Source organism: Streptomyces sp. CA-106110, from assembly GCF_050936285.1.
GTDB lineage: Bacteria > Actinomycetota > Actinomycetes > Streptomycetales > Streptomycetaceae > Streptomyces.
In genome coordinates this window covers 11,529,341-11,642,596 of the sequence record NZ_JBNJNB010000001.1, presented here as the reverse complement: position 1 = coordinate 11,642,596, position 113,256 = coordinate 11,529,341, and the positions used below count along the sequence as shown (strand labels likewise).

General features: G+C 68.2%; 101 protein-coding genes, 1 tRNA gene and 13 pseudogenes (2 of these 115 only partly in view). 59 read left to right on the top strand and 56 right to left on the bottom strand.

Going from position 1 to position 113,256, the window contains the following annotated elements; translation table 11 throughout:
• Positions 1-36: pseudogene (locus ACQEXA_RS53855) on the top strand (low affinity iron permease family protein) (its annotated part extends 207 nt beyond the left edge of the window); the annotation flags it as partial.
• Positions 37-699: 663 nt separating this feature from the next.
• On the opposite strand, the pseudogene ACQEXA_RS53850 reads toward ACQEXA_RS53855, so the two are convergent.
• The 7 genes and pseudogenes from ACQEXA_RS53850 to ACQEXA_RS53820 form a co-directional block, all read right to left on the bottom strand.
• Positions 700-842 (bottom strand): annotated as a pseudogene (locus ACQEXA_RS53850) (IS3-like element ISMyma3 family transposase); the annotation flags it as partial.
• A gap of 273 nt (positions 843-1,115) precedes the next feature.
• A complete protein-coding gene (locus tag ACQEXA_RS53845; protein WP_433133759.1) occupies positions 1,116-3,344 on the bottom strand; it encodes a TIM-barrel domain-containing protein in 2,229 nt (742 codons plus the stop codon).
• Entirely contained in the window at positions 3,341-4,453 is a 1,113-nt protein-coding gene (locus ACQEXA_RS53840) for a glycoside hydrolase family 15 protein (RefSeq protein ID WP_433133757.1), read from the bottom strand. The genes ACQEXA_RS53845 and ACQEXA_RS53840 overlap by 4 nt, the downstream gene beginning before the upstream one ends.
• Before the next feature lie 113 nt (positions 4,454-4,566).
• On the bottom strand, positions 4,567-5,838 hold the full coding sequence (locus ACQEXA_RS53835; protein WP_432921555.1) for an ABC transporter substrate-binding protein: 1,272 nt from the start codon (positions 5,836-5,838) through the stop codon (positions 4,567-4,569).
• Positions 5,839-5,923: 85 nt separating this feature from the next.
• On the bottom strand, positions 5,924-6,841 hold the full coding sequence (locus ACQEXA_RS53830; protein WP_433133755.1) for a carbohydrate ABC transporter permease: 918 nt from the start codon (positions 6,839-6,841) through the stop codon (positions 5,924-5,926).
• Positions 6,834-7,679, bottom strand: a complete 846-nt coding sequence (locus ACQEXA_RS53825; protein WP_432921562.1) for a carbohydrate ABC transporter permease — start codon at positions 7,677-7,679, stop codon at positions 6,834-6,836. The genes ACQEXA_RS53830 and ACQEXA_RS53825 overlap by 8 nt, the downstream gene beginning before the upstream one ends.
• A gap of 83 nt (positions 7,680-7,762) precedes the next feature.
• Positions 7,763-8,917, bottom strand: coding sequence for an ROK family protein (locus ACQEXA_RS53820; RefSeq protein ID WP_433133753.1), 1,155 nt, complete (start codon positions 8,915-8,917; stop codon positions 7,763-7,765).
• A 1,072-nt stretch (positions 8,918-9,989) separates the two neighbouring features.
• Between ACQEXA_RS53820 and ACQEXA_RS53815 the strand changes: the two genes are divergently transcribed.
• From ACQEXA_RS53815 to ACQEXA_RS53790, 6 genes are all read left to right on the top strand, one after another.
• On the top strand, positions 9,990-10,922 hold the full coding sequence (locus tag ACQEXA_RS53815; RefSeq protein ID WP_433133751.1) for a conjugal transfer protein: 933 nt from the start codon (positions 9,990-9,992) through the stop codon (positions 10,920-10,922).
• A gap of 17 nt (positions 10,923-10,939) precedes the next feature.
• Complete coding sequence (locus tag ACQEXA_RS53810; RefSeq protein ID WP_432938774.1) at positions 10,940-11,260, top strand: hypothetical protein; 321 nt, start codon at positions 10,940-10,942, stop codon at positions 11,258-11,260.
• The gene (locus ACQEXA_RS53805; RefSeq protein WP_433133749.1) at positions 11,257-11,835 is read left to right on the top strand and encodes a hypothetical protein; all 579 of its coding nucleotides are present in this window, start codon (positions 11,257-11,259) and stop codon (positions 11,833-11,835) included. The genes ACQEXA_RS53810 and ACQEXA_RS53805 overlap by 4 nt, the downstream gene beginning before the upstream one ends.
• Positions 11,832-14,531, top strand: a complete 2,700-nt coding sequence (locus ACQEXA_RS53800) for an ATP-binding protein (RefSeq protein WP_433133747.1) — start codon at positions 11,832-11,834, stop codon at positions 14,529-14,531. The genes ACQEXA_RS53805 and ACQEXA_RS53800 overlap by 4 nt, the downstream gene beginning before the upstream one ends.
• The gene (locus ACQEXA_RS53795; protein WP_432921577.1) at positions 14,531-14,653 is read left to right on the top strand and encodes a hypothetical protein; all 123 of its coding nucleotides are present in this window, start codon (positions 14,531-14,533) and stop codon (positions 14,651-14,653) included. The genes ACQEXA_RS53800 and ACQEXA_RS53795 overlap by 1 nt, the downstream gene beginning before the upstream one ends.
• A gap of 516 nt (positions 14,654-15,169) precedes the next feature.
• On the top strand, positions 15,170-15,334 hold the full coding sequence (locus tag ACQEXA_RS53790) for a hypothetical protein (RefSeq protein WP_432921580.1): 165 nt from the start codon (positions 15,170-15,172) through the stop codon (positions 15,332-15,334).
• On the opposite strand, the gene ACQEXA_RS53785 is transcribed toward ACQEXA_RS53790, so the two are convergent.
• The 6 genes and pseudogenes from ACQEXA_RS53785 to ACQEXA_RS53760 form a co-directional block, all read right to left on the bottom strand.
• Positions 15,309-17,105 (bottom strand): SPFH domain-containing protein, encoded by a 1,797-nt coding sequence (locus ACQEXA_RS53785; protein ID WP_432921583.1) that lies wholly within the window; start codon positions 17,103-17,105, stop codon positions 15,309-15,311. The two genes, ACQEXA_RS53790 and ACQEXA_RS53785, sit on opposite strands and share 26 nt — an antisense overlap.
• A complete protein-coding gene (locus ACQEXA_RS53780) occupies positions 17,093-18,517 on the bottom strand; it encodes a TIR domain-containing protein (protein WP_432938777.1) in 1,425 nt (474 codons plus the stop codon). Before ACQEXA_RS53780 ends, ACQEXA_RS53785 begins: the two co-directional genes overlap by 13 nt.
• A gap of 123 nt (positions 18,518-18,640) precedes the next feature.
• A complete protein-coding gene (locus ACQEXA_RS53775) occupies positions 18,641-20,245 on the bottom strand; it encodes a serine/threonine protein kinase (protein ID WP_433133745.1) in 1,605 nt (534 codons plus the stop codon).
• 56 nt (positions 20,246-20,301) lie between these two features.
• Positions 20,302-20,796, bottom strand: a pseudogene (locus tag ACQEXA_RS53770) (transposase); the annotation flags it as partial.
• Between the two features lie 34 nt (positions 20,797-20,830).
• Positions 20,831-20,983 (bottom strand): annotated as a pseudogene (locus ACQEXA_RS53765) (toll/interleukin-1 receptor domain-containing protein); the annotation flags it as partial.
• A gap of 117 nt (positions 20,984-21,100) precedes the next feature.
• Complete coding sequence (locus tag ACQEXA_RS53760; protein WP_432921588.1) at positions 21,101-21,493, bottom strand: hypothetical protein; 393 nt, start codon at positions 21,491-21,493, stop codon at positions 21,101-21,103.
• A 134-nt stretch (positions 21,494-21,627) separates the two neighbouring features.
• Between ACQEXA_RS53760 and ACQEXA_RS53755 the strand changes: the two genes are divergently transcribed.
• The gene (locus tag ACQEXA_RS53755; protein ID WP_432921591.1) at positions 21,628-22,014 is read left to right on the top strand and encodes a hypothetical protein; all 387 of its coding nucleotides are present in this window, start codon (positions 21,628-21,630) and stop codon (positions 22,012-22,014) included.
• A gap of 52 nt (positions 22,015-22,066) precedes the next feature.
• Here the strand turns inward: ACQEXA_RS53755 and ACQEXA_RS53750 are convergent, their stop codons facing one another.
• The 4 genes from ACQEXA_RS53750 to ACQEXA_RS53735 all read right to left on the bottom strand — a co-directional run bounded on the left by ACQEXA_RS53750 (position 22,067) and on the right by ACQEXA_RS53735 (position 25,022).
• Positions 22,067-22,639, bottom strand: a complete 573-nt coding sequence (locus ACQEXA_RS53750; RefSeq protein WP_432921594.1) for a toll/interleukin-1 receptor domain-containing protein — start codon at positions 22,637-22,639, stop codon at positions 22,067-22,069.
• 388 nt (positions 22,640-23,027) lie between these two features.
• Positions 23,028-23,495 (bottom strand): hypothetical protein, encoded by a 468-nt coding sequence (locus tag ACQEXA_RS53745; RefSeq protein ID WP_432921597.1) that lies wholly within the window; start codon positions 23,493-23,495, stop codon positions 23,028-23,030.
• Positions 23,492-24,361, bottom strand: coding sequence for a metallophosphoesterase family protein (locus tag ACQEXA_RS53740; protein WP_433133743.1), 870 nt, complete (start codon positions 24,359-24,361; stop codon positions 23,492-23,494). The genes ACQEXA_RS53745 and ACQEXA_RS53740 overlap by 4 nt, the downstream gene beginning before the upstream one ends.
• Positions 24,362-24,491: 130 nt before the next feature.
• Entirely contained in the window at positions 24,492-25,022 is a 531-nt protein-coding gene (locus tag ACQEXA_RS53735) for a cupredoxin domain-containing protein (RefSeq protein WP_432921603.1), read from the bottom strand.
• A gap of 769 nt (positions 25,023-25,791) precedes the next feature.
• Between ACQEXA_RS53735 and ACQEXA_RS53730 the strand changes: the two genes are divergently transcribed.
• The 5 genes from ACQEXA_RS53730 (at position 25,792) to ACQEXA_RS53710 (ending at position 29,609) form a co-directional block, all read left to right on the top strand.
• Entirely contained in the window at positions 25,792-26,394 is a 603-nt protein-coding gene (locus ACQEXA_RS53730; RefSeq protein ID WP_433133741.1) for a sigma-70 family RNA polymerase sigma factor, read from the top strand.
• 25 nt (positions 26,395-26,419) lie between these two features.
• Positions 26,420-27,208, top strand: a complete 789-nt coding sequence (locus tag ACQEXA_RS53725; RefSeq protein ID WP_432921609.1) for a zf-HC2 domain-containing protein — start codon at positions 26,420-26,422, stop codon at positions 27,206-27,208.
• A gap of 332 nt (positions 27,209-27,540) precedes the next feature.
• Positions 27,541-27,675 carry a hypothetical protein gene (locus ACQEXA_RS53720; protein ID WP_432921612.1) on the top strand — a complete coding sequence of 45 codons (135 nt, stop codon included), beginning with the start codon at positions 27,541-27,543 and terminating at the stop codon, positions 27,673-27,675.
• 1,227 nt (positions 27,676-28,902) lie between these two features.
• Positions 28,903-29,325, top strand: a complete 423-nt coding sequence (locus ACQEXA_RS53715) for an ATP-binding protein (RefSeq protein WP_432921615.1) — start codon at positions 28,903-28,905, stop codon at positions 29,323-29,325.
• Positions 29,322-29,609, top strand: coding sequence for a hypothetical protein (locus ACQEXA_RS53710; RefSeq protein WP_433133739.1), 288 nt, complete (start codon positions 29,322-29,324; stop codon positions 29,607-29,609). Before ACQEXA_RS53715 ends, ACQEXA_RS53710 begins: the two co-directional genes overlap by 4 nt.
• 94 nt (positions 29,610-29,703) lie before the next feature.
• Here ACQEXA_RS53710 and ACQEXA_RS53705 read toward each other — a convergent pair whose 3' ends face one another.
• Positions 29,704-30,930 (bottom strand): RNA-guided endonuclease InsQ/TnpB family protein, encoded by a 1,227-nt coding sequence (locus ACQEXA_RS53705; protein WP_433133737.1) that lies wholly within the window; start codon positions 30,928-30,930, stop codon positions 29,704-29,706.
• 185 nt (positions 30,931-31,115) lie between these two features.
• On the opposite strand from ACQEXA_RS53705, the gene ACQEXA_RS53700 reads away from it, so the two are divergent.
• The 5 genes from ACQEXA_RS53700 to tatC all read left to right on the top strand — a co-directional run bounded on the left by ACQEXA_RS53700 (position 31,116) and on the right by tatC (position 36,931).
• Positions 31,116-31,505: a hypothetical protein gene (locus ACQEXA_RS53700; protein ID WP_433133735.1), complete on the top strand. Its 390-nt coding sequence runs from the start codon at positions 31,116-31,118 to the stop codon at positions 31,503-31,505.
• A 411-nt stretch (positions 31,506-31,916) separates the two neighbouring features.
• Positions 31,917-32,198, top strand: a complete 282-nt coding sequence (gene tatA, locus ACQEXA_RS53695; protein ID WP_432921624.1) for a Sec-independent protein translocase subunit TatA — start codon at positions 31,917-31,919, stop codon at positions 32,196-32,198.
• A 222-nt stretch (positions 32,199-32,420) separates the two neighbouring features.
• Positions 32,421-34,097 carry an IS4 family transposase gene (locus ACQEXA_RS53690; RefSeq protein ID WP_433133506.1) on the top strand — a complete coding sequence of 559 codons (1,677 nt, stop codon included), beginning with the start codon at positions 32,421-32,423 and terminating at the stop codon, positions 34,095-34,097.
• 93 nt (positions 34,098-34,190) lie between these two features.
• On the top strand, positions 34,191-35,648 hold the full coding sequence (tnpC, locus tag ACQEXA_RS53685) for an IS66 family transposase (protein ID WP_433133733.1): 1,458 nt from the start codon (positions 34,191-34,193) through the stop codon (positions 35,646-35,648).
• Between the two features lie 356 nt (positions 35,649-36,004).
• Positions 36,005-36,931 (top strand): twin-arginine translocase subunit TatC, encoded by a 927-nt coding sequence (gene tatC / locus ACQEXA_RS53680; RefSeq protein WP_433133730.1) that lies wholly within the window; start codon positions 36,005-36,007, stop codon positions 36,929-36,931.
• Positions 36,932-37,239: 308 nt separating this feature from the next.
• Here the strand turns inward: tatC and ACQEXA_RS53675 are convergent.
• Positions 37,240-37,755 (bottom strand): annotated as a pseudogene (locus tag ACQEXA_RS53675) (integrase); the annotation flags it as partial.
• 12 nt (positions 37,756-37,767) lie between these two features.
• Positions 37,768-38,022 (bottom strand): hypothetical protein, encoded by a 255-nt coding sequence (locus tag ACQEXA_RS53670; protein WP_433133728.1) that lies wholly within the window; start codon positions 38,020-38,022, stop codon positions 37,768-37,770.
• Between the two features lie 898 nt (positions 38,023-38,920).
• Here ACQEXA_RS53670 and ACQEXA_RS53665 point away from each other — a divergent pair.
• The 3 genes from ACQEXA_RS53665 to ACQEXA_RS53655 all read left to right on the top strand — a co-directional run bounded on the left by ACQEXA_RS53665 (position 38,921) and on the right by ACQEXA_RS53655 (position 41,138).
• Positions 38,921-40,198, top strand: a complete 1,278-nt coding sequence (locus ACQEXA_RS53665) for an MFS transporter (RefSeq protein WP_433133726.1) — start codon at positions 38,921-38,923, stop codon at positions 40,196-40,198.
• Positions 40,199-40,279: 81 nt separating this feature from the next.
• Positions 40,280-40,423: a hypothetical protein gene (locus tag ACQEXA_RS53660; protein WP_432921636.1), complete on the top strand. Its 144-nt coding sequence runs from the start codon at positions 40,280-40,282 to the stop codon at positions 40,421-40,423.
• 232 nt (positions 40,424-40,655) lie between these two features.
• Entirely contained in the window at positions 40,656-41,138 is a 483-nt protein-coding gene (locus tag ACQEXA_RS53655) for an SAM-dependent methyltransferase (RefSeq protein ID WP_433133724.1), read from the top strand.
• Between the two features lie 659 nt (positions 41,139-41,797).
• Here the strand turns inward: ACQEXA_RS53655 and ACQEXA_RS53650 are convergent.
• The 3 genes from ACQEXA_RS53650 to ACQEXA_RS53640 all read right to left on the bottom strand — a co-directional run bounded on the left by ACQEXA_RS53650 (position 41,798) and on the right by ACQEXA_RS53640 (position 44,511).
• Positions 41,798-41,898, bottom strand: a tRNA-Ser gene (locus tag ACQEXA_RS53650).
• Positions 41,899-42,161: 263 nt separating this feature from the next.
• Entirely contained in the window at positions 42,162-43,529 is a 1,368-nt protein-coding gene (locus ACQEXA_RS53645; RefSeq protein WP_432921642.1) for a serine hydrolase domain-containing protein, read from the bottom strand.
• A 454-nt stretch (positions 43,530-43,983) separates the two neighbouring features.
• Positions 43,984-44,511 (bottom strand): DUF6584 family protein, encoded by a 528-nt coding sequence (locus ACQEXA_RS53640; RefSeq protein WP_432921645.1) that lies wholly within the window; start codon positions 44,509-44,511, stop codon positions 43,984-43,986.
• A 554-nt stretch (positions 44,512-45,065) separates the two neighbouring features.
• Between ACQEXA_RS53640 and ACQEXA_RS53635 the strand changes: the two are divergent.
• The 3 genes and pseudogenes from ACQEXA_RS53635 to ACQEXA_RS53625 all read left to right on the top strand — a co-directional run.
• Positions 45,066-45,560, top strand: a pseudogene (locus ACQEXA_RS53635) (hypothetical protein); the annotation flags it as partial.
• Positions 45,561-45,597: 37 nt separating this feature from the next.
• Positions 45,598-47,069 (top strand): IS3 family transposase gene (locus tag ACQEXA_RS53630; RefSeq protein WP_433133722.1). Its coding sequence is split into 2 segments (ribosomal slippage): positions 45,598-45,937 and positions 45,937-47,069, totalling 1,473 coding nucleotides; the frame shifts between segments, so codons are not numbered across the junction.
• A 327-nt stretch (positions 47,070-47,396) separates the two neighbouring features.
• The gene (locus tag ACQEXA_RS53625; protein ID WP_432921648.1) at positions 47,397-47,621 is read left to right on the top strand and encodes a hypothetical protein; all 225 of its coding nucleotides are present in this window, start codon (positions 47,397-47,399) and stop codon (positions 47,619-47,621) included.
• A 974-nt stretch (positions 47,622-48,595) separates the two neighbouring features.
• Here ACQEXA_RS53625 and ACQEXA_RS53620 read toward each other — a convergent pair.
• Positions 48,596-48,892, bottom strand: a complete 297-nt coding sequence (locus tag ACQEXA_RS53620; RefSeq protein ID WP_432921654.1) for a hypothetical protein — start codon at positions 48,890-48,892, stop codon at positions 48,596-48,598.
• An 819-nt stretch (positions 48,893-49,711) separates the two neighbouring features.
• Positions 49,712-50,980, bottom strand: a complete 1,269-nt coding sequence (locus ACQEXA_RS53615; protein WP_433128623.1) for an ISL3 family transposase — start codon at positions 50,978-50,980, stop codon at positions 49,712-49,714.
• 63 nt (positions 50,981-51,043) lie between these two features.
• Here ACQEXA_RS53615 and ACQEXA_RS53610 point away from each other — a divergent pair, with 63 nt between their 5' ends.
• Both ACQEXA_RS53610 and ACQEXA_RS53605 read left to right on the top strand, forming a co-directional pair.
• On the top strand, positions 51,044-52,270 hold the full coding sequence (locus ACQEXA_RS53610; RefSeq protein ID WP_433133720.1) for an IS4 family transposase: 1,227 nt from the start codon (positions 51,044-51,046) through the stop codon (positions 52,268-52,270).
• A gap of 391 nt (positions 52,271-52,661) precedes the next feature.
• A complete protein-coding gene (locus tag ACQEXA_RS53605) occupies positions 52,662-53,930 on the top strand; it encodes a tetratricopeptide repeat protein (protein ID WP_432921657.1) in 1,269 nt (422 codons plus the stop codon).
• Between the two features lie 364 nt (positions 53,931-54,294).
• Here the strand turns inward: ACQEXA_RS53605 and ACQEXA_RS53600 are convergent, their stop codons facing one another.
• A complete protein-coding gene (locus ACQEXA_RS53600; RefSeq protein WP_433133718.1) occupies positions 54,295-54,699 on the bottom strand; it encodes a hypothetical protein in 405 nt (134 codons plus the stop codon).
• Positions 54,700-54,992: 293 nt separating this feature from the next.
• On the opposite strand from ACQEXA_RS53600, the gene ACQEXA_RS53595 reads away from it, so the two are divergent.
• From ACQEXA_RS53595 to ACQEXA_RS53585, 3 genes are all read left to right on the top strand, one after another.
• Entirely contained in the window at positions 54,993-55,421 is a 429-nt protein-coding gene (locus tag ACQEXA_RS53595; RefSeq protein ID WP_432921666.1) for a helix-turn-helix domain-containing protein, read from the top strand.
• A 69-nt stretch (positions 55,422-55,490) separates the two neighbouring features.
• On the top strand, positions 55,491-55,904 hold the full coding sequence (locus ACQEXA_RS53590) for a VOC family protein (RefSeq protein WP_432921669.1): 414 nt from the start codon (positions 55,491-55,493) through the stop codon (positions 55,902-55,904).
• A 67-nt stretch (positions 55,905-55,971) separates the two neighbouring features.
• Positions 55,972-57,300, top strand: a complete 1,329-nt coding sequence (locus tag ACQEXA_RS53585; RefSeq protein ID WP_432933157.1) for an IS701 family transposase — start codon at positions 55,972-55,974, stop codon at positions 57,298-57,300.
• A 283-nt stretch (positions 57,301-57,583) separates the two neighbouring features.
• On the opposite strand, the pseudogene ACQEXA_RS53580 reads toward ACQEXA_RS53585, so the two are convergent.
• Positions 57,584-58,129 (bottom strand): annotated as a pseudogene (locus tag ACQEXA_RS53580) (transposase); the annotation flags it as partial.
• Positions 58,130-58,185: 56 nt separating this feature from the next.
• On the opposite strand from ACQEXA_RS53580, the gene ACQEXA_RS53575 reads away from it, so the two are divergent.
• The 3 genes from ACQEXA_RS53575 to ACQEXA_RS53565 all read left to right on the top strand — a co-directional run bounded on the left by ACQEXA_RS53575 (position 58,186) and on the right by ACQEXA_RS53565 (position 59,329).
• Positions 58,186-58,401, top strand: a complete 216-nt coding sequence (locus tag ACQEXA_RS53575) for a hypothetical protein (protein WP_432921675.1) — start codon at positions 58,186-58,188, stop codon at positions 58,399-58,401.
• Between the two features lie 276 nt (positions 58,402-58,677).
• Positions 58,678-58,803: a hypothetical protein gene (locus tag ACQEXA_RS53570; RefSeq protein WP_432921678.1), complete on the top strand. Its 126-nt coding sequence runs from the start codon at positions 58,678-58,680 to the stop codon at positions 58,801-58,803.
• 346 nt (positions 58,804-59,149) lie between these two features.
• The gene (locus ACQEXA_RS53565) at positions 59,150-59,329 is read left to right on the top strand and encodes a hypothetical protein (protein WP_432921681.1); all 180 of its coding nucleotides are present in this window, start codon (positions 59,150-59,152) and stop codon (positions 59,327-59,329) included.
• 3 nt (positions 59,330-59,332) lie between these two features.
• Here the strand turns inward: ACQEXA_RS53565 and ACQEXA_RS53560 are convergent, their stop codons facing one another.
• Positions 59,333-59,812 carry a DUF6083 domain-containing protein gene (locus ACQEXA_RS53560; protein ID WP_432921684.1) on the bottom strand — a complete coding sequence of 160 codons (480 nt, stop codon included), beginning with the start codon at positions 59,810-59,812 and terminating at the stop codon, positions 59,333-59,335.
• On the opposite strand from ACQEXA_RS53560, the gene ACQEXA_RS53555 reads away from it, so the two are divergent.
• Positions 59,744-60,778 (top strand): IS630 family transposase, encoded by a 1,035-nt coding sequence (locus ACQEXA_RS53555; RefSeq protein WP_433133716.1) that lies wholly within the window; start codon positions 59,744-59,746, stop codon positions 60,776-60,778. The genes ACQEXA_RS53560 and ACQEXA_RS53555 overlap by 69 nt on opposite strands.
• A gap of 22 nt (positions 60,779-60,800) precedes the next feature.
• On the opposite strand, the gene ACQEXA_RS53550 is transcribed toward ACQEXA_RS53555, so the two are convergent.
• The gene (locus tag ACQEXA_RS53550; protein ID WP_433128283.1) at positions 60,801-61,703 is read right to left on the bottom strand and encodes an IS5 family transposase; all 903 of its coding nucleotides are present in this window, start codon (positions 61,701-61,703) and stop codon (positions 60,801-60,803) included.
• Between the two features lie 295 nt (positions 61,704-61,998).
• Here ACQEXA_RS53550 and ACQEXA_RS53545 point away from each other — a divergent pair, with 295 nt between their 5' ends.
• Positions 61,999-63,645, top strand: a complete 1,647-nt coding sequence (locus ACQEXA_RS53545) for an alpha/beta hydrolase (protein ID WP_433133714.1) — start codon at positions 61,999-62,001, stop codon at positions 63,643-63,645.
• A 1,071-nt stretch (positions 63,646-64,716) separates the two neighbouring features.
• Here the strand turns inward: ACQEXA_RS53545 and ACQEXA_RS53540 are convergent.
• From ACQEXA_RS53540 to ACQEXA_RS53525, 4 genes are read right to left on the bottom strand one after another with little or no spacing between them, the layout of a single operon-like run.
• Positions 64,717-65,376, bottom strand: a complete 660-nt coding sequence (locus ACQEXA_RS53540; RefSeq protein WP_432921692.1) for a response regulator — start codon at positions 65,374-65,376, stop codon at positions 64,717-64,719.
• Positions 65,348-66,487 (bottom strand): sensor histidine kinase, encoded by a 1,140-nt coding sequence (locus ACQEXA_RS53535; RefSeq protein WP_433134804.1) that lies wholly within the window; start codon positions 66,485-66,487, stop codon positions 65,348-65,350. Before ACQEXA_RS53535 ends, ACQEXA_RS53540 begins: the two co-directional genes overlap by 29 nt.
• Before the next feature lie 44 nt (positions 66,488-66,531).
• Entirely contained in the window at positions 66,532-67,479 is a 948-nt protein-coding gene (locus ACQEXA_RS53530) for an ABC transporter permease (RefSeq protein ID WP_432921698.1), read from the bottom strand.
• Positions 67,457-68,386, bottom strand: coding sequence for an ABC transporter ATP-binding protein (locus tag ACQEXA_RS53525; protein WP_432921701.1), 930 nt, complete (start codon positions 68,384-68,386; stop codon positions 67,457-67,459). The genes ACQEXA_RS53530 and ACQEXA_RS53525 overlap by 23 nt, the downstream gene beginning before the upstream one ends.
• Positions 68,387-68,499: 113 nt before the next feature.
• Between ACQEXA_RS53525 and ACQEXA_RS53520 the strand changes: the two genes are divergently transcribed.
• Positions 68,500-69,006 (top strand): hypothetical protein, encoded by a 507-nt coding sequence (locus ACQEXA_RS53520; RefSeq protein WP_432921704.1) that lies wholly within the window; start codon positions 68,500-68,502, stop codon positions 69,004-69,006.
• Between the two features lie 220 nt (positions 69,007-69,226).
• Here the strand turns inward: ACQEXA_RS53520 and ACQEXA_RS53515 are convergent, their stop codons facing one another.
• Positions 69,227-69,649: a DUF2690 domain-containing protein gene (locus ACQEXA_RS53515; protein ID WP_432921707.1), complete on the bottom strand. Its 423-nt coding sequence runs from the start codon at positions 69,647-69,649 to the stop codon at positions 69,227-69,229.
• A 593-nt stretch (positions 69,650-70,242) separates the two neighbouring features.
• Positions 70,243-70,452, bottom strand: a pseudogene (locus ACQEXA_RS53510) (NF041680 family putative transposase); the annotation flags it as partial.
• Between the two features lie 257 nt (positions 70,453-70,709).
• Between ACQEXA_RS53510 and ACQEXA_RS53505 the strand changes: the two are divergent.
• On the top strand, positions 70,710-74,048 hold the full coding sequence (locus ACQEXA_RS53505) for a tetratricopeptide repeat protein (protein WP_433133712.1): 3,339 nt from the start codon (positions 70,710-70,712) through the stop codon (positions 74,046-74,048).
• 3 nt (positions 74,049-74,051) lie between these two features.
• Here the strand turns inward: ACQEXA_RS53505 and ACQEXA_RS53500 are convergent, their stop codons facing one another.
• Positions 74,052-74,480, bottom strand: a complete 429-nt coding sequence (locus tag ACQEXA_RS53500) for a hypothetical protein (RefSeq protein ID WP_432921713.1) — start codon at positions 74,478-74,480, stop codon at positions 74,052-74,054.
• A gap of 44 nt (positions 74,481-74,524) precedes the next feature.
• Between ACQEXA_RS53500 and ACQEXA_RS53495 the strand changes: the two genes are divergently transcribed.
• Both ACQEXA_RS53495 and ACQEXA_RS53490 read left to right on the top strand, forming a co-directional pair.
• Positions 74,525-75,205 (top strand): HAD family hydrolase, encoded by a 681-nt coding sequence (locus ACQEXA_RS53495; protein ID WP_432921716.1) that lies wholly within the window; start codon positions 74,525-74,527, stop codon positions 75,203-75,205.
• Positions 75,206-75,419: 214 nt separating this feature from the next.
• Complete coding sequence (locus ACQEXA_RS53490) at positions 75,420-75,917, top strand: hypothetical protein (RefSeq protein WP_432921719.1); 498 nt, start codon at positions 75,420-75,422, stop codon at positions 75,915-75,917.
• Here the strand turns inward: ACQEXA_RS53490 and ACQEXA_RS53485 are convergent.
• Positions 75,843-76,296: pseudogene (locus ACQEXA_RS53485) on the bottom strand (heavy metal translocating P-type ATPase); the annotation flags it as partial. The gene ACQEXA_RS53490 and the pseudogene ACQEXA_RS53485 overlap by 75 nt on opposite strands.
• A 463-nt stretch (positions 76,297-76,759) precedes the next feature.
• Here ACQEXA_RS53485 and ACQEXA_RS53480 point away from each other — a divergent pair.
• The 4 genes from ACQEXA_RS53480 (at position 76,760) to ACQEXA_RS53465 (ending at position 79,018) form a co-directional block, all read left to right on the top strand.
• Complete coding sequence (locus ACQEXA_RS53480; protein WP_433133710.1) at positions 76,760-77,059, top strand: ArsR/SmtB family transcription factor; 300 nt, start codon at positions 76,760-76,762, stop codon at positions 77,057-77,059.
• A complete protein-coding gene (locus ACQEXA_RS53475) occupies positions 77,052-77,513 on the top strand; it encodes an SRPBCC family protein (RefSeq protein WP_433133708.1) in 462 nt (153 codons plus the stop codon). Before ACQEXA_RS53480 ends, ACQEXA_RS53475 begins: the two co-directional genes overlap by 8 nt.
• A 140-nt stretch (positions 77,514-77,653) precedes the next feature.
• Positions 77,654-77,845 carry a hypothetical protein gene (locus ACQEXA_RS53470; protein WP_432921727.1) on the top strand — a complete coding sequence of 64 codons (192 nt, stop codon included), beginning with the start codon at positions 77,654-77,656 and terminating at the stop codon, positions 77,843-77,845.
• A 309-nt stretch (positions 77,846-78,154) separates the two neighbouring features.
• Positions 78,155-79,018 carry a PPK2 family polyphosphate kinase gene (locus ACQEXA_RS53465; RefSeq protein ID WP_433133706.1) on the top strand — a complete coding sequence of 288 codons (864 nt, stop codon included), beginning with the start codon at positions 78,155-78,157 and terminating at the stop codon, positions 79,016-79,018.
• A gap of 559 nt (positions 79,019-79,577) precedes the next feature.
• Here ACQEXA_RS53465 and ACQEXA_RS53460 read toward each other — a convergent pair.
• Both ACQEXA_RS53460 and ACQEXA_RS53455 read right to left on the bottom strand, forming a co-directional pair.
• Complete coding sequence (locus ACQEXA_RS53460; RefSeq protein ID WP_432921733.1) at positions 79,578-80,138, bottom strand: hemerythrin domain-containing protein; 561 nt, start codon at positions 80,136-80,138, stop codon at positions 79,578-79,580.
• Between the two features lie 422 nt (positions 80,139-80,560).
• Positions 80,561-81,061: pseudogene (locus tag ACQEXA_RS53455) on the bottom strand (PP2C family protein-serine/threonine phosphatase); the annotation flags it as partial.
• Positions 81,062-81,087: 26 nt separating this feature from the next.
• On the opposite strand from ACQEXA_RS53455, the gene ACQEXA_RS53450 reads away from it, so the two are divergent.
• The 4 genes from ACQEXA_RS53450 to ACQEXA_RS53435 all read left to right on the top strand — a co-directional run bounded on the left by ACQEXA_RS53450 (position 81,088) and on the right by ACQEXA_RS53435 (position 84,285).
• Positions 81,088-81,381 carry a hypothetical protein gene (locus ACQEXA_RS53450; protein ID WP_432921736.1) on the top strand — a complete coding sequence of 98 codons (294 nt, stop codon included), beginning with the start codon at positions 81,088-81,090 and terminating at the stop codon, positions 81,379-81,381.
• Between the two features lie 688 nt (positions 81,382-82,069).
• Positions 82,070-82,387, top strand: a complete 318-nt coding sequence (locus ACQEXA_RS53445) for a hypothetical protein (protein WP_432921738.1) — start codon at positions 82,070-82,072, stop codon at positions 82,385-82,387.
• 104 nt (positions 82,388-82,491) lie between these two features.
• Positions 82,492-83,727: an IS701 family transposase gene (locus ACQEXA_RS53440; protein WP_432937488.1), complete on the top strand. Its 1,236-nt coding sequence runs from the start codon at positions 82,492-82,494 to the stop codon at positions 83,725-83,727.
• Positions 83,728-84,021: 294 nt separating this feature from the next.
• On the top strand, positions 84,022-84,285 hold the full coding sequence (locus ACQEXA_RS53435) for a hypothetical protein (protein WP_433133704.1): 264 nt from the start codon (positions 84,022-84,024) through the stop codon (positions 84,283-84,285).
• 15 nt (positions 84,286-84,300) lie between these two features.
• On the opposite strand, the gene ACQEXA_RS53430 is transcribed toward ACQEXA_RS53435, so the two are convergent.
• Both ACQEXA_RS53430 and ACQEXA_RS53425 read right to left on the bottom strand, forming a co-directional pair.
• The gene (locus ACQEXA_RS53430) at positions 84,301-85,503 is read right to left on the bottom strand and encodes an MFS transporter (protein WP_433133702.1); all 1,203 of its coding nucleotides are present in this window, start codon (positions 85,501-85,503) and stop codon (positions 84,301-84,303) included.
• Positions 85,500-85,823, bottom strand: coding sequence for a hypothetical protein (locus tag ACQEXA_RS53425; RefSeq protein ID WP_432921746.1), 324 nt, complete (start codon positions 85,821-85,823; stop codon positions 85,500-85,502). Before ACQEXA_RS53425 ends, ACQEXA_RS53430 begins: the two co-directional genes overlap by 4 nt.
• A gap of 521 nt (positions 85,824-86,344) precedes the next feature.
• Here ACQEXA_RS53425 and ACQEXA_RS53420 point away from each other — a divergent pair.
• Complete coding sequence (locus ACQEXA_RS53420) at positions 86,345-86,866, top strand: hypothetical protein (RefSeq protein ID WP_432921748.1); 522 nt, start codon at positions 86,345-86,347, stop codon at positions 86,864-86,866.
• A gap of 381 nt (positions 86,867-87,247) precedes the next feature.
• On the opposite strand, the gene ACQEXA_RS53415 is transcribed toward ACQEXA_RS53420, so the two are convergent.
• The 4 genes from ACQEXA_RS53415 to ACQEXA_RS53400 all read right to left on the bottom strand — a co-directional run bounded on the left by ACQEXA_RS53415 (position 87,248) and on the right by ACQEXA_RS53400 (position 91,965).
• Entirely contained in the window at positions 87,248-87,829 is a 582-nt protein-coding gene (locus ACQEXA_RS53415) for a hypothetical protein (RefSeq protein WP_432921750.1), read from the bottom strand.
• Positions 87,830-87,956: 127 nt separating this feature from the next.
• Positions 87,957-88,133 (bottom strand): hypothetical protein, encoded by a 177-nt coding sequence (locus ACQEXA_RS53410; protein WP_432921752.1) that lies wholly within the window; start codon positions 88,131-88,133, stop codon positions 87,957-87,959.
• A 260-nt stretch (positions 88,134-88,393) separates the two neighbouring features.
• Complete coding sequence (locus tag ACQEXA_RS53405; RefSeq protein ID WP_433133700.1) at positions 88,394-88,765, bottom strand: hypothetical protein; 372 nt, start codon at positions 88,763-88,765, stop codon at positions 88,394-88,396.
• Positions 88,766-89,526: 761 nt separating this feature from the next.
• The gene (locus tag ACQEXA_RS53400; RefSeq protein ID WP_432921758.1) at positions 89,527-91,965 is read right to left on the bottom strand and encodes a SpoIIE family protein phosphatase; all 2,439 of its coding nucleotides are present in this window, start codon (positions 91,963-91,965) and stop codon (positions 89,527-89,529) included.
• A 685-nt stretch (positions 91,966-92,650) separates the two neighbouring features.
• Between ACQEXA_RS53400 and ACQEXA_RS53395 the strand changes: the two genes are divergently transcribed.
• Positions 92,651-93,223, top strand: coding sequence for an IS110 family transposase (locus tag ACQEXA_RS53395; protein ID WP_433133698.1), 573 nt, complete (start codon positions 92,651-92,653; stop codon positions 93,221-93,223).
• Positions 93,224-93,333: 110 nt separating this feature from the next.
• On the opposite strand, the gene ACQEXA_RS53390 is transcribed toward ACQEXA_RS53395, so the two are convergent.
• Positions 93,334-94,761: an IS1182 family transposase gene (locus ACQEXA_RS53390; protein ID WP_432939902.1), complete on the bottom strand. Its 1,428-nt coding sequence runs from the start codon at positions 94,759-94,761 to the stop codon at positions 93,334-93,336.
• A 252-nt stretch (positions 94,762-95,013) separates the two neighbouring features.
• Here ACQEXA_RS53390 and ACQEXA_RS53385 point away from each other — a divergent pair, with 252 nt between their 5' ends.
• The 3 genes and pseudogenes from ACQEXA_RS53385 (at position 95,014) to ACQEXA_RS53375 (ending at position 98,507) form a co-directional block, all read left to right on the top strand.
• Positions 95,014-96,372, top strand: coding sequence for an IS4 family transposase (locus ACQEXA_RS53385; protein ID WP_433133696.1), 1,359 nt, complete (start codon positions 95,014-95,016; stop codon positions 96,370-96,372).
• Between the two features lie 42 nt (positions 96,373-96,414).
• Positions 96,415-96,945, top strand: a pseudogene (locus ACQEXA_RS53380) (transposase); the annotation flags it as partial.
• Between the two features lie 245 nt (positions 96,946-97,190).
• Positions 97,191-98,507 (top strand): IS110 family transposase, encoded by a 1,317-nt coding sequence (locus ACQEXA_RS53375; RefSeq protein ID WP_433133694.1) that lies wholly within the window; start codon positions 97,191-97,193, stop codon positions 98,505-98,507.
• A gap of 465 nt (positions 98,508-98,972) precedes the next feature.
• Here ACQEXA_RS53375 and ACQEXA_RS53370 read toward each other — a convergent pair whose 3' ends face one another.
• Together ACQEXA_RS53370 and ACQEXA_RS53365 are read right to left on the bottom strand one after the other, a co-directional pair.
• On the bottom strand, positions 98,973-99,098 hold the full coding sequence (locus ACQEXA_RS53370) for a hypothetical protein (protein ID WP_432921770.1): 126 nt from the start codon (positions 99,096-99,098) through the stop codon (positions 98,973-98,975).
• Between the two features lie 59 nt (positions 99,099-99,157).
• Positions 99,158-99,625, bottom strand: coding sequence for a GNAT family N-acetyltransferase (locus ACQEXA_RS53365; protein WP_432921773.1), 468 nt, complete (start codon positions 99,623-99,625; stop codon positions 99,158-99,160).
• A 342-nt stretch (positions 99,626-99,967) separates the two neighbouring features.
• Here ACQEXA_RS53365 and ACQEXA_RS53360 point away from each other — a divergent pair, with 342 nt between their 5' ends.
• The 3 genes from ACQEXA_RS53360 (at position 99,968) to ACQEXA_RS53350 (ending at position 102,494) form a co-directional block, all read left to right on the top strand.
• A complete protein-coding gene (locus ACQEXA_RS53360; RefSeq protein WP_433133692.1) occupies positions 99,968-100,507 on the top strand; it encodes a carbonic anhydrase in 540 nt (179 codons plus the stop codon).
• Positions 100,508-100,711: 204 nt separating this feature from the next.
• Complete coding sequence (locus ACQEXA_RS53355) at positions 100,712-101,593, top strand: NmrA family NAD(P)-binding protein (protein ID WP_432921779.1); 882 nt, start codon at positions 100,712-100,714, stop codon at positions 101,591-101,593.
• A gap of 562 nt (positions 101,594-102,155) precedes the next feature.
• A complete protein-coding gene (locus ACQEXA_RS53350; protein WP_432921781.1) occupies positions 102,156-102,494 on the top strand; it encodes a hypothetical protein in 339 nt (112 codons plus the stop codon).
• 158 nt (positions 102,495-102,652) lie between these two features.
• Here ACQEXA_RS53350 and ACQEXA_RS53345 read toward each other — a convergent pair whose 3' ends face one another.
• Together ACQEXA_RS53345 and ACQEXA_RS53340 are read right to left on the bottom strand one after the other, a co-directional pair.
• Positions 102,653-103,324 carry an NADPH-dependent F420 reductase gene (locus ACQEXA_RS53345; RefSeq protein WP_432921784.1) on the bottom strand — a complete coding sequence of 224 codons (672 nt, stop codon included), beginning with the start codon at positions 103,322-103,324 and terminating at the stop codon, positions 102,653-102,655.
• On the bottom strand, positions 103,321-104,178 hold the full coding sequence (locus tag ACQEXA_RS53340; protein WP_432921787.1) for a helix-turn-helix domain-containing protein: 858 nt from the start codon (positions 104,176-104,178) through the stop codon (positions 103,321-103,323). Before ACQEXA_RS53340 ends, ACQEXA_RS53345 begins: the two co-directional genes overlap by 4 nt.
• Before the next feature lie 189 nt (positions 104,179-104,367).
• Here ACQEXA_RS53340 and ACQEXA_RS53335 point away from each other — a divergent pair, with 189 nt between their 5' ends.
• The 3 genes from ACQEXA_RS53335 (at position 104,368) to ACQEXA_RS53325 (ending at position 107,538) form a co-directional block, all read left to right on the top strand.
• Positions 104,368-105,546, top strand: a complete 1,179-nt coding sequence (locus ACQEXA_RS53335) for an MFS transporter (RefSeq protein WP_432921790.1) — start codon at positions 104,368-104,370, stop codon at positions 105,544-105,546.
• 183 nt (positions 105,547-105,729) lie between these two features.
• The gene (locus tag ACQEXA_RS53330) at positions 105,730-106,962 is read left to right on the top strand and encodes a serine hydrolase domain-containing protein (RefSeq protein WP_433133690.1); all 1,233 of its coding nucleotides are present in this window, start codon (positions 105,730-105,732) and stop codon (positions 106,960-106,962) included.
• A 300-nt stretch (positions 106,963-107,262) separates the two neighbouring features.
• Positions 107,263-107,538, top strand: a complete 276-nt coding sequence (locus tag ACQEXA_RS53325; protein ID WP_433134840.1) for a hypothetical protein — start codon at positions 107,263-107,265, stop codon at positions 107,536-107,538.
• 69 nt (positions 107,539-107,607) lie between these two features.
• Here the strand turns inward: ACQEXA_RS53325 and ACQEXA_RS53320 are convergent, their stop codons facing one another.
• The 5 genes and pseudogenes from ACQEXA_RS53320 to ACQEXA_RS53300 all read right to left on the bottom strand — a co-directional run bounded on the left by ACQEXA_RS53320 (position 107,608) and on the right by ACQEXA_RS53300 (position 111,769).
• The gene (locus tag ACQEXA_RS53320; RefSeq protein ID WP_359412456.1) at positions 107,608-108,000 is read right to left on the bottom strand and encodes an ester cyclase; all 393 of its coding nucleotides are present in this window, start codon (positions 107,998-108,000) and stop codon (positions 107,608-107,610) included.
• A gap of 355 nt (positions 108,001-108,355) precedes the next feature.
• Positions 108,356-108,724, bottom strand: a complete 369-nt coding sequence (locus tag ACQEXA_RS53315; RefSeq protein ID WP_432921799.1) for a YczE/YyaS/YitT family protein — start codon at positions 108,722-108,724, stop codon at positions 108,356-108,358.
• Positions 108,725-108,834: 110 nt separating this feature from the next.
• Positions 108,835-110,056, bottom strand: a pseudogene (locus tag ACQEXA_RS53310) (RNA-guided endonuclease InsQ/TnpB family protein).
• Between the two features lie 300 nt (positions 110,057-110,356).
• Positions 110,357-110,647 (bottom strand): hypothetical protein, encoded by a 291-nt coding sequence (locus ACQEXA_RS53305; protein WP_432921805.1) that lies wholly within the window; start codon positions 110,645-110,647, stop codon positions 110,357-110,359.
• Between the two features lie 174 nt (positions 110,648-110,821).
• Entirely contained in the window at positions 110,822-111,769 is a 948-nt protein-coding gene (locus tag ACQEXA_RS53300; protein WP_433134803.1) for an RNA-guided endonuclease InsQ/TnpB family protein, read from the bottom strand.
• Between ACQEXA_RS53300 and ACQEXA_RS53295 the strand changes: the two genes are divergently transcribed.
• Together ACQEXA_RS53295 and ACQEXA_RS53290 are read left to right on the top strand one after the other, a co-directional pair.
• Entirely contained in the window at positions 111,719-112,024 is a 306-nt protein-coding gene (locus ACQEXA_RS53295) for a transposase (RefSeq protein WP_432921475.1), read from the top strand. The genes ACQEXA_RS53300 and ACQEXA_RS53295 overlap by 51 nt on opposite strands.
• A gap of 5 nt (positions 112,025-112,029) precedes the next feature.
• On the top strand, positions 112,030-112,932 hold the full coding sequence (locus ACQEXA_RS53290; protein WP_433133688.1) for an IS3 family transposase: 903 nt from the start codon (positions 112,030-112,032) through the stop codon (positions 112,930-112,932).
• 32 nt (positions 112,933-112,964) lie between these two features.
• Here the strand turns inward: ACQEXA_RS53290 and ACQEXA_RS53285 are convergent.
• Positions 112,965-113,256, bottom strand: a pseudogene (locus ACQEXA_RS53285) (RNA-guided endonuclease TnpB family protein) (its annotated part continues 110 nt past the right edge of the window); the annotation flags it as partial.

The following is a 113,256-nucleotide window of genomic DNA, read 5'->3' as shown; positions in this document are numbered from 1 at the left end:
CGGCGTGCCGAGCACACCATCCAGAGGAAGCTGGATGCGATCGCCACCGCGCTCCTGGAGCAGGACGAGGGCGAGGCGCGCAAGGCGCAGGAGGACCTACGCCGCGCGCCCTGCTCACGGCTGCCCAATAACCTGATGGCAGACGTGACCGTGTCTGCTGGGGCAGTGAAGGGAGGCAGGCCGACCGGGCTGGAGTCGGATCTCGCGACGACCAGCGGCACGTTGGAGGGACGAGTGGCCGAAGCTCACAGGCTTGCCGTGGCCAAACTGATGGCTCGCGGTTTGTTGAGGCATCGCCGTGGCGCACCAAGCGTGTTGGCCTGGCTACTCGGCTTTCACGACTGCGGACAGAGCCCTGAACTGCCCCGCACCCCGATCATCGACCGCACCCGCCATCGCTACGAAGTCAGCCACCTGCTGCTGGAGAACGGCTGGACGGTCAGCGCGATCGCCCGGAGGCTGAAGCTGGACCGCACGACCGTGCGCCGCTTCCGAGACACCGACCTCGACGAACTGCTGGCCTCCGCCTGTGACCGCCGTCCGAAGATCCTGACGCGGTTGTGCGTGCGCGGATCATGGTGCACCTGCGGTGCCGCTTGGTGCGGCGCACGGGGTATCCGCTCGCGTGTGCGCACCGAATCTGACGTCGTGGGAGCATATTGCGCTTCGGGAACACAGAGGGTGGGCTGTGGCGGAGAACGTCTCGACGGCACCGATGCCCAACTTCGCGGCGACCGCCTTTATCGCGGCCCACTCCGCTTTGGGTAGTGGGGGCGGATCTCCGCGACCATGCGTACGGCACGCTCACGAAGCTCGGCAGGGTATGGGGACGGACGGGCCATGGCTCGATCCTCTCAGGGAATCGAGCCTCCATCGGACTCGGAGCGCTTCAGCTTTCCTCCTGGATGCACGGCCGGCCTTGAGGTGGGGCGGCCCCGTGCAGCGTGCGAAGGAAGCACGGGGCCGCCGGCCCGCGCTTGTCCTGTCTGAAGCGGGGCTTGCCACTGACGACCGTACGACCCCGGTGCTTCATCCGCGTGTCTGGTGGGCCGTATGAGTGGGGCCTCCAGCGGAGTCCGCCCGCGTGGGGCGGCTCCGGCTCTTCTCTGGGAGGGTCAGTTGCCCGCGGAGAAGAGCGGTTCGAGGTCGGCCCACCGATCGGCGATCGCATACACGGGGACGATGTCCAGGGGGGTGGCGCGCTCAACGACCTTTCCGCCGGTGTGCTGGTGGCCGGTCCAGACGTCGACCCACTGGCCGTGGGGCAGATACACCTCCCTGCTGTCGGCGCCTGGTTGGGTGACCGGCGCGATCAGGAGGGCCGAGCCGAGCCGGAACTGGTCGGGGAAGTCCCAGATGCGTTCGTCCTGGGGGTCGTCGAAGAACAGTGCGCGCATCAGTGGCTTGCCCTGTGCCAGGCCGGTGCGGGTCTCCTGGGTGAGGTAGGGCACCAGGCTCTCGCGCAGGTGGGCGTATTTGCGTGAGATTTCCAGGACGCGGGGGTCGCCGGAGCGGGCGGCGATGTTCCATGGGGTGCGGTCGCGCAGCGGCAGCCGGTGGTGGTTGTACTCCGAGTGGTATTGCATGATCGGCATGAAGCAGGATGCCGCCATGGCCCGCAGATACAGTTCGGCGTCCGGGACGTCGCCGGAGAAGCCTGCGATGTCCCAGCCCCAATAGATGATGCCGCAGGCCGAGGCGGTGATGCCGGCGTTGAGGGAGTGCCGGTAGGCGTCCCAGGTGGAGTCCTCGTCGCCGGCCCAGAAGACGCCTGCGTTCTGTGAGCCGGTGAACCCGGCGCGGCTGAAGGTGATCGGCGCCTTGCCCGCCTCGCGGAGCAACTCCCGGTAGGCGCGGGGGTATTCGACGGTGAAGAGGTTGTTGGTCTGTGCGCCGGCGGTGCCGTCTGCGTAGTGGAGGTCTTCGCCCCAGGCGTGTTCGCCGCCGTCCGTTTTGAAGCCGTCGATGCCGACCTCGTCGACCAGGTAGCGGCGCTTGGACAGCCACCATTGGCGTGCCGTGGGGTTGGTGAGGTCGGGCATGAGGGCTTGGGGGAACCACCAGCCGCGGTTGCGGTAGGGCCGCTTGCCGCCTTCCTCCATGACGGTGTACCCGTGGTCGATCATTGCGCGGGCGTCCGCGGCCGCCTGGCCGCGGGGCGCGGGGCGCATCTTCATCAGGGGAATCTGCCAGAGCAGCACCTTGATGTCGCGCTGGTGCAGTTCGTCGACCATGCCCTTGGGGTCGGGCCAGGCGCCGTCGGTGGGGAAGGTGAAGTCGGCCAGGCGGTGGGGTGCGCCGTCCTCGTTGACCGTGTACTGGGCGTCGCGGAAGACGGTGAAGGTCGCCTCGTCGCTCCATGCTTCGATGACCAGCACGCCGACGGGGATGTCCTCGTCATGGTGGCGGTCCATCTCGGCCAGCACGCGCTGCTGCGTGTTCCACTCGTTGCCGCTGGCCCACAGGCGGAAGACCCAGTCGGGCAGTTCCTCGGGGAGGCCGGCTTCGTCGAGGAAGGCGGACAGCAGCTCATGGGGCGCGCCGTGGAAGCAGGCCGTCTCAAGTGAGCCGTCCGGCGGGGTCTGCGCCTCGATCCACAGCAGGTCGGGGTCGCTTGCGCCGATGTCGTACCAGGTGCGGCGGGAGGTGCGCAGATGGAAGGCCCAGCTGTCGCCGCCCAGCACCATCGCGAAGGGCATCGGCAGGTAGGTGCGGGGGGTGAAGCCCTGGCCCTTGTACTGCTCGAAGACCTGGGCGTCCAGGGTGCGTCCGCGCTGGTCTACGGCGTTGTACCGTTCGCCGAAGCCGACCACGTGCTCGCCGGGTGCCAGCCGTAGCGCGAAGCGGATGCGCAGGACCGTGCCGTCGGCGGTCACCAGACTGGAGAGGGAGTCCTCGACCAGGCGGCCGGCGTCTTGGGTGACCTGCAGCTGTTCGGCTCCCTTGTGCCATGCGGCCGGGGTGACAGTGTGCCAGGAGGTGCGGCGGATGCGGCCGTCTTGGTGGTGGGCTGCGAAGCGGTAGCGGGCGCGTGTGCCTTCGGCGAGCGGGGCGGGGCGTACCACCCAGCGGTGGCGCCGGTCGCGGCCGCCCGCAGCGGCTTGGGCGAGGTGGCTGTCGGTGTTGCCGCCGCTGTCGCCGGTTTGTTCGGTGGCGTCTTCGATGGCGGCGGTCAGTTCGGTGACGCCGTCGCCGGTGTCCCACTCGCACACCACGGCCTGGATGCCGTGTCCGGTAGAGGCGCGGATCTCGAAGGGCTCGCCTGCCAGGGGGGTCACGGGCACGCGCTGGTCGTCGGTGGGCTGGTAGGCGTGGCCCGAGCCGTTGGGGCGGTGGCGGATCATGCGGAGACTTCCAGTTCGTGGGCGAGGATCAGGTACATCGCGTGGGACCACAGCAGCGGGGTGGCGTTCGGTCCCCAGCGCTCCTGCCACCTGGGCAGGTGTTCGGGTGCCAGGAGGGTTGCGCCGGGGGCCTGTTCGGGCAGCAGGTCGTCGGCGGTGGCGTGGGAGGCGATCCAGTCCAGTTCGCGGCGGGCGTCGGCGGTGCGGCCGATGCGTGCGTAGTGCCAGCCGAGGAGGCCGGCGAGGACGGGCCACTGCCCGCCCCCGTAGAAGACGTCTCCCAGGTAGCGGTGCACGCCGCCTTCCGGCTCGAGCAGGTCGTGCTCGATCGCGGCGAGTGTTGCGTGGGCGATGGGTCCGGCCGGGTCCACGGAGGCGAACGGTGTCAGGCAGGCCAGCAGGCTCGCGTCGACCGCCGGGCTGCCGAGCCACTTCGCCAGGTGGCCCGCGTGCAGGCCGCTTTCGCGCACGAGGGCATCGATCTGCGTGACGGTTGGCGCGCACAGCCCGGTGTCGTCAAGTCCGGCCGCCTCGATCGCGGCGAGGCCGCCGCGCAGGGCGCCGAGGGTGGCCCCGTGCCGGTGTTCCTTGGACTCCTCCCACCAGTCGTAGCAGGGCAGGTCCCAGGTTGCGGCGAGATAGCCGACGGTGAGGCGGATCGCCTCGCGGTAGGGGGCCGGATCGCCGCCGTGCCGTCGCAGATGCTCGCTCAGCGCCCACAGCCAGGTGCCGTAGCCGTCGGTCTGGAAGTCCCACCAGCCGACGTCGCCGGTGTCGGCGCCGTCCAGGGTGTAGCGGGTGGGCAGCAGGTCGGCCTCGGCCAGAGGTTGGCCCGCGGCTTTGGCCGCGATGATCCGCTCGATGCGGTCGGCGCGGTCGGTGACCACCTTGGCGCACCAGTGGTGGAAAGCGTCGGCGGAGTCGGCGGCGCCTGCTCGGGATGCGGCCTCTGCGATGAACGACCCGTCGCGGAACCACGAGTAGCGGTAGACCGGGTAGCTCGGGCAGGCCGGGTAGGCCCCGGAGGGCGCCTGGTGGGCTGTGATCACCTCCAGGCTGCGGCGGGCCAGGCGCGCATGACCGGGCGACTGCGTCGTGGGGGTGGACAAGGCGAGTGTCTCCTGTGTGGGTGGTGCGGGGTGTGGAGGAGCGGAGGTGCCCGGTGCGGCCGGGGGGTCGGGCGCCCGCGGGGCGGTCAGGTTCCCCGTGGGCGCCCGAGGCCTCAGTTCAGCAGTGCGGTGACCTGCCGGGCGGCCTGGGACAGTGCCCTGGCGACATCGGTGCGGCCGGCGGCGGCGTCGGCGAGGGCGTTGTTGACGATGTCCTGCATCTGCTGCTGCTTGGCGATGACGGGCGCCGCGGCCTGCTGCTTGAGGGAGTCGAAGACAGCCTGGCGGTTGGCGGGCTTGCCCGCGTTCAGGTAGCCGGCGACCTTGCTGGTGTCGGCCAGCGGCGGGAGCTCCCAGGAGGAGTCGACGCGGGTTTTGGCGGTGGTGTCGGAGGCGGTCAGGTAGGCCAACCACTTGAAGGCGGCATCGGCGTGCTGGGTGGTCTTGGAGATGCCGACGGAGTTCTGGAAGACCGCACTGGCCTTGTGGGTGTCACCGGGCTCGACGGCCACGTCCCAGTCGAAGGGCACGTTCTGCAGGGCGCTGAACTGCCAGTTGCCGTTGTGCCACATGGCGAGCTTGCCGGCCTTGAACAGGTTGGTGTCGTAGTCGGGGGTGTTCGCGCTCTTGGCCACATCGGGCATGGTCGTCTTGTTCTTGCTGATCAGCCATTTCGCGGCGGCGATGCCCTGGGGGCTGTCGAAGGTCGCCTTGGTGCCGTCGGCGGACAGGAAGGAGCCACCGGCCTGGTCGAGGGCCTTGGAGAACTCGTTGAAGGTGATGGGCTGGAAATCTCCCCACACCCCCTTGCCCGCGTCGGTGAGCTTGCGTGCGGCGGCCTGCTCGTCCTTCCAGGTCCAGCCGGCGGTGGGAGTGGCGACGCCGGCCTTGGCGAAGAGCGTCTTGTTGTAGATGAGGACCACGGTGGAGAAGGACTCCGGCAGCGCGTACTGCTTGCCCTTGTACTGTGCGGCCTTCAGGTTGGCCGGGGCGTAGGCCGAGGAGTGGAAGGAGGGGTCCTTGGCGGCGGGCTGGGCCAGGTCCAAAAGGGCGCCGGAGGAAGCGTAGGTGGCCAGGCTCTGCTGGTCGAGTTCGAAGGTGTCCGGCACGGTGCCGCCGGAGATCGCGGTCTGCAGCGTGGTGGCGTAATTCGCGTAGGGAACGGACTGCACCTGGACCTTGATGGTCGGGTTGCTCTTCTCGAACGCCGCAACGATGGCATCGAGGTCCTTGGCGTGGTCGGCACCGGCGGAGAAGGTCATGTAGCGGACGGTGCTCACGCCGTCGGCGGAGGCCGATCTGGTCGCGGAGCCTTGGGCGCAGGCGGTGGTCAGGGCCAGTGCCGCGACGCTGGCGGCGAAGGCGGCGATCCGGGGGGTGTGCATGGCGGTCTCCTGGAGTGGCAAGGGCAAAGCAATGGAGGGTGCGGGGGAAGGAGGGAGGGCAGGGTGGCGGGGCGGGTGGCCGGGGCTACTTCAGGCCCGACTGGGCGACGCTCTGCACCACGTACTTCTGGGCGAAAAGGTAGAGGATCATGATCGGGAGCGTGCCGAGGACGGAGCCGGCCATGGTCACGTTCCACTGGGTGCTGAACTGGCCCTGGAGGTTGGCCAGCGCCAGCGGGAGGGTCATGAACTCCGGTGATCGGATGATGACCAGCGGCCACAGGAAGCTGTTCCAGCTGGCCATGAAGGCAAAGACGGAGAAGGTCGCCAGCGCGGGCCGCACCAGCGGCAGCACCACCGAGGCGAAGATCCGCAAGTGGCCGGCGCCGTCGAGGCGGGCCGCCTCGTCCAGTTCCCGGGGCACGCCGTCCATCGCCTGCCTCAGCAGGAACACTCCGAAGCCGGAGGCGAGGGTCGGGGCGAGGACGGCAGCGTAGGTGTCGACCAGGTTCAGTGACTTCATCTCCGCGAACAGCGGGACGATGAGGACCTGCAGCGGCACCATCATGGTGGCCAGGTAGCAGCCGAAAACCAGGCCCCGGCCGCGGAAGCGCAGCCGGGAGAAGGCGTACGCGGCCATGGAGCTGGTGATCAGCTGGATGACGGTCGAAATCAGGGCCAGCCCCAGGCTGTTGACGGCAACCCGGGTGAAGGGCACCGCGTGAAAGAGGCTGCGGTAGCCGTCCCCGCTGACAGTGCGGGGCAGCAGGGAGGGCGCTGAGATGCCGCTGCCGTTGGACTGCAGCGAGGTGATCAGCATCCACAGGAACGGGAAGAGCATCACGGCCGCTCCCAGGACCACCAGGGTGGTCAGGGATGCCGCCCGCAGGCGCCGGCGGGCGGTTGTGCCTGGGCTGCGGTGTGCCGTACGCGGACGGGGAACGGCGGAGTCTTCCGGCGTGGCCGCGGAGGGCCGGGCGGGTGTCCGGGTCAGTTCAGGCATGGGTCACCCACCGCCTCTGGATGCGGGTCATGACGACGGTGACCACCATGATCACCGCGAACAGCAGCCAGGACAGGGCCGACCCGGTGCCCACCTGCCCATACCGGAAGGACAGGTCGTAGACCTCCTCGACAACCGGCCGAGAGGATCCGGCGGGGCCGCCACCGGTCATCACGAAGACCTGGTCGAACACCTGGAAGCCGTTGATCAGCGAGATGAGGACGACGAAGTATGTGGACGGCGACAGCAGCGGCAGCGTGATGCGCCAAAACCGCTGCCAGGGGCCTGCACCGTCGAGCGTGGCCGCCTCGTACAACTCCTGCGGGATCGCCTGCAGCCCGGCCAGCAGGATGACCATGACGAACCCGAGGTCCTTCCACGCCGAGGCAAGAATCACCGACGGCAAAGCCCACGTCGGGGACGCCCACCAGTCGGGACTGGGCAGGCCCACGGCCGCCAAGGCCCGGTTGAGCAGTCCCCCGTCGGGACTGAGGATCCACTTCCACGTCAAAGAGACCATCACCCAGCTGGTGACGACCGGCAGGAAGTAGATCGACCGCAGGATGCTGCGCCCTCGCATGCGGCGGTTGAGGGCGAGCGCCAGCGCCAGGCCGCCCGCGTACACCAGCGGCAGATAGCCGGCGATGAAGTACACGGTGTGCCCAAACGCGGCACGAGTGTCGCCATCGCCCAGCAGGTGCCTGTAGTTGGCCAACCCCACCCAGCGCATCGGGGAGATCAGATCCCAGGAATGCAAGCTGATCCACAGCGAAGAGAGCATCGGGCCGGCCGTGAACAGCAGAAGCGGAACCGCGCTCGGCGCCAGAAAGAACAGCACGGCGCCACGGTTACGCCACGTGCGCCGTCGCACCGCAGCCGAGGCCGGGGCACGGCCGGCACGCACAGAGGAGGGGTTGAATGTCATGTCGTACCCCGGCCGCCCGCCGCGTCGCCGAGCCCATGGACGCGGCGACGGGGATCGACGCCGCCGACGCCTCCGTCCAACGACGCGGCAAGCACCAGGGCAGCAGCTCCCTGCGCCCAGATCGTGTCCGTAAACGGCTCGACAGTAATCGCCAGCTCCTGATCACGGCGACGCCCATGGCGTTGCAGGGCTGCCCTCACGCCCGGCTCCCACCAGCGCCAGGAGCGAGTCCCCTCCCCCATGACCACGATCTCCTCCGGGTCCAGCACGGTCGTGAGCCCGGCCAGCTGGCGGCCCAGGATCTCTCCCGCTTCCCGCAGGATGCCGCGTGCCCGCTCGGCCCGGTCATCGGCTCCGTCCGCGAGGTCGGCAAGGTCATCCGGTGTGGCGTCCTGCCCGACCAGGCCGGCCGAGCGTGCGGTGCGCAGCAGGGCGTCATCACCGATCAGGGCTTCCAGGCACCCGTGATTCCCGCACGTGCACAGCGGACCGTCCGAGGCGACCGGAACGTGACCGAACTCCCCGGCACCGCCGTGAGCGCCGCGATAGACATGGCCGCCCGCGACGATGGCCAGGCCGACGCCACGGCCGATGGTGACCACCAGGAAGTCGTTCAGGCTGCGGCCCCGCCCGTACAGGCGCTCCCCACTGCCCAACGCGTTGACGTCGTTCTCCACCAGGACAGAAAGCCCCAAAGCCGCGCCGAGCATGGTGCCCAACGGCACGTTCTGCCAGTTCAGCATCGCGGCGTCCACGACCCCGCTGTCCGGACGGTCGACAAAGCCGGGCACCCCCACCCCGATCCCCAACAGGGGCGGCAGATCCTCGGCCGGCTTGGTGAACGGGCGCAGCAACTCCACAATCGCGGGCACCGCCTCGAGTGCTGTGGCGTCGAACGGGATCGTCACGGTGTTGGTGACCTGCCCGTCCAGGCGCATGTCGACCAGCACGACGTGGTCGGCGGCCACCTTGACGCCCAGGGCCCGGCCGGCATCGCCGACCAGGCCGACCAGCCGAGCGCGCCGGCCCCCGCGGGAGGGCTCCTGACGATCGAGCTCCTCGATCACCCCCTGCGCCAGCAGACGCCGCGTCACCTGGGTCAGCGTCGCCGGACTCATCCCCAGCTCCCGGGCCAGCGCGGCCCGCGACATCGGCCCGGCCCGGCCCGGCCCAGCAGGGCCAGCACAGCCGTACTGGAGAGATCCTCACCCGCCAACCTGTTCATTCGCACTCTTTCTTTAGTTGCTTAAGAAACTTGCTGAACGAACGCTAGGCCGGACACCCCCCACGTCAACCCCCGGTTTCCGCGAGGTTTCCAACAGCGATCCGGACACCACCGAAACCCCCCAGGGGGCCGTCCGGGCACGACCAACCCCCTCCCCGTCTGCACGACGACCCCGGGGCCACACAGAGGCCCTCCAGGGACGCACCCGACAAGGCAGCGCAGAGGCGAAGTCCGGGCTATAAGCGCCCACCCAGAATGGACATGGGACTGCTTTGAAACGGCTCATCGGCGCCCCTGACGCACGATGAGCACGCAGCTGCCGATGCCCTGGGCAAGTGAGCGAGTGCGAGGCCACCGAGGTCGTCCAGTGCGGAGACGGGCGCGAGGTCCATGCCGCCAACTCACCCGGCACCCCCGACCAGGCTGACGGCCACAGGCCCCGACCACCGGTCACGGCCCGGCAACATGCGCATGGGGCTGCCGTGGTCGGGCTCATGGTCGGGCCGACCAGTGCGCCGCCCGCGCGGCAGATGGATGCGCAATCGCGTCTGCGCAATGAAGGCGGCACCCGTTGCGCAGGCGGCTGCCCAACCGCCTCCAGGTCCTGCGCAGTCGGCTGCGCACATCGGCACGCGGCCGCCAGGCTTGGGGCTGAGCACTGGGCAGAGTGTGCGCAACCGGTCTGCAGCGGCCGGCTCCTGGAGGCGGCGGGCGCCCGATCCGTCGGTGGCCCCTCCATCTGTACTGGCCCCGGATCGCTCCGGCCGGCTCCCCGGTCCCCGCCGTCTTCACGGCGGTGCTGGTCGGCTCAGGCGGCCCCGGCCCCGGTCCTGTCCGGGCCTGTGGTCGGGTTCATGGTCTGGGCTGACCATGAGCCCGACCACGGGTTTTGTGTCCCCATCGTGACCGTGGTCGGGCCTTCATGGTCGGTGGTCAGGTCGGGGCCTGCGGGTTTTCTCAAGGTCAGCAAGTACACGTTCTGACCTGGGAGGTTGACCATGTCGCCTGGCAAGCAGGCCTCGGTGAGCGAGGCTGCTGCGCCGATGGCTGCGGGTGCCCGGCTGGAGACGATGCGGCGGCGCGTACGCCTCTCAAGGCTGGCCTTGTTCACCGCGATCGCCGCGGGGCCCGTTGCCCTGGGTGTCGCGATGATGTCCGGTCCGGCCACGGGGGCGGCCGCCCCGACGGCCAAGCCCACCGCGGTGCGCACTGCGACGACCAACGCCGACCCGGCGGGCTATGCGCAACTGTTCGTCGGCGCGTGGCTGCGCAGCAGCACCGATGACGCAGACAGTGCGCAGGCGCGGATTGCGCAGTCTCTGGCGCCGGCCGTCGAGCTGCCCGCCGCGGCCGCCGATGCGCAATCGAAGCTTCAGTCGGTGACGGCGGTGCGCAGTGTGCAGCGTGAGGCCGGCCGGTGGTGGGTGACGGTGGCTGCGCAGTACACGAGCGGGCAGGTGCGCTATTTCGCGGTGCCCGTGGCTGCCGACCCCGCGGGCGGCTCGTTCGCGGTGACTGGTGCCCCCGGAGTGGTGGCGGGCCCGGGACCTGTCCGGGCGTCGAAGTCGCCATACTCGGTGGCCGTCCCCTCCGGTGGTGATCTGTCCTCCGCGGTCGGGGAGTTCTTCGGCGCGTATTTGACCGGGTCCGGGGAGGTCGACCGCTACCTCGCGCCCGGCGTGAACCTGGCGCCAGTCTCTCCCGCCTCCTACACCGCGGCCACCATCCAGCAGATCCTCGCCACGGAACAGGCCGCCGCCGGCACGGTGCCGGCCGACGGCACCACCGTCCACGTCCTTGCCCAGGTAGAGGCCCGGGACGCAGACGGACGGTGGCCGCTGGCCTACGAGCTGGCCCTCAAGGCCCGCTCGGGCCGCTGGGAAGTCGCGGCTCTGGAGTCCCAGGCCGTGCAGAACGGGGGACGGTCGTGACCACGGTGCACAGCTTGATGCTCGCAGGCCAGCTCAATGACCTTGGCAACGCGTGGATCACGATGTTCAAGGACTGGGCGACCAAGGGCCTGCAGGCGGGTCTGGTCGTGCTCGTGGTCGTCGTCATGATCCAGAGGTTCAGCCTCAAGGCCGGGATCGGCGCGCTCCTGCTCATGGTGATCGCGCTCGGGTTGTACAACGCGCGCAACGACTTGGCGAACATGTTCACCGACGAGGTGAAGAACCCGTCCAAGGGTGCACCCATCACCCCCGGCATCGTCCAGTTGGAACGTCCCGCTGCCCGTGACCACTCCGCAGGCCCGGGAGGCCGGCTATGAGCGCGGCAGCCACGGTGCGGGTCGGGCGCTTCTACACCGCCGCGCGCCGTCACCCCTGGGTGCTGGGCAAGGTCGCCGACTGGAAGATCCCCCTCGGCCCCTATACGCCCGTCCAGATCGCGGTCGCGGTCGGCGGCGGCTTCGTCCTGGTCAAGACGATCCCGCTCTGGATGTGGATGGGCCCCGTCCCCATTGTGGCCTGGGTCCTGGCCATCTGGGCGGTGCGCCGACCGAAGATCAAGGGCCGCGCCCCGATGCAGGCCGCGCTGGGATGGGTGCTGCTCGCCTGGCAGCCGCCCGGCGGACGCATCGGCGGCCGGGCCGCACGCGACCGCACTGCCCGCCCGCTGCTCGGCGGCTTCACTATCGAAGAGGCTGGTGTCGCGCTCCCGTCCATGGCCGCGCTGTCCCCTACCGAACAGCCTGCAGCCACCCGGGCTTTGCGCACAAGCCCGGCAGCCCGCACGGCCAGGCGGCGGCGCCCTGCGCTGCAGGCACACCAGGACTCGGTGCGTCCGGCATCGGGTGTGCAGCAGCTGCTCGCCCTTGCCCAGCACAGTGGGGGTGCGCGGTGAGGGTGCCGATCCGTCACATCGCCGGGCACCTCGTCTGGTCGACGCACGGCAGCGTATGGGCCATCTACCGGCTGCACCCCGGCCCGGACGCACGCGGCCGCACAGAGGAGACCGTCCAGGGCACCTACGTGCCGGCCGCGGTCCGCGACGAGCAGCTCGCGAAGATCACGCATCTGGTCCGCTCCCTGTCCGGGGCGCCGCGCCTGTTCGGGCTGTGCGCGCAGGTCGACTCGGGCGAGATCGCTCTGCGCATGATCGAGGGCATCGAACCCGGCGGCCAGGCGGCCGACGACGGCCCGCATCCGTGGGTGGAGAACGTCGAAGCCACCCTGGATCTGCTGAACCAGCAGGAGATGCACCGCCGCACGCTGTGGCTGGCCGTGCCTCTGACTGCCGACCGCGCGGGTGGGCAACTGACCGCGCAGCTCGGTGCGGTGTGGGCGGACGTCGCGCCGGTGCTGGGCATGCGGTCCGCGCCCGTGGCTCGGCGGGAGGTGACCGCCTACCGCGAGCAGGCCTCGCGGGTGGAGGCTGCGCTCGCCGGCGGCGTGGCATTGCGTCCGGCGCGTCCGGCGGAAATCGTGTGGATGATCCAGCACGCCCTGCACCGCGGCCTTAGCGAGCCGCTGCTGGCCGAGGCCGAGACCAGCGATCTGTACGGCGGTCAGATCCGGGGCGGGGTGCTGCGCTCCCCCAGTTACGCCGACCTCGGACAAGTCCGCCTGCAGGAAGGCGGCATCGACCCCGCACTCCAGAACGTCGACGACCCGCGGGGTGCGGACCGGAACACGCGGTCGGGCAGCAACGCCTGGTGGCGGCAGAAGACCTCCTCCCCGCTGCGCAGGCGGTGGCTGCAGGTCGAGACAGACACCGGCGTGGGCTACCAGGTGCAGTTGACCTTGGCCGAGTGCCCACCCGCCGTCAGCCAGGACGCCGCCGACCTGTTCGCCCAGCTGGAAACCCTCGACTTCCCCGTCGACTACACCGTCGACCTCACCCTGGTGCCGGCAGAGAAGGCCCGCGACCAGGTGCGGCGCAAGAAGAACGAGCTGATCGACCAGGCCGACCAGTACGACGCCCGGCCCACCGGGATGCCCGCCTCCCTGACCGAGGCTGCCCGCGATCTGGCTGAGCTGGACGCCCGCCTGTCCCGCACCTCGGTCGAGGTCGAAGTCCAGTCCGTCACGGTTCTCAGCGTGTGGGGGCCCACCGCCGGCATCTGCGATGCCCGAGCCCGGGCTCTTGCGGCGCTGCTGTCCGGCGCCGACTACCGGACGGTGCGCCCGGCCGGGCTGCAGGAGGCCCTGCTCACCCTCGGTCTGCCCGGCACCGTGCGGCCCGGTGTGGTCCGGGAGTTCACGCAGCATCAGCTCTCCGAGGACTGGGCGCTGACCGGCGCCTTCACTGTGGGCGAGGTCGGCGACCCAAACGGCACGTTCCTCGGCATCGACCTGGACTGCGGCACCACCCGCCCCGTGATGATCAACGTGGCGGATGCGCCGAAGCAGGACGCCTCCGCCTCCCTGGGCATCGTCGGGGACCTCGGGGCGGGAAAAAGCGTCCTTCAGAAACTGATCGCGGAAGCGGTGTGGGCGCGCGGCGGGGTCGCGATCTGCATCGACCGCACGCCTGTACGCGAGTGGGCCACCTTCGCCCGCACCGCGGCGAAGGGACGCTGCCAGATCATCGACGCCGCCCAGGCCGAGGTGTCGATCGACCCGCTGCGCATGTTCGACGGCCCCGAAGGCCGCCATTACGCCCTGTCCTACCTCGCCCTGCAGCTGGGCATCGGCCTGATGAGCACCAACGGCGAGGTCCTGCACCACGCCGTCGAGCAGGCAGCCGCCAGCGGCGCCCCGTCGATGCACCGCGTGGTGGAGACCCTTCAGGAGATGGCCCACCGGGAGGTCGGCAAGCGGCAGGACGCGGCCGCCACCCTCTCCGGCCTCATCCGGGTCGTCGCGACCAACCCCCTAGCTCGGATGGTGTTCGACCCCGCGCTGCCGCCGGTGAGGCTGGACGCTTCCAGCGCCTTGGACATGATCGTCATCACGACCACGGGTTTGAAGCTGCCGCCGAAGGCGGCGTTCGACAAGCCGGAAGTGCTGCATCAGCAGCCGCTGGAGGCCCTGATCGGCCGCGCGGTGCTCTACCTGATCGCCGCGATCGCCCGGCAGAGCGCGTTCGAGGACCCCAGCCGGTTCACCGCGGTCATCCTCGACGAGCTGTACTGGCTGACGTCCTCCGCCGAGGGCACCGCCCTGGTCCACGAGATCCTCCACGACGGCCGCAAGCACGGCGCCGGCCTCATCGCCGGATCCCACGACGCCAAGGAACTCGGCCCGGACCGCGGCCTGATGGCCTACCGGGCGCTCGCCCGCACCGCTGACCGCGAACGGGCCCGTCGCGGACTGGAGTTCGTCGGGCTCGACGCGAACGACCCGGAGCTGCTGCGGCTGGTGACCACCGGTCTGTCCCCGGTCGGGCAGAAGGGCCGTGAGGGCGGGTTCCTGCTGACCTGCCCCCGGCAGAACACCGGCCGGGTGAAGTCCGTCATCCCCCGCATCACGCGCATCGCCACCTCCATCACCACCACACCGGGACGCCGCCGCACGACCACGGGCTCGCACCCGGATTCAGCACAGGGTCCGCACGTTGCTGCGACAGCCGGTGATCGTCCAGAGGAACACATGTGATGAGCTGCTTCTCCCCCAGCCGCTCCCGGCGCATCGCTGCGGCCGCGAGCGTGCTCACGGTTCTTTCTGTCGCCGTCGGCGTGCTCGCCCTGGCCCTCGGGCTGAGCCTGCCAGAGCCGTAGTGGCCGCACACCGGGAACGCCGTCGCCGCAAGTGCCCGCCCCGCGAACCAGGACCCGTGCGGCCTGATCGTGGGACCTGCCACGACGTACTGCGAGCGCGGCACCACGGCCTCCGCCTTGTCTGAGCACCACGCCGCCGGGGCGGCATGGAGGCTGGTGACGGTCGCAGCGGGCATGGCCGCCCTCCTGACGTGGCGGCACCGGGGCTCCAGCCGCGAACGGACTGCCACGCACCTACGCAGCCCAAGCCAGCGGCCGCACCGCACGGGATCGCCACGGGGAGACGATGTGACCCGAACACCACGCCGTTCAGCGAGGTTCACTCGCCTTCGCACCCGAAAGAGCGCGCCCGCCATAGCAGTCGGGGGCCTGTGCACCGCGCTGGCCCTTTCCTCGTGCAGCAGCCCCTCAGGCAAGCACTCTGAGTCCCCATCGTCCGCTGCCGCCAAGCCGTCTGCCACCCAGGACTCGAGGGAACAGAGCGCCCGGAACGCCGCACTGGCCGCCTGGCACGGGATGGACGTCGAGATGGTCAAGGCGTACCACCAGGGCAGGTCTTCCGGCACCAAGCTCTCGATGTACGCCGCAGACAAGGCCCTGGCGAAGATCGAGAGCGAGCTGTTCCAGTACCGCCAGGCTGGCGTGCACTTCGAGCTCAGGGTGCCATGGAGTCACCGTTGAAAGCACTGTCCGTGTCCTTGGTCAGCTTAGGCCGCGACGCGCCCGGGCCGATCTGCTGGTCGCTGCGCAGCTCCCGTAGCCGCGAGAGCAGGTCCTGCATGGCGGACATCGGCAGCGCCTGGACATATGCAGAGATGTCACCCCCGCCGATGTAGTCCGGAACGTCAAACTTCGCGAACTCGCGGACGATACGGATCATCGCGGCGTTCTCCGGCCCCAGCAGCGCCACCTCAGCCTTCAGGTCGAGGGCGACACGCCGGAACTCCTTCTGCGCCTCGTATTCGTCGATCCTGTCTTTGAGCTTAGCGTTCTCTACTTCCACCTCCAGCCTGTCGCCCTGCATCTCCGCGGCGAACTGCTCCTTGAACGCCGCATGCAACGAGGGGTCGTCGGGCATGAAGTTGCCCAGCCTGGTGTCCAGCACCTCGATGCCCCACCTTTCCAGAGCGTGCTTGACCTTGTCCGTGAGGTCCTTGCGGGTGTCGTGGTAGCGATTGAGGAACTCGCGTACCGAGCTCGTCGTGGCGATCTCGCTGAAATACGCGGCCACGGTGACGCCAAGGACGTCTCGCACGAACCGCTGCATCGGGGCGGGGTCGTCCACCAGGCCGCCCAGTCCCTGTGTGCGGACGCCGCCGAACTGGCTGACGAGCCTTGGCGCGATGCTCCGCGGGATCCGCAGGTTCTGGGAAATCTCCACGTGCAAGCGGTAGCCCTGCACGTTGACGGTGATCTGCCCGAGGTCTGCATCGTAGTTGGTGGCCTCATCGGTCTGCTTCTTGTGCCACTTCAGGATCAGCACGCGGGTCGGGATCAGCATCACACGCGCGAACCAGGGGTTGAGCGCGTAGCTGGTGCCCTCGCCGAGCGTCTCCTCCTGCACACCTCTGCAGCCTCCGTTGGCCAGGAACACCCATGGCAGGCGGAAGCTGCGGTGCCCGTTCACCCAGGGGGCGACCGTGGCAGTCGTGTCCCGTCCGGGCTCGGCCCCGTCCAGCGTGACCACCACACCCGTGTAGCCCTCTTCGATCGAGACCTCCTTCAGGTGGGCCTCGGTCAGCCCGTCCCGGGAGGCTGCGACGTTGTCGACGGTGACGACCTCGAACAGCTCCGGATTGATGTCGTAGTACGCCCCGCCGCCGAGGACGGCGAGTTGTCTTCCCTGCTGACCACCGCCGAGCAGGAACGCCTGGCCGTCCTGAAAGTTGTCGCACTCTACATGGCGTCCGAATCTCTGGTCCGCAGGCCTGACCGTGCCATCTTTCGCCTGGACCAGGCCGACCGTGCCCGCGGGCACATAAGTACGCGGCATCATCCGGACGGTGAACAGCCGGGTGTTGATGTAGTACGACTGGCCGCCGGCAAGGGTGGCCAGCTGGACGCCCTGCTCGCCACCGCCGAGGAGGAACGCCGGGCCGTCCTGGAAGCTGCGGCATTCCACATGACGGCCGAGTGCGCGTCCGTCCGTCCGGGTGCGGCCTTCGGTGGCCGAGACCAGGCCGATCATGCCCACCGGGACGTGCACTCGAGGCACGTATTCAACCGAGTGGATGAACGGGGTCAGCCAATGGAACCCGCTGGGGAGCAGGGTGCGTGCGAGCACACCTCGTGCGCCGGTCGGGTTGATCTGCTTGAACGCAGGGTCCGGGTGCGTCGGGCCGAATCGCCGGGTGATGATGCCGACGTGGCCGGAGGGCACCACGACACGCCCGGCCCAGCCCACCCAGACGGCAACTCCGACCAGCACCACAAGGGGTATCACAACATCCATGAGGCGGCCTTCCACTCTCGCAGCCGCGCGTGGACAGCCTGCACGGTCGCGCTCCAACGGTCATACCAGTCGGGATGGTTCTGCTGATGCGGGTCCCGCAATGTCGGGAAGAAGCCGGACCGCCTGCCTGGCCCGGCTTGTCGCACGAAGTCGCTGTAGAGTCTGGGCACCGGGTCGTCCGGCGAGGCACGCCAGCCCAGCGCGGCACTTAGGTCGGGGAAGCGCGGACCGCGCCGCCCGGGGGCGGGTGCCAGTGCCAGTTGCCGTCGGAATCCCTGCCGCCCGTGGCAGTGGCCGGCCCACACCGCGTCGATGCCGGCCAGCAGCTCCAACGGCACAGCGGTGGCGTGGCGTTCACTCAGCCAGCCCTGGGTGAGCCGGCCCGCCTCCTCCATGACCAGCCGCGTGGTCAGCAGGTCGGCGTGCTCGTACTCGTCCTCGGCGAGATGGGCGCGTAGCTGCTCGAGCGCGGCCGAAGCCGACACACGCACTACCGGGGGCGCCGGGATGCCGACACCTGTCGAGTGGGCGTCGGGCAGCTGGACCGGGCGGCCCTCGGCCACGTCCATGTGGATTCCGCGCAACAGCTCGAGTTCCGCCTCATCGAGCAGCCCGCCGTCGCGGGCGTCCACGTGCCAGGTGGCGGCGAGATGGTAGTTGACCTCACCATGCAGCAGGACGGGGACGAACGGGCGGTCATGCACCTGACCTTCGAGGATCATGCGGGTGACGTCGTCGGAGTCCTGGGACTCCGGAGTCATCACGACGACCACCGCCACGGCATACCGGAGCTGCTGCCGGATCGTCCAGAAGTGCGCATCCCCCGGGCGCAGGTCGCCGACCGACCAAACCCGCAGCCCCTCCGCTCTCAGTTGTCCGGCCAGCAGCCGGCCGTACGCAGCGTCGGAGGGCGCGTAGCACACCACGAAAGCGGGCTGTTCCGGCGCAGTGATTGGCCTGGGCGCAGCGGGTTGGGCGGCCGCGAGATTGTCGTCGGGCCGCGAACTGCCCGCGGGGATGGGGCGGCCCGCGACAACGGCCGCGAGTTCGGCGACCTTCTCACGGAACTCATGGCCGGTCGCCCCACTGAAGTCGCGCCACACCCGGTTGGCGGCGAACGCAGGCGGCTCCGCCCGCTCGAGCAGAACCGGTATGAACCGCAGGCCGCGTCGAGCAGAGGCGGTGGCCAGTGCCGCGTACTCCTCCATAGCCCGGGTAGAGCGTGCCGATGCCGGGCTGATCACAGCGATGCCGTGCGCGGCGGTAAGGAGAGCAGCGTCCACCTTGTGGACCACTACGTCGCCCGGTTCGATGCTCCACTGGTCGAAGAACAGCGACACCCCGTATCCGGCCAGATGTTCGGCCAACATCCTGGCCCAGGCGGCATCCTCAGCGGCATAGGAGAGGAACACGTCGTTCAACCCGCCGGACCTCCAGGGTGAGCGGTGGCACGAGCCGTCAGTTCCAGCGAGACCACGGTAAGGTCGGAACACGCCATTCCACCCCGTTGTCACACAATCAACCCGACCGTGCTATCAGCGAGTGAGGTCAAAAGCCTGTGGGCTGGGTCCGTTACCCTGGTAAACGTCTCCGGAACTGTATTCGGTCACGTGCACGTCAAACTGGGCGCCCGGGAAGTGGCCGTAGAACTCCTGGTTGGGGATGGGGAACGTCGCCCGGAAGCAGCCGCGGCTGTCGGTCGGAACGGACCCCATCGGATTGGTGTGGAAGATCACTTCGACCTTCCCATTGGCCACCACGCCGGATCCGCTCACGGTGATCCTGGTATGGATGTCACCGCTCGACGGAGAGAGCGACAGCCCGCCTGCGGCCGGACAGACACCTCCCTGCGCCGTCGATGGCGAATCCGAGGGCCTGGAGGAAGCGCGGCCCTGCGCCGTCGATGGCGAATCCGAGGGCCTGGACGAGGCGGGGCCCTGCGGCATGAGCCCGAAGAGCCCGCCGTCGCCGCCGAACAGCTGCGAAACTCCGTAAAGGATCCCTGCCACCCCCGCCCCCAACACGGCCAGCCTGAAAATGAGCCTCGCCCGCCCCAGCACTCGGCGCCGCCCGACGAACGGGGCCGCGGGCGGTCGGGGCCGAGGTGGAAGCTGAGGCCGCGGCCGGGATCGAGGTTCGTGCTGGGGCCCGGGCTGGGGGCGGGGCTGAGGCTGAGGCCGGAACAGAGGCCTGGGATCGGGCCGGAACAGTGGCACGGGCGGAGGCGTGGTGGACTGGGCAGGAGGAGGGGTTGCGCGTTCCGCGTCGGCGAGAGGAGCCGGCACGGGTGCGGGCAGTTCCTCCAGCAAGGGCGCGGCAAGGTTCCTCAGCGCTGCCGTGCCGCGCGCTTTCCAGTGGGGGCCGAGCTCCGTCACCGCCACGCGCTCCACCGCGCTCGCCAGCATCCTGGCGCCGGGGCGCAGCTCGGGATTCTTCGTCAGCCCGTCAGCGATCAGCGGGCGCAGCGGCCCGGGGACCGCCGTCATCGGTACCGGCGCCGTGGTGTGCCGTGCCATGAGACTGAACAACTGCACCAGGGGAAAGGGAAGGTCACCCGTCAGACACATGTGGAACACACAGGCCGCCGCGTAGACGTCGGCCGCGGGCGTCGCGGCACCGGCTCCGCGCCACAGCTCCGGCGCACGCACTCCGGGCGCCCCTATGGTCAGCGCGGCGAGTCCGAAGCCGGACACCGTCACCGCTCCGGCACCGTCGATCAGCACTTTGGCCGGTCGTACATCACCATGGACCAGCCCGCGGTCACTCGCGGCGGCCAGCGCCCGCAAAATGCGATGGAACACCACCAGCGCCGCCGAAGCGCGCAGCCTCCCATGCACCTCCAGCACCCGCGACAGGGCGACGCCTTCGACCGCGTCGCTCACGAGCGCGCCGCCTACCGCCGAGACGGAACGGCTGTACGCGGCAGCGACCCCCTTCGCCTTGACGTACCGGCGAAGCCGAACCACCTCGGGCACATCGATCCCGGCAAGCCGCTCGACGTCTGCTTGGAAGGCCTCGGCGCGCCGCTGATGGATCAGCAGCCCCGCGGGCACGTACCGCACGACCACAAGTCCGCCACTCTCCCCGTGGACCCGCGCCAGCGCCGTCCGCCCGCACCGCCCGTCGTGCAGTTCCCGCACTTCGGTGCTCCCCGGCAACCGCCACGGCCGGGTCACCATCGCCACCGGCATCCGCTGTGGTGGGCAGGTGTGCAGGGCACCGCATCCAGGGGGTAGTACAGGTTCTCGTCCGCCCACAGCGTGGTCACCGTGATCACGGCACTGTCGGTCTTGCCGTACCGGCCCACCCACTGACGGCCCACGTTCGCAGTCGCCCGACCGTCCTTGCGATCGCCGGAATCGTCGATGACCAGCACCCCATCCGGATGCGGAGCCGTGCGCGGATCGCCCAGCAACCGTTGCAGACGCCGGGCATTGATCCGCACGTGCTCCCAGGGGGATTCGGAGAGGAAGAACTGCAGCCGCTGCACCGCGGGATGCCGGGCTCCCATCACCGGTTCAGCCCCAGCCAGACACGACAGGGTCTCGTTCCGCTCCCGCGGCGCCAGCAACCCGGTCAGATACTGAAGAAAACCCCGACACCGAGCCAGGGAGTCGAACAGACCACCGAAGCGGGCAGCGTACGGTTCCAGCGGGCCCGGAGCTGGCGGACACGGACGACGAGCAGCCATCACACCCACCTCTACTCGTGGCGATTCCGTTGGCGGACGACCGCAGCGCGTCCTGCGGCCGGAGGTTGACCACATCACCGGGCTCGATACTCCACTCGGCGAAGAACGGCGACAGACCGTGCTCGACGAGTTGTCGGGCCAGCTGTCCGGCCCAAGCGGCGTCCTCCGCAGCGCAGGAGACGAACACGTCGTTCAACGGCGGAACCCTCTCGGAGGAGGACCAGGCTAAGGGAGGAACGCCCGCCTCCGCCCCGCTCTCGCGCAATCGGCACCGCACGGTGAGAAGAAGGAGGATCGCTTGAGGTCAGAGGAAGTGTGCGGGCAGCAGTTCGGGGAGGCATTCGGGGGCATGTCTGCGAAGGCGACCGGGAACATGTCCGAAGAAACGTCCGGGGAGATTGTCTGCGAGCACCCGCAAGTCCTCCTGCCCCAGCCGCTCCCAGTCCGGGCCGCACTCCGCACGCGCCGCCCACTCAACTTCGGCCGCCAGGTCATCGGCGCCCGGACGCGTCACCGGACCCTTCGCCAGCCCGACGCACAGCGGGGCGCGCAGCGGTCGGGCAACGGCTCGGGGCGGCACCGCAGCGGTGACGTGCCGGGCCATCAGGCTCAACAACTCGCGCACGGGAAACGGAAGTCGCCCGGTCAGGCACAGCTGGAACAGGCACGCGGCCGCATACACGTCGCCTGCGCTCACCGCACCTCCGCCGCCGCGTCACAGCCCAGGCGCACGCAGCTCGGCTGCCCCGGCTGTAAGCGCGGCGCGTCCCAACCCGGTCAGCAACGGACGTCCATCGGCGCCGACAAGCACCTTGCCGGCCGCACATCACCGTGGACGAGTCCGCGCCGGTGCACGGCTGCCAAGGCCGGCAGCGTCTACCGGAAGACGACGAGCGCTCCCCGCACGGACAGCGCACGGCGCCGCTCCAGCACCCCGCCAGGCTCACCCCATTGACGGCATCGCCCACGAGCGCGCCCCCGACCGCCCCGGCCGACCTGGCGTACGCCGCCGTGAGCCGGGACGCCTCGACGTACTGGCGCAGCGGTACCGCCCCAGGCAGCTCGACACCGGGTCAGCCGTGCAGCGTCCACGCGGAAGGCGGCTGCGCGGGGCCGGTGGATCAGCAGGGCGGCGGGTATGTAGCGCACGGCGACGAGGCCGCCGTTGTCGCCCTCGCTGCGGGCCAGCACGGTACGACCACGGCGCCCCCGCCGTAGCACGCGCACCTCGGTACCGCGCGGCAGCTGCCACGGCCCGGTCACCACCAGGTCAGGCACCCGCCTCGCGCCGCTCCCGCAGGGCGATCCGCGCCAGCCGGTCGACTTCACCCTCGTAGCCCTCGCTGCCCGGCCCGCCACCGAGGTCCACCGGCTGCCGGATGGCGGCGAACGGAGGGAGACCGGCGCCACCGACACGCGCGGGCACGAAACGCAGACCGCCGTCGTACGTGCGCTGGAGCAGTGCCGCGTACTCGTCCCGGATTCTGGCGTCGGCCATGCTGCCCACGCCGAACAGCAGTACACCCAAGGTCGCGTCGGCGAGCGCCCGTTCGGCCTCCAGGAGCGGGATGAGCCCCGGCTCGACCCACCTCACCAGGAACGCGGACAACCCTGCGTCCCGCAACCGGCCGGCCAGCGATTCGGCGGCACCGGCTTCGGCATCGGCGTACGACACGAAGACGTCGTACGGCCTCTGCGGCTGCCCTTCCGGGGGCCGCCGCCGCGGCGCCCGCACCTGCCGCCGCCGAACCATGTCCCGTACGGGCACATAGGCGAAGTACGCCGACGCCACGGCGGCGACCACACCGACGACGGCAACAGCAAGGTTGGCCCCCTCCATCATGACCGAAAGTCTAGGGTAATTGCCCCCGAATGCAGACGGACTGTCTCCTCGCCCTCCACGACCGACTTCCGCGAGGCCACCCACACCGACAGCTGTCGGGTACGACTCCACCTCGCTGCCAACGCCCTCACCGCACCGCAGCCGCCGTCGTGTCCGTCCTGGCGGTCGCTGGTTGAGCAGTTCCGCTGCGGGTGCCGCCGGCGACTGGCGTGCCAGCTTCGCCGAGACAGCTCGCTCGCTGACGGCGACGACCAAGGATCAGCAGGGGGCCGCATGCGGTGGCGCCCTGCCGCTTTGGGGTTACCCGCCTGGCCGTCCGAGGCGCCAGGTAGTCTCGCTTCGCCCGTCCCGCCGCACCCCGGGCCAGGACGCCGGCAACCCGGCGGATTCATGGTGCTGGTTCAGTCGGGTGGTGTGCAGGTGGTGGCCCGGTTCCAGATGGGGGCCTGACGGGTGGTCGGGCGGCGCGGTGTTCTCTGGTCAGGGTCATCTGCCAGATGGCGAGGAGCAGCAGCGTGCCGATTTCGGCGAGGAAGCTGAGGACGGCTTGCGGCGAGGGCTGCAGACCGCGCTCGGTGAATCCGAACACGCCCACGGTGCGCGAGGCGGTGAAGCCGCCGAGGGCGCCGAGCGCGACGCCTGCCGCGGCGGTCCTCAGCAGCAGGGGTGGTGTCCCGATCAGCAGCAGGGCAGCGAGGGAGAAGGAAGCGCTGGCCTGCAGCAGGAACAGGGGGCCGATGATGTGGATGAAGCGGTACTCGTCGATGTAGAGCTGGGCGTGGATGTATCCGCCGGCGGCGAGGCTTGCAGCGGTCGCCGACCGCAGGGCGGGGGCGAGGAATCTTCGGGTGTTCATGCCAGCCTCTGGTCCTTGATGGCCAGCTCGCGGTCGCCTTGGCGGTAGCCGACGCTGCGGATGCCGAGTGCCTCTTTGAGCTGCCGGGCAGGGACGACCTGCGGGGTGGGGGCGGGGGCACGGCCCGGTTTGGGCAGCGGGTAGGCGGTGGTGGTGGCGGAGTGGAAGGTGATGTTGCCCTCTGTCTTGGTGAACAGCTGGTGGACGTGCCCGTTGAGACAGGTGACGGAGGAGAAGCGGCGCAGGAGGGCGATGACCTTGAGGGCGTCGTCGGTGCTCCAGCCCCACTGCGGGTACATGGCGAACAGCGGAATGTGACTGAAGACCACGATGGGGGTGTCCGACGACAGTCCGGCGACGTCCCTGCGAACGAAGTCGATCTGATCGTTGCCGAGGTGGCCGAGCTTTTCCAGGCTCAGGGTGTTGACCAGGGCAATGAAGTGCACGCCGTGGGTGTCGAAGCTGTACCAGCCATCGCCGAGCGTGCCCATGCCGAAGGTCCGCCGGTAGGCGCGGCCCGCATCGCCGATGGAGTCGTGCTCGCCCGGTACAGTGAAGACGCGGTCTGTCTTCATTTTGGACATCATCTGCTTGACCTGGTCGAACTGCCCGGCCGTGGACAGATGGGTCAGGTCGCCGCTGTGCATGACGAAGTCAGGCCTGAAGCCTAGCGAGTTGACCTGGTTGATCGCTTCGGTGAAGGAGCCGGCCACGTCCATGTTCGCCGGGCCCCGGAACCCGATATGGCTCTCGGAGACCTGCACGAACCGCAGCGCACCGCTTCCCGCAAGGTCGGCCCCGGCGGGCACCCCGGCGTTGGCGCCCGGCGAGCCAGCGATGTGGCTGATCACCTCTCCACTGGCCACGGTCAGCACCACCGCGCCCCGAACCACCCTGCGTGCCTCAGTAGTTGACGCCTCGTCATGCCGTGTTCCGTATGGGGGCAACCGGCGTCGTCAGCCGGTTCTCCGCCGTGGCAGTCGTAGTAGTCGGCCATCAGGTCACCTCCACGGTGGCGGTCATGAACGGATGGATGGTGCAGAGGTAGGCGTAGGTGCCGGGCTTGGTGAACGTGTAGCTGTAGGTGGCATGGGTGGCCAGGGCGGCGGAATGCAGCGGGCCGCCCGATCCGGCACTGGTGACGGTATGGGCGTCGGTGTCCTGATTGGTCCAGGTGACCGTCGTGCCCGCTTTGACCTTCAGCATGGCCGGGGAGAATGCGAAGTTCTTGATCGCCACGGCGTTCCCGGTCACCGGCGCGCCGGTGACCGGGGGGTTCTTGGGCATGCTCATGCTGGGCATCGGCGAGGCGCCCGGCGTGTTCCCCGGCCCCGTGGCGCCGGGCATCCCGGCCGTCTGGTGCTGACCCGGACCGGGTGTGATGGCGCCGGCTCTGGTGGACGAGGAATGCCAGGGCTGGCTGCATGAGCTGAGGAGCCCCACCGCGCCGGCGGTGGCGATGGTGGCGACGGCCAGCCCGGCCGCGGCCCGTGATCGACGGCCTGGTGTGCGAAAGTTCAGGTGCATGGTGTCCGTTCCTCACTGATCAGGCAAAGACGGGGACTGCGCCGACTGGGCGCAGGCAACCGCAGGGATGTGTGGTGGATGCCGTGTTCATGGCCGCATAGCCCTCACGGACCCAGCGAACGGGCAGTGGCGCTGCGTGCCGGACGCTCGCCTCGAGGTGCCCCGCGCTGCGCATCCGCCCTTGCATGTCGCGAAGGTGCAGGCGGCGTACGGCAGTTCCCCATGCGGGGGCCGCGAGTGACTCGTGGCAGGCCGGCGGTGCCCGTGCGGGTGGTGCCCACGCTGGGCCGGGCGGAGTTCCGCCCTGGTGGTTGCACGGCTCTCGGTCGCTGTACGCGTCGAGCGCTGCGCAGAGCGGGCGCCCTGGTGTGCGCTGGGCACGGGCCGGGGCCGCGCGGCAGCGCCGACTTCGATGCGCGGGGGTGGGACGAGCGTGGCTGGCGCAAGGAGTGCGTGCGTCGCGTGGTGCATCTTGGTCACTTCTGATCCGCCTTTTGTCCGTGGGGTATTGATGAGGAATTGCGAGCAAGTTCGCTCTCGTCTGGCTCCACGGACGACAGGGGGTCCACGGTTCAACCCATATGCACTTTTTGGGAGAGTTCGCGGCATTGCCCCAGACCACCCCGCCTCCCCCAGGCGCTGGGCGCAGATGGTCCTGGTGGTGTCGTGAGGCCTGGCACGAAGTGCCGCCCCCGACGATCACAGAGTGTCACCTGTGCCGCGTCGTGCGTTACAGGACAAAGCAGTGCATATGCGCGATGATCGGCTTATGTCCTGGAGTTCCCGAAAACGTGATCCAAGGACCGATCCGGATCGCTCCGCGCACCGTGTCTCTGGTATAGGGACCCTGTCGACCGCGGATGAGGAACTGCTGCGCACCCTTTACGCAGAACACGCAGGGCCCTTGTTCCACTACGCGCTGCGACTGACCTCAGGAGATCGGCAATGGGCGGAGGATGTGGTGCAGGAGACGCTGCTGAGAGCGTGGCAGCATCCCGCCGCGTTCGACCCCGCACGCGGCCCGGCCCGGGCATGGCTGTGTACGGTCGCCCGCCATCTGGTCATCGACGCCCACCGGGCCCGGCAGGCCAGGCCGACCGAGGTCGGCGGCGACGTCCTGGAGCGAGCCGCCGAGCACACACCCGGCGAGGACCAAATCGAGCAGGCACTGCAGAGCTGGGCGGTTGCCGACGCCCTCCGGACGCTGTCCCCGGACCACCGCGCTGTGCTGCTGGAGACCTACTACAGGGGCCGGACCATGGCGGAGGCCGCACAGGTTCTGGGCATCCCGCCGGGCACCGTGAAGTCACGGACGTACTACGCCCTGCACGCCCTGCGACTGGCACTGCAGGAACGGGGAATCGAGCCATGACCGCGGCCTGTAGGAGGTGGCGACCATGAGTGCGGGGCACGACGCCCTCCGGCTGGCACTGGGAGGATACGTCCTGGGCACGCTGCCCTCGACGGAAAGGGAACAGGTGCGCGTCCACCTCGCGGAATGCGACGAGTGCCGGACCGAATACACCCAGCTGGCGGGACTGCCTGCACTGCTGGCGACGGTGACCGCTGCCGAAGCCGCGGGCCGGACGCTGCCGACAGCCAACGGGGACCTAGCCGACCGGCTGGTGACACGGGCAGCCGAAAGCGCGCAAGGCTCCCCGCCCGCACGGCCCGCCGTGCCTGTGGTACCGCAGGCACCACAGGCGGGTGTGCTGGAGAGGCTGCTGCAGCAGGCCGCGGCCCGGCGCCGAAGGACCTGGCGTCTGCAACTGGCCGGCGCCGCCGCCTCCCTGACGTTCATCGCGGCAGCGGCCGGCGGCACATGGCTGGCGGCTGTCGGCCCTGTGGGCAGTCAGGCGACGCCGCCCGGGCCGACCGCGCCGACTGCCTGGCGCACCTTCTCCGGAAACGATCCCGCCACCGGCGTCTCCGCCTCGGTGAAGGTCTGGCCCTCTGCTTGGGGCAGTGTCCTGCAGGTTTCCGCCAAGGGCGCGCCCGCCGGAATCACCTGCCGGCTGCAGGCGGTCGGCCCCAACGGAGCCAGGACGGACGGCGCCACCTGGCGGGCAGGTGAGTACCCTCCCGGCACCACGATCCCAGGGGCGGTGGCCATGTCCCCGGGAGCCATCGAGCACTTTGAGATCCTCGCGGGCAACGGTCAGAAGCTGGTCACCATCCGGGCGTGAGGCGAGGCCGGGACGGTCGCGTCACTCGGCGGCCTCGCCGCCCCGTGACGCGACCACAGCTGTCGGGTGTGAGCCCACGGCGGCACAAGGCGCCAGGAAGATGTCGTCACCGAAGGGTCGGGCCGTGGGCGCAGAGGGGGCCGGGCAGCCGACAACAAGCGAACCGCCTCAAGACCGGTAAATCGGGCGGGAGGAGTGCGCTGAGGACGTCCAGCCGATGGTCATCGGGAAGGCTTGTGCTCGTGCACGCTCGTGATCACCGTCGTCGACCGATGTCACCACGCCACACGGCTCCGGGTTCGGCGAGATCGTCCGACAAGGGCACCCGGCGGATGAGTGCGGCGGCCTGGGAGGCCGACACCGGCACCTCTATGGCCGAGGGGCTGATCGGCCCACGCGCGCAGGGGCGGCTGGTGGTCGAAGCGGCTGCCGCCGACCGGGCAGGGGCGCCACCACGGCCGGACTGATCAAGGTGAAGGCCGTCCGGGTACACGACCGGCGAGTCGAGGGGCGGGCCCAACCGGCCATCCGGTCGATCTGGCCGCTGTGGTGTCACACATCCCCGGGGCCGGTCAGGCGCTGTGGCTGCTTCGCCTGCACAACCTGTCAGCGGGGGACTGTGTCCACACCGGGGCAGTTCTGCGGCTCGGTCGCAGGGCTCTGACCGCTCCCGTCACGCGGCTTCGGCAGTGGCAGGCGGCCACCCCACGCCGGGACTCTCGGATGCCAGCCGCGTACACGGGTGGGCACGGCTGTCCAGGGGGCGGCGGCATGCACCTCAGGCGCGTCTCTGATCGGCTTAGAGAAACCAAGTGATGCTCAGCGCCTTGGGCCAATCGCCTTCAAGCCCTGGTGCCGTACGACCGCAGTCGCCGGCCCGCGTGACACATCCCTCCGGACGCTGGTCGGCAAGACCGTGAGGCCACACCGTAGAGGGTGCCCGACATCGCCTGGTCGCCGGGCGTACGTATCACACACGGCCAAAGGATCACTACGACTGGCTGATCCAACTGGTGAGCCCCCGCCGGGAGGAGGCCGAAGCGGCGCACCGGCGGTTTCCGGACCCTGGTCACCCTCACCCCCGAATCCGGCGAACCAGCCCAGTCCACAACCGACTTGATGCGTCAGTGCGCCGACGGCGCGTGCACTTCCTGCTCGGGTGGCCGGTGCCGCCGCCCTGGCCTTTGCAACGGCCCGGCCGAGGTGCTTCCCCTCCCGCGCGAGCCGAGGTATGCGGTTCACCCAACGACCGGCGACCTCGACTCTCCTCTTCCTGCGAAGTCCGAGCAGCCAGGAGAAGAGGATCCAGGATGGCTGCACGCCGAGGGCCGCGACCGAGCCGACACACGGGCACGGACGTTCCCCCGGCTCCACGGCGTCAGGTTCCCGCAAGACCGTCCGCAAGACCACGGGCGAGGAGACCGGGCTGCCGGCGCGTTGTCCGGACGAGTTCGGCATCGAGCTCTGGCAAAGGCGAGTGAGCCGAGTGAGCCCAGCCACGCCGCCGGCCATCACATGACTCACAAGAAACAGAATAAAAAGGGCGAATAGCTCGAACCATTCAGCATGCGCCGTCCGTGGAACTGACTGAGCGCGCCCATGCAGGATCCCGCTTACCGACCGCCCCCAAAGTTGTCGACGGTCTTCCCGTTCCGATCTCCACACATCCACAGAAGAGCCAGAAGACCATGTTCGTGACCGATTCCCCCAACCCGAGCTCACTGCTGGGCCAGCCCTGCCGCCACCAGGCGCTGCTCACCCTGCCCGCGCAGGAGGCGCACGTCTCCGCCGCTCGTCACTTCGCCGCCGATCTGCTGGAGACCTGGCGTGTGCCCGCAAGCGAGCGGGACTCCGCCATTCTCATCGTCGACGAACTCGCCGCCAACGCCGCACAGTACGGCCGCGAGCGCATGACCCTGCTACTCGTCCTCGACCACGGCACTTTGCACATTGTGGTCGCTGACTCCGGCACGACCGTGCAACGCCATCACCCCGACATCGCCCCCGACGAACACGGCCGCGGCACCGGCATCGTCCAGTACCTCGCCCAGTCGACCGAGGTCCGCCAGACACGCAGCGGCCGTGAAGTCCGCGCTTGCCTGAGGTGCCCGCCATGACCGGGCCGGACGTTCCGCACGAGCTGCAGCCCCCTGCCCGGGCCGGCACCACAGCACAGCGACGAGTCACCGGGGGCGGCTACGACGCCAGCTCACCCGACCACCCCGCCGAGTGGGCCTTCGCAACCCACAAGCCCTGCCCCATCGACGGCTGCCCGGGCCCGGCCCAGTTGCCCATGCGGTCCGCGGCACACCCGCCGGCCCACGAGCACGGCGGCCCCGACCACGGCACGGTGCGGTGTCGACGCTGTGGCTCCGGCCCCTGCGTACCGGCGGAGGTTTGAAGGCTCCCCCGCCTGAGGGCGGGGGGTTCCCGTCCGGCCTTGCGGTCGGACGCCCCGTGCGGGGCGCCTTGGGGCGTGTGTGGGGATTCCAGGCTCAGGCAGCCTTCCGGGCCGGCGGCCCGGAAGGTCTTACGCCCTCAGCACCTGCCGGGCACCAACCCGCCCGGACCAGCATCACGAACGCGGAATCCTTGTCCCGAGGGCGCACGGCTCCGCATCGCGTGCAGGTATACGTTCGCTCCCAGAGAAGCAGCGCGTGCTTGGTTCTCGCTCCGCAGTCTGCGCACTCCATCGTGGTGTGCGCGGGATGCACCAGGCGCACATCCCGCCCATGCTTGCGGCCCATCTCGATCAGGGCGCGCTTGGTTGCCGAGATAGCGGCGTCGGCCGCCTTCTCGGCCATGGTGGTCTTCGCGAGGAACTTCGGGCGGAAGTCTTCCACCGCGATCCGGTCATGGTCGCAGACCACGGACTTGGCCCACTTGCGGCCGGTGTCCTGACGCTGCCCGGCGACCTTGGCGTACGCCTTCGCGCGCAGCTTCTTCGCCTCGCGGTAGCCCTTCGAGGCGGCCTGCCCCTTGGCCGGGCGGCGTCGGGCCATCATCCGGTCATAGCGCGAGAGCTTCGCCTGGGCCTTCTTCCCATGCTGGGCGTGGGGAAGGCCGTAATCGTCGCTCGTGGTGGTCGCACTCTCCTTGACGCCCCAGTCGATCCCGATCACGCGGCCGGTCTCCGGCAGCTGCTCAGTGGTGGCGGCGGTCACGAAGGACGCATACCAATGCCCGATACTGTCGCGGTACACGCGCACCGAGGACGGCGCCTTGGGCAGCCGGCGCGACCACACCACCGTCAGCACGATCCCGCCCGCCAGGTGAAGGCGCCCGTCCTTGAGACAAAACCCACGCCGGGTGTAGTTCAACGACAAGTCGGCCTCCCGCTTCTTCTTCCAGCGGGGCATCCCCGCACGCTGCCGCATCGGCAGCCGGGCCTTGATGTCCCCCAGCCCTTTCGCCCGCGATGTCGCGAAGTCGCGTATGACCTGCTGCTGCGGCACGCTCGCGCCCTGCGCGAGCCACGGCGTCACCCGACGCGCCTGGGTCAGCATCTTGTCCAGCTGCGCTGGACCACACGTCAGCTTGTCCCCGGAACGCACCTTGTTGTGCAGGTACACGGCCTTGGACTTGGCCACGCACTCGTTCCAGATCCAACGGCACCGAGCCCACTCCGCTTCGAGCGCAGCCCGCGCGCCGGCGGACACACGAAGACGATACGTGTACCGGGCATGCCCGGCATCCCCATCCGTCATCGCGTCCGTCGTCATGAACCCGAATCTATCCGGGAGGACCGACAGTTGAGAGCTCCTGATCAAAGCGGGCCTGCTCACCCCGCCCCGTGGTCGACGGCCAATCACCCTGGCGGCGATTGCCCTTTCCCCGCCCTGCTCCGCAGGAGTCCCATTCCTCCCCGGCCTGAAGGCCGGGGCATCCTCGGAGGAACCCGGTGAACATGGACGTCAACCCCGAACAGCGGCGAGAACATCGTCGCCCCGCCTCGCACGAGGCGTACGCGAATGCGCCAGACCTGCGCCGCGAAATACACCAAGTACTCGCTCTCGGGGCCGAACGCGACGGCCGCCAGGCCAGGCCCGTCACCGGCCCCCTGCTCGATGCGACGGCCGCCGAACGCGCCTGGCTGCTACGCCGGGCCGCCCTCATGGACCGGATGGCCCTCGCCGACCCCGGCCCCGGCCCGGTCGCAGCCGCCGCAGAAACCGCCGAACAGCTCGTCCTGCACGACCGCCGCCATCCCGACCTCGTGGCCGGCCCGCACCACCCCGACGCGATCACACGCGCCCCCAACCGCCGCCTCTACGTCCGCCAGGAGTACGCCGCCTAGACAGCCGCCGGGCACCCCGGAATCTGAATCGACCCCGACCCGACAGGAAGAAGGACACATGCCCAGCAAGGACATCGACACCCGGCATGCCCCCGCAGCAGCCTGCCAACTCCGCTCGCCTCGCCTCCCACGCCCGACAGCCGTGCGTGAACATCGCGCCGGCCGGCGACAGGAACGGCCACGTCAGGCAATGCCGATGAACACGCCGTGGCCGAACGCGAGTGACGCAGATATGAAAGCCGACGCGGAGGCCCGGCGGGTACCCGGCAGCGGCCTCTTCGGCAGCGCCGGCAGCTGCGTGGCGGCCGCCCGCACGATCCGGCAGGGCCTCACGGCGGAGCCGTCCGCTCCACCCCAAGGTTGTACAGGTACGCACGGTAGCAAGCATGTGTTCGAAGGGCTGGTGTGACGATGTTCCGCAATGCGCTGGAGCCCTGGCACCTGCTGATCCTGGTCGCGGTAGTATTTTTGATCTTCGGCGCGAAGAAACTACCCGACACGGCCCGGGCGCTGGGCAAGTCCATGCGGATCCTCAAGAGCGAGACCAAGGCCATGAAGGACGACGGCGCCTCCAACGAGCCACGCCCCGAGCCTGAGCCTGCACCGGGACCGCGGACGATCTCGGGCGCTCCCGGAGACACCGCCACCGCCCGCACCGCGCCCACGGACAGCACGACCAGCCACCGAGACTGAGCCCGGTCCTGCGCGCCCCCGGCTCATCCCCGCACGAGACGCTGCCCAAAGCCTCCCCAGCCGGCTCACCTCTTGCGCCAAGGCCGGGAAGTTAAGGCTGGCCGGGGCACTGTCCAGGCGGGGGCTGATGTGTGCTGACCTGGGGCTACATGCGGAACGGGACCGCTGGTAGATCTTGGGACGTCCTCGCAAGACAGTCCGAGATCCAGAGCAGAGGTCCCGTTGCCCGGCCAGTGTGCCACCATCACCCTCACTCGTTCCAGCACGGTCGCCGCTGGGGTCTACGCCCCGGGCCATCTGGGCGAGTTGACACAGGTCATCCCCTTCGAGCTGGTCGACGCCGTGCTGGAGGAGACCGGACGGACCCAGCAGCGGCTGCGCGCGCTGCCCTCGCGCGTCGGCGTGTACTACATGCTCGCCCTGGCCCTGTTCCCCGACCACGGCTACCAGGGCGTCTGGCGTCAACTCACCGCCGCCCTTGGCAACCTGCCGCTCCCGCAGGTGTCGACCACCGCGCTGCGGCACCTGCGCCGCCGCCTCACCCCCGCCCCGCTCAAGCTCCTGTTCGAGACCCTGGCCGGACCGCTGGCCCAGCCCACCACACCCGGCGTCCGCTACCGGCACCTTCGCACCGTCGCCTTCGACGGCTGCTCCTCGATCAAGACCCCGGACAGCGAGCGGGCCCGGGGCTGGCTCGGCAAGATCCGTTATCGGCTCGCCTGGGCCGGCTACCCCACCCTCATGCTGATGGCGCTGGTGGAGACCGGCACTCGCGGCCTGCTCGGCGCCTGCCTCGGCCCCAGCAGCGCCGGCGAGACCAGCTACGCCAAGCGCCTGCTGCCGCTGCTGGGCCGTGACCACCTGCTGCTGATCGACCGGGGCTTCGACAGCAACACCTTCCTGGCCGAGGCCGCCGCCACCGGCGCCCAGTTCCTGGCCCGCTGCAAGTCCACCCGCCGACCGCCCCTGCTCCGGGCCCTGTCCGACGGCTCCTACCTTTCCCGATTCGGGGAGCTGACGGTGCGCGTCATCGAGGCCGACATCGTCTGCGTCCTGGCGGACGGCACCCACGTCGGCGGGCGCTACCGCCTGGCCACCACCCTGCTGGACCCCGTAGCCGACCCCGCCGAGCGTCTGACCAGGATCTATGCCGAAAGGTGGGAGATCGAATCGGCGTTCTTCGCCCTGCGCTCCACGCTCATGGCAGGCCGGGTCCTGCGCTCGGGCGACCGGTTCGGCATCGAGCAGGAACTGTGGGCCGCCCTCGCCCTCTACCAGGCGCTTCGTACCGTCATGGTCGACGCCGTGGAGTCCCACCCCGGTATCGACCCCGACCGCGCCGGCTTCATCACCGCCCTGCAGGCCGCGCGGACCCAGGTCATCCTCGCGGCCGGGATCGCCCCCGAGCACCCCCAGCCGGTCGGCACGATCGGCGCCGCGGTCCTGGACAACCTGCCGCCCGCCCGCCGCCTGCGCATCAGCGCCCGCAAGGTCAAGTCACCGATCTCGCGCTACCACACCTTCAAGGGCCAGGCCCGCCCCCAGGCCGACACCCCGGTGACCGCCATCGAGATCACCATCCACGACCGCACCAGTACCCCGCTCGCGCCGCCCAGCACCGTCCCACCATCGACCGAGGAGAACAACGGGCATGAAATCATGGAGAGTTCACCTACCGACGGCACCTCCGAAGAACACGATTCGGCGGACCCGGGCGGCCGGATGACACTCGCCCTCGCCGTGCTTGCCAGCCGCCCCGGCGAGCCCTGGCACGCCCGCGATGTCGCCCGCATCCTCGGCGTCACGAACATCAACAGCTTCCGCGTCCAGATGTCCCAGTGGGCTCACCGCGGCGTGATCCACAAGACCGGACCCGCCACCTACACCCTCGCCTGCTGACCGCGACGGGCCTCGACGCCAACCACAAGACCCTGTAACTGGTTTGGTGGTCCTGGCGCACTGAGTTGATCTTGGCGTCCAACTCGTTGATCATTGGATCTCCTGTCCGACACCCCGCCGCTGCCGAGCTACGCGGAACTGATTGCACTCGTTGGCGAGTTGAGGGCCGAGCTGACGGCCGCCCGGGCCGAGATCGCTGAGCTGCGCGCGGAGAACGGTGAGCTGAAGCGGCGTCTGGGGATGAACTCGAAGAACTCCTCCAAGCCGCCGTCCAGCGACGGGCTGGCGAGGCCGACGTCGCTACGTAAGCCCTCGGGCCGAGGCCCGGGCAAGCCCCGCGGCGGCGCCGGGGGCGCGCTGATGCAGGTCGACGAGCCCGACGCGATCGAGGTCCATTCCCCGACCGCCTGCCTGGGCTGCGCGGGTGACCTGACCGGGGCCGAGGTAGTCTCCATCGAGCGGCGGCAGGTCTTCGACCTGCCCGAGATCCGCCTGCGGGTGACCGAGCACCGCATCGAACACCGCCGCTGCGCCTGCGGGCAGGTCAACGCTGCCGCCACCCCTTCCGACGCCCCCGCCGCCCCGGCCCAGTACGGGCCGCGGCTGAAGAGCCTGGCGGTCTACCTGCTCACTCGCCAGCACCTGCCCTATGAGCGGTGCGCCGAACTGCTGGCCGACTGCCTGGACGCGGATGTGGCCACCGCGACTCTGCTCGGGTGGGCCGGGCAGGCCGCCGAGGCAGTCGCCCCGCACACCGAGGCCGTGCGGCAGCAACTCATCGAGTGCGAGGTGGTCGGCTTCGACGAGACCGGCACCCGGATCGCGGGGCGCACCTGCTGGGTACACACCGCCTGCACCCGCTCGCTGACGCTCTACCAGGTCCACACGAAGCGCGGCGTGAAGGCGTTCGAAGCCATGGGCGTCCTACCGCACTTCACCGGCATCGCGGTCCACGACGGCTGGAAGCCCTACAAGACGTACACCGACGCGGTCCACGCCCTATGCAATGCCCACCACCTGCGCGAACTGGCCTCCGTCGTGGACAACGCGCCTGCCGGCCACCCCGAGGACTGGGCCGAAGAGCTGGCCGCGCTGCTGGTGGACACCTGGGACGAGATCAAGAACATCCAGACCGCGCACCCTCACGCCACCGGCTTCACCGTCGACGCCCTCGAACGCCTCACCGCCCGCTACGAGGAGATCATCGCCGCCGGACGGACCCTGCACCCGCCCCGCGCCCCCGGCGAACCACGCCGCAAACGGGACAAGGCCGCGAACCTGCTCGACCGCCTCGACACCGAAAGCCACCAGGTGCTCCGGTTCGCCTTCGACTGGCGGGTGCCCTTCGACAACAACACCAGCGAGCAGGCCATCCGGATGGCCAAGATCCAGCAGAAGATCTCCGGCGGCTGGCGCACGGCACCCGGAGCCGAGCGCTTCTTCGCCGTGCGCGGCTACCTATCTACCGCCGCCAAGCAGGGCCGCAACCTGCTCGACACCATCACCCGACTCTTCGACGGCCGAGGCGCCTGGATCCCCACCCCAGCCTGACCACCAAACCAGTCACAAGACCCTTAACTTCCCGGCCTTGCCTCTTGCGCTGTCGGGCCGCCCGCGTCGTTGTCTGCGGTATCGGCCGGCGTCCTGGCCGGAACAATGCTGCTTCCTGGCCCGGGCGCGCGGCGCGTAACAGTGGACGGCCTGGGGACCATCGTGAGCCGCCCACCCTCGGGCAGGGCAAATCAGCTCGCGGTAAGTGGTGCCGACCTGGACCAACTGCCTCCCGGACGCCCTACCGGCCGCAACCGGCGCCATGGCGAGCTCGCGCCCCACCGGGTGACGGAGACGATCAAGTACTGACGCAGGGCCGGCAATCTCCGGTCCGCCGCACGAGAAGAGGACGTGGCGTGCCCCAGTCGGCCCGCAACAAGGACAAGGATCCCGAGGGACGGATGCCGCTCGCGGAGCACCTTCGTGAGCTCCGCAACCGGGTCGCCAAGGCCGTTCTGGCCATCCTGATCGTCACGATCGCCTCGGCCTTCTCCTACAAGGACATCATCAACCTCGTCACCAGGCCGGTGCTGGACTCGGTCGGCTGCCCGACGTCCTTCGCCGACCTGGCCAAGCAGCCCGCGGCCACCACCTGCGCGCGGATCACGATCAACGGTCTGCTCGCGCCCTTCACCCTGGCGCTGAAGGTGTCCCTGATGGCCGGCGTCGTGCTGACCTCGCCGGTATGGCTGTACCAGCTGTGGGCGTTCGTCACCCCCGGCCTGCACAACCACGAACGGAAATACGCCTACGCGTTCGTCGGCGCGGGCGTCCCGCTGTTCTTCGGCGGCGCCTTCTTCGCCTACAAGCTGCTGCCCACGACCGCCAAGGTGTTGATCGACTTCACCCCGCACGGGGTGGACAACCTGCTGCCGCTGGACGATCTGCTCGACCTCGTCACCCGCATGGTGGTCGTCTTTGGTCTCTCCTTCGAGATGCCGCTGCTGCTGGTGATGCTGAACCTCACCGGGGTGCTGACCGGCCGGAGGATGCTCGGCCGGTGGCGCGGCATCATCCTGGGGATCACGGTCTTTTCGGCTGCGGCGACGCCGAGCACGGACCCGCTGACCATGCTGGCGCTGGCCGCGCCGATCTGGCTGCTCAATTTCGCCGCCGTTGTCTTTTCGCTTCTCCATGACCGGCGCAAGGCCCGCACCGAGGCAGAGGGACCCGGCGACAACGAGGCCTCCCAGCCGCCGGACATCGGCGAAGTGGAATCGGTGTCCGCCGGCCAGGCCCTGCCAGCACAGACGGACGCTGACGACGACCGCGCCGACGGGTAAGACGACGTGACCGGAGGGCGCCTTCAGTAGGACACGGAGCGCGAAGTCCCCGCCCACGCGCAACACCAGCTCCAGGCCGCCCGATCCCCGCCGTGCTGATCACGCGCCGCTTCTGAACTCCTCGACCGGCCTGAAACGCCCGAGGGCCCTGTCTCCGCAATTGCGGAGACAGGGCAGGCGACAGCATCCGGGCCGCTTGCGGACCGGATGGCGGTGAGACGGGACGGTCAGGCTGATGCCGGGCTGAGCGCGACTTGGTAGCCGAGGGCCTGGAGCTGGCGGACAAGGTCGCGGGTTTTGCGGGCGGGCTCAAACTCGCACGGCGCGTGGAGCAGGTGACGCTGATTCCATATCAGCGTGCGGTCCAACAGCTCCCGTCGGCAGGTCTGCACCTACCGCTCCATGACGGCGTTCATCCTCGGCATCCGGACGCCACTGAACACGACCCGAATCCCCGCGTCGTTGAGGATTTCGTCGAACAGGTCGGGGTACTTGCCGTCCCGGTCCCGAATGAGGAACCGGGCCCGGCAGCCCGTGTCCTCCAAGTCCATGAGGACGTTCTTCGCCGCCTGCTTCACCCAGGCCGCGGTCGGGTGCGCGGTGGCGCCGAGGACGCGGATCCGCCGGCTGGCATGCTCAATGAGGGCCAGCACGTGCGGCCTGGCACCGGTGACAGTGACTGCCTCGAAGAAGTCGCAGGCCAGCAGAGCGTCGGCCTGGGAGCGCAGGAAGTCTGCCCACGTACTGGAGCTACGCTCCGGCGCTGGCTCGATTCCGGCCTCCTTCAGGATCTCCCAAACGGTGGAGGCGGCGACCATGATGCCCGGGAAAGGAAGTCAGTCCAGGTCGTCGGGGTTGATCCCCTGAGCCCGCGCCAGGGCGAACAAGACGCGCTCAATAGCGTCGAGACGCTGCGTGATCGTACGATCCCCTACAGTACCGATCGCGGCAGCGAGGGAATCGGTGTTTCCGAATGCCGTGGCCTGCTGCTCACCGAATCGCTGGAGCTGCTCATCGTGCTCCGCCAGGGTGCGACCGGTGCGGGACGCCTCCGCCTCCAGATCCCGCAGCCGCTCGTCAGACGTAGCCATCTCTCGCGCCATAGCCCCCTCCTTCCAGACCACGCCGCTCGCCGAGGGCGAAGACCAGCGCCCCGGGCACGCCCCGTAAGTAAGTTGAAAATTTACCTAAGCAAATATGTTCCAGGGCTGAGTTCGAGCCAAGTTGCCCGCGTTACAGCGAAGTTGGGTCAAATTCGATCAGGCATATGCGTAACCTTCTACTATCGCAAACACAGAACTACAGCTCCACCAGCCGCGAACGGACTGCCACGCACCTGCGCAGCCCAAGCCAGCGGCCGTATTGGACGGGATCGCCACGGGGAGACAAGGTGACACCAACGCCAGGCCGGCGCGGGCGCGCGCCGCCGGGCGCGGCCAGCCTCCTGTCTTCGCCCCGGCTGGCCGCGCCCGGCGGCGCGCCGCGTGCAGGGGCCAGTACGGGTAACCGTGAGGCCCGCGGGCACGGCGGCACCACTGGGCGGTCTACGTGGCACGAGCGCGGCCGTCTGCGGCCACGGCCGTAGTGCCGCCGATCAGGCCAGCAGCGGGAGGGGCGGCATCCGGGCGGGCAACGTCGCCGGGCAGAAAGGCCTTCCCGGGCCGAGCGCCGTACCGCCGCCGTCACAGATGCGGCAGCGTGAGCGGACCACGCCCAAGAGATTGGCTGATGGGAAGCTGGCTGCTGCCGCGCTGTGGTTGAGCCCGTCGTGGGCGCTCCGCTAGGTGCACCGCCATGGGGCTGCAGGATGAGTCGACTCCCACTCAAAGCACTCCGCCGACTTCGCGGCCATCTCCGCGAAATCAATTGCAGGGCCAGCCACGTCGTGGGTACGGTCCGCATGTGGTCACTACGCCCCGTGTTTCTTAGCTCGGACACCAGCTTCGACGCCATCCTTGTGTCCTAGAGCTGTTACGGAGCGTAACCTTCATGAAGACTCTTCGCGGTCCCGTCCTGCTTCGGAACCGGGACTTCTCGCTGCTGCTGAGCGGCCAACTGATCTCTGCCATCGGCGATCAGGCTCACTTCATGGCCTTGCCCCTGGTCGTACTGGCCCTCACTGGGTCGCCCACGCAGGCCGGGTTCGTACTTGGCCTCGGCACCGTTTCCTTCCTCGCGTTCGGCCTGGTCGCGGGCGCCCTTGTCGACCGGTGGGACCGCAAAGCCACCATGATCTGGTGCGAGCTCGGCCGGACCATCCTCACTGCCGGCGTCGTCGCCGCACTGTGGCTGAACAGGCTCACGATGCCCCAACTGTACGCGACGGCCTTGCTCGCCGGGATGCTGACCACTCTCTTCCAGGTCGCAAGCACCGCGGCGCTGCCCAACGTTGTCGACCCCCGACACCTGTCCACTGCCCTTGGCTACCAGCAGTCCGCCACCGGCGCAGTGAGCGTCTTCGGAGCTCCGCTCGCCGGTGCGCTCTACGCCGTCGGGCGGGTCGTTCCGTTCGCCGTCAATGCGGTGTCCTTCGCCGTGTCTGCAGCGTCACTACGCCTGATGCGCACCCAGTTCCAGGTGGACCGGCAGGACGCACGAACGACGGTCGGACTCACCACCGAGATCCGGGAAGGGCTAGGCTGGCTATGGCGTCAACCGGTCATTCGCTTCCTCACTTTGGTATCGGCAGCGGACAAAGTGCGCTACGGCGCCGGGTACCTGTTGATCATCACTCTCGCCCAACAGCTCGGCGCCTCCCCGCTGTGGATAGGCGTCATCTTCAGCGGCGCGGCGGTGGGCGCGATGGTCGGGGCGCTGGTATCAACCAAGGCCACGCGTTGCTTCCGGCTTGGGAGGATCGCCGCGGTGATGCTGTGGGTGGAGGCGCTGATGTTCCCGTTGTACGCGCTCGCTCCAAACCCGCTGGTACTGGCAGCCGTTGCCGCCGCCGAGTCACTGGTCGCGCCGGTGTATGCCGTGGCCATGACCACTCACCAACTAGCCATCACCCCCGATGGGTTGCGGGGTCGCACCACGAGCGCGGTCTCGACACTCACCACGGGAGCCTTGTCAATCGGCACGCTCGCGGGCGGTGCACTGATCTCTACATTGGGCGCCAAGCCTCTGGTCTGGCTCTCCGGAGGGTGGCTGCTCACCCTGGCCATCCTCACCACGCTCAACCGGGCCGTACGGCAGGCACCACGAGCCGACGGGGTCCCGCGCAATGACGCCGCCAGCTCACCCGAGACCGCAGACATGAACGGCTAGCCTCCCCACTGCAGCCCGATTCGCGTGGGGTGCGGTTCCTCCGGAGGGAAGAAGTGAGGGGGAACGCCGGGCGGGGCGCGCATGTACCGTCCCGTCTCTACCGTGGTGGTGGAGACGGGACGGCCGAAGGGTTCGCTGTTCGAGGAGTTGGAGGTACGGGAGGCTACTACCCGTCGCCAGGTGGAGGAGCTTAACGTCGAACTCGCTGACCTGACCGGCTGGTGAAGCACGCTCGGGAGAGGCTGGAGCGGTTGCGGATCGCCCGGGAGACGGTGGCCGAGGCGATGGCGGAGACGTCGGACGGACTCCTCGGCGGCGTCGGATGTGAGGCCGGACATTGCGGCGGTGGGTGATGAGACGGCGTCGCCATGAGCAGCCGGTACGGTGACCTTGCCTGCCTCGTACCCGCCTAGCAGGGCCCAACAACCCAGACACTGCGACGACAAGGAACCCGCCCATGCCCGAGGCCAACAAGATGGTTGGAGTCGTAGCCCACCCGATCGGCTGGGTGTCCGGTGGACGCCACGAGGTGTTCGACGACGCCTGGGGCGAAGTTACGGCGCTCATCCGGCTCGACGACAACCGGTTCGGGCCCGAAGCGCTCGCCGGCCTGGACGCCTTCTCCCACCTGGAGGTCGTCTATCACTTTGACCGCGTCCCAGCCAGCAAGATCGAGACAGGCGCCCGCCACCCGCGCGGCAACACGGAGTGGCCGCTGGTGGGCATCTTCGCCCAGCGCGGCAAGAACCGGCCCAACCGGCTCGGCGTCTCGCGCTGCCGCCTCATCCGCGTCGCCGGCCTCGAGGTTCACGTACAGGGCCTGGACGCCGTGCACGGCACCCCGGTGCTGGACATCAAGCCCTACATGAGCGAGTTCGCACCCGAGGGCGTCACCAGCCAGCCCGCGTGGTCCACCGAGATCATGCGCGATTACTACTGATCTGGCAGACGTACAGGCGCGCTCATGGCCCCGCACCTCACCGGTGTGGGGCCTCCGTTTTGCGCGGGATAGGGGATGTCCATTGGGTGCGCTTCCTCTGAAGGGAAGCATTGAGGGGGAACGCCGGGCGGGGTGTACATGTACCGTCCCGTCTCTACCGTGGTGGAGAAGGGCGGCCGAAGGGTTCGCTGTTCGAGGAGCTGGAGGTACGGGAGGCTGCCACCGTCGCCAGATGGAGGAGCTTGAGGCAATGCGGTCCGAGCACTAGGCGCCCTATGCGGTGCCGGAGGCACCTGTATCGTCGGGCTCCACACTCTTGCGCCGACGTGCCCACATCTCCTTCACGCACCGCAGCAGGTACCACCAAGCGAGCAGCCCAGATGCCCCCCATGTGGAGCGCTCCGCGACATCCATCGGCTTGGAGACCACAGCCACAGGGGCACCAATGGCTGCTCCGACGGCGAGTATGACCAGCCTGGGGTCCACCAGGAGACGCGATTTATTCCGCGGCATGCCCTTCTCTTCCCTCTCTACGGATCAGAAGTTGCCCGCGCCCCATCCGTGCCCGATCCTGCGGGAAACCACGGTGTCGAGCGGTCACCGCACAACGCTACGGCCCCTGACCGTTTCAGGGCGCCTGGTCAGGGGCCGCTCATCTGCGCCGCAGGTGTGGGATCTGAACCCACGGTGGCTCGCGCCACGACGGTTTTCAAGACCATCCCCGCCCGACGACCCCTGACCGCAGTCTGACGACAACGGCAACGGACGTCAGCGTAGGCAGCGGTATGCCACGGGGTGTCGACGTCTGTCGTTGTCGAGCCGGATCATGATCCTTGCCGCACGATCAACTCGCCTGAAAAGCAGAGGATCGGCTGTGCCCTGCGTGCCCGGTGCGTGCCCGGTGCGGCGGGACGCAGCGGGGACTCACGGGGAACAGCAGCACCGATCGCGCTCCGGACCAGGCGTCCTCTCCGGAGATGCGAAGGGGCGGCCCCGGTCGGGACCGCCTCTCCGTCAGCTTGGTCAGGATGCGCCATTGACCCGGCTGAAGAGCCGGCCGGCGAGGTCGGCGCCCACGACTGCGCCGGTCTCGTCGCGGGTGAAGAAGCCGCGCTGTCCCTTGAAGGCACCGCTGGTGACGATGTACTCATCGGCGTCGCCAGGCAGCAGGCCGAAGTCGAACGGCGGGTAGTCCGCAGGGAGCTCCTTGTCCGATGCGGCACGCAGCTCCGGTTTGATCAGGACCTCGAGGGTGAGGCCTGTCCCGTCCGTGCGGACCGTGAGGGTCATGGCGTCGATGTCGTAGGTGCCGACCAACTCCTGGGCCCGCGCCAGGTCATGGGGGACGGGCTCTGGGTCCCGGTCGACCACGCCGAGGTAGTGGTCAAGCACCCAGCGGACGACGGCCTGGTTGAAGGCGACGCCGTCCGGGCCGGCGTTGGACATCACGGTGACGGCGAAATCGTGTTGGGGAACCAGGAGCAGTTCGGCGAATTGGCCGTTGCCTGATCCGCCGTGTCCGACGGTACGGACGCCGTCGACGTCGCGCAGGAACCAGCAGATCCCGAAAGCGTCACCGAGCGTGCTGCCGCGTAGCTCGACCGTCTGCTCCTTCATCCCGTGCAGCACCTCGGCGGGCAGGACGCCGTCTTGGCTGCCGAGGTGGAACCGGGCCCACCGCAGCTGGTCGGACACCGAGGAGGCGATGCCGCCACCGGGGTTGTTGCCCCGGGTGTCCTTCCACTGCCGAGCGACCGCCGGCTTCCCGTCCACGCCGGGGTTGTGCCCCATGGCGAACCGCCGGGTCATGATGTCATCAGTCTTGTAGAAGGTGTTCGACATGCCCAGCGGTTCGAGGACCGACTGGGCAACGGCCCGCTCGTAGGTCAGACCGGTGACCTTCTCGATGATCCGTCCAGCCAGGTTGTAGCCGGCCTGGCTGTAGGAGGCCCGGGTGCCGGGCGGTGCGATCTGGTCAAGCTCGACCATCCTCGTCACGTAGCCGGCCAGGGCGTCGTCCCCGTCACCGGTTTCGACGATGAGCCGGACGCCCAGCCCGGCGGTGTGATTGAGCAGGTTCAGCACGGTCATTTGAGCCGCCGCCCGGTCGTCGGCGAGCTCGAGCTCGGGAACGTATCGGCGCACCGGTGCGTCCAGCTCCACCTTCCCCTCCGCGACCAGGCGCATCAGCACGGTTGCCGTGAAGGTCTTGGTGACCGAGCCCAGATGGAACAACGTGTCCCGGTCGACCGGCAGCGGGTTGTCGACACTCGTCACGCCATGGGTTGCGTAGATCTCCCGGCCGTCCGCCCACACCCCGACGGCGACGCCGGGGATGCCGAGCCTCTTGGCTGTAGCCTCGACGAACTCCGACAGCTTCTCCTGCGACATGACTTCCCCCTCCTGGCACTTGAACTAAGTACAGGAATGACTCTAGGGCGCCTCTTGAACAAAGTGCAACTCCAGGACTGAACTTAGTTCAACTAAGCTGGCGGCCATGCCGCGAGACACCCTGACCGCAGACCAGCAGCCCCTCGGGGGTACAGGCTGTACCTGCTGATCGGCAGGTACAGCCCGATGAACTGCCACTCCACATCCGTCAGTTGCACACGTGTCACGCAAGACGGTCTAGCGGATCAGGGCCGGCGCGTGGGCGATTCCCGCAGATTGCCGAACAGCGAGGGCTCAACCCGGTGAACGGGGCTATCCAGGACGGCTGCGACGCCGTGATCACAGCAGACATCGAAAGGTCATTTCACTCGTCGCCAGGTGTCCCGTTCACGGCAGTTCTGGAGGGTCCCACCGAACCTTGAGCGGCGCTCTTCACCGGCGCTGGTGACCTGGGTCAGTCGAAGAGGGCAATGACTCCATTCACCCAGATCGCGAGGAACGCAAGGGCCCCCACCAGGCAGCCGACGCCCGCCAGCACACCGCCGACCGTCCACGGCTCGGAGGGCGCCTCGCACCTCTCCTCCAGGCCGTCCCGGTAGGACGCGGGGTCGTCCCAGTCGACCGGGTGCCCCAGCTCCTCGGCGCAGGCGTTCTGTACTGCGACCAGCTGCCCCTCCGCGAAGGCGGTGGCAGCCATCGCCTCGGGGCCGCGCCAGGCGAGGGCCTTCATCCGCCACCCGGGAGACCCGTACCGCGCCTCGAAGGCGGCGGTCTCGTCGGCGTTGCGGTCCTCTTCGAGGTACATCCAGCGTCCGGCCTCGGCGGCGTCGCCGTAGAGCCGGTACACCTCGGCCAGACGCCGGCGTAGCGTCAGGTCGTACGGGAAGGATGAGACGAGACCGCGCAAACGCTGGCGCGCAACGGGAACCCGGCCGGCGGCCAGGTCTGCATCGACTCGGGCAAGAGTCTCTCTCAGGGGCATGAACACATGATCGGGTACCGCACTGATCCACGTCGACCTGGTTTGTCGCTCAGCACTCGCTCGCTCTCAACGGCATCGACTGAACCCTACTGAGACGGGACACCATCACTTACGGGACCTGATAAGGATGTGGCACGCAAGATCGACCGGGCCGTCGTGCCCACTGCGTGCCTGTTCCGGCGGGACGTGGCGGGGACTCACTCGGAGCAGCGGCGCCGACCACGCTCCGCCCCAGGTCAGGGACTTCGCAGCCGCGTTGCGCCGGCGCTTGACTGCGTTTATTGAGACTCCCCACCGACCGCGCTACCCGTGCTGCCCGCGCTGTAAAGTACTCCTACCGATCAGGGGGAACCATGGAAGATCTGGCAGCGTCGCTCATATCTCGCGTGTTGAGATCCGTCGCGTCAGTGGCGTCCTTCGTCGTGGACGTGCTCGGTGTTCGCGACTGGATCAAAGACGTCAGGCGCGACAAGCGCGGAAAGCGATGACCTGGCACTCTGTCCCGTTGTGGCACAGCAGCGAAGTACCGCAACCCCCGCGAACGCAGCCGACCGCCGCTCGGCTTCTGGGAAGCCCTGGCCACTGCGGCCGAACAGATGCGGCTGCAGAAGAGTGAGGCCTGGTGCCATTGGCGCTGCTACGAGACTCGCAACGGCATCATCCGAGCCGACCTTACCCTCCGCCCGTCCACCGAAGCGCGGCGGCAGACGCCCATCCCCGGTGCTGGCGTCTTGCGACCAATGTGGAACATCGGAAACCGGACCCCGACCGGCGAACCGGCCCTCAACATTGCCCAGCTGTGGGTGGAGTTCACACCCTTTTTGGAGCCCGGTAGGCAAGCCTCGGTACGCCTTGCTCCTCTTGACCCCTCCCAATGGCGACACCTCCAGCCCGGCCAAGTGATCACCGTGCACGAAGACCAATCCGTGGCAGGCACGGCAGTTGTCCTGGAGGCGGCCTACGGCCACGTCCACCGCATAAAAACGGGCGCCGTCGGCTCGTGCCGTTCCCTCTCTGCCAAAGTAGACCGAGTCAGGCATACTGGATGATTCATTGAGTCGAGGGCGGAGAAGGAGTAGTGCCCAGGTGGCCAGCACCAACGACCACGGGACCCCTGATCCGCAGGTAGCAGCCCGTTCCGCCGGCCCGCGCCGGTACACAGCGGAGTACAAGGCGAGGATCCTCGCGGAGTACGAGACGCTGGACAAGAAGGGCAAGGGTACTCTGCTGCGGCGAGAAGGCCTGTACTCGTCGCTGATCACGACGTGGCGGCAGCAGCGGGACAAGGGTGCCCTGGACGCGCTCGCCGCCCCGGCCGGGAGGCCGAAGGCGGACCCGAGGGACAAGGAGATCGAGAAGCTCAAGGCGGAGAAGGCCCGGCTGGAGGCCGATCTGGCCAAGGCCCGCACCGTCATCGAGGTGCAGGGAAAACTCTCCGCGCTGCTCGACCAGTTCGCCACGGACAGCGCCCCGACCCGGCACGGCGAGAAGAACCAGTGAGCGAAGCCCAGGTCGCGGCCGTGGTGTTCGACACCGCCCGCGACCAGGCCCTCGAAGAGCTCACTTTGCTGGTCGGACGGGTCCAGGCGTGCGCGGCGCTCGGCGTGAGCCGGGCCACTTACTACCGCCACCACCGCCAGAGCCCCGCGCCCCAGCGGCCGCGGCGCGAACGGCGGCGGCATCCCCGGGCGCTCTCGCCCGAGGAGGAGATACGGGTCCTCGACGTGCTGCACTCCCCGGAGTTCGCCGACATGGCCCCCGCCGAGATCTACGCCGTCCTCCTCGACCGTGGCGTCTACCTGTGTTCGGAATCGACGATGTACCGGCTCCTGCGCCGGCGCGGCGAGGTCCGTGAACGCCGCCGCCAGGCCGTCCACCCGCCCCGGACAGTCCCCGAGTTGGTCGCCGAGGCTCCGAACCGCGTCTGGTCGTGGGACATCACGAAGCTGAAGGGGCCGGTGACGGGCGTCTACTACTGCCTCTACACAACCATCGACATCTTCAGCCGCTACACCGTGGGCTGGATGATCGCCGCCCACGAGAACAAGGATCTCGCGGAGCGTTTCCTGTCCGAGACGATCGCCAAGTACGGCATCGGACCAGGCCAGTTGACGATCCACTCCGACCGCGGGTCCCCGATGGTCGCGCAGAACGTCGCCCAGATGATGGCGGGTCTCGGCGTCACCAAGTCACACTCCCGGCCAAAGACGTCCAACGACAACCCCTACAGCGAGAGCCAGTACAAGACCCTCAAATACCGGCACGACTTCCCCGACCGATTCGGCTCCCTCGAGGACGCCCGCGCGTGGTGCACCCGCTTCTTCACCTGGTACAACCAGGAGCACCGGCACTCCGGGATCGGCCTGCACACCCCCTACGACGTGCACTTCGGCCTCGCCGGACAACTCCGTGAGATGCGAGCCGACGTCCTGGAGACGGTCTACGCGAAGCACCCCGAACGCTTCGTCCGCAAACCCCCCGAGCCTCCAAAGCTCCCCGCAGCGGCCTGGATCAACAAGCCGACACCAGCAGGCCCACTGATACCGGCGCAACATTAGAACGACATGCCTGCCTTGATCGCTTTGACAGGTTCCGGTTGATGCAGGGAGACCACCCCCGCACGAGGTTGTATCCCTGGGCCGACTCTGGGCCGTCCGAGGCGAACCGACGTTGACAGATGACGACAACTGGCCCCAGCATCGGCGCAGGTCACGCGGGCAGCTAAGGCGGACCGCCGCACGTGAGGGACTTGGCTCATCGCTTCCAGAAGAACTTGCCGATACGTGATCCAACACCGAGTCCCTGCTGGAGCATTGACCCACCGGGCAAAGGTGAGCAGCATACGCTTGTGATCAGGCATTATCCCGCGATGACACAGGGCCATCATGGCAGTTGAACCACGGCACGATATGCGTCCCCTGCGTGTGCGTCTGCGCGGCTACCTCCTCGCCGTGCCGATCGCCGCTGGGTGGGCGGTCATGGGTCACTGGTGGGTGCCTGAACGGTGGTCAGCGAGCATAGAGACCATGCTCTTCGCGCTTGCGGTATCCGTGCTCTACGGCGAGATCCACGCCTGGCGACTCCGTCGTATCCACCGTATGCCCGATTGAGCGGAAATCAACGGGCAGCAACAGTGAGTGTCTAAGTGCCTGACAACGCCAGCGCACAGCGGCGAACAACCGCGAACGTCTACGGACCGTCGCAGCAGGTGAGAGACATACCAGCCCGAGGTTAAGTGCCCAACAAACTTCCTTCGGGACGAAGCAGTCTCTGATCCACGGCGCCCAGCGCCTCTCCGCCCACACGGGGAGAGCGGCCGGCGCAGTGCCCGACCGCTGCAAACGCGGCGCCTGCGACACAGCTCCGACACAGTCGGTGTCCCCGTACCAAAACGGATTGGCTCCCGTGCAGGTCAGGCGGGATACGAGGCTCGATCGGCACAAACACTCCGGAGCCGTGAGCCTGGGCGGTTCGCGAGTAGGCTCCTCGCTGGGCTGACCGGCTCCGCAACTCCAGGAAGGGAGTCGATCGACAGGTGTACCCAGGCGTACGCAGACTCTGCGCCGCACTCCTGTGGCTTCTCAGCGTGGCGTGGTTTGCGCAGAACTCGATCACGGGGCATGGCGTGTGGAGGGTGGTGTCCGCTGCTGTTCTCCTGATGGCGTTGATCCTCACGGCCCTCGCGCTCTGGGAGCGCACGCATCCTCTGCCCAAGCGGCGACGGGCGCGCGAGCATGACGGCAACGGCTGACATCCATTGGTGCCATCAACGCCGCCGGACTGCGACGGATCGAACCGGATGCTGGAGGACCTGATATTGCCCATGAATGAGGATTCCAGCAGGCGGAGCAGAGTCGCGATCGAACTCCTAAAGCGGTGGTCTGGCATCGAGGGCCGTGATTCGGCACCCTGCGGGGCCGTCTCTGGGCCGTCCGAGGGCGGCCGACGACGACAATTGTCGACGGCTATGCCCCTGGTCAGAGATGGCACGTCGGATTCCACCGCAGGTGTTCACCCGCGAAGCTGTGTTGAGGAAGATCAGAAGTCGTCCGTAGACGACGCAGAACGGCCGAAAGGCTGACGGTTACTGGTCTGCGGGGCGACGCAGCGAGCGCCTCTGAAGCAGGCCGCCCAGGATGAGCAACGCCATGGCGAGAACGAAGAGCATATCCAGCACGATCTCCGAATCCCCTGCCACCCTGAAGGACATGACCGTCGCCAGGCCCGCGGCCAGCGACACCGTCCCATACCCCCACAGGTCCGGCCGAACTACGCGGCCTCGCAGCCACGGCGCCAGCCAACCGGTGGCCAACGCCAGGACACCGCCCACAGCCAACAGGCCAAAGCCCGCCGCAGCCGCGCCCACAAGGAACCAGTCCACGTCCCACCCCTCCATTCGCGTGTCCCATCACGCGGGCCTGATCATCGCACGGAGCCGCAGCCGGGTACGGGCAGTTGCCTGTGAGGGCCACCCGGCCGCCCCTGGGCCGTCCGAGGTCAGCCGACGCCGGAACAGCGACGTAGAGCACCGCTGGCGCGGCCACAAGGCCGACGCCGACCTCGGACCCTGAACAGCACGAGCCCGACGCCCACGGCTACGCCGGCCCCCTCTGACTGAGATCACCGACTCCTGGCGGGATTGGTGACGGGGACGGTACAGCAGCGGAGTACAGCAACCACAGCAATCGTCCCCGCCCAGCAGTGACCTCGAAAGACCACAGAGCAACCTGTATGACCGCTGTCGCCCGATCTCTGTAGAGCTACGGATCAGAAGGTCTCTGACATCCATTGCTGACATCAACGTCGTCGGACGGTGGCGGATCCAACGGGCCTCCAGCGGATCGGAGAGCCGCCGCCGCTCATTGTTCCGGCAGATCGCTGGGAGCCGAAGTCGAACTTGTAAAGCGGCGGTCGCGTCAAGTGACCCGTCTCACCGAAGTTTGATCAGTCTCACCGAAGCTTCACGGGGTTGGACTTCGTCTCATCGGACTTTCACCGCTCGCTGATCCGGAGCCGTGTCAGAGGCGGGGTCTAGGGCAACGTCGCTTGGATAGTCTAAGATCGCCTATCATCTCGCTCTTGTGTCGAGGGGTCACATAGCTGGTGAGACGTACCCGGAGCGGATCCGGATGGGGCTGCTGTCGCGGACCTTTACGCCCGAGTTGGTTGACTTTGTGGGCTCTCCGGGCATGGATGTGGGTCAGCCGGTCCGGGTTCGGGGTCGTTCGTGGGGTAGGACAAGGGTGATGGGTCCGCAGGTGAGCATGACGAGGGCGAGGGCGGCTGTGGCGGTGTGGAAGCCGTAGGCGCGGCGGATCAGTAGCCTGACGTGGTTGTTGAGGCCTTCGGCCCGACCATTGTTGATCTTCAGGCGGATGGAGGCCAGGATCCCGTCGCGGAACTTGCGGATGGTCTTGGCTGCCTTGATGAACGCGGGCAGTTGGGAGCGTTGGGCCTGCGAGATCCAGCGGTCGATCAACTCGCCTGCCTCGCCGGCGTCCAGGTCCCCGGCGAAGATCGCGCGGAAGGATTCCTTGAGCCGGTAGGCTCGCCAGACTCCGCCGCCCTTCCGTTTGAGCTTGCGCAGGGTCGTGGCCTGCTCGTCGGTGAGGTTCTCCGGGTTCTTCAGCAGGCTCCAGCGGGCGCCCTTGAACTTCTTTGCCGCAGCCTGATCGCCGAGTTGGCGCAGCTCGTTCCATGCCTCGCGGCGCACGGCGTCCAGGGCGTCACCGACGAGCTTGACCGCGTGGAACGGGTCGATGCAGATCACGGCCTGCGGGGCGTGGCCTTCTTCGCCAACGCTCTTGGCGAAGGCCGGCCCCATGTCCATGCTGACCGCGGCCAGTTCTGCAGCGCGCTCGGGGCCGAGTTCATCGAAGAACTCGTCCAGGGTCTCGCTGTCCTTGCCCTCGGATCCCCAGACGATCTTCTTGCCGGTGTGGTCGGTGACCAGGGTCAGGTAGTTGTGGTGCTTCTTCCAGCTGACCTCGTCCACCCCGATGGTGACCAGGTGGTCGAGTCTGTCCTCGTCGAGGCCGTCGGCGACGACGCGGGCGCAGATGCGGCCCACGGTGTGCCAGTCGATGCGCTGCAGGCGGGTGATGGTGGTCTTGTCGGTGCGGGTGGCCAGGTAGGCGATGACATCCTCGAAGTCGCGGGTGAAGCCGCAGTGGTGCCGGGCGAAGGGCACGGCTTCGATCTTGACGCCGTGCTCGGGGCAGCGCAGGCGGCGCAGGCCGGCCCGGACGACCAGGCCCCAGCGGCCCAGGTCCAGGTGCCTCCAGCAGGAGGACACCGGCCTGGTGTCGTAACGCGTGCGGGTGGTGAAACCGCAGCCGGTCTCCGGGCAGGCCAGACACCGGCGGGTCAGCGCCACGTCCACGATCACTCGGTCCTCGCCGAACGACACGTCGGTGACGCTCACGCCAGGAAGCTCCAGGAGGCGGTTGAATGCGGTGGTGACGCGCACGGTGCGTGGACTCCTGTAGCTTCGGTACGGCCTTCGACAGCCTCCGAATCTACGGTCCGCCCCGTGCGCGTCCTACGTTTCACCACCCCAGGCGGAACGATCCAACCCGATCAATACATTGACCCCGAGATCCCACCCACCAGCCCACACTCATGCCCGGAGAGCCACTTTGTGGTTGACGAGGCTGGGGCGCGGGAGGAGCGGACTCGGTCCTTGCCGTCGCGGCTGGTGGTGTACTTCGTGCTCACGATGTGGCTGTTCACGGGAAACGGATACGGGCTGGTGCTGCGGGAGTTGGTGGAGCATTGGCCGCGTCGACGGGGTGAGGAGTGGCGGCCGGCCGGCACGGGCTCACTGACGTTGGCCCGCCAGCGAGTGGGGCCCGGTCCGCTCCGGTTGTTGTTCGACCGGGTCGCAGGGGCGAGCGGGAGTCCGGCCACCCCCGGTGCCTTCTGGCGTGGCCTGCGCCTGGCTTCCCTGGATGGCTCCCTGCTCGACGTGCCGGACAGCGAGGCGAACGCCGCCGCCTACACCCGCGCCTCCAACGGAGGCCGGCCCGGTCCGTATCCGCAGGTACGGCTGCTGGCACTGGTGGAGTGCGGCACCAAGGCGATGATCGGCGCGGTCTTCGACTCCTTCGCGGTGGGTGAGCGGACCCTGGCACGGCGCCTGCTGGTGCACCTGCACACGGGGATGCTCGTGATGGCCGACCGAGGCTTTCCCGCCTTCGGCCTGTGGCAGGCCGCCGCGGACAGGGGCGCCCAACTCCTTTGGCGCGTCTCGGACTCCTTCACCTTGCCGGTGGATCACGTCCTGTCGGACGGCACCTACCTCTCCCACCTCAACGGCCCGCGCGGGGCGCGGATCACGGTGCGGGTGATCGAGTACACGGTGCTGACCACCACCCTCGATAAGGACGGGGCGAGCGGGGAGACCTCCGAGCTGTTCTGTCTGATCACCACGCTGCTCGACCCGGCCTCGGCGCCCGCCCGCGAGCTGGCGGAGCTGTACACGGCGCGCTGGACCAGCGAAACGATCTTCAAACACATCAAAATCGAGCAGCGCGGCGGGCGAACCGCCACCCTCCGCTCGAACAGCCCCGCCATGGTCGAGCAGGAACTGTGGGCCATGCTGTGCCTCTACCAGGCCCTCCACCAGCTGGCCGCCGATTCCGCCCACCGCGCCCACCTCCCCGTCTCGCACATCAGCTTCAAGCAGACCCTCGCCGCCGCCCGACGCTCCGTCGGCGTGGACTTTTCCCCCTCGCCAGCTGACCGCCAAGGTCCGTGACGTCCAGGACGACCTGATCCGCGAGGCCGTCAAGCCCCGCCCCGGACGCGCCGCACCCCGCGCCACCAAGCGCAGCGGCACCGGCTACCGCAGCCTGCGACCCGACGAACCGGCCACCACCCACGTCACCCACACCATCGAGCTCCAGCTCTTCCCCCAAGACCAACGCCCCGCACCACCGAACAGCCCAGCCATCCCGCAGATCACCACATATGACGAGACGTCGCCTCCGCCTCGACAGATGGCATCAGCTGCCTAAATCAAGCGACGTTGGGGTCTAGGGTGCGGAGCCGTGGACGCTGCTGATCTTGACTATCAGGCCCGAACGTTGACGGGCTGCATTCCTTCATCACTGGTAGCCCGGCTTCTCGAGCTCGGCCATGAGCGGGAGGTGGAGCTGCAGGCCGGCCGCGGGGAGTGGTTCTGCGCGCTGGGGTGGGCGCGATTGCTGGGCGATCGGCAGCAGTACGCGCGGGCGCTGGAGGTGCTCGCCCCGTACATCGCGACGGGCTGGTGGCCAGCGGCCCAAGCCCAGGCCGAGCTGCTGGAGGGTTGGGGGCGGGCCGACGAGGCGATCGCGCTGTGCCGCCCGTACGCGGAGGCCGGGGACCGGCTGGTCCTGAACTTCTTCGCTCGCCTGCTGTCCCGTCACGGCCACGGCGCCGATGCGTTCGCGCTGCTGCGGCCCGGAATCGATGACTGGTTCCTCGCCGAGGGCCTGGTGGACGTCGCCGAAGTCGCGGGTCTGGACGAGGAGGCTGCCGCGCTGTTGGAGGCCCGCATCGCCGCGGCGGTCCCGGCCTGCGACGACCCCGACTGCGGCAGGCTCCGCCTCGAACCGTCCAACGCCTTCCCTCTGCTCGCCGCCATCCGGGAACGACAGGGCGGGATTGAGGAGGCGATCGACCTGCTGCGCCGCCGGGATAGCACCTCGGTCAACGGCCGCGACGCGCTGGCCGACCTGCTGGCCAGACACGACCGGATCGAGGAACTGCGCGCGTACGCGGCCTCCGAGTACCACGGGCACGCCGCGCAGCGCCTGGCCGAGGTCTTTGAGGAGCGCGGCGATGCGGAAGGAGCGATCACCGTCTACCGGACGTTCGCTGAAGAGTCCGACGGCATGTGGCACGTGGCCGTCCCGCTGTCCGAACTCCTGGTCCGGCACGGGCAGGGCAACGAGGCGATCGGAGTGATGCGTACCCTCGCCGACCGGCCTGGCGGCGCGGAGGACTGGATCGTCCACACGCTGTGCACCCTGTACGCCGACCAAGGCCGGGCCCCCGACGGCCTGGCCTACCTCGACATTCTCAAGACGCGCCGCGGCGGCAAGGAAGACTGGGACTTCTTCCGGATCCGGCTCCTTCTCATGGTTCGCCTCGGCCTGCTCGACGAAGCAATCGAGCAGACCCAGACGCACCCCGAACAAGACACCTGGTACGCGGCCTGGTCTCTGTCCGACCTCCTCGCCACGGCCGGCCGCGCCGAGGAGGCCCTCTCCGTTCTTGAACGGCACCCGGCCTGCAACACCTCGCTCCGGGCCAAGTGCCTCATCGACCTCGGCCGCATCGAGGAAGCGGTGCAAGTCCTCCAACAACGCCCGCAGCCCGCACCGGCAGACGATCCTTGGGCCGGCACCCACTCCACCGAACCGCCGTTCTGACACTGCTCCACCAGCTCGGGTCGCTGCTGAGCGCTGTGGTCAAACTTCCTTGAGACCGACCAAACTTCGGTGAGACGGGTCATCAAGGCCCGGACGGCAGTGACGGCAACGCTGACGGCAACGAGTGCGGACGACGACAACACCCGGCGGCCTGTCACGGAAGCCCCGCAGACTTGCTGGCCCAGCCAACTGGGGTGTGCCCACATCTCCTAAACGCTTGGCCACAGGTTCGAGTCCTGCCGTACGCCACCATCCAAAACGCCCCAGCGGGGATCTTCCTCCAGGGCGTTTCGTGTCTCTGGCGGCAACGGAGCAGTCGCCGCACCAAACCAACAGTGCCTGTCGGGGGCGGTGCAGCGCGCCGTCAAGCTCCAATCCGCCGTCCGTCTCGTCTCGCCGAGGCGATCACGGCGGAAACGATGGCGGTCACGACGAGGCTCCCCATCATGACCATCCCCACGCCGACCATGAAGAGGCCGCTGGAGTCGTCCGACCAGTCGTAATAGGCAGCAACGGTGAGGCCGACCGTGGTGCCGAGCACAGCGCCTGCGATGTAGCGCCGGGATGCCGCCCAGCAAACCGGGGCCAGCAGAGTAAGCACCAGCCCGATCACCTGCCACGCCTCGTACGGACCGGTCGTCGTGCCATCGGGTTGCACGTCACGATGCTGGTCCCAGCCCAGCCAGGCAGCCCACGCTGCTAGCGACACCCCAGCCAGCACGAGGATCGACAACAGCTGGCGAACAGGTCTCAGTAGTCCATGACGCATGACCCAAGCGTTTCCGCTCATCCCATCACCGACCAGAGCGCAACTACTCAGCTCCGCCTGAGTACATCAGCTATGGGCACAGACATATTGGGCCAGGTTAGCTGCCCCGCAGGTGAGGGAGCCAGGCGACCTCGCTGCGGCCCCCTTTACCCCGGCACGCAGAGTCATCTGTGGCGGACTTGAGGAGCCGAAGGCAGCTCCAGTCCAAAAAGCCGCTCCGCCGACCGCGTTGGCACAGCAGAGCCGTTACGCCGTTGTGGCGGCCTCCACCCCGATGTCCATAGCATTGCGGCGTGAGCCGAGAGGTCGAGGACCTGAACCGCCGCCTGCTCCGCGCGCGCGATGCGATGGACCGTGCCTACGCAGAGCCGCTCAACGTTCGTGTCATCGCTGCGGTGGCCCACATCTCACCGGCACATTTCAGCCGCTGCTTCCGCACCGTGTTCGGCGAGACGCCGCATCGCTACCTGCAGCGGCGGCGGGTAGAGCGCTCGATGTTCCTGCTGCGGGAGACCGACCGCAGCGTCACCGACGTCTGCTTCGACGTCGGCTTCACCAGCCTGGGGACCTTCAGCCGGACCTTCCGGAAGATCGTAGGGGAGACGCCGTCGGGCTACCGCAGCGGCAATGGGCCGATCGTCGCGCCCAACTGTGTCCAGATGGCGAACACCCGACCGCGGGCGGCGGCACCGGTGGCGACACGATCGAGCAGTTTTGGATAAGCCACCGCCGAGGCGGCTCCCTAGGCTGAGGACGTTCCAATCACCGCTTGCACAGGAGAAAAACGCAGGATGATCACGAAGCTGAATGTCGCGTCCATCTACGTCCTCGACAAGGACGAGGCGCTGGACTTCTACGTCAACAAGCTCGGGCTCGAAAAGGGCAATGATGTCCAGCAGGGCGATTACCGCTGGCTGACCGTCCGCGTCCCTGGCGACAGCGGTACTGAGATCTCCCTGGAGCAGCCGGGCCCGCCGCTGCACGACGACGCGACGGCTGAGCAGCTCCGCGAGTTGATCACGAAGGGCGCCCTGGGCGGCCTCGTCCTGAACACGGACGATGCCCGGGCGCTGTACGAAAGCCTCAAAGCACGCGGCGTCACCGACTTTACCCAGGAGCCCACCGACCACTTCTATGGCACTGACATGAGCCTCCGGGACCCGTTCGGCAACGCCATCCGGATTCTTCAGCAGGGGAACCCCTAGCCCTTCAGTTGGAGATCAGCGGCCCCGCTGTAGTTCCTCGGTCATCGTGTGGGGGTAACTGCCTTGTATGAAGGCGGAGTTACTGGACATTATGCCGGAGATCACCGATCGGGAGCGGGCCGAGGAGTTCTCCGATCAGTTGGAGAACCTGCTGGTGGAGGTTGGCGGGATCTTCCCGCGGGCGGATCTGCGGATGCGGGCCGCGCGGTGCATCCGCGGCCTGCTCTCCCCGGTGTCACGCAAGAATGGCTGGCAGCTTGCCGAGTACGGCGGCGACGCCGAGCCGTGGGGGCAGCAGCATCTGCTGGACCGCTCGGTCTGGGACGTCGATGCGCTGCGGGACTTCACCCGACGCTACGTCATCGATGGCCTGGACGACGGCGGGAGGGGAGCTGGGCCCGGCGGAGCGGGGGTTTTGGTGGTCGACGAGACCGGCTTCGCCAAGAAGGGCCGGGCCTCGGTCGGGGTGGCCAGGCAGTACTCCGGCACGCTCGGCGGGGTCTTCCCGTGCCAGATCGGGGTGATGGCCGCCTGGGCCACCGGACGCGGGCAGGCACTGATCGACCGGGAGATCTACCAGCCCCGGGAATGGACCGAGGACCGGGCCCGCTGCCGCGCCGCACACGTCCCCGACACCGTCGGTTTCGCCACCAAGCCCCGCCTGGCCGAGCAGATGATCGCCCGTACGCTGCCCAACCTTCCCGAGGACCGGGTGTGGGTGGCCGCCGATGAGGTCTATGGACGCGACGGCGCCTTCCGCGTCTTCCTGGAGGAGCACCATCTGCCCTACGCGGTGAACGTGCAGGCCAACCACACGGTGCTGCCCCGTCCCGGCTGGCGGCACGCCGCGAGGCTGGTGGAGCGGCACGCCGCCGAGGACGACTGGGTCACCCTGCCGGCCGGCCCCTCCCAGCTCGACTCCCGCGTCTGGCAGTGGTGGGTACGCCCTATCCCCGACCCTGAGGCGGAGACCGGCGACGGGGCGTGGGCGCGGTGGTTCATCGCCCGGCGACGGCCGCAGACCCCCACCGGGCGCGACTACTACCTGGCCTGGGGCCCGCCCGAGACCACCGTGGAAGAGCTGGTCTGTGTACCCGGGGCCCGCTGGCGAGTGGAGGAAGCGATCAAGCTCGCGAAGTCGGCCGCCGGGATGGCCGATTACGAGGTGCGTTCCTTCCACGGCTGGTACCGGCACATCACCCTGGCCCAGCTGGCCGCGGCCTTCCTGGCTGTCCAGGCCGCGGCCGCCACCCGCGACGAGGAGCCCGCCCCCGGCCCCGACCGCGTCGCGGAGATCCTGCACGCCAGCTTGGACACGCCTCCCGGCCACACAGGGGGACCTCGCCGATCCCACCAGCCCTACCGGCACCGCCGCTATCGCGTTCACGGCGTATGAAATCGCCCGACTGCTGTGGGTGATGGCACCCCAGCCCACCCCGGCCGAGCGGATCCGCCACGGCCTGCACTGGTCCTGGTGGCGACGCTGCCACCAGGCCGTCGCCCGCGCCTGTCACAGGCGGCGCAACCATGCCCGCGAAGCCGAACACCCCACGGCACGGCCGCCACCCACCGGTCCTCAAACTACAGCGGGGCCGCTGATCTCCACCTGAAGGGTCTGAGATGAGTTCACCGGTTTCGGGGTCGGGCACCGCGGTCGGGTAGCTGATCTGCTGCCATTCCTCGTCGGGGATGCTGAGGACTGCCCGTTTGATGGAGGGGTTCATGCCGGTGGTGATCGAGAAGTGAGCCCCACTGCGGCGGCAGGCGGCGATGACACCGGCGTTGTAGAACTGGGAGTCGGCGCGCAGGATACGGGTGCCGGTGCAGCCGGCCTCAACGGCGGTGGCCAGGGCCTCGCTGACGAATTTGGGGGCGCCGCGGGCGTCGGCTGCCCTGCCGCGGCGCATGCGGACTTGGGCGATCACCGGTCTCGACTGCGGGGTGCAGATCGTGGCGAGCAGTGGGTGCAGGGTGCGGATGCCTTTGAACCGGCCGTACTCGGCGCCCTGCTTGGTACGTCCGTAGACGCGTTTGTGGGTGGAGTCGATGTCGATGAACGCCATTGCGTCGGCGCTGGGCAGCAGCGGGGTGTGCGCGGCCAGTGCGCCAAGGAACCGGCGGTGCACGGCGTGGAGTTGGAGAGCATGGCCGTGGGTGAAGGCGCGCAGGAACGTGCCCAGCGTGGACGGGGGCACGGATGCCGCCGAACGCGGCCGGCATAGCACCGTGGCGCAGAACGTTCAGGTCGTCGATGCTGTCCGCGCCTGCGGCCATGCCGCCCATGATGCTGGCGACCTTGGCGTCCGCCGACGCGCTCGCGCCGTTCTTCGTCCGGGTCAGTCTCACCATGTCGGCCACCATGCGGGAAAGCCCGCACCGCTCGGCCAGCCGCATCACCGGGACCAGCCCGGCACACGCGATCAGATTCGGTTCATCGAACGCAGCGGAGACCGCCGCCGGGGTATGGGAAACTTGCATCTCGGAAGTGCCTTGTTGATTGTGCGTGCTGGAAGCCTGAAGAACTCCCATCATCGCAGGTCACAAGGCACTTCCTCGTTTCAAGCGGAGTTATCCACAGACATCAAACCGGTGGATCAAGGCTAAGCGCTTGGCCGCAGGTTCGAGTCCAGCGGTCGTACCCCTCTCCGTCTCTCCGTCGAGCGGACGCTGCGCGACGAAGGCTCGCATGCGTCGCCGTGCACCCAGTCGCGACATGAAGCCCGAGGCGTCTGTCGAGTACAACAGCGTTAACCTCCTAGCCGCGGTGGTTAGCGTGGTGGGCACCAACGGCACAGCGCGTGCTCATCTGGCCGTGGTCGACGATCAACTCGACACCGCCGCCGACCAGGTCTGCGAGGTTGTCCGGCAACTGGGCACCCCGTCACCGCCATACGTATGAAAGCCGCTCCCTCTGGTGTCCGAGAAATGTTGTTGGTGCAAGTCAGCCCACCACTCCGACAACAACGCGTTGTGAGCGAGCCCCAGAGGGATCCCCACTTGCCGAGTATCGGACAACGCTTGATCATTTACGACCGAAACGACGCTTGCCGCCACCGCTCGGTACGCGACGGTCAGGGCCCTCACCGTCGCCAAATCTGATCACGATCAGGTGACTTTCAGGGGTCGAGACAACCTCACATCCTCTTCACCAGTCACACACGTGCCAGACACAGCACCACCCCTCTCACCTTGACGGCGGGCCCTGGCCAAGTCGCAAGGGGCGCACGATCTCCCGGGGGAACAAGATGCCTGACACCCGCAACGACCTGATCGCCGCCGCGCTGCTACGCCTGCGTGCCTGCGGAGGCACCGGCAGCACCGACAAGCCAGCCGCGAAACAGCGAGCCGCAATCAGCATCCAGCCCTCGGTTACTGGTGGGCACCTGGAAGTCGATTCCCGCCAGCTGCATGTCAACCCCAAGTGACCGTTACCCCGCATCTGGCCATTCCTCCGGAAGCTCTGGCGGCTCCGGGTCAGCCTGCAACTGCCGCTCCGCTCGCCGCCCGTTCTCCGCTCGCAGCATCGTCAACCACGGCCAAAGATCCGGTAGCCGTTGTGCCGAGCAGGCCAGCCGGTGCTCGATACGGCAACGTTGAAACGGATCTGGCGGACACACGCCGTAGACGGTGACCCGACCGTCGGAGAGCTCGATCCACCGATACTCCGCCGGCACCGCACGGTCGAGACCGGCTCGACTAAGCGGATGACCTGAAGTTCTGCGCGGAATCTGGAGCGGCAGCGGCGGCCTGGCGCGATGGCCTCGATGACGAGAAGACCTCGCCGGGTGTTGTATCGAGGTTGACCAAACTACGACAAAACCGGCGAGGTCAAGGCCAGTATGCGTCCGGCATCCGTGTTCGCCAACCGCCCCGGTCCGGCGTACCAGCACCTGTATCACCTGCTGCATCACCGGTGGCGAGAGGCCTCCCGCGCGGTGATCGTGCTGCTGTCCGCGGCCGGCATGACCGCAGGAGAGATCGGCGAGCTGCTCGGCTACCACCCGGCCACGGTGCGCCGCTGGATCCATCGCTACAACACCGCCGGCCTGGCGGGCCTGGCCGATCGCCCCCGCGCGGGGCGGCCCCGGCTCGGCGGGCCGAGGCTGGGCGAGCGCATCCGCCGCCTGCTGACCCGCCCCGGGCCGTGGACCATCCGCCGGATCTGGCGCCGCCTGGGCCGGCCGAAGATGAGCCTGCGCACCGTGTACCGGCACACTCGCGAACAGGCGGCCTGGCGGCGGCCCCGCCTGGTGGCCAGGGGTGACCCCGAGCGCAGGCGCACCCTCGCCGCCCTGCGCCGCCAACTCGCCGCCCTGCCCCACGGGTCGGTGGTCTGGGCCGAGGACGAGACCCACCTGCACCTACTGCCGCACGTGCGGGCGAGCTGGATCCTGCGCGGGACGCGGCAGCAGGTGGCCACCCCAGGCAAGAACCGGCAGGCCACCGTCTTCGGGGCCCTGGAAGTGGCCACCGGCGCCTGGGTCTACACCCTGGGCCGCCGCAATGCCGCCGCCTTCGTCGCCTTCCTCCAGCTACTGCTGGCCGCCTACCCCGCCGCCCCGGTCGTCGCGGTGGTCTGCGACAACGACAGCATTCATCACGCGAAGGCGGTGACCGCCTACCTGGCCGACCAGCCCCGCCTGCGCCTGCTGTTCGGCGCCCGCTACAGCCCGCACGACAACCCGGTCGAGCGCATCTGGGCCGCGCTGAAGGCCCACAGTGCCAACACCGCCGTCACCTGGCCGGGCCGCCTGCGCCAGGTCCACGCCTTCTTCCGGCAGCGCTCACCCACCCAGATGCTGACCACCGCCGCACCCTGGGCCTCGCCCTGGCTGCCGAAGAGTTACGCGCAGAACTTCAGGCAAGCCGCTTAGAGCCTGTCGGGTGGCTGGTTGATTACGCTGCGATGAGGTCTTCGACGGTCTTGGTTCGGGCGGTCTTGCGGTGGGATTCGTGGCTCCACCGCGTTGGCTGCCCGGCGAGCCGGACGAGCATCAGGCGGATCATCGCCACCTTGATCATGGCCTCGGAGGTCGCGGTCAGCCGTTCGTAATCGCGGGCCAGTCGGCGGTTGCGGACCAGCCAGCCGAAACTTCGCTCCACCACCCAGCGGCGGGGCAGGACCTTGAAACCCTTGACGTCGTCGGTCCGCTTCACGATCTGGACGACGATGTCCAGCGCGTTGCGAGCCCATGAAAGCAGCGTGGAATCAACAGAGTTGGCGTATCCGCCGTCGGCCCACACCAGACTGACTGTGCGGAAGCCGGCGGCGAGCCGGGCCAGGACGGTGCGGCCTCCTGCGCGGTCCTGCACGGACGCGGAGGTGACGGTGACGACCAGCAGCAGGCCCATCGTGTCGACGATCAGATGTCTCTTCCGCCCCGTCGTTCGTTTGCCCGCGTCGAATCCACGCGCCTCGCCGCCCTCGCTGGTTTTGACCGACTGGGCGTCGATCACGGCGGCTGACGGCTCGGGATCGCGTCCGGCCCCGATCCGGACCTGACGGCGCAGCTCGTCGTGGACGCGGTCCCAGGTGCCGTCCCGGCGCCACTTGGTGAACCAGCGGTGGGCCGCGTCCCAGGGCATCAGGTCGCGCGGGAGCATCCGCCACTGGCAGCCCGAGCGCAGCACGTAGAAGATTGAGTCGAGCACCAGCCGATCCGGGTACTTGCGCACCCCGCCGCCTTTCCGCAGGTCACGCATGGGAAGGAGCGGCTGGATGATCTCCCACATCTCATCGGTCAGGCTGGACGGATAGCATGGGCCGCTGACGGCCTCGGAGTTGTCGCACTGGCACACACCACGTGATCATTCCGGGGCCGTCGCCATGCCCAGAGGGCAGATCGCGGCCGTCACGCTTCGCGCATGATCAGCCACCCGACAGGCTCTTAGACCACGCCTTCGTCGCCCGTTCGCCCTTCAGTATCTGCCCCTTCCGACACAGAAAGCAATAGTGCAATCACGGAGCGCGTTCATTTCGCTCCGAGAGGGACCAGGGTCGTACTCGACGGGGCGCCCGGAACCAGATCCGAGATCACCCGACCCCGTCGTCCGACGCCCTGGATGCAATCGGCGTAAACAGAAGGACGTGGCGATGAACCCTGTCCGGCAATCCGGCCGAATACCGGCACGCGCTCTGCACGGCACCGTCGCGGTGCTGACCACGTGCGGTTTGCTGCTCACCGCCTGTGCGACCATCGGTCCGGAACAGACAAGCGCGCGGCTGAGCCCGGGCCACGCTCCCCAGGGAGCGGTCGGCACGGCTTCCGCATCCCCGGTGCCGCCGGGGCTGCAGCGCTACTACGGGCAGGAACTGCACTGGAAGACCTGCCCCGGTGCTCCCGCGTTCCAGTGCACGACCGTGAAAGCACCGCTGGACTACGCCCACCCGGACGCGGGCGACATCAACCTCGCAGCCGCCCGCAAGAAGGCCACCGGGACCGGCGCCACGAGGATCGGTTCGCTCCTGTTCAACTTCGGCGGCCCCGGTGCATCGGCCATCGATGGCCTCACCGCCGCCCCCGATGCGTACGCCTCCCTGAACGCGACCTACGACCTGGTCGCCCTCGACCCCCGCGGTGTCGGCCACAGCACCCTGGTCGACTGCGGCACCGACACGTCCACGGCCGCCACGGACTCGGGCGCGAGTACCACGTCGACGGACCAGGAAATCCAGGCACAAGCCGCGGCGTGGGCGGAGGTCGGCGCGGCATGCGCCCGTCACGCCGGGCGGCTGTTGCCCCATGTCGGCACCCTGGAGGCGGCTCGGGACATGGACCTGATGCGCACCCTCCTCGGTGACGAACAGCTGCACTACATCGGCTGGTCCTACGGCACCTATCTCGGCGCGAGCTACGCCGAACTGTTCCCCTCCCGCGTGGGCCGCATGGTGCTCGACGGAGCGGTCGACCCCTCCCTCGACGCCGCCAGTCAGAGCCTGAACGAGGCGCGGGGCTATCAGGTCGCCTGGGAGGCGTTCGCGGCCGACTGCGCCGCCCGTGACGACTGCCCGGTGGGGCACTCCGTCAAGGAGGCCAGCCGCACCCTTGACTCCCTGGTCGCCTGGTTGGATCGCTCCCCCCTGCAGCAAGGCAAGGTCATCACCATCGACGGGGAAACAGTGCTCCAAATGACCGGCATCCTGCTCAGGGCTCCCAGCTGGCCGGCGCTCCGCCAAATGCTCCGGGAGGTGCTGGCCGGTCACACCACCACGCTGCTGAAAGTCCTCGTCAGTGCACTTCCCGGCAACCCGGGGGACCAGTCGCTGACAGCGGTCGACTGCCTGAGCTCCACCCTCGGTCCCCGCTACACCGCCGGCCAGGCAAAGGCAGCTCTTGCCGAATTCGTCCGGGTGGCGCCTCAGTTCGGGAAATCCTGGGTCTCGTCTCTCACGTCGTGCACCTCATGGCCCGTCCCGTCCCAACAGACCGCGCATCCCATCACCGCGCCCGGTGCCGCACCCATTCTGGTTGTGGGCACCACGCGCGACCCCGCAACCCCGTACAACGAGGCACAAGCACTCGCCCGCCAACTCCAGTCCGGCCGGCTACTCACCTGGGATGGTGATGGTCACACCGCCTACGGACGAGGGAGCGCCTGCATCGACAACGCCGTCAACCACTACCTGCTCGACGGGCGCCTCCCAAGGGCCGGCATGATCTGTACTGACGCGCCCGACAACGCGAACAAACCTGTGGGCACGGCGCCCGAAGCCCCCACACCCGTCGGAATGCGCCGATGACGCTGCACAGGAGATAGAGAAACTGCACACGCCCCGGACAGCGAGCAACACGGGAGGGCGCGCAGTCCGGGCCGACTGCGAGTCGTCCCAGGTCAGCCGAGACCGACCAGCAATGACAGAAGCCCACGGCATCTGAGCTGGTCAGAGCCGTGGGCTTCTGGTGTCCTGCTAGTCGGCCGCACGGCTGATCAGCAGACCTGCTCCTGAGGGCCGTCCGCAGACCCCCCGACAGACATCGTGTCGAAGACGTGTCGAAGGTGACATGCAAGGCTCCACCAGGCCGTACGACTGCTCAGGTCAGCGACCAACTGCGGGCGAACAAGCTGTGCGCCTTCTAAACGCTCGGTCGCTCGAAACGTCCCGCAGTCGTGCCACATCGTGCGGTCAATCACGGTCAACGGCGGTTCGCCACAGTGGAGATGTGTGAGTGACCTGGGCTGCTGCTAGAGCTCGTATGACCTGGGCGCCAGGGCCACCCGTACCCCCGCCCTTACAAGACCCACCACTCACCCGAGCAGCCACACTCGGCCAGCACTCGCAAACGGCGCCCCGTCCATCTCGGAGCCTGAGCGCCCCCCGGAGGCATGCTCTTGTCCGCGGGCCGTCCGAACGCCCGCGCATCAGGCGAGTTGATCGGTCGGAGTGGATCTCGTTTCGTCCCGACGATAACCAGCATTGACACCGGTGATTCGCCGCTGCGTAAGCCTGCGAGGTGCACGGGTGCCCGGGTGCGGGTCCTCGGCCCGGCTCCCCCGACACTCGCCACCTGTACCAACCTGGCCTACTGGCGGAGGAAGGCAGGGAAGAGCGATGGCGCTGTCGGTTAGCGAACGCTCGGAAAGCAGCCCAGCCGCGCGAAGATTCTGTGAGAGGACGGGCCGGAGGCGTCGAGTGACTTACCCACACACACCCCTGCAGCGTCATCGAGCAGCTGATCGCTTGAAGCCATGACATGGACGATAGCCAGGGCCGCCGACACGCCGGGCTCAAGCCCGACCCGTTGGTCTACGAACGCAACAGAGGCCCACTCGGCATCCGCTACCGCTACCGCTACAAGTCATGCTGAATCGATCAGTACGGCACCTCTAGGAGGCCGTGCTGGTATGCGAACAGGACAGCGTGAACGCGATCGCGCAGGGCGAGTTTGTCGAGGGCGTGGTTGACGTGCGTTTTGACCGTGGTCTCGGCGATGAACAGGGTGCGGGCGATCTCCGCGTTGGTGCGGCCACGGACAAGCAGCCCGAAGACCTCGCGCTCGCGCGCGGTCAGCCGGTCGAGCACGGCGGGCTGTGGGACAGGCCGTTGCGGAGGGTTGGCAAACGCTCTGAGCAGGCGTTTGGTGATTATCGGTGACACAAGGGCCCCGCCGTCCGCTGCCGCGCGCACCCCCATGATCAGTTCCTCCGGGGGCGCGTGTTTGAGGAGGAAGCCGCTGGCCCCGGCCCGGAGTGCGTCGTACACATACTCGTCCAGGTCGTAGGTGGTGAGCATGACGACGCGGGCGTTGGTCGGCTCGCTGAGGATATGCCTGGTCGCCTCCAAGCCGTCCATGCGGGGCATCCGGATGTCCATGAGGACGACCTGCGGTCTCAGCTCCCGGGCCAGTGCCACGGCCTCTTTGCCGTCCGCTGCCTGGCCGGCCACGGAGAATTCGGGTTGGGCCTCGAGCAGGGAGGCGAGCGCGGTGCGGATCATCGCCTGGTCATCGGCGAGCAGGATGCTGACCGTCATCGGTGTACCTCGCTGCGGCCTGATCGGGATTGGGGAGGGCGGCAGTCACCGCGAAGCCGCCGTCCGGCGTGGGACCGGCGCCCACGTATCCACCGTAGAGGTCCACCCGCTCGCGGATACCGAGCAAACCGCGGCCGCCGTTCGGGTTCGCGGGGGCCTTGGTCCGTGGCGGCTCGTTGACGACGGAGAGTTCCAGCTGGCCGGTTTGGTATCCGAGCGCGATCCGCACCGGGGCGCCGGGTGCGTGGCGGGCCGCGTTACTCAGCGCCTCCTGGACGATGCGGTAGATCGAGAGCTCCAGTCCGGGGGTCAATGGCCGCGGGATGGATCCGCCGATCGTGAATTCGACTGGCGTCCCGCGGGCGCGTGCCCCGGCAACGAGTTCTTCCAGCTCGGCGAGCGATGGAGCGGGGCGGCGATCGGGTGCGTGAGAGTCATCCCGGCGCAGGGTGCCGAGTAGGTGGCCGAGTTCGGTCAGAGCCTCCCGTCCGAGCTGTTCCACTGCGGACAGTGCCGCGCCCTGGTCCGCCGATGGGGTAATGCGGGCGGCCGCGGCCTGCACGGTGATGGCGGAAAGCTGGTGAACCAGCACGTCGTGCAGTTCGCGTGCGATGCGGGCGCGCTCGGCCAGATGCGCGGCTTCGGCGGCGGATGCCGCCTCGTGCCGCCGGGCGGTTGCCGCGTCACCGATCAGGAATGCCGCCCCCAAGAGCCCCCAAAAGGCCCCGTTCATCCGGTGATCGTTGTCAAACAGCCCGATGCCCGCCGCCGCCGCAAGCGACAGCGCGCCCAGCGTCTGCGCAATGCGCCGGTGCGCACCGTGGGCGCCAACCCCGTACGCCGCAACCAGTACCGCCGCACCCGCGGCGACCTGATGCTGATGCAGCGCTCCGCGCAGCAGATAGGCGCCGATGGTGATCCCCCACAGCGTCAAGGGAATCCGACGCCGCCACAGGAACGGCACCGACTGGGCCAGGGCCAGCAGCAGGTAGCCGACGACCACCAACGTGTCCGCGGAGTGCCCCGGAGGCCGCCACCACCAGGGCACGTCGGGCAGCGACCACAGCACCAGAACAGCCGTGACCAAGTGGTCGGCCCTCCTCGGCGACATCCGCATGCTGCCAGCGTACGTGCGCACACCCGGGCCCATAGCGGTCATCCGAGGATGTCACTGCGGCGGAAGACGACTACGGCGCTCACCATGCACGCGGCTGCCAGCCCGGCCAGCGCAGCGCCTTCCACATCGATCACCAGGTGGGTCGGCGTGCTCCCCGAAGTATCGAAGAACCGCGACCAGAAGTTGTCCGGAACCGTGGTGATCGACTGCTGGCCGGCACCAAAGCCCATCCAGTTCTGCACCCACGTCGCAGGTGTCCATCGGCCCAGCCCCGGCAGCGAGGCAGTGGCCAGCAGCCCCAGGAACACTCCCGCACACGTGCCTAGAGCGCCGACCGCGCTGCGGGTGAGCACCGACGCCAGCAAGCCCACTGAGGTGATCACGGCCAGCACCAGCCCTGCGCGGCAGAACTGCCCGATCGAGTGGGTCAGGGAGGCGTGCGCTGTGGGAAGGCCATAGGCGTGCGCCGCGATCGGCCCGGCAACGGCCAAGACCACCCAGCCCGCGGCCATCACCGCGACGGAGGCCAGCCAGACGCTCGCCCACTTGGCTGCGAGCACCTGTCCGCGGTGACCGCACTGGGTGAGCAGGGACTTGAGAGTATGCCCCGACCACTCTGCGCCCACATGGCCGCCGACCAGCAGCGAGACCACCAGCACTCCGGGCAGCGAGGCCATCAGGCCGGCGGCCTCGGCGCCCGCACCGGACGGGCTGAGCCGCTCGGCGGCGTGCCGCGCACTGGCGAGCCTCGCCGGCTGCGCCTGCCGGTCCCGCAGCCGTTCGGTTCGCTGAGCCTCTGCACAGGAGACGTCTGCCGGCAGACGCATCGCCGCGCAACTGGGGATCGCGGCGGGCCGGACGTACTCTTCGGCGTTGCTCGCGCCGCCGACGGCGAGGAACAGGATGAACACGACGAAACCGAGTGCGCAGCACCACAGCAGGGGGCGATGGAGCTTGCAAAGTTCAGCGTGCAGCAGGCGCATCATCAAATTCCTTCGGTGACCGGCACTCGGAGGTCAGGTGCAGGAAGCGGCTCTCGAGCGTGGCGCGCTCGCGGCGTATCTCGCGTGCCCACAGGCCTGATCGGCCCAGGGCTTCGTTCACCGTCCGTGGGTCGGCCTGCTCGACCAAAAGCGCGTCCGGACCGCTCACGTGCGTCTGCCACCCCGTCAGGACCTCTTGGGCGTGCGGTAGCTCGTCGGGGCTCAGGGTGACCCGGACCACGGCGTGTTGGGCGGCGAGGTCGGCCACCGAGCCCTCCTCTACCAGTTGTCCAGCGTGCAGCACGGCGACCCGGTCACAGACCTGCTCGATCTCCGACAGTAGGTGGCTGGAGAGGAAAACGGTGGTCCCGGCGTCCGCGAGTTCGCCCAGCAAGGTCCGCATCTCCTGGATGCCGACCGGGTCCAGACCGTTGGTGGGTTCGTCCAGGATAAGCAGTGACGGCTGCCGCAGGAGTGCAGCGGCGAGACCGAGCCGCTGCCGCATGCCCTGTGAATACGCCCGCACCCGGCGACTGGCGTCGGACGCTAGGCCGACCCGGTCGAGGGCGACCAGAACAGCATCTCGTTGCCTGAGCGGTGGGCCGCTCAGCGCCAAAAGTTCCAGGTTTTGCCGGCCCGTCGCCCAGGGGTGAAAGCCCGGCTCCTCGATCATGGCCCCGATCTCGGCCAGGCCGACAGGGTCGGGCAGCGGCCGGCCGTGGATCCATGCTCGCCCGGACGTCGGACGCACCAGGCCCAGCAGCATCCGCATAGTCGTGGTCTTGCCAGATCCGTTGGGCCCCAGAAACCCGAATACCTGGCCGGGCTCCACCGTCAGATTCAGACCGTGCACCGCAAGCCTTGACCCGTACCGCTTGGTCAGACCCGCACAGCGAATTGCGTAATCCATGACGGACGACGCTAGGCTGCCGCGGCCGTCATGTCGTCAGCGCAGAGACGAGTTCGGCCTCGTCGATACGACGAGGCCAAGTCAGGCACCGGCACACTGAGGTGCCCTCTGCGATGGGACACACGCGGCAATGGATCTTGTACCGCGGTGCTCCGCACCGCCCACGGACCCTGACGACTTCGGCGGCGGCGGCCGACCATACCTGCAAGACCCACGAGGCGGTGCGCCTGGAACTGACGGCTGCGCTCCTGCGAGCGGACTTGCCGCCATCCAACACCCCACTACCCGACGTCAGTTGCGCCACCAAGGACGGCCACTTCCTCCACGAGGTTCTCGGCGCCAGCCGCTACGCCTACGCAGACCTGCGCTCGGGAGCCGTCCGCCTCCTGGAAATCAACCACACCCTCCCCACCCCCGCAGACCGCCTCCACCTGCTCCTGTGCCAACCACCCACCAAGGACTGGGCAGCCGACACCCACCGCGACATCTTCGGCATCCACGTGCTGCGACGCACCAAAGAAGGCTGGAACGGCCAGGACACGAAACCTCCCTCGGCACCGACCCGGCATGACCCCCGGCCGACGCCCGCGAGTCTCAACCTCGCCGCGGGCTGCACATGAAAGCAGGGCCTCTGGCTCAACTTGAGGTTGACGAAGAACAGCAAGGACACCGAAGGCCCGCACTCCCGGAGAGGCGTGCGATGACTGCACGGGGGCTCTTCCACGACGGTCACAGCGTTGAGGCCCTGTCCGGGAACAGGACAGGGCCTTCCGCGGCCACCGCCTTCCAGTGGTGGCCAGGAGGATGCACGCGCGGTGCAGCGCGAGATGCGCCCTGGGCTCAGAACCAGCCCGTCCAAGCGTCGGGACAGTCGCACAGGGTGGCATGGTACGCGCGCGCAGTCAGCGTTCCGTGGTCGTCGACCATCGGGGTCCACGTACTCGTGCCACTGACGTACGCGCTGTAAATGGTGCCTGTGGTGCTCTGCACCGACACGTAGTCACCGACGTAGGAGCTCAGCAGGCGGCCCCATGCGGCGCCGCAAGCAGGGCTGTAGCGAAGCTGTAGGACACGGCCGTCCGCCGCCGTCACCTGAGAGCCGGTGTAGGCGTCGGCGTAACAGCCCATGCCTTGCGGGTCCTTGCCGTTGCAGGTGGATGCGTAGCAACCCACCGACGCGTAGGCCGGGGTGGTTCCGGTCAGGGGAATGCTGAGTGCAATGGCTGCTGCGACGAGCAGCATGCCGATCTTCTTTCGGATCACGGGTTACCTCCTGCCTTGCCGCCCTGCGATACCGGGCAGCCCACTCGGTCCGTGCGCGCAGACTCTAGAGCACGTATTGTTGACGCGGACATGGTCGCGACAGACACAACTTCCTTTGGTGGCGGCAGAGTTGGTGTGTGCAATTGACATCGGTGGTGGGCGTCCTTCCCCAGTGGCTGATGTCGTTGCAACCTTGAGGGGCACTCCTCGAACGGGAGTCTCGATCGTGCGACTGTGGCGGGTGCCGCGCATGCAGCAGAGCCTCGTGATAGCTCGGAGGGTGTCGGCGCCAACCCGCGTTCCACGAGCTTCTGAAGCGCCTGTGTTTCGTCAAGCCGCGAAAGCGAACTGGATGGGCGTCAGGGGCACGCCGCGGCGCCACCAGGTCGCCGCCGCACCGTCAAAGCGGCCCGCTGTCGCCAGTTCCCAGACCGGTGCACATGCGTGGCAAGCCGGCGCGTACCTCCTGCAGTCTCTACGGCGGCAACCGCCGGTGCCGGGTACTGGCCGCAGGCCGCCGAGGCTCCACTCCGCGGCTCAGTTCTCGACGGGTCCGCCGGCGAGCGAGCCCCACGTCAGGGCCGGGCCCAGGCGCGGGGCGCGGGCGGCTCCAGCCAGCCGTAATTGACCGCGTCATACATCGCCCCGTGCCCGCGCCGGTGCTCGGCCGTCGGTGTCAGCTCGACCAGCGAGGCGACTGGCCCGTCCGCGCACAGGACCGCGTCGGTGAGCTCGAAGAGCGCATCCGCGTGGGCGTAGAGGCGTTCGTAGAAGTGGACACGAAAGTGGAACAGGATGCCCAGCGCGGCGTCAGCGGGCTGTTCAGGGGCGAGGCTCTCACCAGCGGCCGTTCCTTCACACGAGGATGGTCGACACCTCGAAGCGTGAAGAACGGCCGTCCTGCTGTCCCGTGAACGAACCAAGATCAGCAGGTCAGGGTGTACGGCCGAGGTCAAACACCAAGCTGAGGCTGTCCCTTGGCTTCTGTGACTTGCTGCGACAGGCCACAGGTGGCGATCTGTCATCTCGTTCGAACCACAGCGCCACACGGTGCAATGCGATGGCTGAACAGTACCGTTATTGTCGCGGCACATCGCGCCATCGACGCCGGGGGTTTCGCGTGAGTGAGTCGAGCCGTATGGGGTTGGTCGTCAGCGCACGGTGGCTCGCATATCCGTCCGACCAGTCGTACATGGTCGAGTCCGCCGACATCGTTGCGGATGCCTTGTACGACCCGGCCCTGGGCCAATGCGTACCGGCGATCGGCGGGTTGCGGGTTCTGCACGATCCGTCCAAGGAGTTACTGGAGCAAAGCATCCGTCAGGCCTTCGAGACGGCCTCCATCACGGAAAGCACCCTCGTGCTGTATTTCGTCGGTCACGGATACCCGGACGACGAGCGGTGCGAGTACCACTTCATCCCGTCCGACCACCCGGCCGACTACGACGCCGTGCCGGTGCACGCCTATCCGCTCGGCGAGCGCATCAGCGCGCTGAACCTACGGTTCCCTGGCACGGACGGCCTGATCCTGATGGTCGACACCTGTGAGTCCGGCAGGTTGTGGGAGCCGGAGCGGCGGGCCTGGACCTTGGCTATGCCCCGGGCTGTGATCGCCACCGCCACCGGCCGCGGGTCCGCCTGGAACGCCGACTTCACCCGGGTGGTGGGTGAGGGCGTCCAGGCGGGTATTCCCTCGGCTGGCTACCGCCTGAGCCCCGCGGACTTCAAACCGCTGCTGTCGGAGCTGACGCGGCAGCGGGCGCATCACTTCGATCACAGCAGAAGCGACGACGAAGGCCTGTGGATCAGCGTCAACCGCGCTTCCAGTGTCAGCCGCCTGACGGAAGTGGTGCGCCAAGTCACCGGCGGTCGCGGCCTGGAACGCATCAATCGCCGCTATCAGCGCCCGGAGGGCCACGAGCCTGTCGGAGAAGCTCTGCGAAAGCACCGGATGGTGGCGGTCCTGGGGCCGAGCGGCTGCGGCAAGAGCGCCACGCTGCAGATGACCGCGATCGACTCCCTCGATCTGGATCGAACCGGCCTGGATCCGGATCCCAGACAACCCAGGCAGGCCGTGGCGTTCTTTCCGATCGCCGGTGACACCGCCCCCGTCGGCTTCGCCCAGCAGATCGCCCGGCAGCTCGACATATCGTCAGGAGGCCTGTTCCAGGAGGCCGAGCAGGACTTTCTCGCGACGTTGTCCCCGGACGAGGAGAAACGTCTCCCGGCTGTCGAGCGGTGGCTGACCGGCCCGTTGCGGCACCTGCCTGCCGACTCCGACGTCCTGATCGTGATCGACGCCCTCGACCAGCTCCCCGATGCGGCAGGTTCCGAGATCCCTGACTGCATCGCCGAGTTGGACGACGCCACCCTGTACGGGCACGTCCGGGTGGTCGTGTCCGCACGCCACCGCCTCGGCTACCCAGCACCGGCTCTGCCATCGGGCTTCGAACGGATCAGGGTGCCGCCCGCCAGTGGCCGCCAAGTCCTCCGGTATCTCCAGCGGCGCGGACTCCACCCGGACCATGCCCCGGAAATCGTACGGATCGCCGATGGTAACTGGCTGATCATCACCCTGCTCTGCAACGAGCTGGACGGTCCCTCCGTCCGTGACGGAGGACTGCCGACTACCCGTACAGACCTCTACAACCGACTCCTGTCACGGGCCTGCGGCGGCGACGAGGCGCTGTGGGCCGGGCGGTTCGCCCCCGTCCTTGGGGTGCTGGCGTCTGCGGGCCACGACGTCGCCATGCCGCTGCCTTTGCTGCGGGCCGCCTGCGCCCTGCTGGACGGGCCGGCGACCGTCCCCGCCATACGTACCGTGGTGGTCGCTTTGCGCGATGTGGTGGAGCGCATGGACCCGGGAACCGACGGGGAGGAGCTCACACTGATCCACTCGACGCTCATTGAGCATCTGCGGGACGCGCTCAACCGCTTCCCCCTTCCCGACCCCGCCCGTACTCACTCGGCAATCGCCTCGGCCCTGGCTACCCTTGCGCCCATGGACCGGGACCGCGACAGGCCGAGGGACAGCGATCCGGTACGGGCGTACGCCGAGAGCATGGAGGCCGTTCACCGCTGGGAGGCCGGGGATCTGGACGGAGCGGTCGACGTGCTGATCCGCCGTCCAGCACTGCGGGCCATCGACAACAGGGACCGCTGGACGAAGTGGTCGCGCATGATCGCCGACCGACTCGGCCCCGTCTCGCTGCTCAGCCTCAGAGCGCGGCGCGAGCTGGCATCGTGGACCAGCCGCTGCGGCATGTTCGAACCGGCCACCCAGCTCTACGACCGACTGCTGCCGGACGTCACCGACGCACTGGGCGGGGACGACCCGCTCGCCCTGCGCGTGGAACTGGACGCGGCCTCCTTCCGCGGTGTGTCGGGCCATGCCATCGAGGCACGGGACCGGCTGGATCGGCTGGTATCGCGCATCGTGCTGATCGCCGGACCGCACAGCGAGGTCGCGCTCGAGGCCCGCCACGCGCTGGGGAACTGGATCGGCCTCGCGGGCGCCCCCCGCGAGGCGCGGCAAGGGCTACGCGATGTCCTGCGCGACTGCCGGGAGCACCTGGGCGAGGACCATCCCGAAACCCTTGCCGCCCGCAACAGCCTGGCCCGCTGGACCGGGGAATCCGGCCGCCCCGCGCAGGCCGTGGACGAGTTCCGGGCACTGCTGCCCCTCCAGGAACGCCAACTCGGCCCACTCCACAGGGAGACCCTGCGCACACGCAACAACATCGCCTACTGGAGCGGCGAAGCCGGCCGGCCCGAAGAGACCCTGACGCTCCTGCGCGAGCTGATCGACGACCAGACGGCGACGCTGGGCGAGTACCACCCAGACACCCTCCGCACCCGCCACGGTATCGGGCTGTGGACCGGCGTCAATGGAGACCCCGCCGAGGCGATAGGCATCTTGACCGGCGTGCTGGAGGACCGGGTCCGCATCCTGGGCCCAGGCCACCCCGACACCCTGCGCACGCAGAACAACCTCGGCCGGTGGACCAGTGTGCTAGGGCGCTACGACGAAGCGATCCGCATCCTCGAGGAAGTGAGGGAGCGTCGCACCAGGACACTCGGCGCGGCTCATCCGGACACGATGCGGACGGTCAACAACATCATCGATTCGACCGGCGCCTGCGGCGACCACGCCGGGGCCCTACGCCTCGCGGACGAACTACTCCCCCTTCAGGAGGACATCCTCGGTCCTGTCCACCAGGACACCCTCAGGACCCGCTTCAACCGTGCAAGGTGGCAGGCCGCCGAGGGAGACCGAAGCGGCGCGCTGGCCGCACTGCGCTCCTTGCTGGGTGACCAGCGGGACGCCCTCGGCCCAGCGCATCCCGACACCCGGCGCACCGCCGAAGAGATCGCCGCGCTGGACGATGCCTCCGGATGATCCTCAGGAGACACGCGAGGAGTCGGGGGCTTCCGGGTCTGCCGCCTGCAACGCCCTCAGGGCATGCGTCACATCGCCGGCCATGCCCTTGAGAACCACCTCGCGCGTCCCATCCGGGCCGGTCGTCCGCACCATGGCCTCCAGCGGAGCCGAGCCGTTCGGCAACGACCTCGATGTGCGGCGTGCATCGATCACACGGAGTGCGATGTCAAGGGCGGGTGCGGCGATCTCAAGGGCGGCCACCAGCAGTTCACCGCCCTGACGTCCCGGCACCGAAGGATCGGGAACACGCTTGACGGGCCCCCGCACGGCAGGCAGCGCCTCCAGCTCGGCGCGGATCTCGCGCACGGCCTGCCGGGCTGTCTCCGCGGCAGCGTCCGACACCACCGGGGAAAAGATCGCTACCTCGAGCACCACAGTGTCCACGTCCACAAGACCACAATAGTTGCCAACGGCCGCAAGAAAGAGAGAGTTTCATGGGTTTGGAGATCGGCCTTGTCATCTTCGACTGCGATGGCGTCCTGGTGGACAGCGAACGCCTCGCCGCACGCGTCGACTCGGCCATGATCACCCGGCTCGGCTGGACGCTGAGCCCGCAGGACGTCGCACGACGCTTCGTCGGCCACTCCAAACAGTACATGCGCGAACAGATCGAGCAGCATCTGGAAACTACACTGCCCGATGACTGGCAGACCCCGTTCGAGGAGGCGTACTGGGCGCTGGTCGACGCGGAACTCACTGCGGTCGAGGGCGTACGCGAGGTGATCGAGCGGCTCACCGTACCGTACTGCGTCGCCTCCAACGGCAGTCACGAGAAGATGCACCGCTCACTCAGCCACGCGGGCCTGCTGCCGCTCTTCGCCGGCCGGCTGTTCAGCGCCGACGATGTGGCCGCCCCCAAGCCCGCCCCCGATCTGCATCTTCATGCGGCCGCAGCGATGGGTGTCCCGCCGCAGGCATGCGTGGTGATCGAGGACAGCTACTCCGGAATCCGCGCGGCACGGGCAGCGGACATGCGGACCTTCGGCTTCACCGCAGGGGTGGCAGCCGCCGACCAACTAGCAGGACCCGGCACCGTCCTGTTCAACCAGATGAGCGAGCTGCCAACGCTGCTCGCCGACGCGGGAATGCCCCATCACAGCGCCAGGCTGCGGTAGCAGGCCCGCAAGGCAGCCGACCGGGTCGCCAGTGGTCGCCGAACCCAGGTGCGTTCACCCCCTGCGGCGCTCGGCCGCCGCTGGCGCAGGCAGTCGCGGAAGTGCTGGGGGCTGTGCAGGCGGCACCTCAGCCCCCATCATGACAACTGCTCAATGTGGGACGCCTCTTGGGCATCCGTGGCGCAACGGGCAAGCAGGGGGCGACATGACAGCAGTGCTGGCGAAGGCCAGGAGCATCGCGTGGATCGGGTTGACGGTCATCGGGCTGTTCCTGCTTATGGCGCCGATCATGGACATACTCTCCGACCGCTCCCACGGCCTGCCGACTGATCATGCGCCGGTCTTCACGAAGCTGGCCGGCGCCTCGTTCAACACCGTGAAGGGCTCCGCACCAGGAGCGGCGCACTACATCACCACCCTGGAATACGGCTATGCGCTGCACGAACTCACTTTCGCGCTGCTTTTCTTGGTCATTGTTCTCGTTCCCTTCCGTCGAGGGGAACGGTGGGCATGGTTCGCCTGCTGGTTCGTTTTGATCGCGGCGATCGGCTACACCGCCACCATCGCCGACCACGACAGCACGCTGCTCGCACGGAGCCTGATCGCCGACATCGCGGTACCCGTCCTGTTGCTGCTGTCAGCCCGTGCCTTCCTCGGCGCCGCCACTGAAGGGAAGCGGCAGGGCGCGGCGCCAGGCGGCGTCGGCCAGTAGGCGCAGGCCGTTGAGGCCCACAATCACGGTGGATCCCTCACGTCCGGCGACACCCAGCGGCTGCGGCAGGGTGCCTACGAGGTCCCAGATGACCAGGCCGGTGATGAACAACGAGGCGATGATCACGTTCTGCACCACCAGGCGCCGGGCCTGCCGGGACAGGCTGACCACGGTGGGGACGGCGGAGAGTTCGTCGCACACGATCACGGCATCGGCGGTCTCCAGCACGAGGTCGGATCCGGCACGGCCCATGGCGATGCCGGTGTGGACGACAGGGAGGGCAGGAGCATCGTCCACGCCGCCCCCCGACCACGAGTACCTTCCGCCCGGAGCTCTCCAGTCCCTTCACGGCGGTGACCTTGTCCTGCGGAGTGATGCCCCGCGGAATCTGGTGCGACTGTGGCGCGCCCCCACCCCACCTACTGTCCGGGCAGGGCGGTCGCTACTCGGCGAATGGCTCCGTGAGGCCCGCGGAGTGCGGATGCCAGCGCTATGCGGGCTTTGAAGAGGCGCTGCATCTCGCTGCAGGTCAGCGGGATTAGACCGTTCGGCGTGGGTTGACGGGCATGTTCCTGTACAGAGATGACGGCGCGGAAGGTGGTTGCGTCATCTCATGGGATCCGCTACAGACGCTACTCAGTCCAGATGATCTTGCCGTCGGAAGTCTAGCGATAGCCCCAGTCATGGGCGGGGCGGGTGTGATGAACAAGTCCCGCCCGCCTTCGTCAAATGCGCGGGCGTGGCCGCAAGCAGCACGGTGGCGATGGGCTTGCGCGGGCTGATTGCTTGACTCGCGACTCCGTAAGCCATAACTTACGTAAGTGGTGACTTACGAAGATGCCTTGTCAGCACTGGCCGACCCAACCCGCCGGGCCATCTTCGAGCGACTCGCCGATGGACCCAAAGCGGTGAGCCAGCTGGCAGAGGGCCTGCCGGTGAGTCGCCCTGCGGTCTCCCAGCACCTGAAGGTGCTCAAGGAGGCCGAGCTGGTAGTGGACCGAGCCGTCGGTACACAGCGCCTCTACCAACTCAACCCGGCCGGGCTGGACGCCCTGCGCGCCTGGCTGAATCGGTTCTGGGACCAGGCACTGGCCGCCTTCGCCGCGGCCGCCGAAAGCGAAGGAAAACAAGCAGATGACTGATGCATCCGTCCGTAAGAGCGTGACCGTCGAAGCGCCGATCGCGAAGGCATTCACCGTCTTCACTCAGGACTTCGACGGCTGGTGGCCGCGTAACCACAAGATCGGAGAAGGTGACCTGAAGCAGGCGGTACTCGAAGGCAAAGAAGGCGGCCGCTGGTACGAGATCGACACCGACGGCAGTGAGTGCGAGTGGGGCCGCGTGCTGGCCTGGGAGCCGCCCACGCGTCTGGTGTTGGCCTGGCAGATCGACGCCACCTGGAAGTTCGACCCGCAGTTGGTGACCGAGGTAGAGATCCGCTTCATCCCCGAGGGGCCCGGCCGTACCCGCGTGGAACTCGAACACCGTGACCTGGACCGCTTCGGCGAGGCCCAGGACCAGACCCGCGCCGCGTTCGACTCACCAGGAGGCTGGTCAGGGCTTTTGGAGTCGTTCGCCCAGCAGGCAACGGCATAGCCCGGGCTCACAACACCCGGGACGCCTGAACATCATTACAGAATCGAACCAGTGGCAAGCCGGGCAGAGCGTGCGACGAGGCCGGGTGGCGCCCGCATGTTCACAGTGCCCTGGACTTCTTGTCGTCCCAGTGTCTTCCGTTGCAGGACCCCGTGCGGCTCCAAGGCGAACTGCTGGCCGCCATCGAGGAGGCAGGGACCCTCACGTTCGGGGACCTGGTCGAGACGACGCGGCTCCCGGTGCTCGCCCGCGCGCACGCGACACATCTGCTCTGGCGCCGACAGCTGGCCACGGATCTGGGCACCACCATGAGGGATGGTTCGCCCGTCTGACTCGGTTCCTCACCACGCGGCACTCGTGACCGCCCGAGGCTGGGGGCTTCGCGATATCGCCATCGGCGCCTGCCTGCTTCTGAACGGGGTCGAGTGGTGGGTCGAGTCGATCGAGCCGCAGCTCGGCTGGCTCCGCCTGCTCGACGAGGCCGGACAGCAGGAAGAGCGGACGATCCGCTGGTTGACCCAGCACCCGGACGTCCGCACAGGCGCCATCGTCGCCCGCCGGAGCACCGGTGTCTGGACGGGTAGCGCGGTCCGTCGCCCCGGCGCACCATCGGGGGAACCGACGCGAGGAGGAGGTGTGCCATGGCGAGGAAGCGCGACGAGGAGGCGCTACGTGACCTGCTCCGCCTCCCCGTCGGCGAGCCGGTCGACCTGTCCGCGTACGACACCGGCGCGCCCCCCGGCGGCCCCGACAACAAGGCCGCCGGGCTCGCGGCCACCGCCCGGATGGGCAAGGAGCTGGCCGGCCTGCAGGAACGCCTGTGGGCGGCGGCGACCACCGGGGACCGCCGACGGATACTGCTGGTGCTGCAGGGCATGGACACCAGCGGCAAGGGCGGCACGGTCAAGCACGTCATCGGTCTGTTCAACCCGGCGGGCTGCTCCGTCCACGCCTTCAAGGCCCCCACCTTCGAGGAGCGGCAGCACGACTTCCTCTGGCGGGTAGCAAAGGCACTCCCGCGTCCCGGCGAGATAGGCATCTTCGACCGCTCACACTACGAGGACGTCCTGATCGCCAAGGTCCGCTCCCTGGCCCCGATCGGCGAGCTCGAGAGCCGCTACGACCGGATCAACGGATTCGAGACGTCCCTGACGGACGACGGGCTGACGATCATCAAGTGCTTCCTGCACATCTCGTACGACGAACAGCTGCGCCGACTGCTGAAACGCCTCGACACACCGCACAAGCGGTGGAAGTTCAACCCCGGCGACATCGACGAACGGGCCCCATGGCCGGCCTACCAGCGGGCGTACGAGACGGCCCTGACCCGCTGCGCGACCCTGGCCGCGCCCTGGTATTTGGTCCCGGCCGACCACAAGTGGTACCGCAACTGGGCCATCAGCAGGCTCCTACTGGAATACCTGCGCGAGCTGGACCCCCAGTACCCGGCGGCCGATTACGACGTGGAGGAATGCCGTGCTCTGCTGCTGGCGCAGGACGGCTGACTTGCGGAAGCGGTGGCAGCCGGGTGCGTACAGTGATGGACGGATTCAGCACTCGCGTACTACGGAGGCCTCGGAGCACCAACCGGAGCGGGCGCTTTGGACTGGCCGGTCGCCTTGGCCGTCGGCCGAGCCACCTGGCTGCTCCGCAGCGGGCGGGAGGAGGAAGCCGCCTACATCCAACAGTGGTAGGCACCCCACACGCAGGGAAGAGCGGCACCCGGCTGCAGGGGCAAGTAGCCGTGAATTCCGGTACGGCGGTGCATCCACCAATCAGCCGCAGCCGGGACGACTCAGAGTGGTAACACTCCATAGAGCAGGAACCTTCGATTGGCGTCCTCCGTACTGGTGGAGCGGACGCGCGCGGGGAGATCGCGTCTGCGACGACAGCGCCGCCAAGCGCGGACCACGGGATTCTGAGCGAGGTGCATGCAGGAGTCCCTCTGCGATGTCAGCGGCCTGTAGACCGCGGTCGGAGCGGATAGGGCGTGCTTCTCGTGCCTGTGCCAGCAACCGACGGGCCGCCGCTCGGGGAGGTGAGCGGCGACCCGAGCCGCTTAGGTCAGGACTTCCCACGGCCGGTGACGAAGTCGCGGACGCGGTCGACCAGACCGGCACCGGGTGCCAGGAGCTTGTTCCCGGGCGGCGTGTCCGGGGCGCCGGGGTGCGGGCGAGTCGGCGCAACCGCCTTGGCCCGGCGCACTTGGGCCCCGAGCTTGTCGAGCTGCTCTGGGGTGCAGACTTGCGTGAGGCTGGGGAACAGCTGCTGTTCCTCCTCCATCACGTGCTCGGTGACGTCGTTGATTAGCTTCTGGACGAGGACCTCGAACTCGGGATGGTCGACGTCGCGGCTCTCCAGGTCCTTCAGGACACGCTCCACCTCGGCGTGATCCTGGATTTCCTTGTCGGCCAGGGCATCGCCGCCGGGGAGGTGCTCACGCACCGCCGGATAGAGGTACATCTCCTCGGCGACGGAGTGTCGTACGAGCTCGATGGTGATTTCGTCCACGACGGTCCGGCGGTCCTTGTGGCCCACCGGCAGCGCGCGCAAGCGTCCGAAGTACTCCTCAACTTCGCGATGGTCCGTGGTGAGCTCGTCGATGACGTTGCCACCGTGCCCCATCACACACCTCTTTCGGGTCGCGTTCGGTCGTTGTCCCGTGCGGTTTCCCCCTCCCATGGCAGCCACGCACGTGTCATCCGGCCAACTGTCCGTGGAGAGCAGCAGCCAAGGCCGGTGTGGGACCCGACGCACACCCTCGGCTGGCGGGACCTGCCATCCGCCCAACGCTCGGGCATCAGACCGTGCGGCACCAGCGACACGGCCCGAGTGCAGGCATCAACATCAGCGCAGGCTCAAGCTGCGGCAGTCGCCGATCACTGCGACCGTTGGTCCAAAGGCTAATCGGAGGGGAGGCAAGGATGATCACTGCGCATCGGCCGGGGCCGGGGATCGGTCGAGGGTGGCCGATGCTGCCGTTGGCTGGGTGATGACGTGTGGCTGGGGCTGTGGTCCGGGTCAGGCATCGGCTCCGGCCTACGCGCGGCGCCCCCGTTGTGGGGGCCGTGCCAGTCCAGGCACAGCACGGTGGCGTCGTCGTGAAGGTGCCCGTTGCAGGCGTCGATGACCGTAGCGGTCAGGATGCGCACGACTTCGCGGGGATGCTCGGAGGCGGTGTCACGGATCAGGCCGGGCAGGTCCAGGGTCTCTACCTGGCGTTCTTGCATGCCGTCGGTGTAAAGGACCAGGCGGTCGCCCGCGCGCAGATCGAGGTCCTGGACGCGGTAGGTGCCTTGTGCGGGGACGCCGAAGGGCAGATTGATCTCCAGATGGACTTCGTCGACGGCGCCGCCGCGCAGGCGCAGCGGCCAGAGGTGGCCGACGTTTACGAGGTGTGCGCCGCTGCCGTCCAGGGCGATACGCAGCAACTGGCCGGTGGCGAAGGTGTTTCGGCCTTGGTCGAGCAGGGCCTGGCTGGCCTGCTCCGCCAGACCTGCCCCGGCGCGGCGGGCGCAGCGCGAGGCGTTGACCAGGAGGGTGGCCAAGCACCCCCGGTGGCAGGATCAGTGCCATGGGCACCGAGAGAGTCTGGGTGTACCGCGTGGAGGAGCCGCACGGCTCGCAGGGCTGGCACCCCTACGGCTCCCACTCCCACCGGTCGCGGGGAGTGGTCACCACCGACGCCCCGGGGCAGGACGCCAGGTACGTCGCCGCCCTCGTCGTCACGGACCTGCTCACCGAGTGGAAGGTGAACGGCATCGGCCAGCAGCACGTGCGCGTGATCGTGTGGGCGGACGAAGAAGGCGCCGGCCCCAGGGACGCGGCCTTCATGGTGGAGATCCAGCCCGGCGCCGACGGAGAGTGATCCACCGCGACCGGATTCGCGCACCGGCGGGATACCGGCCCGGGGGCGAGCGTAGATGGATCAAGGGATGCGTAGGGTGGACAGACGGTCACTGAGGGTGACGCCGCGAACTTTCCGGGTTTGGGGAGGAGAGGGGCGGAAAATGTTCGCAGAGGCCGGCCAGCCATGGGCTTTCGCCCGGCTCGCTGTCAGTGAAGTGTGCGACAGTCGGTCGGTGATACACATTGGACGCGGCCTCCTGGAAGGCCTGGATGAGGTGGATTGGGCCGAACTGGGCCACGCGTACGGAAGGGCGCAAGACGTCCCCGGACACCTCACCACGTTGTGTGGTCATGACGAGGCCGCCCGCGAGGGCGCCTTGATGTCCTTGTTCGGCAACATCTGTCATCAGGGCACCCGATATTCCGCGTCACCGCATGCAGTGCCTTTCCTGGCCCGTATCGCCCTGGCTGGCCCCCACCCGATCCGACACGGATCTCGGAAGACTCCGCTCTGATCCTTCTCAACCAGCAGGTCCGGATCCCGCCAGCGTCACTTCGCGTCGGGTCCTGTGCCCGGCACACGCACTGCGAATGCGCGGACTTCCCGCTTCCTTCCGAGTTTCCAGCGCAATCGTTTCCACCTCATACGCCCCAAGAGGCGCGCGACAATGAAAGGGCACATCGCATTCGACGGAAGGAGGAGTGTGATGGGCAAGGCAGCTGAGTACCCGCAACAGGAGACGCATGCGGGCAACGGCCACGGTATGCACCTGCACATGCGCACCCTGCATCCTTCGATGCCGATTCCTTATCTCAGCAAGGAGGAGATGACGAGCGCGGCCCGAGCGGCGACGGCACGGCTGCCCGGCACCCCGCCCGCCGAAGATCTGGCGTTTTACGGAGGACTTGGAGCGCTGGCGGTGGCGGGAGCTCTGGATTGGCCGGTCGCCCTCGCCGTCGGCGGCGCCACCTGGCTGCTGCGCAGCGGGCGGAGGCAGAAGCCCGAGGCAGGCGTCAGGCCATAGGCCTTATCCTGGGCCGCTGCAGAGCGCCGAGTCACGCAATGGGCTAGTAGGGCTTGGTTATCTTGGGGGAAGGAGGGCGTGTTGGCCTCGCGGAGGTGAGGGCCATGACTCCGCAGGAGCTCGTGGAGGCCCAGGACCGGTTGGCGGCGTTCGCGGCCGAGGTGTTCGCCCCGTTGGGACGGTCCGACCAGCGGCGGTGGGGCGAGCGGTATGTGCGCGGGCTGCTCGGTGCGGGCCGCCGCAAGTCGATGGAGCCGATGGCGGCCCGGCTGGGGGTGGACCGGCAGGGCCTGCAGCAGTTCCTGGCCGACGCCCCGTGGTCCCATCAGATGGTGCTGGCCGAGCTGGCCTGGCGCATGGAGCCGGTCATCCGCCCGGCCGCCTGGGTGATCGACGATGTGTCCTTTCCCAAGGACGGCCACGCCTCGCCCGGCGTGGCCGCGCAGTACTGCGGGGCGCTGGGCAAGACCGCCAACTGCCAGGTCGCCCCGAGCGTGCACCTGGTCACCGACGCGGCCTCCTGTCCGGTGAACTGGCGGCTGTTCCTGCCCGAGCAGTGGGACGTGACCGCCGCGCCCGCCGAGGACGCCGACCAGGTGGCCAAGCGCCGCCGCCGGGCCCACATCCCCGACGAGGTCTGGCATGTCGCCAAGTGGCAGCTGGCCGTCGACATGGTCGACGAGCTGCGGTGCTGGGGGCTGGACCCGCCGCTGATCGTGGCCGACGAGGGCTACGGTCAAGACGGTGCCTTCCGGCTGGCGTTGGAAGAGCGCGGCATCGACTACGTGGTCGGGGTGCGTTCGGACACCGCGGTGCTGCCCGAGACCGCCACGCGTACCGCTCCGGCCTGGTCGGGCACCGGCCGGCCCCCGGTGCCCCGCTACCGGCAGGCACCCACCTCGGTGCGCACGCTGGTGCAGGACGCCGGGCACGGCGCCCTGCACCGGGTGACCTGGCGGCAGGGCTCCAAGGGCCCGTTGCGCTCGCGGTTCGCCGCACTGCGGGTGCGCCCCGCCGGAGTGCGGCTGCGCCGGGCGCACCCCGGCGAGGACCTGCCGGTGTGCTGGCTGCTGGCCGAGTGGCCCGCCGGCGAGAAGGAGCCGACCAAGTACTGGCTCTCCACGCTGCCCGCGGACACCCCCCTGCGGCACCTGGTGCGCTCGGCGAAGCTCCGCTGGCGGGTCGAGCACGACTACCGCGAGCTGAAGACCGCCTTGGGGCTGGGTCACTTCGAGGGCCGCACCTGGAACGGCTTCCACCGGCACCTCACCCTGGCCTCGGTCGCCCAGGCGTTTTGCACCCTGGAGCGACTGTCCCCGAAAGCGGCGGCCACGGCCTGACGACCTACCAGGTCGTGGCCGGACTGCAGGTCCTGCTGGCCTGCTGGGCCGGGCGCTGCCCGCTGTGCCGGACGCCGCTGCCCCCACCCAGACACACCAAGCCCATCCCAACCTAACCAAGCCCTACTAGTGCTCTGACCGCATAGGCACCTCAGGCGGTTAGCGCGTCAAGTCGGCTGCTGGAGGCGGTCGAACAGGTGGATCCCTTGCTCAGGGGAAGAGTGGGATGATCTCGCTGTGGAGACTCCTGATTCTTCGTTTCGTCGGCGCCTTCTGATCGAGGCGCTGACAGTCGTGGCGGCGCCTGCGCTGGACCAGACGACGTGGCTGGAGAAACACGGTGTCGTGGCGGACGAGATTGCCCTCGACTTTGACCACGCATTCCGCATGGCCAAGCGCCTTGCGGAGGAGGGGTTCCTCGATCGTGATGCGCTGCCCGATCTGCGGATGCACACGCGCGGCAGCTGGGACCACGTCACAAACAAGGCGTACAACTTCCGAGGACCCCCGCTACCGCGATCCCGGTGCGGCGGGACGCGGGTCACCTGGGGAGCCTGACGCTCGTCGGCGCGGTCATCGGGTGGCCTGCCGGGAGCGGCCCAGAACAGGCAAGGCGACCGCCAGGGCGAGTGCAGCGGAGCCCGACACCAGAAGCGGGACGTGCCCGTCGGCGCCCCAGGCGAGTCCGGCCCACAGGCCGGCGAGGAGGACAGCGGCGCCGGTGGCGCCCTGGTAGAGGCCCTGGGCTGTGCCCTGTTGGCGGTCGGGGACGAGGGTGGAGATCCAGGCTTTGCCGACACCGTCGGTGCAGGAGGCGAATCCCCCGTACAGGGGCAGGACCACGAAGACCAGCCACGGCGTGTGAATGATGCCAAGGCCGAGGTAGCCGACGGCGAAGAAGAGCAGACCGGCCGCGAACACGAGCGGGCGCGACAACCGGTCCGACATGGCTCCAGCGGGGTAGGACAGGGCGGCGTAGGCGAGGTTGTAGACCACGTACGCTCCGAAGACCCCGGCCGTGGACAGGCCCAGATCGTGGGCGCGGAGCAGGAGCAGCGCGTCGGGGAAGTTGACCAGGTTGAAGACGAGCAGCACGGCGAGGACACGCCAGTACGGCCGGGTCAGGGACCGCCACGGAGTCCGGGCTGTCGCCGTCGACGCGCTGCCCGTCCGGCCCGGGTCACGGACAGCTGCGACCAGGGCGACCGAGGCCACGGCCGGGATCACCGCGACCCAGAACAACGGCCGCAGATGGTGGTCGAGTGCCTCGTACAGCGCCAGGCCGGCCAGCGGGCCCACCACGGCACCCGCGGTGTCGGCAGCCCGGTGCAGTCCGAACACCTTGCCGCGCTGCCCGTGGGGAACGCCGTCGACGAGGAGCGCATCACGGGGTGCGCCCCGCATGCCCTTGCCGAGCCGGTCGACCACCCGCGCCACCAGCGCCACAGGCCACACAGTGGCGAGCGCGATGAGCAGCTTGCCGACCGCGGCCAGCCCGTATCCGGCGCAGATAAGGGGACGGCGGGCGAAACGGTCGGACAGTCTCCCGGCGGCGACCTTGGTGACCGACGCAGCCCCTTCGGCCAAGCCCTCGATGGCACCGACCACGGCAGGCGGGGCGCCGAGCACGGTGGTGAGGAAGATCGGCAGGATCGGGTAGAGGAGTTCGCTGGCGGCGTCCTGGAGGAAGGAGACCCCACACAGCACTGTGACGTTGCGGGTCAGCCACGCGGGCCGTCGCGCTGATGAGGATGTCGCCAGGGCGGGCCGATTCACGGGTGCAGTATCTCCAGAAACCGGCCGAGCGCCGAGGTGGCGTCGGCCAGGGCGAGGGCCGACACCGTGACCAGCGACGCGGCAAGCATGGCGGCGCCGGGGCGGCTTTCCAGACGGGTGCCCTGCAAGGCGCGGACCCGGGCAGTGACCTGGTGACCCAGGTACGCCAATGCGGTGGCGCGGCCACGTCGGGTGCCAGCGAGGGCGGCGCGGGCCAGAGAGCGGGCCGCAAGCGATCGGCTGGCCACCGCGTGAGCGGCCTCCTCGTCCGCCCAGCGTTCCAGGGCGAAGCCGAGTTCGTCATGCAGCCGCCGCAGCAACGGGTTGAGCGCACAGGCCAGCTTGCCCAGCGCCTGTTGTGACGCTCCGCAGACGTCTGCGGTTGTTCGCCGCTGTGCGTCGGCGTTGTCACGCAGTTAGACACTCACCGCCCAACCCGACCAGGCGCTTAGAAAATGCGGGCACACCGCAGCAGGCTGGACCAGCGGGTCCGCAGGGCTTCCGTGACAGGCCGCCGGGTGTTGTAGTCGTCCGCGCTCGTTGCCGTCAGCGTTGCCGTCACTGCCGTCCGGCCCTCGATACGTGACCACCGCTTTACAAGTTCGATCCCTGGCGCGCGTGCGCTGCTCGGACTCGTGCTCTGAGGCCGTTGCGAGTCCGGCTCCGAGCGCCGGGCTCCGTCGTCGTCCGGCGCCATCACCATCCTCACAGTCAGCTGGTGATGTCACCTGATCTGACCTCGCCCTGCTCAGCGGGCCGAGAGCGGCACTGCGTGGGACGACTCGGCCGAGTGGCGGGTCCCCAGACTTCAGCGAGTGACCTTTCCGGTCATCCTGGAAGAGTGACCCGCCGCGCCACCGATGATGACCGCCCGTCCCGGCAACCGCCCGAAACGGCCCGTACTGATTACACCGGCGCGGTGTACGGCTCTCTCCTGGCCGCGTCAGTGGTGACTGGAGCCAGTGCGCAAAGCCAATTTCCGCGTCTCCATCTCGTGCTGCTTTTGCTCTGCACCGGATTGGTGTTCTGGGCCGCGCACGCCTACGCCCACCTCGTCGGCGACCGCCCGCGGCACGAGCCTGTGACGTGGCGAGAGATCCGGCATGTCTGCGCGAGGGAATGGCCGATCGCGCAGGCGGCGATTCTGCCAGCCGTCGCTGTCGCGATCAGCCCGCTGCTGAGCCTGAGTCTCAGGGGCGGTGCGTGGCTGGCGCTCGGCGTCGCTGTGGGCCAGCAAGTCCTGTGGGCCAGTGCAGCGGTCCTACGGGCCGGCGCCTCTCGACCGACCGTGGTGTCCGCCGGCGCTGTCAATCTCGTGCTCGGTCTGATCATCGTGGCCGCCAAAGCGGCACTTCAACACTGATCACGAACGTCGGCAACCAGGTCGCGAACCCACCACTTTAGGAGTGAGGTTGGGTGATCAACGCCCTACCTGTGGCTATCGAGCCTCGGCGTGATTCGGCTGCCTTCCCTCGGAGGCGCTCCGATTCCCCGTGAGTCCCCGCGGGTTCTGGCACGAGAGTGGCACGGCTACATGTGGTCTTGCAGTAGCTGGTGCAACCTTTCAGACTCGCCTTCATGAGTGGGGGTCCGTGACCAAGTCGAGCGGTTCGTGCGAGCGACGCGGAGCTGGTTGCCGGACAGAAAAGCCAGTCTGGCGTACTCTCGTACCACCGAGCGAAACACCGTCGAGTCCTTCACGCGGCCGTGCATAGGACTCCTGCCTGTGTCGTCCGTCAGGGAATTATCCCTCATCCAACCAGGGATCCAGTCCAAGCGCCCGCAGTCGCGCCTGTTCCCGTCGATGAAGGAAGCGCGGGCGGGTAATGCCAGCTATGAAGCCCTCATTGAAAGGGCGCGGCTTGTTTTCACCGAAGGCTTTAAGTAGCACCTCGGCCATTCCGTTGTCGAACTCGACGAAGCCCTCCGGCCCTTCTGAGTTGAACTCCCACACCACGACAGGCCATCGATCCGGGTCATCCCCACGCGCAGACCAGAAATAACTGTTCTGATTTTCGTCCAATCCCCAAGAGATTAGACTCCCGCGATTAGGCCACGCGGGATATGGTGCGGACGCCTCTTCCAGCCAGTCTTCCATAGGCGTGAACCAGGCATCGAAGGGGCCATCACCGGGCGCACCATCATTTGGGCGTGAGATTTCCAGGACGTCACTGATCGCACCTGTCCCATAGACAGCCATGAAATCCGTGAAATCCGAGGGGAAGTCCGTACCCCATACCTGCCGTACCTGGTCCCAGTCGATCTGGTCCCCCGCACCCTCGTGTGGCGGCATCCGACTCACCAGCGAACGTACGCTCTCGTGCACGCCTACCTCCGTGTATTCGCTGCCAGCATGATCAGTCCCTCTCTGCTGGCCCTCACAAACCGCACGCTACGGCAGCTCCGCGTGCTGGTACGGCGTCGTTCGTGGCCGTTGTCACGCAGTTAGGCACTCACCTGGCCCCGCCCCCGTCGTTGTGGCTCTGGCGGTCGATGGCTGCAGCCAGTGCGAGGATGGCGTGGACTTGGGCAGCGGCGATGGCGAGTGCTTCAGAGCGCTGGAAGGTCTTTGAGTGGAGTTCGTCCAGTATCTCCTGGGCTTTGTTCGCGTGAGTTTCGTAGTCCGCCATGGTCCCCCTCGTGGTAGTGATCCGCACTGTAGTGAACAACGCTACGGCTGCCACCTGATCGGGACGCGAGGGCACGGCGGCTTGGACCTGGGGCCTCATCCTTATCAGGTCAATCATCGGGGACCGTCGACGTCGACCAACCGGTCCTACGCCTCGGCCGATCGTCCGCTGAGGTCCGGCGCCGATCGCTGCTGTTCGCGCTTGTTGGTGTCAGCCGCTGATGTCAGCCGTCGCACGCAGTCTAGACAGCGGAGTCGCCTCTACTCCTCGGCGCAAAGGACCACGTCGGCAGCACGCGCGTACCCCTTCGGATCATCAACTGCCACCCGCACCCGCCACCGTTGCGGTCCCCCGATGTACTTGACGAATCGACTCTCTCCCAACACGTCACCGATCACGAAGCGCCGGTCTGCCAAGTAGAGCGACCCATCGAAGACCGTGGTAAATGATGGATCGGCGGCGACACCCTGACCGTAGTCCCGAAACAGCCGCACCTTGATCAGAACCGCCTGCGCTTGTACACGGACAATGACGTGAGTGTCGGAGGATGCAGCGGGAGCGCCCCCCAACTCCAGGTCATCGCGAATCCAGTCCGGGGACCCCAAAGCCATGATCGGGTTGTTGACGTACAAGTCGACTCCGGCTATCTGCACGGGTTCGCCCTCCTGTCAGCTTTGGGGTTGCCAACGTACTCGCGTACACCCGGCATCCAACCTGTACCCGCACTACCTATCCCCAGCTCCCATCCCGTTCGCCGTCGACCCACACGCATGTGGAGCGGGCGTGGTTCATGGCGTCCAGGTGGAGCGCGCCACTGTACGAACGACCTGGGCGCCAGAAGGCTGTAAATCTGCCGGCTCAGCCTTCCCAGGTTCGAATCCTGGCGCCGCCACACTCGGGAGTACTGGCCCCTGACCAGCAAGTTTGGTCAAAGGCCGGTCTCTTTTCTGACCCCTGCGATTATCCGCCGCTCCCCGTGGTTCCCCGCCTCTTCGGGCACGCAGCGGGCACGGTTGATCGTGGCGCCCTAGACCTGCCGCGTCCCGCGTCCGGTCACACTTGTCGGGCGCAGCATGACCTTGATCACGCCGGAGCTGCGCCGGTCTCACGCGCTCCGTGTTTCCCGGTGTCGCCAGGTAGTCCGGCCCACCACCGGGACTGCGGGCCAGGCGGGTGACGCACTCGCTTTCGAGTTCTGTTCGTCCTAGTCAGGACACCGTTCGGCTTTGTTCGCGGTCGTTCACCGCCGCACTCCAGGCGGCAGGCACGTACGCCCGTGAACGGCTCCGGCCACCGATGAATGAGACCAATACTGAGACCACGTCCCGTCCGCCCTGTCATTGCTGTGTTTGACCTGCATGCCGGATGCTCGCGGCGGAGCGGGATGGCTCGGTTACTCCTTGCGCGGGGGTGGTGTGCCGGAGGCCCGTGTGTGTGAGGGTGCGGAGTCCAGGTCTTGTTCGGCCCAGATGACTTTGCCGCCCGATGCTGGGCGGGTGCCCCATCTGCGGGACAGCTGGGTGACCAGGGAAAGGCCGCGGCCGTTTTCGTCGATGGCGCGTGCGTGACTCAGACGCGGGGAGTTGGCGTCGGTGTCGAATACTTCGCAGGTCAGGGCTTGGTGGTGGATCAGACGCAGTCCGATCGGGCCGGTGCTGTGGTGGACGGCGTTGGTGACCAGTTCACTGACGATCCGTTGTGTGGGGTCCTGGGGACCTTCCAGGCCCCATTCGGTGAGCTGGCGGGCTGCCATGTGCCGGGCGCTGCGGGCAGCGGTTTGGTCGTTCGGCAGCGTCCAGGAGGCGACCTGGGCGGGGCTGAGGGAGCGGGTTCGCACCAGAAGGAGGGTGATGTCGTCGGATGGTGCCTGACGCGGGCGGGCCTCGGTCGCTCGGGTGCACAGGTCTTCCAGGGAACGACTCGGTTGGGCCAGGGCGGTGGCCAGGCGGCGCATTCCCACGTCGATGTCGTGGTCGCGGGTTTCGATGAGGCCGTCGGTGTAGAGGGCGAGGAGAGTGTCCTCGGGCAGTGCCAGCTCCACGGCCTCGAACGGGACGCCCAGCCCGAGGCCGAGGGGGCTTCCGGTGGGCAGGTCGGGGAAGGTGACCTGGCCCTGCGGGTCGACGATCGCGGGCGGAGGGTGCCCGGCCCGTGCCATGGTGCACTTCCGGGTGACCGGGTCGTAGACGGCGTACAGACAGGTGGCGCCCACCACCGTGGGGGTCTGGTCCGCGGCGTTGGCGTCTTCCTCGGCGAGTCGCTGGAACGTGTCGTCGAGACGGGCCAGCAGTTCGTCGGGGGGCAGCTCCAGGTCGGCGAGCGTGCGTACGGCGGTGCGGAGCCTGCCCATGGTCGCGGCGGCGTTGATGCCGTGTCCGACGACATCACCGACGACGAGGCCCACCCGGGCGCCGGACAGCGGGATCACATCGAACCAGTCGCCTCCGACGCCGGCTTCCGTGTCGGCCGGCAGGTAACGCCAGGCCGCCTCGACCGCCGCGCCGCCCATCAAACGGTGGGGCAGCAGGTTGCGTTGGAGCGCGAGGGCCGCGGTGTGTTCGCGCGTGTACTGGCGGGCGTTGTCCAAGGTCAGTGCGGCCCGGGTGACGATCTCCTCGGCGAGCAGCAGGTCATCCTCGTGAAAGGGAACGGGGTCCTCGGTGCGGACGAACAGCGCGACACCCAGGACGGCGCGCCGCGCAATGATGGGCACGATCATCAGGGAGTGGATCCCGTTCTCACGGATCTTTTGCGCCCGTGCCGGGTCGTGGTCGATCCATGTCCCAGGGGAGGTGTCCAGTACCGGTTCCAGGTGGGACCTTCCCGTGTGCAGGACGCCGGCGTGCGGCGATGTTGGGGGGACGGAAACCGTCTCCCCTGGCGCAAAGGTTGATTCTGGGATTCCTGGGTGGATCGAGGCCTGACCGGCACGGAGGAATACGGGAGGGCGACCGCTCATGTCGATGGGGGTCGAGGGCTCTTCGCCGAAGGGGATGGACTCCGCCAGGTCGACGTAGGCGAAGTCGGCCAGCAGGGGCACGGCAAGGTCGGCCAGTTCCTGCCCGGTCCGCATGACGTCCAGGGTGCTGCCGATACGCGTGCTGGCCTGGCTGAGGATGGCAAAGCGCTCGCGCGTCCGCTGATTGCCGGTGACATCCACGCTGATGACGCACACCCCCAGTGTCGTGCCGTCCGCGTCCTGGAGGCAGAAGTACGAGGCCGAGAATGCATGCTCCCGGCGCGGATCTTCCGTCGGCCACACACGGTACTCGTGGACCGCGGTGGTGCCGTTCCGCAGCGCCTGCTGCATCACCGCTTCCAGGGCTTCGGACTCGGAGCCGGGCAGGGACTCGGTGAGTCGACGGCCGAGCCGTCGGTCGCGGGAGATGCCGTCGTGGCTCTCTGTCGTGTCGTTCACCCAGACGCAACGTAGCTGCGGGTCACGAACGACGATGCCGATCGGCGCGTGGGTGAGGAGCGACTCCCGCACCGATCCGTTAATCGCTCCCCGGGAGAGCCTGCCGATGTCCGTGACGGACACAAGCCACCGGAATGCTCCGTCCCGCCCCCGCAACATCGACATCCGATGGTTGAAGTCGAGCATGCGGCCGTCGCGGTGGCGCACCGTCATCATGCCCGACCAGTCATTCTGGGCACCGCACTGCTCGATGAACGCCGATATCGTCGGCGTTTCCTCGAAAGGCTGCAGCACGAGTGCGGCAGAGTGGCCCACCACGTCCCCGGCGGAGTACCCGAGAAGCCGCTCGGCGGCCTGCGTCCATGCGACCACCGTCCCACGCTCGTCGAGCATGGCGACCGCTGACTCGGACATCTCGCGCGTATTCAAGCGGCTACCAAGGGTCACCCTGTCCGTGTTGGTCATAGAGCTGTCTTCCTCACCTAGGTGGCTGTCGTTCTCGCGTAGGTCGGCTGCGGCTGCGGCGACCAGGACCACGGCGGGGTGGACGGCTGGAGCAGCATGCGTCCCGGCAGGACGTGGACGACCTCGGCCGGGTCCCGCCGAGATCAATCCGACCAAATTTGCACCTTTTGGGTATTGGACCGGATAGAACTCCGATCTGTGACAGGCTGCAGCTTGCTCGCAGATGAAATGGCCAGGCGTGCGCGAAGCACTGCGAGCCCGCGTCACCGTCAAGGCTGTGGCCTAAGCGCCTCGAGCCCACCACTTTCCCCAGCTCCCATCCCGTCTGCCGTCGACCCACACACCGTGGAGCGGGCGTGGTTCAGGGCGTCAAGGTGGAGCGCGCCACTGTACGAACGACTGTGAGGATTGATCACGGCACCGCTCGGCGGCCTGACCCACCGAACGATTGACGCTTTGGGCTGTCCTTTCGAGGAATCGTCGGCCGGCTGGGCGGTGCCGCTATGCACGCGGCCGGTCGAGCGCCTGTGACCTCATAGGAGCCCGGCCAAAGGTCCCATCACAGTCTTGTCCTGACGCCCGACCGGCCCGTGCGATCCCTCGCGCATCGCACGGAAGGACAGCAGTAGTCAGCATGGCAGATCAGATCGCGGTGGTCGGCGGCGTGGACACCCACACCGACTTCCACCAGGCAGCGGTGATTGACACCATTGGTCGGCACCTGGCCACCGCTTCGTTCCCCACCACCCCCGACGGCTACCGCCGCCTGCTGGAATGGGTGCGCGTGCACGGTGACGTGCTCGCCGTCGGGGTTGAAGGCACCGGCGCCTACGGTTGCGAACTCGCCCGGTTCCTTCGGGCGAACGAGGTGTCCGTGGTCGACGTCGACCGCCCTGACCGCAAGGCCCGGCGGGTCAACGGCAAGTCCGACCCCGTCGATGCCTACGCCGCCGCGACCCCTGTCCTGTCCGGCCGCGCCCACGGCCGGCCCAAGACCCGCGATGGCATCGTGGAGGCCATCCGGTCCCTGCGGGTGATCCGCCGCTCGGCCATCAAGTCCCGCACCCAGACGATCAATCAGATCCGCACGCTCATCGTCTCCGCCCCCGCCGAGGTCCGGGAACGCCTGCGCAGCCTGCCCAACTACCAGTTGATTGCGCAGCTAGGAGCGTGTCTCGGTAACCGGCTACTGGCCCGGTGGTCGTGATCGGCGGGATCGGTTGTGATCGTCCGTTGGTGGTCTGAGGTGCTCGGGTGGGTCGTGTGCCGCTGAGTTTCATGGCCCGGTGGGCGTGGCGGGCCGGTGAGCCCGGCTGGTCAGCCGGTCACGGTAGCGAGTCCTGCCGTTCCGGCGTGTCGGAAGATCTTGCGGAGGTTGTGGCAGGCGGCCAGCAGTCGCCACTCGCCGCGGGCTCCGTCTTCGCCGCGCAGGTGGAGTTGGCGGCCGTTCTGGCAGGTCATGATCTGACCGAAGACGGGTTCGACGATGACTTTTCGGCGGGCGTAGGCGGCTTTACCGAGCTTGGTCCGCAGCTTTCGGGCCATGCGTTCTTTGAGCGTGGCGTCCTTGGGGATGCGTCCGCGGGGTGCGGGTGGGACCTGTTCGTCGTGGGCGAGTCGGCCGGTGGCCATGAAGGTGTCGGTGCCGCAGGCCAGTTGGCGGTCTTTCGCCGCCTCAAGGTTGGTCTCGGAGCAGTATCCGGCGTCGACCAGCGCTTGCTTGGGATGCGTGCCAGTGTTCGCTGCGCACTGGTCGAGCATCGTGGTGTAGTTCAGCGCGTCCGAGGGGTTGCAGGTGACGTCGGCGGCGGTGATGACCTGATGTTTATCGTCCACGACGGCCTGGGCGTTGTAGGCCTGGATGTAGGCGCCGTCGCTGTTCTTCATGATCCGCGAGTCGGGGTCGGTGAAGTTGGCCTGGGCCTTGGACTTGGGCCGGGCTGTGGCGGCAGCCTTCTGTCCCGCGTCGGTGACGGCCTGCTCGTCGCTACTGCCGGCGCGCTCCTGGCGGCGGCGTTCTTTGTCTTCCGCGTGGCGGCGAGCCTTCTCAGCCGCTTCGGCCTCGATCTGCGCGCGGGCGGCCTGCAACTTGGCCAGGCGCTTCTCGCGCCGGTCCAGCTCAGCGGGCAGGTCCACATCCTTGCCGTCGGGCCCGAAGACCTCATCCTCGGCTTCGTCGGTGGCCTCCGCGTCAGCGAGCAGGTCCCCAGCCCGAGCCTCCAAAGCGGCGATCTCGGCCTCGAGCCGCTCTTCCTTGTCGACCAGGCGGCCGTAGCTCATCGCCTTGTGCTGGGATGCGCTGGCCTCCAGCTTGGTGCCATCCAGCGCGACGCGGCCCATCTTGACCATTCCCAGCTTCTGGGCGAGGTGCAGGGACTGGGTGAACAGACCCGCGAGCGCGTCCAGGTGGCGGCGGCGGAACCGGGCGATCGAGCGGAAGTCCGGGGCCTGATCAGCGGCCAGGAACCGGAACGCAACGTCATCGACGCAACGGCGCTCGATCGCCCGCGAGGAGCGGACCCCGGTGGTGTAGCCGTAGATCAGCAGCCGCACCATCAGCCGCGGGTCGTAGGGCGGGTAGCCCCGCTTCTCGGTGTAGTCCGCCAGCACCGGTCCAAGATCGAGGACCTCGTCGACCAGCTCGGCGACGAACCGGGCCAGGTGGTCCTCGGGCAGCCACTCGTCCAGCGACGGCGGCAGCAGCAGGACCTGGTGCGGGTCGAACGCCCGAAACGTCTTGTCCACCGCTGCCGGGCGGGCCTGCGGCCGCTTGTTCTCCACCGGCTCGACCTCGAACAGCCCATCCCCACCACGCATACCAAAATCATCCCGTACGAATGATCACGGACCGCGCGCGGGTCGCCGGTTACAGAGACACGTTCCTAGCCCCAATCCCGTGTAGATAGCGCGTGGGGCCTGTGTGCCAAGTGGCCTGAAACGGGACGGAGCTCCTGCTAGAACCGTGTCGACCAAGATCACTGTTCGGCGGGAGCTCCGTTGGGTACCCAGTCTGTCATTTCTCGTGAAGTTGTTGTTGCCGCCGGGGCGTTCGCGCCCGGCCATCTGGGCGAGTTGACCCGGATCATCTCGTTCGAGATGGTCGACGAGGCGTTGACGCAGACGGGCAGGGTGCAGGAGCGGGTGCGGGACCTGCCGTCCCGGGTGGTGGTGTATCTGCTGCTGGCAGGGTGTCTGTTCCCCGGGCTGGGCTGGCGGCAGGTGTGGCAGCGGTTGACGGCGGGACTGGAAGGGCTGACGGTCGCGGACCCGACCGGTGGTGCGCTGGCACAGGCCCGCAGGCGGGTGGGGGCCGAGCCGCTGCGATGGCTGTTCGACCTGCTGCGTGGACCGGCCGCCGGCATCGCCACCACCGGCGTGTGGTGGCGCGGGCTGCTGGTCTGCGCGATCGACGGCACCACCATGGCGGTGCCCGACAGCCCGGCGAATCTGACCGAATACACCAAACACCGCTGCAACAACGGTGGTGCGGGATATCCAGCGTTGCGACTCCTGGTGCTGGTGTCCTGCGGCACCCGCACGGTCATCGACGCGGTGTTCGGACCAACCACTGACGGCGAGACGACGTACGCGCCGCGCCTGCTCCGCAGCCTGCGCAAGGGCATGATCGTGCTGCTGGACCGGAACTTCGCCGCCCAAGCGCTGGTGACCGCCATGGCCAGAACCGGCGCGCACGTGCTGACCCGTGTGAAGAACGGCCGTCGGCTGCCCGTCCTGGGCCGCTGCGGTGACGGCTCCTACCTTTCGGCAATCGGCGCCGTCCCCGTGCGGGTCATCGACTGCGAGATCACCATCACCACGGCCACGGGACGCAGCACCGGCCTCTACCGCCTCGTCACCACACTGACCGACCACAGGACCCACCCCGCCGCCGAACTGATCACCCTGTACCACCAGCGCTGGGAGATCGAGACCGCGTATCTGGAGATCAAGTCCACCACCCTGGGCGGCCGTGTCCTGCGCGCCCGCACCCCGGACGGTGTCTCCCAAGAGCTCTACGCCCTGCTGGTCACCTACCAGGCCCTGCGCCTGGCCATGGCCGACGCCACCGCCGCCCGGCCCGGCATCGACCCCGACCGGGCCAGCTTCACCACCGCCCTGAACACCGCCCGCGACCTGGTCATCCAGGCCGCGGGCGTCATCGCCGACACGGTCGTCGACCTCGTCGGGGCCATCGGCCGCCACGTCCTGGCCGACCTCATGCCCGACCGACGCATCCGCACCCGGCCCCGCGTCGTCAAACGCGCGATCTCCAAGTACAACGCCAAAGGCACCATCGACCGGACCAGCTACAAGGCCACCATCAGCATCGACATCCTGACCGCACCAGGACCTTGACACCCAGCCCAGCCGCCTATCTACACGGCATTGCAGCTAGCCCGCTCTCGCCCCGGCGCGGACCTCGCCGACCCGACCTGCGCAGTCCGCACCGCACTACGGCGCCTGGCCCGCCGCTACCAGCACCTCACCCAGGAGATAGCCGAGGCCGACGCCGAGCTCGGCCCCCTGGTCGCGCAAGCGGCTCCCGGGCTGGTGGATTTGATCGGTGTGGGTACCGAGACGGCCGCCCAACTCCTGATCACCGCAGGCGACAATCCCGACCGGCTGAAATCGGAAGCTTCCTTCGCCCACCTGTGCGGGGCGGCCCCCATCCCCGCCCGTTCCGGCCGGACCAACCGTCATCGCCTCAACCGCGGCGGCGACCGCCAGGCCAACCATGCCCTCCACACGATCGCCCTCGTGCGCATGCGCTACGACCCCCGCACCCGGCTCTACGTCGCGCGACGCACTGCCGAAGGCATGTCCAAGAAGGACATCTTCCGCTGCCTCAAGCGCTTCATCGCGCGAGAGGTCTACAAACATCTGACCAGCATGAATACCCCACAGCTACACCACCTACAGGCCACTTGACGATCTATAGGAGTCAGCCGTTCACCTGCGGATGACGCCTCGCGGACGTGAAAATCGGTCCAGGGGCTGTCCGCCGACGCCGCTTGATGTTTGGGCTGTGAGCCCGCATAGGAGTCTGGTGAGGGAGCCGTCCGAGGGGCCGCACACTGTCGCCTTGAGCACGCCGATCAGCTTCTCCGTTACCCCTCAAGGCTCCCCGGGCAGCGCCGCCCGGCCATCACATCAGGGGGTACATGGTGGAGGAGTTGAGAGAAGACCACGACGACGGAACGGTCGGGCGGGTCGCGGCGATCGACATCGCGAAGGCGTCAGGGATGGTCTGCCTGCGCGTCCCGCACGACACCATCGAGGGTCGGCGCGTCCAGCGGGTCTGGACGGTCGCCTCGACCACGAACACGATCCTGGAGCTCGGCGACCGCCTGATCTGCCAGGGCGTCGAGCGGGTCGTCATGGAAGCGACGGGTTCGTACTGGCGTCCGTTCTTCTACCTATTGGAGGCCCGCGGACTGGACTGCTGGCTGGTCAATGCGCGCGATGTGAAGAACGTCCCTGGGCGTCCGAAGACTGACAAGCTGGACGCGGTCTGGCTGGCCAAGCTCGCCGAACGCGGCATGGTCCGTGCCTCGTTCGTCCCGCCCAAGCCGGTCCGCCAGCTGCGGGATTTCACCCGCACCCGCACCGTGTTCGTCCAGGAGCGCACTCGCCACAAGCACCGGGTGGACAAGGCCCTCCAAGACGCGCAGATCAAACTGTCCGGCGTTGTCTCGGACCTTTTCGGCATGTCGGGACGGGCCATGCGCGACGCCCTGGTCGGCGGCGAACGCAACCCCCGCGCCCTGGCCGACCTCGCGAAGGGCAACCTGGTCAAGAAGAAGGCGGCCCTGGTTGAGGCTCTGACCGGGCAGTTCGAGGACCATCACGCACGGCTGCTAAGGGTGCTGCTGGGCACCGTCGACCACCTCACCGACCAGATCCAGGAACTCGACCGACTCATCGCCTGCACGCTGGAGGAGATCACCACTGCGTACGACGGCTCGGGAGAGGGACCGTCCACCGGTGGCGTGAACGCCCGCAACTTGGCCGAGAAGCTGGACGCGGTCCCTGGGATCGGGCCGGCGACCGCGCAGATCATCCTCGCCGAGATCGGTGCGGACATGAGCCGCTTCCCCACCCCTGAACACCTCGTCTCATGGGCGAAGCTGTGCCCCCGGACGATCCAGTCCGGGGCGAAGAGCACCACCGGCCCGGCCGGGCAGGGCAACCCCTGGCTGAAGGGGGCGTTGGGCGAGGCCGCCAACGCCGCCGCCCGCACCGACACCTTCCTCGGCGCCCGCTACCGGCGCATCGTCAAACGCCGCGGACACGCGAAAGCCCTGGTCGCCGTGGCCCGCTCGATACTCGTTATCACCTGGCACTTGATCAACGACCCGGACGCCTCCTACCAGGAGCTCGGCGCAGACTGGCACCAGCGCCATCTCAACCCTACCCGCAAGACCCGCGATCTCGTGCGCCAACTCCAGGCCCTCGGCCACCAGGTCACCCTCGAAGCCGCATCCACCTGACTCACCCACCCCGACATCCGGTCCGCAAGCGGCCCGGATGCTGCCGCCTGCCCTCCCGAAGCTCAATTTTCCGATCAGCTTCTGTGAGCTCAAGGCGGATGACCTGTACAGATGGCTCTACGTTCGTGATCGTTCGCCGGAGTCTGTAAATCTGCCGGCTCAGCCTTCCCAGGTTCGAATCCTGGCGCCGCCACACTCGGGAGTACCGGCCCCTGACCAGCAAGTTTGGTCAGGGGCCGGTCTCTTTTCTGACCCCTGCGATTATCCGCCGCTCCCCGTGGTTCCCCGCCTCTTCGGGCACGCAGCGGGCACGGTTGATCGTGACGACCTAGACCCGCCGCGTCCCGCGTTCGGTCACACTTGCCGGGCGCAGCATGACCTTGATCACGCAGGAGCTGCGCCAGTCTCGCACGCTCAGCGTTTCCCGGTGTCGCCAGGCGACCCCGGGCCCCTGCCTTACGCAGGTCAGCCTCGCGTCGTCCTGTCCGGCCACACCCGGATGACGCCGACCCAGGCCGCCTGAGCCTGCTCCACCATGTTGCCCGGGTTGCCCTTCCCCGTCGGCAGCACCCGGTCTGGAACAGACGCCATAGGCGATCAGGCACGAGACCTTCGACTATCTCCATGCCGATACAACGAAAGACCTCCTGTCATGCCACTGTGCGGGCGGGCCGATCCTGTTCGATGTAGCGCCGGAAGCCCTGAGCCAGGGCTTTGAAGCCGCACGACTCGTAGAAGGTGTGGACGTACTCGTCGTCGGCCGCCAGCAACTGCACCTTGTAGCAGTCAGCCGATTCACCCAGCCCGACAGCCGCCTCCATCAGCTGGCGTCCGACGCCACGTCGCTGAAAGGAGCTGGCAACGACCACGTTCTCCACGAACAGAATGGCCCGGCCGCCACGGGTAAGGTTCGGCAGGACTATGCAGTCCGCAGTTCCGACCACGACACCAGCGGCCTCGGCCACCAGGACGGTCCGTCCCTGCTGCCCGGACACGGCCGCCCATATTGCTTCGGCCGACCCCTGGGGCAGCGGCGCATCTTCGGGATTCAACTCGCCGTAAAGAGCTAGCAGCGATGACAGGTCCGGCTCGGCAGCCGACCGCACAGCGATCTTCATGCACCGAAGCCTAGAGCGGCCCAACGGCCCATGAGGGCTCCAATCAAGACGGCGTCTTGATGGCCGAGTTAACTGCCGGCACGCTGTGCACGTTGAGGCACGACGGACTGCCGCCGACACCCGCTTTAGGAGCGAGGTTGGGCGATCACGCGCATGACCTGCGGATTCCGTACCGTGGGCAGAGTCCGCCTGACTCACCTCTGCAGACCCCGATTCCCCGTGAGTCCCCGTCTGTTCTGGCACGAGAGCGGCATGGCTCCGGCTTCGCAGTGCTTGCACTCCACGAAATAGGAGCATATGCTCCTATGCGCTTGATCCCCGCAGCACCGTTGAGGAAACAAAATGATCAATACAGAGGATCTTGTCAGCCGGAACGCCGCGTTCGCCGCCCGTGGCGCGCATGAGGGCCTGCACATCCTGGGCAGCGGCAACCTGATGGTCATCGGGTGCGTCGACTCCCGTGTCGACCCGAGCCACGTGCTCGGGCTCGACCTCGGCGAGGTCACGGTGATCCGCAACGTGGGCAGACGCGTCAACCCGGCCGTGTTTCGCACCCTGCTCATGCTCGCGAAGGTCAGGGAGGCCCACTCCGGCGACCGCCCCGCAGGCACGCACATCGTGGTCATGCAGCACACCGATTGCGGCATCAGGGACATCGCGGCGTTCCCCGAAATGCTCGCGAACGACTTCGACATCCCCGTCGAGGCGGTGGACGGGAAAGCCGTCATGGACCCGGTCGCCGCCGTCCGGCTCGACGTCGGGGTCCTCAAGGAGGTGCTCAAGACCAGGATGCCCGCAGGCCTCGTGACAGGGCTTGTCTACGACGTCGAGACCGGACTGATCGAGGTCGTCGCCCCGACCACGGGGGCCGGGGAGGAATAGGCACCGGCTTCGCCCACCTCGCTTGATGCTCCAAATGCGAGTATTTGCTCATATCGGGCGTGACCGCAGGCCGTGATCACTCTGAGTGGTCGGCCGCGCCACGCCGACCTCCTGAACGGCGCCAACAGCTGACCCGCCCCGGCCAACAGCCCGGGGCAGCGCGGACGCCGCGCCCTCCTGTCCGCAACTCCACAAGGTGAAGAAATGATTTTGATAACCACCGCCAACGGTGCCACCGGCCGGCCGATGGTCGACTACCTGCTCAAGGACGGCTTCAGCGTCCGCGCCCTGGTCCGCAAGGACGATGCACGGGCACAGGAGCTGCGCGAGGCGGGCGCCGAGGTCGTCTTCGGTGACCTCCTCAACCTCCGTGACGTGCGAGCGGCCCTGGAGGGGGTCCAGCGTGCCTACTTCAACTATCCGGTAGCGGACGGCCTGGTGGAGGCCGCCGTCATGTTCGCGCAGACAGCGAAGGAGCAGAAGCTCGATCTCATCGTGAACATGTCGCATTTTCAGTCGCGTCCCATCGCGCGCAGCAAGACCACCCAGAACCACTGGCTGGCCGAGCAGGTCTTCGACTGGTCCGGCGTCCCGACCACCCACCTGCGGCCCACGGTTTTCGCGCAGTGGCTCCTCTACATCTCCGGGTTCATCCGCCGTGGCCGCTACGCGATGCCCTTCAACGGGGACAGCCGCGTCGCTCCGATCGCCGGCCGTGACGTCGCACTGACCGCCGCCAAGATCTTCGCCTCGCCCGAGAAGCACGCCGGCCAGACCTACAGGCTCACCGGCCCGGTGGAGTACAGCCACCAGGAGCTCGCGGCCGAGGTGAGCCGGGTACTGGGCAAGGACCTTCCCTTCGAGCAGATCACCGTGAGCACCTTCCTTGAGTCGATCGGTCTTTTGAACGACACCGCCAAGCTCAAGCACTTCGAGGCGATCATCATCGACCAGCAGGAGGGGCTGCTGGCAGGCGTCAGCGACGCGGCCCCGAGCATCACCGGCCAGCCGCTGGTGACGGTCGAGGAGTTCATCAACGAGCACCGCTCCGCGTTCGGGCTCGGCCCCGCCAAGTCGGCAAGCTGACCTCCCCCGACGGGCCCGGCCGGAGCATGCAGCTGCCCCTGATTCCCGCACGCATCGATGAGCAGCGCAGCATCACCGTGGGCCGGGCGGCCTCGAAAGCAGCGACAGAGCCCGGTCGGCCGCCTTGGCGCGCAGCCCGTCCGGCCTGTGTCCCGGCTGCGTGCGCCCGGACCCTTTCCCGGGTGCGGTCGTGCAGTCGCCAGTGAAGCCAGACGCCGCCCGCGGCATCATCGAACTCGTCCAGCTCGATCTCAACACCACCCCCTTATCGGACGGTTGAGGGCTCGGTGGCCCAAGTGATCGAGGGGCGTGAACACCTCTCTAGGAGCGAGGTTGGGCGAGTGGTGCTCTGAGCTGCGAACTGTCCACATGGGCCGACTGAGGGCCAGTCACCTGCCGGTCACCGTCGTTCCCCGACCGTCTGCGCGGCCTGCCCTGGAGAGACGTCCGCCTGGATCACATCGAGCGCACCCGGGCCCACCACCGCGTCGAGATCCGCCGCCTGAAGACCGCGGCCTTCGCCCAGCTCGACTATCCCGAAGCCCGCCAGGCCCTCCAAGTCGTGCGTTGGAGGAAGGACTTCACCAGCGGCAAGCTCACCATCGAGCACGTCTACCTGATCACCAGCCTGCCGCCCGGCATCGCGAGCGGCACCCAACTCGCCGCCTGGATCCGAGGCCACCGGAGGATCGAAAATCTTCTGCACCACGTCCGCGACCGCACCTTCCGCGAGGACGACTCCAAGATCCATGTCGGCCGGCTCCCCCGCGTCAGGGCCGGTCTGCGCAACCTCGCGATCAGCGTCCACCGCCAGGACGGCCACATCAACATCGTCGCCGCCCTACGCGAAACCGCCCGCCACTGGAACGGGCCCCTGACAGCCGTCGGACTCACCGGATGAACCCGGACAGAAGACGATCACGCAACAGACCCTGGCCAGCTGACCGTGCCTGTACTGCGTTCGCCCCTACCCGAACAGGGACGCTCTGCCTGGTTTCGTGCCACCCCACGCCGGGTCGATGCCGGCGGCGGAGTCACCGCGAAGCCGGCCGAGATCATTTACTGTTCCGGTCGCGGCCGGGTCGCTGCCTTCAGGTTGCGGACAAGTTCCTCGCGGCCCTGGCCCCCCTCCCTTGTACCATCGGCACGGCGCCACGCGGGGGTACCGGGGCCGAACCGCCAGGACTCGCTCAACGGGCCATTGTCGACGGTGTCGTACCCGAACTGGTCGTTGAGCCGGGTCACCAACTCGACCGCCTCGGGGAAGTCGCTCGAGACCGTCAGCGCCAGGCGGTCCGGGGCCCCGGCGGGCCGGCCCCTGTGCAACAGGATCGCGGCCCGGATGAGGGTGAACGCCGTGGCCACCTTCGATTTCGGCAGTTGCTCCTGCCGCAGCTCATGGACGGTCTTCTCCCCTGAATCGATCACGGGGAAATTGCCGTCGCGATAGATGGTGTAGTTGTTCGTGTCGAGCACGATCTTGCCGGCGAGTTCCTCGGCGGGCATGTTGTTGACGAGTTTGAGTGGCGCGGCGATGACGGCGAAGTCGCCGGCCGTGGCGGCCTGTGCGGCGGTCGCGGCACGTGCGGACGGTCCCAAGTCGGCGATGAGACGCGTGAGGGTTTCCGGGCCGCGCGAGTTCGCGATGACGACGGTGTATCCGTTGGCGATCGCCGCGCGGGCGATCTGGGATCCGACCTGGCCTGCTCCGATGATTCCGATCGTCGTCATGCGGGCCTGCCAGCCTCGTGCGAGGTGGCCGAGGAGGGCATGGCCGCAGAGGCCAGTAGCGACAGCTTGTCCGCGTCGCTGGATCCGGGTTCCGGGTGGAACACGACGAGCATCATGCCCTCGGCACCGGCGATGCTCATGCGCTCCCGGTTGAGGGCGAGGTCCCCGACCTGAGGGTGGTCGAAGCGGACGACACCCCCGGTCTGCCTCCGCACTTCATGCTTGGCCCAGAGCTGACGGAACCGAGGACTGGCCAGCGTGAGCTCTCCGGTGAGTTCGATGAAGCGGGGGTCGTCGATGTCTTTGCCGACGGCCTGCCGCAGGCCGGCCATAAGGCATTCCGTGGCGACCGTCCACTCCGGGTACAGCGCCTGTCCCGCTGGGTCGAGGAACATGTCCCGGAGCTGGTTGCCGCCGACGGCCAGACGGGGATCGATGGCTCGGGCCAGGGCGTTGGAGGCCAGAACGTCGAAGTACCGGTTCTCGATGAACGCGGGCTGGACGAGGGAAGCCAACAGCTTCAGCGCACCCGTCGGCGGAGTCTGTTGACGCGGCCGGCGTCTGCGCCGCCGGGGAACGTCCGTGACGAGCGTGAGCAGGTGGGTGAGGCCGTCGTCGTCGAGGTGCAGGACACGAGCGATCGACTCGAGCACTTGGGGTGACGGGTTGCGGTCCAGGCCCCGTTCCAGCCGCAGGTAGTAGTCCGCGCTGATGCCGGCGAGCATGGCCACTTCCTCCCGCCGCAGTCCCGGCACACGCCGTACACCGGTCTCGGGGATACCGGCTTGCTGCGGCGTCACCAAGTCGCGTCGGGCCCGCAGGTAGACCCCCAGAGCGTTGGTGGATTCGTTCATGCACCTGAGTCTAAGTCGCTGCGGCGGCATCAGAGGGGGCCCTGTCAGACCCCAGGCTCAAGGGGACTCTAGGTGCGCATCTTGGCTGTTCATAGCGTGTTCAGTGGCCCTTTCGGGCCGCTGAACGCCTGAAAGGACGCACATGACCGTCTCACTGATCGCCGGAGCGCGTACAGAGGTAGGGCACCGATGAGCGTATCGACCGGATCCGCCGTGACGTCGACCACCCGCGAGTCCTCGTCGTGGGCAGCTGTCGCCTCTTTGGGGCTGGGGATCTTCGCAATCATCATGTCGGAGTTCCTGCCTGCGAGTCTCCTCCCCCGCATGGCCGCCGGCCTCGGCGTCAAGTCGGGTGAAGCGGGACAAGCCGTCAGCGTCACCGCGTTCTCCGCCGCCCTGTCGGCTCTGCTGATCTCGGTGGTCCTGCCGCGCGCCGACCGGCGACGAGTCATGATCGGGCTGACGCTTCTGGCTGCCGTCTCGGACGTAATCGTCGCCTTCGCGCCCAACCTCGTCGTGCTCCTGTCCGCGCGGCTCCTGCTGGGCATCGCGCTCGGCGGGTTCTGGGCGATGGCGACCGCGATGGCCGCGCACCTGGTACACGCCGACCATATCGGCCGCGCACTGACCGTCATCAACTCCGGCGTCTCGGTCGCCACCATCGCCGCCGTACCGCTGGGCACATGGCTGGGCGAGATCTGGGGCTGGCGGGAAGTGTTCCTGCTCGGCGCCGCGGTCGCGGTCCTCGCGCTGCTCCTACAGGCGTCGGTACTCCCCCATATCGCGCCCACCGCGTCGAGCGGACTGCGAGCACTCGGGTCGGTGCTGCGCTCCCGCATCGTCCTCGCCGGCCTGTTCGCGATCCTGCTGATCTTCAGCGGCCACTTCAGCGGGTTCACCTACATTCGACCGGCCGCCGTGAGCCTGTCCGGGATCGATGGTGGTGGCTTCGCCGTGCTGCTGCTCGTGTTCGGCCTCGCTCTCTTCCTCGGCACGGCTCTCAGCGGCCCCCTGGCCGACCGTGCACCACGAGCGGGGATGCTCCTGTTCCCGGGAGTACTCGGCGCCGGGATGCTCCTCATGTTCGTTGCCGGCGGTTCGATCGCCGGCCTGTTCACCGCGGCAACGGTATGGGGTTTCGGATTCGGGGGTGTGCCGACCACGTTGATGAGCTGGGGATCCCGGACCCAGCCGACACAGCTGGAGCAGATCGGCGGGGTCCTTGTGACCGCCTCCAACATCGGCATCACCGTCGGCGCGGTCACCGGCGGCTTCCTCATCGACCTCGCCACAGACAGCACGCCACTGCTCATCGGCGGTCTTGCAGCGATCGCGGGCGCCGCACTGCTCTCGGCCCTGCGCCGGTAACGGACACCCTCATGGGCCACGCCTCGGTGTACAGGCACCGCTGGCCCCGTCCTGGTCGAGTCTCACCATCACTGACAGGTCTGCGCCGGCGCGCCCAAACCTGCCACCTGGACCAATCACCTCACCACCGGCCTCAGCCTGGTGGTGAGGCGATTATGAACGTCGAGAGGAGCCCTGATCGTAGTGCAGACCGAGATGGTGGACGGGGGACTCGGTGGCGATGTCGACGAGGGCTTCGGGCCGCTGGCCGACGAGTTCGCCCGCAACTTCACCGAACGTGGCGAGATCGGCGCCGCCTTCGCGGTCTACCAGGACGGCCGCAAGGCCGTTGACCTGTGGGGCGGTTACCGCGACGGGCATCAGCGCACCCCCTGGGCCGAGGACACCATAGTCACCGTCTACTCCAGTACCAAGGGAGTGGCGGGCTTGCTGATCGCTCGTGCCCGTGACCGCGGGCAAATCGACTACGACCGGCCGGTCGCGGACTACTGGCCCGAGTTCGCCGCACACAGCAAGTCCGCCATCACCATCCGACAACTGCTGGCCCACCAGGCGGGACTGTCCGCGCTGGCACGGCCGATCACCCTCGCCGAGCCACGCAACCCGAATCTGCTCGACGCGTTGCTGGCCGATGCCGTTCCGTTGTGGACGCCGGGCAACAGACACGGCTATCACGCCGCCACGATCGGATTCTACGAGGACGCCCTACTGCTGCGGGTCGACCCGCAGCACCGTTCGCTGAGCACGGTCCTGACCGAGGACGTGCGCCCACAGGGCGCCGAGTTCTACATCGGCGTGCGCGGCGACGTCAGTCGCGAGCGTATCGCGACCATCCACGGCTTCGACAACGCCGAGCTGACCGAGCACATCGACGAGATGCCGGCCGCATTCGTGGCAGCCTTGAACGACCCCACCACGTTGACCGGGCGGACGTTCACCACCAACCAGGCCACCGCCGGAGTGGAGGCAGTCAATCAGCCGGAGGTGCTCGCCCTGGAGCTGCCCAGCGGCAACGGGACCGGTCAGGTGCGATCGATCGCCGCCCTCTATGCGGACGCGCTGAACGGTGGTCCGCTGCTGAGGCTTACCCCCGGCACGCTCGACGAGCTCGCCGCCCCCGCCGTGGATCCCACCGAGGGACGCCGCGACCTCGTGCTGCACGTCGACACCAGGTACTCGCTCGGATTCTGGAAGCCCTTCCCCGCCTTCCGCTTCGGTAGCGACGATGGCCGGGCCTTCGGCTGTCCCGGCGCGGGCGGCTCATTCGCCTTCGCCGACCCCGCTACCGGAATCAGCTTCGCCTACGCGCCGAACCGTTCCGGCTTCCGTATCTGGGACGACCCGCGCGAGCTGGCTCTGCGCGACACTCTGTTCCGTACCGTGCTCGGTCAAGCTGACCAGCGGCCCCAGGCCTGACGCGGGCCGCGTCAGCGTCGCCGAGATGGCCGGTCACGTAGTTCACATAAATCGTCGCAGACTACGTCGAGGTCTGCGTCGCGGCAGCGGTCCGGGGCGAAGGTCGAGAAACGCGGAACGTAGAGTTCCCGGTCGACTGCAGCGAGGCCGCGCTTGCCGCGGTTCGCCGTCGACCAATTCGCTGCGGTCGCGGTCGAACACTCGGGGAGTGGACGCGATGGTGGGCGATCCCGCCGTAGCCGCCGTAGCGGATCGAGGTCTCGGCGAGGTCGAAGTCCGCGACCGTGGTGTCGGCGGTCGTTGCAGATCGACGAGCGGCATCGGCTGGGCGACCGCTCTCGCGCTGCGGCCGCCCAGCCGGTCGTCGCCGTGCCGGGAGGCGGCAAGCGTCTGGCCCCCCCGGGGGTAGCGGGTATCGCTCTGACCTCGGCCACCAAGGCCGCGCTCAAATCAATGACTCGCTGGCGCAACCCTGAAAAGAGCCGCTTCCAGCTCGTCGACGACCACCGGGACGCCTTCGAGGTGAAGCGGTACTGCGAGGTCCTGGGCCTGAACAGGTCCAGCTACCACAGGTAGCGGGCTGGCCGGTGAGGGCGCCGCGGCGCCCTGGGAGATCCCAGGGCGCCGCGCCGGTGGCTGCCTTGGTCAGGCGGCCAACTGCCGCAGCATGTCGGCCGAGTCGTGCAGCGACGTCATCTGTACGAACCGGCCGTCGCTGACCCTGTAGATGGCGTATTCGACGATCTCGAAGGAGGCGCCGGAGGGAGGAACGCCGAGCCACTCCTTCACCGGGGTGCCGGTGTTGGTCGCGCGCACGGCGATCCGGTCCCGGTCAAACAGCAGCTCCTTGACCTCCCAGTGGAGGTCCGGAACGGCGTCGATTTCGTGCGTCAGGACCGCGATGACGTCGTCGCGGGTGCCCGGGTCGCCGTTCAGCACGACGTCGTCGGCGATGAACTCGTCCAAGCCGCCGAGCTCGTGGGCGTTGAGCGCCGCCACGTAGCGCAGGTACCACTCCTTGAGGGCCGGGTCGGTCATCAGCTTCTCCTTTTGGGTCGTCGGTCCCACGAGGGGGCCGATGGAAAGCGGCGGGGACTGGTGCCCCGCTCAACTCACCACTGACATTAGGAACGGCGATGATGGCGGCCCAGAGTCCTCTCAAGCCGGGGGACTGGGAGGGCCAGGCTCGTCGCGCCGTGTGGACCTGGCCTCGATTCATGAGAGGTCGTTTTCTCCCGGCGTTCTATGCGCCGGAACTGAGGGGCAGGACCAGGCCGTTGCGGACGGTGTCAAAGTCGCACCGGAGATTGAGGCGAAGGACGCCAGTGGGGCCAGTGTCCTGCTCGGCGTCGACGATCCACTCCTCGAGTCGGTCGCCGCCGGCCGCCGCCGGTCACCCCTCAGTGGGCAGAGTCAGTCTTGGCAGGGCGTAGCCGACCAGTGGCCCGATGCCTGCAGCGAAGACCACGGTGGCCAGGCCCACGTTGCCGCCCAGCAGCCAGCCGACGATGAGCACCGTCACCTCGATTCCCGCCCGGGCGGCGATGAGTGGCACCGCGCGTTGCGTCAGCCCTGTCATCAGCCCGTCGCGCGGTCCGGGCCCCCACCCGACCCCGACATACAGTGCTGTGGCGACGGCGACGCCAACCACGGACATCGCCAGGAACAGCACGCGCACGCCCCAAGAGTCCGGTGTGGGGATCCAGGCGATCCCCAGATCCAGAAACGGGCCCACCAGCAACGCGTTCGCGGCCGTGCCCACGCGGGGCGCTGGCGCAGTGGGCCCCACAGGGCCAGGAGTGCCATTGAAGGCTCCCCTCCTTGAAGGGAGGGGATTCTCCACCCTCCAGGGCTGATGTGGGGATTCACGGCTCAGGCCGCCACCTGAGCCGGCGGCTCAGGTGGTCTTACGCCCTCGGCACCGTCCGGGTTCCAACCTGCCCGGACCAGCATCACGCGGGCGGAGTTCTTGTCCCTGGGCGAGACGGCTCCGCACACGGTGCAGGCATAGGTTCTCATCGAGAGAGGTAGTGCGTGCTTGGTTCTCGCTCCGCACTGCGCACAGTCCATCGTGGTGTGCGCCGGGTGCACGAGACGGACGTCCCGTGCGTGCTTGCGCCCCATCTCGACCAGAGCGCGTTTGGTGGCGGCGATGGCGGCATCGGCCGCCTTGCGGGCCATCGTGGTTTTCGCGAGGAACTTCGGGCGGAAGTCCTCCACCGCCACCCCGTCATGATCACGCATCACGGACTTGGCCCACTTGCGGCCGGTGTCCTCCCGCTGCCGCGCGACCTTCTTGTGCAACTTCGCGGCCTGTGCCTGCGCCTTCCGGTAGCCCTTGGATGCGGGCCGGCCCTTCGGACGCCGGCACCGGGCCATCATCCGCTGGTAGCGGGCGAGCCCCTGCGCGGCCCGCTTGCCGTGCTCGGCATGCGGGAGATCGTAGGCGTCATCCGTGGTGGTGGCCGTCTCCTTCACACCCCAGTCCACCCCGAGCACCCGCCCCGTGAGGGCAAGCGGTTCGGTCCGCGCAGGGGCGACGAAGGACACATACCAGTGCCCGAGCGTGTCCTGGTACACGCGCACACTCGACGGGTCGGCCGGAAGAGCCCGCGACCACACCACGCTCAGCACGATCTGGCCCGCAAGGTGCAGACGACCGTCCTTCAGACGGAAACCCCGCCGGGTGTAGTTCAGGCTCGGGCGGCTGTCCCGCTTGCGCTTGAAGCGGGGCATCCCGGCCCGGCGGTGCACCGGAAGCCGGTCCTTGATGTCCTTCAGCGCCTTCGCCCGCGACTTGGCGAAGTCCCGAATCACCTGCTGCTGCGGCACCGAGGCACCCTCGGCCAGCCACGGCGTCAACCCGACGCGCCTCGGTCAGCATCCTGTCGAGCTGCGCCGGACCACACGTCAGCTTCTCTCCGGACTCCTTGCTCTGCTGGTGGACCTGCTTGGACTTGGCGACGCATTCATTCCAGAGCCACCGGCAGCGGTCCCACTCCGCTTCAAGTGCGCGCCGCGCGGTAGCCGACAGGCGCACACGGAAGGAGTACCGGGCATGCCCGGCCCCCTCCGTGGTCGCGTCTGTCGTCATGCATCCGAACCTACCCGGGGGGACTGACAGTTGAGGCCTCTTGATCGCCACGGGCTTGCTCACCTCGTCGCGGGTGGACGGTCTTTCGCCCTGGAGGCGAAACCCCTATTTCCTGTCCTGCTCCGCAGGAGTCCGATTCCTCCCCGGCCTGAAGGCCGGGGCATCCTCGGAGGAACCCGGTGAAATGATGATGGTGGTCTGGCCCAGGGAGAACCCGGTGACCGGCGAGAGACCCTGAGTGAACACCGTCCACGGATCGGCGCCGAAGTCGGCTTTCACCAGCATGGCGAGGCTCATCCCTTACAGGGCCACGCCCAATGCGAGCCGCATCGATCGCTGCCCTGGGCGGTCCTTAAGACTGGTCATGGCGCCGGGGGCAGCCGTGAGGAGCGCCGCTGCGGCGTGCGCGGCAGCTGCCATGGCTTCGCTTGCCTGGCCGGGTCCGTGTACGAGGACCCGTGCGGTGACTCCGCCGATCAGCAGCAGCAGTTGCGAGGCGAGTTCGCCCGGTGCGTCGCACTTGGCTTCCTCGCACAGGCCATGCAGTACGTCCAGCAACCACTGCTTCTCGGCCCGTACGGCAGCGGTCACTGCATCGTCTGCGGCGGATTCGGCGGCCGCGTTGAGGAAGGCGCAGCCGCGGTGACTGGAGTGCTCGTACCAGGATTTGAAGGCTCCCCCGTCTGAAGGCGGGGGGTTCCCGTCCGGCCTTGCGGCCGGACGCCCCTTGCGGGGCGCCTTGGGGCGTGTGTGGGGATTCCAGGCTCAGGCAGCCTTCCGGGCCGGCGGCCCGGAAGGTCTTACGCCCTCAGCACCTGCCGGGCACCAACCCGCCCGGACCAGCATCACGAACGCGGAATCCTTGTCCCGAGGGCGCACGGCTCCGCATCGCGTGCAGGTATACGTTCGTTCCCAGAGAGGCAGCGCGTGCTTGGTTCTCGCTCCGCAGTCTGCGCACTCCATCGTGGTGTACGCGGGATGCACCAGGCGCACACCCCGCCCATGCTTGCGGCCCATCTCGATCAGGGCGCGCTTGGCTTGCGAGATAGCGGCGTCGGCCGCCTTCTCGGCCATGGCGGTCTTCGCAAGGAACTTCGGGCGGAAGTCTTCCACCGCGATCCGGTCATGGCCGCAGACCACGGACTTGGCCCACTTGCGGCCAGTGTCCTGACGCTGCCCGGCGACCTTGGCGTACGCCTTCGCGCGCAGCTTCTTCGCCTCGCGGTAGCCCTTCGAGGCGGCCTGCCCCTTGGCCGGTCGGCGTCGGGCCATCATCCGGTCATAGCGCGAGAGCTTCGCCTGGGCCTTCTTCCCGTGCTGGGCGTGGGGAAGGCCGTAATCGTCGCTCGTGGTGGTCGCACTCTCCTTGACGCCCCAGTCGATCCCGATCACGCGGCCGGTCTCCGGCAGGTGCTCAGTGGTGGCGGCGGTCACGAAGGACGCATACCAATGCCCGATACTGTCGCGGTACCCGCGCACCGAGGACGGCGCCTTGGGCAGCCGGCGCGACCACACCACCCTCAGCACGATCCCGCCCGCCAGGTGCAGGCGCCCGTCCTTGAGACAAAACCCACGCCGGGTGTAGTTCAACGACTGAAGTTCCCCCGCTGAGCTGGACAGCCTGATACTGGGACGGTTGGGTCCCAGAGGAAGCAGTCCAGGTTGAGTGGCAAGAGCAACATGAGCAAGCGGTACACGCCCGAGTTCAAGCAGGACGCGGTGGAGCTGGTTCGCTCCTCCGGTCGGAACGTGACCGAGGTCGCCCGGGAGCTCGGCGTGAGTGCCGAGGGGCTGCGCGGCTGGGTCAAGCAGGCGAAGGTCGACCGCGGCGAGGGGCCCGCTGGCGCGCTGACCAGTGATGAGCGGGACGAGCTGCGGCGGTTGCGTCGTGAGGCCGCCGAGCTGAAGAAGGCGAACGAGATCCTGGTAAAAGCAGCGGCCTTCTTCGCGAAGGAGATCGTGAAGTAGGCGAGGTGTGCCTCTTCATCGATGCGGAGAAGGCCACCGAGGGCAACCCCGATGGCTACAGCGTTGCGCTGCTGTGCCGTGTACTGAAGGTCTCGCGCGCCACGTACTACTTCTGGCTGGCAAGTCGGCCGGCCGTCGCCGAGCGGCAGCGCGCCGAGGACGAACTCGCTGAGGAGATACGGGAGATCCACGGGAAGTCGCGTGGTGCCTACGGCGCCCCGCGCGTGCACGCCGCGCTGCGGCGCAAGGGCCATGCGATCAACCGGAAGAAGGTTGAACGGATCATGCGGGAGCGCGATATCCGAGGCGTGACCCGCCGCAAGCGCCGGTACCTGACGAAGCAGGACACCAAGGCCGCCCCGGCCCCGGACCTGGTCGGCCGCGACTTCACCGCCGCCGAACCCGGCACGAAGCTCGTCGGGGACATTACGTATCTGGCGACGATCGAGGGCTGGTGGTACCTGGCGACGGTCATCGACCTGGCGACACGCGAGGTGATCGGGTACGCGATGGCCGATCACCACCGCGCTGAACTGGTTACCGACGCGCTGGAGATGGCCGCCGGGCGCGGCCAGTTGCAGCCCGGCTGCATCATGCACACCGACCGCGGCAGCGAGTACACGAGTAGCGAATTCTGCCGGAAAATAAGGAAGTTGAACCTGAGGCAGAGTATGGGGAGAACCGGCATATGCTACGATAACGCCGCAGCCGAGAGCTTTTTCGGTTTGCTCAAAGCGGAGATCGGCACGACCGTCTGGGAGAGCCGCGAGGCGGCTCGCGCCGACGTCTTCCGCTTCATCGAAGTCGAATACAACCGCACCAGGCTCCGCAAACACCCCGAGTTCGGGTACCTCACCCCACTCGAAACCCGAGCCAGGCTGCAGCACGACTTCACCCCCGCAGCGTAAGCATCCGCTGTCCAAGATCAGGGGGGAACTTCAGACGGATCGGCCTCCCGCTTCTTCTTCCAGCGGGGCATCCCCGCACGCTGCCGCATCGGCAGCCGGGCCTTGATGTCCCCCAGCCCTTTCGCCCGCGATGTCGCGAAGTCGCGTACGACCTGCTGCTGCGGCACACTCGCGCCCCGCGCGAGCCACGACGTCACCCGACGCGCCCCGGTCAGCATCTTGTCCAGCTGCGCTGGACCACACGTCAGCTTGTCCCCGGAACGCACCTTGTTGTGCAGGTACACGGCCTTGGACCTGGCCACGCACTCGTTCCAAATCCAACGG

Excerpts from the sequence above, each read along its gene's own strand:
- ACQEXA_RS53845 (WP_433133759.1), bottom strand. The coding sequence starts at position 3,344 with ATGATCCGCCACCGCCCCAACGGCTCGGGCCACGCCTACCAGCCCACC.
- ACQEXA_RS53835 (WP_432921555.1), bottom strand. The coding sequence starts at position 5,838 with ATGCACACCCCCCGGATCGCCGCCTTCGCCGCCAGCGTCGCGGCACTG.
- ACQEXA_RS53830 (WP_433133755.1), bottom strand. The coding sequence starts at position 6,841 with ATGCCTGAACTGACCCGGACACCCGCCCGGCCCTCCGCGGCCACGCCG.
- ACQEXA_RS53820 (WP_433133753.1), bottom strand. The coding sequence starts at position 8,917 with ATGTCGCGGGCCGCGCTGGCCCGGGAGCTGGGGATGAGTCCGGCGACG.
- ACQEXA_RS53815 (WP_433133751.1), top strand. The coding sequence starts at position 9,990 with ATGTCGCCTGGCAAGCAGGCCTCGGTGAGCGAGGCTGCTGCGCCGATG.
- ACQEXA_RS53810 (WP_432938774.1), top strand. The coding sequence starts at position 10,940 with ATGCTCGCAGGCCAGCTCAATGACCTTGGCAACGCGTGGATCACGATG.
- ACQEXA_RS53805 (WP_433133749.1), top strand. The coding sequence starts at position 11,257 with ATGAGCGCGGCAGCCACGGTGCGGGTCGGGCGCTTCTACACCGCCGCG.
- ACQEXA_RS53795 (WP_432921577.1), top strand. The coding sequence starts at position 14,531 with ATGAGCTGCTTCTCCCCCAGCCGCTCCCGGCGCATCGCTGCGGCCGCG.
- ACQEXA_RS53790 (WP_432921580.1), top strand. The coding sequence starts at position 15,170 with ATGGACGTCGAGATGGTCAAGGCGTACCACCAGGGCAGGTCTTCCGGC.
- ACQEXA_RS53785 (WP_432921583.1), bottom strand. The coding sequence starts at position 17,105 with ATGGATGTTGTGATACCCCTTGTGGTGCTGGTCGGAGTTGCCGTCTGG.
- ACQEXA_RS53750 (WP_432921594.1), bottom strand. The coding sequence starts at position 22,639 with ATGATGGAGGGGGCCAACCTTGCTGTTGCCGTCGTCGGTGTGGTCGCC.
- ACQEXA_RS53745 (WP_432921597.1), bottom strand. The coding sequence starts at position 23,495 with ATGAACACCCGAAGATTCCTCGCCCCCGCCCTGCGGTCGGCGACCGCT.
- ACQEXA_RS53735 (WP_432921603.1), bottom strand. The coding sequence starts at position 25,022 with ATGCACCTGAACTTTCGCACACCAGGCCGTCGATCACGGGCCGCGGCC.
- ACQEXA_RS53730 (WP_433133741.1), top strand. The coding sequence starts at position 25,792 with ATGTCCTGGAGTTCCCGAAAACGTGATCCAAGGACCGATCCGGATCGC.
- ACQEXA_RS53725 (WP_432921609.1), top strand. The coding sequence starts at position 26,420 with ATGAGTGCGGGGCACGACGCCCTCCGGCTGGCACTGGGAGGATACGTC.
- ACQEXA_RS53720 (WP_432921612.1), top strand. The coding sequence starts at position 27,541 with ATGAGTGCGGCGGCCTGGGAGGCCGACACCGGCACCTCTATGGCCGAG.
- ACQEXA_RS53710 (WP_433133739.1), top strand. The coding sequence starts at position 29,322 with ATGACCGGGCCGGACGTTCCGCACGAGCTGCAGCCCCCTGCCCGGGCC.
- ACQEXA_RS53705 (WP_433133737.1), bottom strand. The coding sequence starts at position 30,930 with ATGACGACGGACGCGATGACGGATGGGGATGCCGGGCATGCCCGGTAC.
- ACQEXA_RS53700 (WP_433133735.1), top strand. The coding sequence starts at position 31,116 with ATGGACGTCAACCCCGAACAGCGGCGAGAACATCGTCGCCCCGCCTCG.
- tatA (WP_432921624.1), top strand. The coding sequence starts at position 31,917 with ATGTTCCGCAATGCGCTGGAGCCCTGGCACCTGCTGATCCTGGTCGCG.
- ACQEXA_RS53670 (WP_433133728.1), bottom strand. The coding sequence starts at position 38,022 with ATGGCTACGTCTGACGAGCGGCTGCGGGATCTGGAGGCGGAGGCGTCC.
- ACQEXA_RS53665 (WP_433133726.1), top strand. The coding sequence starts at position 38,921 with ATGAAGACTCTTCGCGGTCCCGTCCTGCTTCGGAACCGGGACTTCTCG.
- ACQEXA_RS53660 (WP_432921636.1), top strand. The coding sequence starts at position 40,280 with ATGTACCGTCCCGTCTCTACCGTGGTGGTGGAGACGGGACGGCCGAAG.
- ACQEXA_RS53655 (WP_433133724.1), top strand. The coding sequence starts at position 40,656 with ATGCCCGAGGCCAACAAGATGGTTGGAGTCGTAGCCCACCCGATCGGC.
- ACQEXA_RS53645 (WP_432921642.1), bottom strand. The coding sequence starts at position 43,529 with ATGTCGCAGGAGAAGCTGTCGGAGTTCGTCGAGGCTACAGCCAAGAGG.
- ACQEXA_RS53640 (WP_432921645.1), bottom strand. The coding sequence starts at position 44,511 with ATGCCCCTGAGAGAGACTCTTGCCCGAGTCGATGCAGACCTGGCCGCC.
- ACQEXA_RS53625 (WP_432921648.1), top strand. The coding sequence starts at position 47,397 with ATGGCAGTTGAACCACGGCACGATATGCGTCCCCTGCGTGTGCGTCTG.
- ACQEXA_RS53600 (WP_433133718.1), bottom strand. The coding sequence starts at position 54,699 with ATGCGTCATGGACTACTGAGACCTGTTCGCCAGCTGTTGTCGATCCTC.
- ACQEXA_RS53590 (WP_432921669.1), top strand. The coding sequence starts at position 55,491 with ATGATCACGAAGCTGAATGTCGCGTCCATCTACGTCCTCGACAAGGAC.
- ACQEXA_RS53585 (WP_432933157.1), top strand. The coding sequence starts at position 55,972 with ATGAAGGCGGAGTTACTGGACATTATGCCGGAGATCACCGATCGGGAG.
- ACQEXA_RS53575 (WP_432921675.1), top strand. The coding sequence starts at position 58,186 with ATGATGCTGGCGACCTTGGCGTCCGCCGACGCGCTCGCGCCGTTCTTC.
- ACQEXA_RS53565 (WP_432921681.1), top strand. The coding sequence starts at position 59,150 with ATGCCTGACACCCGCAACGACCTGATCGCCGCCGCGCTGCTACGCCTG.
- ACQEXA_RS53555 (WP_433133716.1), top strand. The coding sequence starts at position 59,744 with ATGCGTCCGGCATCCGTGTTCGCCAACCGCCCCGGTCCGGCGTACCAG.
- ACQEXA_RS53560 (WP_432921684.1), bottom strand. The coding sequence starts at position 59,812 with ATGCAGCAGGTGATACAGGTGCTGGTACGCCGGACCGGGGCGGTTGGC.
- ACQEXA_RS53545 (WP_433133714.1), top strand. The coding sequence starts at position 61,999 with ATGAACCCTGTCCGGCAATCCGGCCGAATACCGGCACGCGCTCTGCAC.
- ACQEXA_RS53540 (WP_432921692.1), bottom strand. The coding sequence starts at position 65,376 with ATGACGGTCAGCATCCTGCTCGCCGATGACCAGGCGATGATCCGCACC.
- ACQEXA_RS53535 (WP_433134804.1), bottom strand. The coding sequence starts at position 66,487 with ATGTCGCCGAGGAGGGCCGACCACTTGGTCACGGCTGTTCTGGTGCTG.
- ACQEXA_RS53530 (WP_432921698.1), bottom strand. The coding sequence starts at position 67,479 with ATGATGCGCCTGCTGCACGCTGAACTTTGCAAGCTCCATCGCCCCCTG.
- ACQEXA_RS53525 (WP_432921701.1), bottom strand. The coding sequence starts at position 68,386 with ATGGATTACGCAATTCGCTGTGCGGGTCTGACCAAGCGGTACGGGTCA.
- ACQEXA_RS53520 (WP_432921704.1), top strand. The coding sequence starts at position 68,500 with ATGGGACACACGCGGCAATGGATCTTGTACCGCGGTGCTCCGCACCGC.
- ACQEXA_RS53505 (WP_433133712.1), top strand. The coding sequence starts at position 70,710 with ATGGCTGAACAGTACCGTTATTGTCGCGGCACATCGCGCCATCGACGC.
- ACQEXA_RS53495 (WP_432921716.1), top strand. The coding sequence starts at position 74,525 with ATGGGTTTGGAGATCGGCCTTGTCATCTTCGACTGCGATGGCGTCCTG.
- ACQEXA_RS53475 (WP_433133708.1), top strand. The coding sequence starts at position 77,052 with ATGACTGATGCATCCGTCCGTAAGAGCGTGACCGTCGAAGCGCCGATC.
- ACQEXA_RS53465 (WP_433133706.1), top strand. The coding sequence starts at position 78,155 with ATGGCGAGGAAGCGCGACGAGGAGGCGCTACGTGACCTGCTCCGCCTC.
- ACQEXA_RS53460 (WP_432921733.1), bottom strand. The coding sequence starts at position 80,138 with ATGGGGCACGGTGGCAACGTCATCGACGAGCTCACCACGGACCATCGC.
- ACQEXA_RS53450 (WP_432921736.1), top strand. The coding sequence starts at position 81,088 with ATGGGCACCGAGAGAGTCTGGGTGTACCGCGTGGAGGAGCCGCACGGC.
- ACQEXA_RS53445 (WP_432921738.1), top strand. The coding sequence starts at position 82,070 with ATGGGCAAGGCAGCTGAGTACCCGCAACAGGAGACGCATGCGGGCAAC.
- ACQEXA_RS53440 (WP_432937488.1), top strand. The coding sequence starts at position 82,492 with ATGACTCCGCAGGAGCTCGTGGAGGCCCAGGACCGGTTGGCGGCGTTC.
- ACQEXA_RS53410 (WP_432921752.1), bottom strand. The coding sequence starts at position 88,133 with ATGGCGGACTACGAAACTCACGCGAACAAAGCCCAGGAGATACTGGAC.
- ACQEXA_RS53400 (WP_432921758.1), bottom strand. The coding sequence starts at position 91,965 with ATGTCCGAGTCAGCGGTCGCCATGCTCGACGAGCGTGGGACGGTGGTC.
- ACQEXA_RS53395 (WP_433133698.1), top strand. The coding sequence starts at position 92,651 with ATGGCAGATCAGATCGCGGTGGTCGGCGGCGTGGACACCCACACCGAC.
- ACQEXA_RS53370 (WP_432921770.1), bottom strand. The coding sequence starts at position 99,098 with ATGGCGTCTGTTCCAGACCGGGTGCTGCCGACGGGGAAGGGCAACCCG.
- ACQEXA_RS53365 (WP_432921773.1), bottom strand. The coding sequence starts at position 99,625 with ATGAAGATCGCTGTGCGGTCGGCTGCCGAGCCGGACCTGTCATCGCTG.
- ACQEXA_RS53360 (WP_433133692.1), top strand. The coding sequence starts at position 99,968 with ATGATCAATACAGAGGATCTTGTCAGCCGGAACGCCGCGTTCGCCGCC.
- ACQEXA_RS53355 (WP_432921779.1), top strand. The coding sequence starts at position 100,712 with ATGATTTTGATAACCACCGCCAACGGTGCCACCGGCCGGCCGATGGTC.
- ACQEXA_RS53345 (WP_432921784.1), bottom strand. The coding sequence starts at position 103,324 with ATGACGACGATCGGAATCATCGGAGCAGGCCAGGTCGGATCCCAGATC.
- ACQEXA_RS53340 (WP_432921787.1), bottom strand. The coding sequence starts at position 104,178 with ATGAACGAATCCACCAACGCTCTGGGGGTCTACCTGCGGGCCCGACGC.
- ACQEXA_RS53335 (WP_432921790.1), top strand. The coding sequence starts at position 104,368 with ATGAGCGTATCGACCGGATCCGCCGTGACGTCGACCACCCGCGAGTCC.
- ACQEXA_RS53320 (WP_359412456.1), bottom strand. The coding sequence starts at position 108,000 with ATGACCGACCCGGCCCTCAAGGAGTGGTACCTGCGCTACGTGGCGGCG.